Here is a 114,634-nt window from a genome sequence, read left to right on the forward strand (position 1 = left end):
CCAAAGGCTGCTCGGACGCTTTGTTCATGGATTATAATGGCAACGTCGCCGAGGCGACGGGGGCAAATGTCTTCTTCGTTAAGGATGGCGAAGTGCACACCCCGCTGGCCGATTGCTTCCTCAACGGCATCACTCGTCAGACGGTGATCCAGATGCTGAAAGACAAGGGCATCACTGTTCATGAACGTCGGATCCGTCCCGAGGAGATGGCCGATTTCGAGCAATGCTGGCTGACTGGCACTGCAGCCGAGGTTACACCTGTCGGGCAGATAGGCGATTATACCTTCGAGGTTGGCGATCTGACCCGCGAAATCGCCGAAGATTACGAGAAATTGGTCCGCGCGTAAGTTAACACCGTATTGAACCCCCGCTCAGGCGGGGGTTTTGATTGCAGATCATGCAAATATGCATGCAGATCGTTCGAAGGTATGGACGCTGCCGGGCCAAGCCGTATCGTTGGCTCATGTTAGATCTTCTCAGCGATATCCTTACACGCCTGTCTCTGCGTGGCACATTTTATTTCCGCACATCCTTTACTCCGCCGTTTGGGATACAGGTGCCGGGCTTCGAGAACGTGGCCCGGTTTCACTTTGTGCAACGCGGTGAATTGAAGGTGCACCTGCCAACAACCGGCGAGACCTTGCGGTTGCGGCAGGGTGATCTGATTCTTATTCCCCACGGTGCGCCGCATGCGCTGCTGTGTAATGAAGTCAAACCCTATGATGCCTTGCCCCTTGAGCGGGTGTTAGAGCTGTCAGGCTACAAAGGCGATGGTGTCCTGGTTTATGGCGGTGAGGAAGACGAGCGCGATACGCAACTGATTTGCGGACATTTCTCATTCACCGGGCCAGCCGGGCGAAACGGAACCGGTCATATGCTGATCGACCGGTTGCCACCTTTTATACTGATCGAGAATTACGGTGAAGAAGCGGGTGCCTGGATCGAGGCGACATTGCGTATGATCGGATCTGAAGTGTCCGGTGCTCGTATCGGCGGTGACCTGATCGCGCTGAAACTGTCCGAAGTGCTGTTTGCGCAAGCGATCCGGGCATACCTTGAACATCAAAGTCCTCATGATGCCGCGCTTGCCGGATTTGCCGATCCGCGCATCTCGCGGGCGCTGACAGCATTTCACCAGTCTCCGGCGCAGGAGTGGAGCGTTGCGATGCTCGCGCGAGAAGCAGCAATGTCACGCACCGCATTTGCGCAGCTTTTCTCACAAAAGATGGGGACTACCCCGATGCAGTACCTGACGGACTGGCGGATGCAGATCGCGTGCCATGGGTTGACCGAAAATCGCTGGAACGTTGCGGATGCCGCAGCAGAAGTGGGATACGCGTCCGAGGCTGCGTTTTCACGCGTGTTCAAGAAGCAGGTCGGACTGTCGCCCGCCGCGTACCGTGCGATGCACTAATCGTACTGATCAATTGAACGATCTGCAATAAATGCAAAACGAACTGAGATGTTGCGTTCAATCGCGCGCCCCTAATCTTTGATCATCACTGATTGAAGAAAGGAAGTTCACATGTCCCTGCGTTTTGTCACCCGCTCTGTCCATGCCTATCTTGACTACCCGGTTGCGATTGCGCTGATGGTTTTGCCTTTTGTACTGGGGCTGGGCCAGTCCAACCCGCTGGCACTCTGGCTGTCCGTTGTGACCGGCATTGCAGCATTCGTACTGACCGTTCTGACAGACCATCACCTTGGGATTTGGCGGGTTCTGCCATACAAGTTCCACTTGGCTGTTGATCTGCTTGTCGGCGTCACGTTCCTGTTTGCGCCCAGCCTGTTTGGATTTTCTGGGCTTGATGCGTTGTTCTACTGGGTGAACGGGGCCGCAGTCGTTGTGGTGATCTCGCTCAGCGCGCCCGAACAGAGCACTATTGCTTGAAGTGAGTCAGAACCGTAGCGATCAGCTGGGCCATGCGGGCATCCGGATGGCCCTTTTTTGTTTTAGACACTAATAAGGCCAAATTTGCCCAATGGGTCGCCCCTGTTGCATCAGATTTTCAGGCTTGAATTTTCCGACAAAAACCATCAGATATAGCGCAACGCCAGATGACACCATCAAGCAACTGGTTCCGGGGCGATCTGTGGGCTCAGCAAAAGCAGATGTGAAAGCCCGCCATCGCCCCGGGAACGACCAAAGGAGCCCGCGATTGCGTGATCGATTTGAAGAACTGATGGCCGATCCCTGCTGTGCATCGTGTGATTGCGACGCGCTAACCTCAGAAGTCGCGGCCTATCTCGATCACAAGACCTGCAACGCCGAGCGCTGCCGGGCGCTCGAAGAACGCTCAGCCGCAACGATGTACGCAGTCAGGCGCGATTCGATGCGCGCGCTGAATGAGGGTGGTGCGCGGGCCTAGAAATCCACACCACGTTGGGCTTTGATGCCGGCTTGGAACGGGTGTTTTTCTTCGGTCATCTCGGTTACCAGATCCGCATAGTCCCTGAGGGCTTGCGGGGCATCCCGGCCAGTCAGGAACACGCTGGTTTTGTCTGATCGGGTCTGAAGCCCTTCAATAACAGTGTCTACTGAAAGGTATTCGTAGCGCAGGGCGATATTGATCTCGTCGAGGACAACCAGATCGTAGTCGCCGCTTTTCATCAGATCACAGGCCTTGTTGAAGGCCGAAGTCGCTGCCGCGATGTCGCGCTCGCGGTCCTGCGTATCCCAGGTAAACCCTTCGCCCATTGTGTGCCAGGTGACCAGGTCGCGTTCCTCAAAGAACCTGCGCTCACCGGTTTTCCACTTGCCCTTGATGAACTGAACCACAGCCACTTTCTGGCCCCAGCCCAATGCCCGGATCACCACGCCAAATGCAGCCGAGGATTTTCCCTTGCCCTTACCTGTATTGATCAGCACCAGTCCCCGGCCGGGATCGACCGCTTCCGAGACTTTCTTGCGGTGCTTGGCTTGCACCTCTTGCATCTTTTCTTTGTGGTTCTGTGCGTCGCTCATCGGGAAACCTCATAGGTATATCGCGACCCAACCTAGGGAAAGATTGCGAAAGGTAAAGTCAGGCTTTGGGATCCGTTGCTGATCGCGCTTTGGTCCGATCAAGGCCAAGTTGTCGTTCACGCAGGATCACCACGACGTTGCCTGCAATCACCAACGCCGCGCCGCCCAGCATCACCAGGGTTGGCAACTCATCGAACCAGAAATAACCAATGACAATGGCGAACAGCATTGTGGTGTAGTCATAAGGTGCCAGCATTGACGCTTGTCCAAACTTGTAGGACGAGGTCACTAGAATCTGCGCCACTCCGCCGATCAGGCCGATTGTCACCAGCAATGCGGCTTGCTCCCATGTCGGGATAACCCAGCCCCAAAACACTGTGAGACCCGAAAGCAAGGTCGCTGTGAGAGAGAAATAGAACACGATTGCGGCGGGATGATCCACCTGTACCAGTTGGCGAATATGTATCTGCACAAAGGCACGGGCAACGGTTGCAGCCAGCACGCAAAGCGCACCTATTGTTGCGGCGGTTTCGGCAGTGCCTGAACCCAGCCGGGGCCAGATCATGATCAGAACGCCGACAAGGCCAAGCGCGACGGCCCCGATACGAATCATTCGTATCCGCTCGCCCAACATGATTGCAGCCAGAATCAGCGTGAAGATCGGGGTTGCATATCCGATGGCGGTTACCTCGGGCAGCGGCAACAGGCTAAGACCAGTAAAGGTCAGTCCCATGGCCGAGGTTCCCAGAACCCCGCGCCAGAAATGGCCCATCGGCTTCTTGACAACAAAGCCATGCACCAGCTCTCCTCGCCAGACCAGCCAGGCGATGATAACCGGAATCGCGAAAAGCGAGCGGAAAAACACCATCTCTCCCGGCGGGAAATCATCTGACAAAGCCTTGACCAATGCAGACATCGTCGTGAACAGCACGAGCGCACTGAGCTTGAGCGCCACGGCCAATGCCGGACGATGCGATGTTAAGGATTTCGCCATGGTCGCGAACCTGCGCCTTTGAGGCGGAAAGATCAACTGGCCAAAGTTGCCGTATCAGAGATTGGACCAGTCTAGTGGAAGCTGAGCTCCAATTTCCTCTGACAGGTCCTTTAGAAACCTCATCATCCGCGCGGCTCGGTCCTGCGCGATGGCCCTGCCTTTTTCGGTCAGCATATCATTGGGTAAGCGCAGCAGTTTTATTTGCCAGTGATCGATTGAAAAAATCAGGTCATTCGGCAAACGGTTTTCGGCAAACGGATCTGACGGGTCATAAAGGGTGCGTCCCAGGGCGCCCGATACTGAAAAGTTGCGGGCGATACCGATAGCACCCAACGCATCCAGACGATCGGCATCCCGTAATATTCGCGCTTCGAGTGTTTCGGGCGGGATGTTAGCCGAAAAGCTATGGGCGGCAATCGCGTGTTGCACGGCTCCAATTTCAGTGGTGGAATAGCCGAATTCTTCAAGAATAGGCTCTGATTTAGTGGCGGATCGCATCGAGGCCAGATGCCGATCCGGATCATCTTTTGACAGGTTGATCAGATCATGCAGATAACACGCCGCCAGCAAGACACGCGGGTTGGTTTCATCATCCGCAATCGCCTGCGCATTAACCCAAACCCGATCCAGGTGCGCCAGATCATGCGCCGGATCCGTCTGCATCCGTTGCCTGACGACAGCGCGCAGCGAAGCGCGCAGATCAGCCAATCCGTCCACGGTTCTCGCCGATTTGACCACGGTGCAGGAGCAGGTGATCGAGGATCACGCAAGCCATCATTGCCTCACCTACCGGAACGGCGCGGATGCCGACGCAGGGGTCGTGGCGGCCTTTGGTAATGATCTCGGTCTCTTCGCCGGATTTGGTGATGGTCTTGCGGGTGGTCAGAATGGACGAGGTTGGCTTGACCGCAAAGCGCACCACAACATCCTGGCCGGTCGAAATGCCGCCCAGAATACCGCCTGCGTGGTTCGAGCTATATTGAGGGCCGTCCTGCCCCATGAAAATCTCGTCGGCATTGGCCTCGCCGGTCAGTTCGGCGGCGGCCATGCCTTCACCGATTTCGACCCCTTTAACGGCGTTTATCGACATCATGGCTGCAGCCAGATCAGTGTCTAACTTGGCATAAATCGGCGCGCCGAGCCCCGCCGGAACGCCGCGCGCGACCACTTCGACCACTGCGCCGACCGAGTTGCCGGATTTGCGCAGGTCGTCCAGATAAGCGGCCCAATCTTCGGCTGCTTTGGCGTCGGGCGCCCAGAATGGATTCTGTTCGATCTGCGACCAGTCGAAATTGGCACGGTCGATCTTGTGCGGACCGATCTGGGTCATATAACCGGTGATTTGAACATTCGGAGCGATCTGTTGGATAGCCTCACGCGCGAGTCCTCCGGCCGCCACACGTGATGCCGTTTCCCTCGCCGAACTGCGCCCGCCGCCGCGATAGTCACGGATCCCGTACTTCTGCCAGTATGTGATGTCGGCGTGTCCCGGACGAAACTTGTCCATGATGTCGCCGTAGTCTTTCGAGCGCTGATCGGTGTTCTCGATCATCAACTGCACCGGTGTGCCTGTGGTCTGGCCTTCGAAAACACCAGACAGGATTTTGACCTGATCGGGTTCGCGCCGCTGTGTGGTGAATTTGTTCTGACCTGGTTTGCGCTTGTCCAGCCAATGCTGGATCATGCCTTCATCGATCGTGACGCCCGGAGGGCAGCCATCTATGGTCGCACCCAAAGCGGGTCCGTGGCTTTCACCCCAGGTGGTAACGCGGAAGAGGTGGCCAAAACTGTTCATCGACATGGGGCATGCTCCTTTGAGCGATGTGATTAGCGGGGAGTGCCTTGGTCCTCAAGCGGATTTGCATTTGCAGAGAAGCAAGCGCCGCCCTGTGGGCGGCGCGATTGGAATAAATCAGGCGGCTTGAGCCACCGCGGCGCGGGTTGCGTTGATCTTAAGCGCTGCAAGTGCCGCCTCGCGGCCTTTCTCGATGAAATGCGCGCGATAGATGGCGTTGTGGTGATCCGTTTCCTGATACTGATGCGGTGTCAGCGAGACCGACAGGACCGGAACACCTGAATCGAGCCCGGCCCGCATCAAGCCATCGACAACCGCTTGTGCGACGAAGTCATGCCGGTAGATGCCGCCATCCACTACAAAGGCAGCGCAGGCTACGGCGGCGTAGCGCCCCGTTTGCGCCAGGTCACGGGCCAGCAGGGGCATCTCGAAAGCGCCCGGAACGTCGTATACATCAACCTGATCGGCTGGAATTAGTTCGAGAAACCCATCCAGCGCGCGATCCACGATATCTGAATGCCAGTTGGCTTTGACAAAAGCATAGCGGGTGTGTGTCATCATGATCTCCTTTCGTAACAGACACGTCACCCAAGGCGATCACGAGCAGGCACACCGCATTACCGGCGTGCTGCACGTTCTCTTTCATCCGGACTGTAACCGTCGGCTCTGGCTTCTCACCAGATCTGCTGACACCCCGGAGACCGGGGCCGCTCGCGGGCTTACGGGTCATGCCCGCATACCGCCGGTGGGGAATTTCGCCCCGCCCTGAGAACGAGTGGGACCTTGCCAAGGAGATATCGCTTCTGCAAGAGAAATTGGCAGGAGGACGAATATGCATCCCAATCCCACCTTTCGCGCCGAAACGCGCGAGCGTCACATCGAGTTTGCGCGTGACCGCGCCTTTGGTGTTCTGGCGGTGTCGACATCGGATGCACCGTTGTTAAGCCACGTTCCCTTTCTTCTGAACGAGGATGCTTCATCGGCTGACCTGCATCTGGTCCGGTCAAATCCGATTGTTAGGGCGCTGAAACAGCCGCAACCTGCGAAGATCGCTGTGTTGGGGCCGGATGGGTATATCTCGCCTGACTGGTACGAAGTCGATGATCAGGTGCCGACCTGGAACTATGTAGCGGTGCATCTGACTGGAGTGCTTGAGATGCGGCCAACGGACGACCTGCGAAATCTGCTCGACCGGCAGGCGGCAGACTTTGAAAATCGCCTGCTGCCAAAGCCGCCATGGTTGGCGTCCAAGATGACACCAGACGCGCTGGATAGAATGATGCGCATGATCGTTCCCTGCCGACTCATGATCTCGGATATCGACGGCACTTGGAAGCTGAATCAGAATAAGCCCGATGAGGCGCGACATCGCGCGGCTGATCACGTGCACTCAGCAGGACTTGGCAGCGAGGTGGCGCGCTTGGCCTCGTTGATGCGCAAGGCCTGAGGCACGCGTTCTCGCCTTCCATTCATTGAGCGCTGAATGTGGCGAGATAAGCAGCGATGTCATCTGCGCCTTTTTTCAGCTTGACGCTCATGTTCGGGCGGGCGGTGTCATCATCCAGATATTCCTTGATGAACCCGATCGGATCCCGAGAATAGGCGGCGATGTTTTCTTCAGTCCACACAAGCCCTTCTTGCCCGGCGCGGATCATGTCGTCGGTGAACATCCCGATGGGCAAACGTTCACTTCCATAAAGATAATCGTTCTCAGTTCCGGCGGTGCGGCCAACTACGCCAAAGAGATTCGGCCCGGTGATGCCGCCTTTGACCAGAACCTCGCCATTTTTGATGATCGCATGGCACGAAGAGCATCTGTTATAGAGCTGTTCGCCTTTCGCCGGATCGCCGGCTGCGATCGCCTGTACTGAAGTCAGAAACGAAACAAAAACTACGGTTGCTGCTATCTTGAGCATTGAACATCTCCGGCTGGGAATATTGCGCCTGTGGCCTTTCACGCATTCCCGTTTAGAGTGCAATCGAATTCTGGTAGATAATCACGTGTTTGAAATATCTATTTTATAGTAATAATTTAAGAGGAATCGTATCGCGCTAAAATAGAAGTAATACAGTGTTCCTAAGGTAGAGCTGCACGTGAAATCGGCGGCGTTCGCATAGGGTGAGGAGATTTCAATTTGGGGATCTACCAGCGCGGGTCGATGCCGAATCACGTCCCGCCTGCCTGGCGCCAATTCGCCGCTCTGAGGGTTAAAATCTGCATTTGAGATTGAAATTTTGCCCTTTCACCGTGACATGAATGCTTAGATGCGGCGTATTGCGCGTTTAAGAGCGCTGGACGAACTCTATTCTCCCCGATAGATACCCCGTTTAAGACGCCGCACTTGTGCGGTGCGCGAGCTTTATGCCCGTTCGCGGGCGCCAGATAATCGGAGATAACCTCGTGTCCCAAGCTGAAGACCACGAAGGCACCCGCAGAGATTTCCTCTACTACGTCGCTGGCGGCGCAGGTGTCGTTGCCACCGGGGCTGCCGTTTGGCCCCTGGTAAATCAAATGAACCCATCGGCAGACGTCCAGGCGCTGTCCTCGATCCGTGTGGATGTAAGCGGGGTAGAGCCGGGTACGCAGCTGACTGCAAAGTGGTTGGGTAAGCCTGTTTTCATCCGTCACCGCACAGGTGCCGAGATTCAGGAAGCTCAGGAGCAGGACGCTGAAGGTGTCGACGCGCTGCCTGACCCGCTGGCTCGCAACTTCAATTTGAACGCCGACGCACCAGCGACCGATGCCAATCGCGTCATGCCTTCGCCCGAAGGCGAAGGAGAAGGGGCGTGGATCGTTCAGATGGGTGTTTGTACACACCTGGGTTGTGTGCCGCTTGGCGATGCTGGCGATTTTGGCGGTTGGTTCTGCCCCTGCCACGGCTCGCACTACGATCTTGCCGGTCGTATCCGCAAAGGCCCCGCGCCTGAAAACCTGCCCATTCCGCCCGTTGAATGGGTAGACGCCACCACCATCAAGCTCGGCTAAGGGAGACCTAACTTATGTCCGGAATTCCCCACGATCATTACGAGCCGAAGACAAATGGCGAGAAGTGGCTGAACAGCCGTCTGCCCATCGTCGGCCTGCTTTATGACACCCTGATGATCCCAACCCCCAAGAACCTGAACTGGTGGTGGATCTGGGGCATCGTCCTGGCGTTCTGCCTGGCGTTGCAGATCGTCACCGGTATCGTTCTGGTGATGCACTACACCCCGCATGTTGATCTGGCCTTTGCCAGCATCGAACACATCATGCGCAACGTGAACGGCGGCTATATGCTGCGCTATCTGCACATGAACGGCGCATCGCTGTTCTTTGTAGCAGTCTACATCCACATCTTCCGCGGCCTGTTCTACGGCTCGTACAAAGCCCCGCGTGAGATTACGTGGATCATCGGGATGCTCATTTACCTGATGATGATGGGCACTGCGTTCATGGGCTACGTTCTGCCCTGGGGTCAGATGTCCTTCTGGGGTGCGACCGTGATCACCGGCCTGTTTGGTGCGATCCCGTTTGTTGGTGATGCGATCCAGACCTGGTTGCTGGGCGGACCTGCGGTGGACAACGCCACTCTGAACCGCTTTTTCTCGCTGCACTACCTTCTGCCGTTTGTTATCGCGGCGCTTGTGATCGTGCATATCTGGGCCTTCCACACCACAGGCAACAACAACCCGACAGGTGTTGAGGTTCGCCGTGGCTCGAAAGCCGAGGCAGAGAAAGACACGCTGCCGTTCTGGCCCTATTTCGTGATCAAGGACCTGTTCGCGCTGGCGGTCATTCTGGTCGTGTTCTGGGCCATCGTGGGCTACATGCCGAACTACTTGGGTCACCCGGATAACTACATCGAAGCCAACCCGCTGGTTACACCTGCGCACATCGTCCCTGAATGGTACTTCCTGCCATTCTACGCGATCCTGCGTGCGTTCACTGGCGAAGTCTGGGTCGTTCAGTTCGCCAGCTTCATCACCGGCGGCATCATCGACGCCAAGTTCTTTGGTGTGATTGCGATGTTTGGTGCGATCCTGGCCATGGCCCTAGCCCCTTGGCTGGACACCTCGACCGTGCGTTCGGGCAAGTATCGTCCGATGTTCAAATGGTGGTTCTACCTTTTGATCATCGACTTCTTTGCTTTGATGTGGCTGGGTGCGATGCCCGCGGAAGAGCCCTATGCGACCTTCTCGCTGATCGCTTCGGCTTACTGGTTCGCCTATTTCTTCGTGATCCTGCCGATCCTGGGTGTCATCGAAAAACCCGAGGCGCAGCCGGAAACCATCGAAGAAGACTTCAACGCGCATTATGGCAAGGCAAACGCCGACGCCACGCCGGCCGAGTAAGAAGAGGGACCGGAAACATGTTCAAGAAACTTGCAATCGGTGCCGCGTTCGCTTTGGCCCTTGCGCCCGCCTCGACTTTTGCGGCAGGTGGCGGTGAGCAGCACATCGAAGATTTCGACTTCTCGTTCGAGGGACCGTTTGGAACCTGGGATCAGAACCAGCTTCAGCGCGGCCTACAGATCTATACCGAGGTCTGCGCAGCCTGTCATGGTCTGCAATATGTACCTCTTCGGACCCTTGAAGATTTGGGGTATTCGGAAGAGCAAGTCATCACCTACGCGGCCGACAACTTCGAGGTGTTCGATCCCGAGCTGGACGATTTCCGCCCGGCAATCCCGACCGACCACTTCCCGGCCAACAACGGTGTCGGCGCGCCTGACCTGAGCCTGATGGCGAAGGCCCGTGCCGGTTTCCATGGTCCTTACGGTCTGGGCATCAACCAGCTGGTCAAAGGCATGGGGGGCGCGGAATATATTGCCTCGCTTCTGGATGGTTATACCGGTGAAGAAAAGGAAGAAGCCGGTACTGTTCTCTATGAGAACAAGGCCTTCCCCGGTGGTTGGATTTCCATGGCTCCGCCGCTGGCAGAAGATCAGGTTGAATTTGCCGACGGACATCCTGCAACCGTTGAGGCAATGTCCGAAGACATAGCAGCCTTCTTGATGTGGAGCGCCGAGCCGAAAATGATGGAGCGCAAAAATGCCGGTTTCGTCGGTGTTCTGTTCCTGACAGTTCTGTCTGTTCTGCTGTACCTTGTGAACAAGCGCCTGTGGGCACCGATAAAGGGCAAACGTCTGGACTAAGGTCGACGTATAACTAAAAACTAAACCCCCGCGCCATCACGGTGACGGGGGTTTTTTTGTTGCGATGGTGTGGAAGGGGCCAGCCCCTTCTTGGCCTGCGGCCAATTCATCCCCGAGGTATTTTTGGCCAGATGAAGAACGGATCACACTTGTAATTGAGCTTTGCTGTGCCCCCGTATCGTCGCGATTACGATCTCGCCTTCGGGTTGGGCGTTGCCGAAGGTTACTTCGGTAAATTGTTCGGTGCGGCCCATTGTGGGATTTTCCATCAGGATATTGTGGGTTTTGCCGATCTGTGCCGTCAGATGCTTGATGACCTGTGCATCGCCGGCTGCACGCAGGCGCGCGGCGCGTTCTTTGATGACATTGCCGTTGATCTGTTGCGGTATGCGGGCTGCCGGAGTGCCTTTGCGTTTGGAATAGGGGAATACATGCAGCCAGGTCAGGTTGCACTCGGTGACGAGCTTGAGGGAATTCTCAAAATGAGTCTCGGACTCGGTCGGGAAGCCAGCGATGATGTCCGCGCCAAAAGTCATGTCGGGTCGTAGTTTGATGGCGTCTTCAGTGAAACGAATCGCATCTTCGCGCAGGTGGCGGCGTTTCATGCGCTTCAGGATCAGATCGTCGCCATGCTGCAAGGACAGATGTAAATGGGGCATCAGGCGCGGCTCGGTCGCGATAGCATGCATCAGGTTCTCGTCGACTTCGATCGAGTCGATTGAGCTGATGCGCAGGCGCGACAGGTCTGGCACCAGTTTGAGGATGCGCATCACGAGATCGCCCAGTTTCGGCTGAGCGGGCAGATCCGTGCCCCATGAGGTCAGATCGACCCCGGTCAGAACAACTTCGTTGTAGCCCCTATCGACCAATCGTTTGATCTGATCCACCACAACGCCCGCAGGGACGCTGCGAGAATTGCCCCGGCCGTAAGGGATAATACAGAAGGTGCAGCGATGATCGCAGCCATTCTGAACCTGTACATAGGCGCGTGAGCGGGTTCCGAAGCCATCAATCAGATGCCCGGCGGTTTCCGTGACAGACATGATGTCGTCAACCTGAATCGCCTCGGTCTGACCGATGAAATCGGCGGCCATGCCTTTCCAGGTATCCGGTTGCATCTTTTCGGTGTTGCCGATGACCGCGTCTACTTCGTCCATAGCAGCAAAGGTCTGCGGCTCGGTTTGCGCCGCGCACCCGGTGACGATCAGACGTGCCGAGGGGTTTTCGCGGCGCAGCTTGCGAATCTCCTGCCGCGCCTTGCGGACGGCCTCGGCGGTCACCGCGCAGGTGTTGACGATCACAGCATCCGTTAGCCCCGCCTGCTGCGACAGTTCTTTCATCGCTTCGGTCTCATAGGCGTTCAGGCGGCAGCCCAGAGTGCTGAACTTAGGCGGGTTCATTCCAGTGACCTCAGGTATTCAGGCGTCAGCGTGCCCGAAAACACATGGGCTGTGGGCCCCGTCATCCAGACCCCATCTTCGCGCCAGTCGACCCAGATCGTGCCGCCGTCCAGATCCACTTGCACCTTACGTCCAGTGAGGCCTCGACGTGAGGCAGCAACAGCGGTGGCGCAAGATGATGACCCCGAGGCCAGAGTGATCCCCACTCCTCGCTCCCACACCCGCATGCGGATGTGGTCGGGTGCGACTATCTGTGCGACCTGAACATTGGTGCGTTCGGGATAGAGTGGATGGTATTCGTAACGCGCGCCGAACTCTTCCATCGGAATGGCCTCGGCGTTGTCGACAAAGAAAGTGCAGTGCGGGTTGCCCATGCCGGTCGCTGTTGGACCACCTTCTATCGGCAGTTCCAGCGTGTCCATCTCTTCCGCCAGGGGAATCTCGTTCCAAAGGAGTTGGGGGTGCCCCATATTCACCGACGTCAGTCCATCGCCAGCGTCGCAGGCCTGCAGTGTGCCGCGTTCAGTTGTGAGCGTGAGTTCGGATTTGCCCGTCTCGTCCATCAGAAACCGAGCGATACAGCGCGTGGCGTTGCCACACGCAGCCGAAGTCGACCCGTCGACATTGTAGAACACCAGATGCGCATCCGCTTCGCCGCGTTCGATCACTGCCAACTGATCGAACCCCACGCCGAACTGCCGGTGCCCGATTCCCCTGGCAAGGGCCGGGGTGACCGGCACGGCATGCGCGCGCGCATCGACAACGACAAAGTCGTTGCCCAACCCGTGCATCTTCATAAAGGCCAAACCGGTGTCGAGTATCTGTTGCATGGCGGGCGTATAACGCCGGTCCGGACATGAATCCACCCTGTCGCGTAGATTCCTGAAAAAAGGGGTTGACCCCCCAGTTCCACCTGCCTAATTAGGCCGCCTATCGGGGCGCCGAACTCATACGAATGACGGCGAACTGAAGTACGAAATAAGGTCTTGAACCCGGTCGGGTATTTACCTTACAGAGTGCTGCGGATCGAAGAGATCCTAAAAAGAGTGGGCCGTTAGCTCAGTTGGTAGAGCAACTGACTTTTAATCAGTGGGTCGCAGGTTCGAATCCTGCACGGCTCACCACTTAAGCCAAGCAAATACAAAAGCTTAGAGTAGGTGGTGCCCGCCCTGCGGGGTGGTGTGTTTGCCCAAACCAGTACAATACAAGCAATGCGGCTTGCTGTGGTGACTCGCTCAGCAAAAGCGCCCCGGAACTCATGCCCCCGGGGCGCTTCACCGATGCAGGCAGCAAGGAGACACTGCCGAGGTTTGCTCTGTTGGATTTACGAGGGACGGTCTCCAATGCCTTGCGCGGCTGGCGAAACAGCTTGCCGTTACTCTGCCATCTCCTGCGGCAACGGCTATCGTGAATGACTTTGCAATCGGGTCGGCGTCTTGCAGTTATCGCGGATGCGAATCCCTATTGCAACCAAGCTCCATAACGGTTTCGTACAGTTCAGGCAGTGGTTCCAGCCTGTCTTCCTGACCACACGCGGCGGGGTGTGGTCCAAGTCCATGACATGTTCACGCCGCTTATGCGAGCACGACGCTTGATCTCGCTCGTCCCAAATGCAGGGTTCTTGGCGTTGACATTGGTACTCTCGCCCACAATCGTGCAGCCATAGAAGAGCATCCGATGGCCTCCAGAATCGAGATGATTCAAGGCTCATCTATCGACGAAGATATTTTGGACCAGGATCGAACTGCTGCTGAAGATTACCATAAGGTACTTGTTTGTCTCGACAGCAATCATACACCCGATCATGTGCTTGCTGAGTTATATGCGTATGCCCCGCTTGTTCCTTCGGGTAGCTATTGCATTGTGTTCGATACAATCGTTGAGGAAATGCCTCCCACTAAGTTCACTGATCGTCCATGGGGACCTGGAGACAACCCAAAGACTGCAGTTCATGATTGGTTGAAAGTCAATCCTGATTTCGAGATCGACAAGAGTATCGATCACAAGCTGCAAATTTCGGTGGCACCGGACGGCTTCTTACGACGCCGGTAGTTTTGTCACGGTGGATTTCGACCAAACAGACAAAGTCCATGACAGGCCCGCGCTGATTGCCTAGAAATGCCTATTAGATTTGCTTTTGGAACCAGGTGATCCCAGTGGAGCAATTGGCGTTTACATACGAAATGGGTGTGGTCTCGGCGCTTTTGGCCTTCACGGTGTTCTTGTTTGTGTCCGAGATTGTAAGGATCGATCTTTCGGCCATCCTGGTGTTGGTCATTGTGGGTCTGCTGAGTTATGCACCGGGTCTCGAAAATCTGGCAAATGTTCCTCATCTGTTTGACGGGTTTGCGTCCAATGCCGTGATTTCGATCATTGCGGTCATGATCGTAGGGGCGGGTTTGGATAAAACGGGGCTGATGAACAAGGTCGCGTCCGTCATTTTGAAATATGGTGGTAAGTCTGAAAACCGAGTGCTGCCGATCGTTTCGGGCACAGTCGGTGTTATCTCATCATTCATGCAAAATGTCGGGGCGGCGGCGTTGTTCCTGCCGGTGGTTAGCCGTATCTCATCGCGATCGGGTATTCCGTTGTCACGTTTGCTTATGCCCATGGGGTTTTGTGCCATTCTGGGGGGGACAATGACGATGGTCGGGTCCTCGCCCCTTATTCTGTTGAATGACCTGATCCAAACTGCAAACGAAGGACTGCCCGAAGCTCAGAAGATGGAACCCTTTGGATTGTTTTCCGTTACCCCCATCGGTGCGGTGCTGATCTTAACGGGGATCGCATATTTCCTGCTGCTGGGACGTTGGGTGCTGCCGGGTGATTCAGGGTCGGAGAGTACGGGTACCGGGCGCGGGACTCAGGAATATCTTCAGCGGGTCTACGGGCTGAAGGCCGATGTGTTCGAGGTTGTGGTTCCGGCCGACAGCCCGCTGGTTGGGCAGATTCTGGCAGATATCAACTTTGAAAATCACCTCTATATCATCTCGACCTTTTATCGTGGCAAGACCTCGATGGTTCAGGTGTTAACAGCCGAGATTGCCGCACCCTGTCGATTAGCGATTGTGGGTCGGCGCTGGGTTGTCGAAGAGTTTGCCGAAAAGTACGGGCTGACGGTGCTGCCTGATCTGGATGTGTTTGTCGAAGAGTTCGCACCCACGAATGCTGGGGTCGCAGAGGTGGTCGTGACGCCTGACAGCAAACTGATCGGCAAATGCCCTCGCGAATTGCTATTCCGCAAAACCTACGGAATGTCTTTGCTCGCCATCCACAGGGGTGAAGAGACGCTGAGTCATGTCGAGACTGAGACGCATGAATCCACCCAGATCGGGCTTGAGAAGTTCAAGGCTGGCGACATGTTGGTTGCTCATACCCGCTGGGACAACCTGATGCGGATAAAGCGTGATCCGGATTTTGTTGTGGTCACCTCGGACTTCCCGCAGGATGAATTGCGCCCGCAAAAGGTAGGCTGGGCGCTCTTGTTCTTCTTGATCTCATTGTCGCTGATCCTGTTCACGGATGTGCGGTTGTCGCTCTGCTTGCTGACCGGAGCCGCAGGAATGATGTTGACCCGGGTGCTCAGTGTTGACGAGGCGTATCGAGCAGTTGGATGGAACACGGTCTTTCTGCTGGCGTGTCTGATCCCGTTGGGTCAGGCGGTGCAGAATACCGGGACTGCGGCATGGATTGCGCAACAGATCATGATCATCTTGGATGGATGGCCGAATTGGGCGCTACAGGCGGGCGTCGCCATTCTGGCGACGGCATTTTCTCTGGTCATGTCAAACGTCGGCGCGACGGTTCTGTTGGTGCCCCTTGCGGTTTCAATTGCGGTTGCGGCGGGTGCCAACCCGGCGGTCTTTGCATTAACCGTCGCGATTTCGACCTCGAACAGTTTCATTATCCCGACCCATCAGGTGAATGCGCTGATCATGGGGCCAGCTGGGTACAAAGTGACCGATTTCGTCCGTTCGGGCGGGATCATGACGATCATTTTCTTGATCGTCTCACTGTTGATGCTGAATGTGATTTTCTGACCCTGTTAATCACCCAGCTAGGCTGATCGTTTGGCCCTGCTCTGACGCCTGTTGTGCGGCAAGGCCGATACGCACGGCCCAAATCCCATCACGCAGTGAGACCTCGGGTTTGGCGCGCTCGCCCCTGACCAGCTCCAGAAAGCCTTTGTGCTGGTAATAAGTCGAGCCATTGTGGTCGCCAGCCGCCAGCAACTCGGGATCAACGGGGATGTCGCGCTGGATTGGGCCTTTCGGTGCACGAGGGCTGATGATCAGCTGTGGTACAGGCGCGTCGCCCAAATGTTCGGGCCAGAAGCGGCCCGGGCCGGGCACAAGCGCTTCAATCTTGGCATCGCGCCCAATGGCCGAGATTTCTTCTTGATACCGCGAACCCTCGGCAAACATGCAAAGCTCGAGCATCGCGCGTGTGCCCGAAGCAAAATCGACAATGACATAGCCGTGGTCCAGAATATCTGGAGTATCGCCGTCATAAACTTCGTCCAAATGATTGACGGCTTGGCCACCGCTTGCGGAAACGCGAACCGGGTCTGATTGCAGGATCAGGCGCATGAGGTCGAAGAAGTGGCAACATTTTTCGACGAATGTACCGCCAGTGTTACGGTTGAACCGGTTCCAATTGCCGACCTTTTCGAGAAACGGAAAGCGGTGTTCGCGGATCGTGAGCATCTTGATCTCACCACCTGCGGTCGCTGCTTCATCGATCAGCGCCGTGATCGGGGGCATATAGCGATATTCCATCGCGACCCAGATCGGGTGCGGAAAATTGCGCTCTAACTCTTCAAGCCGTGCAAGATCGGCGGGATCAGTGAACAACGGTTTCTCGATTAACAGTGGCAGTGGGCGGGTTTCCGCAATCTCGGCCAGTTGATCAACATGCAGGTGGTTGGGGCTGGCGATGACCAGACAGTCCAGATCATTGACCGTCAGAAGGTCCTGAAGGGAAGACACCATCTGCGCGTCGGGTGCAATCGCCTGCGCCTTATGCGCCATCTCCGGGTCGGGTTCGAAGATTGCGGCGACTCGTGTGCCCTCAAGCAGAGCAATGTTGTGCAGGTGTTCCTGCCCCATCATACCGCATCCGATCAGCCCATAGTTGGTGGTCCGGGTCATGCGCAGTTCCTTTTATTTCAGGCGTTGAACGTATGTGGCTCGATCTGAATCAAACCATGTTTTTGAAAACTCGATAGGTTCAGCTTTCTCAGACCAACTGAACCGTTCGATATACCCTGCGGCTTGGCCCGCAGGTTTGGTGAAGCCTTCAGGAGTCCAGTCGGGCAGGGCACTGACAGAAACGCGATCCTCTGCCCGAGTGATCCAGAAGCCAAGTTGTTGCTGGTAATAGCGATAAAGCGAGTCGGACAGCAGGTTCTGGTCTATGGTCCCGGCTGATTCGTCCAGCCAGATTTCTTCGACCGCGATGATTGTGTCATTCAGATAACGCATCCGGCGTACGCGCGAACCGCTATCAGACAGGCCGAACTTCGGCAGCTTCGCAGGCTTCTTGAGATGATCAACTGACAGAATATCGGCACGCGGCAACCCGCCGCCTTCGGGCAGTTCCAGCCGGAACATCGCATAGACGCTGTTCTGCGTTCCGGTCTCGCGGATGTAGTTGCCCGAACCCTGAATACGCTCCAACATGCCTTTTTTCTCAAGCTCGGCGAGGGATTTTCGCAAGGTCCCGACCGAGACATTTAGGTTCGAAGCCATGTCCCGTTCAGGTGGAAGACGCTCACCATCAATCAGACGGCCCGCAGCTATATCGCGGATCAGAAGCTCTGAGATCTGGACATAGATCGGCAGGGCGTTGGGGTTGCGGCTGTTGGCGGACATTGAGGGCGCTTCACTCGGTCGCAGGAAAAATTGATACACTATTGATCTACATCAATGCGCTTGCTACGCAAGAGGAAAGTCAAAGATGTACGGAGCGTGAATCAAATGACCATCGTCCCCATCACATCCCCCGACCTGGATGCGGCCGAGGTTTCGTGGTTTGCAGCGCTTTGCTCGGATGACTACCAGTTTCTGGGTGTGCCCGATGGTGAACTGCGATCCAGCTGGGAGCATTGTTCAGGCATCGTGAAAGAGGCCGAGGCGCAAGGCTTTCGCAATATCCTGTGCCCATCGTCTTATCAGGTCGGACAGGACACCCTGAGCTTTGTTGCAGGTTGCGCGCCGATTACCGAAAACATCAACCTGCTGGCCGCCGTGCGCTGTGGCGAGATGCAGCCCATCATGCTGGCCCGTACCATCGCGACGCTGGACCACATGCTTAAGGGGCGGTTGACAGTCAACATCATCTCGTCCGATTTCCCGGGCGAGAAAGCCGACAGTGCGTACCGCTATCAGCGTTCGCGCGAAGTGGTCGAGATCCTGAAACAGGCCTGGACGCAGGACGAAATCAACCATGCGGGCGAGGTCTATAACTTTTCAGGCCTGACCACCGACCCGGCTCGGCCTTACCAGACCGGTGGCCCACTGCTGTATTTCGGCGGCTACTCGCCGTCTGCTTTGGACCTGTGCGGCGAGCATTGCGATGTCTACCTGATGTGGCCGGAAACAAAGGATCAGTTGGCCGAGCGGATGAAAGCCGTTCATGCGGTTGCCGAGAATTACAATCGTACTCTGGACTACGGTCTGCGCGTCCACATGATTGTTCGCGATACCGAGGCTGAGGCACAGGAGTACGCCGACTACATCGTCTCGAATCTGGATGACGAATATGGTCGTGCGATCCGCGAGCGGGCACTGGACGCGACATCCTTGGGCGTGGCGCATCAATCCAAGAACCGCGATCTGGCCGACGAATATGGCTATGTCGAACCTGGACTGTGGACCGGCGTCGGACGCGCACGGTCGGGCTGTGGTGCTGCGCTGGTCGGTTCGACCGATCAAGTTATGTCTAAAATCGAAGAGTATCAGAAGATGGGCATCCGCGCCTTCATCTTCTCGGGCTACCCGCACATGGACGAGGCCAAGCATTTTGGCGCCCGTGTGATGCCCAACCTGAAAACCTGCTCGCTTCCCGAAGCTTACGGGCGCGTGCCAGCAACCACCCCGGCAACCCCGCTGGGCAACGGAGTTCGTCGCTGATGCAACGTGTGAAACTATCTGACACGCTGGAAATGAGCCGTCTTGTCTATGGCATGTGGCGCTTGGGTGATGACAGTGACACCTCGACTGCGTATGTTGAGGCCAAGATTCAGGCCTGTCTGGATCAGGGCATCACCACCTTCGATCAGGCCGACATTTATGGCGGATACGCGGCCGAAGCCGTTCTGGGCAATGCCTTGCGCACCAATCCCAGCCTGCGCCAGAAAATGGAGATCGTCACTAAATGTGACATCGTCGCGCCGATGGGGCGTTATGCCGAGGCCAAGGTCAAATATTACGACACGTCGCGTGCGCATATTCTGAAATCGGTCGATACATCTCTGTCGGAAATGGCGATCGACCACATCGACTTGCTACTGATCCACCGCCCGGATCCAATGATGGATCACCATGAAACCGGTGCAGCGCTGGATGAGGTGGTTGCCAGTGGCAAGGTCGGCGCGGTTGGTGTGTCCAACTTCCGCCCTTGGGACTGGTCTTTGCTGCAGTCGGCGATGAAAACCCAATTGGTCACCAATCAGGTCGAGATATCTCTGGGCGAGATCAGCCCGTTCACCAACGGTGATCTGGCGTTCCATCAACAGCATGGTCACCCGCTTATGGCGTGGTCTCCACTGGGTGGAGGCCTTTTGATGGCCGGGAATCCACCGGTCGGCGTTGTAGCGGATGAGATCGCCGCAGAATTCGGGGTGGATCGCGCCGCTGTGGCCGTTGCCTTCCTGCTCGCGCATCCAGCAAGCATACTGCCTGTTCTGGGCACAAATAATCTGGGCCGTATCAAACGCGCCTCGGATGCGTTGAAGGTCAAGCTGGATCGTGAAAGCTGGTACCGCCTGTATGAGGCGGCGCTGGGACATGAGGTGCCATGATGAACGCAATCTCGCGCGATATGAACCATACATTCGTCCCGCATAAGGACGACACGCGAACCCTGCGCGATGCTTTTGGCCGTTTTGCCACCGGAGTTACTGTCGTGACCTGCGACAGCGAGGATGGGCCAATCTGCATTACCGCCAACAGCTTTTCGTCCCTGTCGCTGGATCCGCCGCTGGTGATGTGGGCGGGCGACCGCAATTCGCGCCGGTTCCGCTATTTTCACGCGGCGCGTCACTTCAGTGTGCATGTTCTGTCTGCTGAACAGGCCGAGCTGTGCTTTGGCTGTTCAAAAGACGCCCATGCGCTGCGTGATATCGAACATGACCGTTGTGAAAACGGCACCCCGTTGTTGCCGGGCAGTCTTGCCCGGTTCGAATGCGAGCAGCACGCTTATCACGATGCAGGCGATCATGTGATCGTGGTGGGCAAAGTTCTGAAAGTCAGCATGGCGGATGGAGACGCGCTGACGTTCTTTGCCGGAAAACTCGGCCAATTCGCGCAGAGCTAAGCGCGATATGACGACTGCGGGTCAAACCCGCAGCTGACAGTGGGAGGATCCGCATGGGCGGACTGGCATCGGCGTTGACGCCGATTGCATTCGTGAACGAAACCGTGCTGCGTCTGGGCCGCGCGGTCGGTGTTGTTGCGATTGCAGTTATGGTTATCGCGATCCTGATTCAGGTGTTCTTCCGATATGTCTTGGGTAACGCACTGCCATGGCCGGATGAGGCTGCCCGGTTCTGCATGCTCTGGATGACGGGCCTGATGGCCCCCACAGCTTTCCGTCGCGGAGGGTTCGTCGCCATCGATATGCTTGCGCGCTTCCTGCCGCGCGTGCTTGGTCAATCGCTCAATTTGTTCCTGCTGCTGATCTCGCTGGCCGTGCTGCTTGTTGCGGTCAATATCGGCTGGTCTGAGGTTACGGGCTTTGGTGGCCGGTTCGCCACTGCGGCGTTGTACCTGCCTACCTCTTTCGGGTTCGATGAATGGTACCGTATTCCGCGCAGTTGGATGATGGCCTCGCTGCTGGTTGGGATCATCTTGCTGATCTCGGTCAATATCGAACTGATCTTGCGGTCGATAGTAACCATGTTGGGCGGAGCACATCTTTTGCCTGAAATTCCCGAAGCTGCGGTGGGGGCTGAATAAATGCTGATTTGGTTCCTGCCCACCTTCCTGATTTTCCTGCTGATCGGCCTGCCGGTCTTTTTCGCACTGCTGGCAGCGCCCGGCATTCTGCTATGGCTCAGCGGTCAGACCAACGACATTACGCTGCTCTATCGCAATGTCTATAACGGTATGGATAGCTTCCCGCTGATGGCGATCCCTTTCTTCATGCTGGCCGGAGAACTGATGAACCGGGGCGGCATCACCATCCGACTTGTGGAGTTCAGCCAGGCCCTGATGGGCCACCTGCGGGGCGGCCTTGCGCATGTGAACGTCCTCAGCTCGATCCTGTTCGCGGGCCTTTCAGGGTCCGCTGTCGCCGATACTTCGGCGCTTGGGTCAATGCTGATCCCGGCGATGGAGAAGCAAGGCTATACCCGCAAATTTGCCGCCGCGATCACGGCAGCCAGTTCGGTGATCGGGCCGATCATCCCGCCCTCGGGCATCATGATCATCTATGCCTATGTCATGGGTGAAAGTGTGGCTGCGCTCTTTCTCGCTGGCATCGTGCCTGGGGTCATGGTCGGTGTCGGTTTGATGCTCATGATCAAGCTGATGGCGGATCGCTACGACTTCCCGGTCGCCAGCCGTAAATACACTTGGCCGGAACGCCGTCAGGCCAGCCTAAAGGCGTTCTTCCCACTGATGACCCCTGTGATCATCCTGGGCGGAATACTGGGTGGCATCTTTACCCCGACCGAGGCTGCCGCTGTCGCCGTAGGGTATGCCTTCATCATCGGTTTCTTCGTCCTGCGCACATTGACGTGGAAAGAAGTCCCCGAAGTGCTCAGCAACGCAGGCATGACCTCAGCTGTCGTCCTGTTGTTGGTCGGGGCGGCAATGGCCTTCAAGACGGTCGTTAGTCTTAGCCATGCGCCGGAGCAGCTGGCCTCGCTAATCCTCAGCCTGTCGGAAAACCCGCTGATCCTGCTGTTCCTGATCAACCTGCTGCTGTTCATCGTCGGAATGTTCCTGGATGCAGGCCCCGCTATTATCATCCTTGGCCCGATCCTCGGTCCGATCTTCACCAGCCTCGGTGTAGACCCGATCCATTTTGCCATTATCATGAGCGTCAACCTGACTGTCGGTCTGGCCACCCCGCCCATGGGGCTGGTGCTGTTCGTAGCCGCCGCCGTGTCTCGGGAACGGGTTGAAACCATCGCCAAGGCAATCCTGCCGTTTCTGGCGGTCGAAATCATCGTGATCTTCTTGATCACATACATCCCCGCACTATCCATGACGATCCCGAGGATAACGGGATTTGCAAACTGAACTGAGTATCACAGGGAGGAAACGCATGCTCAGAAGATTTATCAAAACCGCAGCGGTGGCCACGTCGCTAGTGGCCGCGTCTGCGATTGCCGCGGCAGCCGCCGACTACACGCTACGCGCCACAGCAAACTCGAATGAAAACGACGAAGACTATGACGGTCTGGTCGTTTTTAAGAACTACGTTGAGGCGGCCTCGAACGGAGCCATTGAGGTTGAGCTGTTCATCGGTACGCAGCTCTGCTCGAACGGTGCCGAGTGTCTGCAGGGCGTGGCAGACGGTACGATCGACATCTACATCTCAACCTCTGGAGGGGCCTCGGGCATCTTCCCTTACGTGCAGGTTCTGGACCTGCCTTACCTGATGGCCGATGACCGCATTGCCGAACATGTCCTATCTGGTGATTTCACCCGGCAGATGCGCGACATGGCGCTGGAGGATTCCGGCGGTGCGATCCGTCTGATGACAATCGGCAATACAGGTGGCTGGCGCAACTTCGCCAATACACAACGCCGTGTCGCCGAGCCGGCTGACATGGAAGGTCTGAAAATCCGCACCGTGGTTGCCGACCTGCCGCAGGAGCTGGTCAAAGCACTGGGTGCATCACCGACCCCGATCCCGTGGCCAGAACTGTTCACCAGCTTCCAGACCGGCGTGGTTGAGGGCTCGAAAAACGGCATCACTGACATCATGGGTATGAAGTTCCCTGATGCAGGCCTGCAATATGTCACGCTGGATGGGCATGCCTACATGGGTGCGCTGTGGTGGATGAACAACGCCAAGTTCCAGGAGATGCCAGAAGATATGCGCCGCGTGGTAGTCGACGGGTTTTATGCGCTGCAGCAGGCGACCTTTGCCTCACCCAAGCGCAAGTCGATTCAGGCTTATGAGGATTTCGTTGCCGGTGGCGGGGACCTCTATGTTCTGACACCCGACCAGAAAGCTGCGTTCAAAGAAGCCGCAACCCCGGTCTATGACTGGTTCCAGTCCAATGTGGCACGTGGTGATGAGATCTTTGTAGCGTTGACTGACGCTGTGGCAGCAGCCGAGGCGGATGTTAATGCCTCACGTGATGCGGATCTGAACTGAATTGCTGGGCCGGGCCCTGGGGTCCGGCCCTCACCGAAACGGGTACATCCACCCTTTGTAGTCGTTGACCAGAACATGCGCCTTCTCGATCTGCTCCGGCGACATTTTTTTGACCACTTCTTCAAGGCTGATCGCCGCATCGGGGTCGCCGCCGATGGCGCTGAGCGTATACCACATGTACGCTCGAACCAGATCAGGAGCGGGCATGCCCAGACCCAACTCGTAGTACCAACCGATACCGGATTGCGCCCCGGGATGACCTTTCATCGAGGCGCGCAAGTACCATTCAAACGCGCGTTCATAGTCCTGTTCGACCCCAAGGCCCAACCCGTACATCACACCGATCAATTCCTCGGCTTCGGCATTGCCGGAGCGCGCGGCGGGCAGCAATTCCTCACGCGCGGCTTCAAACTCTCCGGCCTCCATCAGATCGCGTGCTTGTTCCAGTTCAGCCAGCGCTGGGGTCGCGAGAAGGCACAGGGCAAATACAAACTGGCGCATGGGGTTGCTTTCCTCTTGGCAGGGGCTGCGGCAGCTCAGGAATTGCCGCGCCCGCTGACGGATGACGATTTCATCCCCTTTGATATGGAACAGGCCGCTATCGGTCATCAACTGTTTTACGATCCCATTTTGTCGGGAAACCGGAACATAAGCTGCGCCCATTGCCATCACCCGGATTTCGGCACCTCGGACGGCTTGTCGCTTGGCATCGGAGAAGGCGGGATGGGCTTGGGGCCAGACCGGACGCCGGGCATCGGAGCGGACAAAATCCGCAAGCGAATTCCCCGCAATTCGCCGGGGCTTTGGAACCTTGGCGCAAAGGAGCTTCACACGGTTTTCCATGATGGCCGTCTGAGTATCTCTGACGTCTACGGTAACGGTTTCAACTCACCCGCGCAGGAGTGGTTGCCGGACGGCTTGAATTCGCTGCTGGCCGCGCAGGCGCTTTTCCCGCTGACTTCGCAGTTTGAAATGGCCGGAAATGTGGCCGAAAATCAAGTCACCGGCGCGGTGCATGACCGCATCGACAAGGGCTGGCCGATCCTCGCCAAACGCGTGCGCACTGATCCGCGCTATGGGCCTGCCATGGTCAAGGCGTTCGATGACATCGACACGACCGAGGACATCACGATAACTCAGATCACCAACGCGCTGGCCGCGTTCATGGCACTGGAGTGGCGCAGCACCAACAGCCCGTTTGATCAATATCTGGCCGGAGACCATGCCGCTCTGACGCCAGAGCAATACGATGGTATGACCTTGTTCTATGGTGAGGCAGGTTGCGCAAACTGCCATTCCGGCCCGTTGCTATCGGATCAAAAATTCCACGCGCTGAGCTTGCCGCCATTTGGACCGGGCAAGACCCGCCAATGGGACCCCTATGCCCGCGACGTGGGTCATATGGGTGAAAGCAACCGTCTTGAGGACGCCTATCGTTTCCGCACACCGATGCTGCGCAATGTGACAGAGACGGCGCCCTATGGTCACAACGGTGCCTTTCCCGATCTGGAAGGCATTATTCGCCACCACTTGAACCCATCTCAGAGCCTCGCTGCCTGGACCCCTGATTTGGCCGGGCTGCCCAACGTGCCGTGGCTTGAGAATGTGGATTTCATCGTCTGGCAGGACCGGTTTGAGATGGAGCGTCATCGCCAGAAAATTGACATCGAACCGCTGGAACTGACCGATGCCCAGGTCGCAGATCTGGTGGCGTTCATGGGTGCATTGACCGGGACCACACTGGATGCGCCACTGTTCGGTGTGCCAGATGGGTTTGAGCCCTAGAAACCCACCAAACGTCATTGGAAATTTACGTGAAATCTCATAATGATCGGTGCAAAACAGCCGCCGAGAGTTTCAATGCAGTATCACAACAAGCCCTTTGATCAGCTTCAGATCGGAGACACCGCCGAGTTGACCCGGTTCTGCACAGAGGATGATTTTTATGCCTTCGCATCGAATTCCGGCAACCATAACCCTTTGAACCTGGCCGACGAAGATGGGGACGGTGATAACGTAAACGAGGCGATCGCGCCCGAGATGTTTCTTGGGGCTCTGATCTCGGCCGTTTTGGGGAATATCCTGCCGGGCGCGGGTACGCTGTATAAGTCGCAAAGCTTGGATTTTAGCGCCCGGGCATATGCGGGTGAAGAACTGCTGGCCAGAGTTACGGTTATCAAAAAACGCGATAACCGCGAGGTAGTTCTGGAAACTCAGGTGATGCGCCCTAGTGATGCGGCGCTGATCGTGTCCGGCATCGCGGTCGTGATCGCTCCGGAGAAAGAACTGTCATTCAATGAGATTGAAGTGCCTGGTCTGGTCGTCGAGCGGCACCGGCATTTTGATGCACTGCTCGATCGCTCGCGCCCGCTGCCTCCGATCCCCACGGCAGTTGTCGCCCCAGAAGAGCCCAACTCGCTGGGGGGGGCCTTATTGGCGGCGCGTGAAACCATCATCAAGCCGGTCCTGATAGGTGACCCCGACAAGATTGCTGCAGCAGCGCGTGAGATTGAGTTGCCCTTGGGTGACGTTGAGATCGTTCCCGTTAAGGACCATCTGGACGCCGCCAACAATGCGGTTGATCTGGTTGTCGAAGGACATGTTGAAGCATTGATGAAGGGGCATCTTCATACGGACGAACTGCTACGGGCGGCGTTGCGGCGGGATCGTGGACTTCGCGCGGGGCGCCGATTTACGCATGTCTTCGTCATGGATATACCCGGCCAGCCGCATCCCTTGCTGGTGACCGATGCGGCCATCAATATCGAGCCGGATCTGGAAACCAAGATCGACATCACGCAGAACGCGATCGATCTGGCAATCTCAATCGGAATTGGCGCTCCGAAAGTGGGTGTTCTGTCGGCGGTCGAGACGGTGAATCCAGCAATCCGGTCGTCGATTGATGCCGCATTGCTGTCGAAGATGGCCGAGCGGGGACAGATCAGGGGTGGCTTGGTCGATGGGCCGCTTGCCATGGACAACGCGGTCAGCCTGGCCGCGGCGCGCACCAAAGGGATCGTGTCCGAGGTGGCCGGACGGGCAGACATTCTTGTCGTACCCAATCTGGACGCAGGCAACATGCTAGCCAAGCAACTGACGTATATCGCGCACGCCGAGGCTGCCGGGGTGGTGCTGGGCGCGCGCGTACCGATTATTCTGACCAGTCGCGCAGATGGCGAAAAGGCGCGGCTGGTTTCCTGTGCCGTCGCGGCCCTGCATGCGGCGCGGATGTCGGGTAAGATCTGATGGACCATATCATCACACTGAATTCAGGCTCGTCCTCGCTGAAGTTTGGGTTGTTCTCCGCAGGCGAAGCAGATCCGATCCTGGTCTGTTCGGGAGAGGTGGAACGCATCGGCAGCCGCGCGGCGCGCATCAAAGCAGAGACCACGGATGGCCGCGTGCTTGCCGATACCGCTTCTGAAGCGCTGTGCGATCAGGCCAGCGCCTTGGACTATATTTTGGATTTGCTGGAACGGCAGTTTCCGTCGGCGGGCGTGACCGCGGTTGGACACCGCATCGTGCATGGCGGCCCGGATAATGACAGGCCCATTCTGCTGACCCCCGAAAGCTTGCAGATGCTGGAAAAACTCGAGCCTTTTGCGCCCTTGCACCAACCTTACAATCTGCAGGGCGCACGTACTGCGATGGACAGGTTCCCCAATGCCAAGCAGGTTGCCTGTTTCGATACCGCTTTTCACCGCCACCACCCTTGGGTCAATGACACCTTCGCATTGCCGACCGAGTATTACGATATGGGCGTTCGCCGCTATGGCTTCCACGGTCTGAGCTATGATTACATCTCGGACCATCTGGCCAAGACTGCGCCGCTGATACATGGCGGACGGGTGGTTGTGGCGCATCTTGGCAACGGTGCCTCAATGTGCGCCATGATCGGAGGTCGGTCGGTCGGTTCAAGCATGGGGTTCTCGGCCATGGATGGTTTGCCGATGGGAACGCGTTGTGGCCAGCTGGATCCGGGCGTTGTGCTGTATCTGATGGATCAGCAAGGCATGAATGCGGATGAGATCTCGGACCTTCTGTACCGTAAATCCGGGTTGCTTGGCCTTTCCGGGATGACCAATGATATGCGTACGCTTGAGGCGTCGAATACGCCGGGTGCACGCAATGCCATCAACTACTACACGTTCCGGATACGCCGTGAGCTGGGCGCTTTGGCCGCCGTGTTGGGAGGTCTGGACGCCGTCGTGTTTACCGGCGGGATCGGTGAGAACTCGACCTATATCCGCGATCGTATCTGCACTGACATGGGGTGGTTGGGTCTTGAACTGGACCACGATGCAAACGCGGACAATCTGCGCGTCATCTCGACCGACCTGTCACGTGTTAAACTGATGGTCATTCCGACGAACGAGGAACTGGTTATCGCGCGTGCCGCGGCTGAGAAAGCCGTATAAATCCCAGTTTTTAGGCTTCTGCGCGCAAAATAATTTGGGGGATCGGGAAAAAAATCGCAGCACTACGGGAATCCCCCAATTTCGCGATCCGCGCAGGTGCGTTAACTTTTCATTAACTATCGGGCCAGTGCGCCCAATCCACTTTCACTAATTTCCCCCGATGAGGGGCTGGCTTCTTACCCCCTTGGCCGGCCCCTCGACCTTTTTTTGGGGTCTATGCCTGCGTCAGGATTTTCCGAACAAGTGCAGGCAGTGCGGTACTGTTATCATAGCTGAGCGTGTACGGCATGTCCGAAACCGGCGACTTTCGATATCCCTGTTCAAACAGCAAAAACGGAACCTGAGCCCGTTGCGCAGTTTCGGCATCAACCTCACTGTCGCCAACGAAGATCTGTGGGCCTGCGGCTTGAAGGGTCTTGAAACAGGCGTGCAAGTGCTCTGGATCGGGTTTGCGTATATCCAGCGTGTCTCCACCAAAGACCGTGTTGAAATAGGGTAGCAGGCCAAGTTCGCCCAGCACATGCCGGGCAGGGGCTTCGGGTTTGTTGGTGCAGACCCCAAGCGCACAGCCCATATCGCGAAGCTCATCCAGCGCCTGGATCACGCCGGGATAAACTACGGTCTGATCGCAGGCGCCTGCATTGTAGTGCTTCAGAGTAAGCTGTGTCAGGTCCTTGTGAAGCGTTGGCTCCAGCCCGCAATGCGTCATCGCCCGCTCGACCAGCTTGGGTAATCCGTTCCCGACGAATCCCCGGATCGTATCCTGAGGCAATGAGGCCTGCCCCTGATCGTGCAGCATTCGGTTTACCGCAGCTGCAAGGTCGGCAAGGCTGTCTATCAGGGTGCCATCCAGATCAAATACGACAACTGCTGTCATCTGCGAATCCGCCTTTGTTTGTTGATGTCCAATGCCTAGGTCGTGCTGTGCGACGGCGCAATAGAGACCCGTGGGAGCGATTGAAAAAACAGCAGCTTGACAAACCTTACTATTTTTATCAGATTAATCACACGAACAGATAGCCAGCCCAAAACAGGGTCAGCCAGATCAAGCGAAACGAAGACAGACAAGGCCAAGTGCCACAGATGCTCTGGAGATGCCCCAATGAACGCGCAAACCCCTACCTCGACCCTTAGCTACGCTGTTTCGATGCTTCCGGCCCACAAGGCGGAAGACCTCACCAAAGGCGGCAATTTGGCCCATATCGAGCTGGGCGATCAGCTTTATACGCTGCGTATCACCCGCGCAGGCAAACTGATCCTGACAAAATGAGCGCACCTTCTTCGCGTGGCGGGGCGGCTGTTGGCCGTCTGGCTGACCTGAACCCCATTGAGGCCGGAGCCGTCATGTATCTGCGGCTTTGGGGTGATGGGGTCGAAGGCCGGGCAAATGCCGCAAGCGATTTTGACATCGCGCTGGGTGCAGATCAGGGACGCGCCACGATGCTGACGCTGGACCGGCTGTGTTCACTTTGTGCACATCACGGTCGCCGTCCGCTGGTGCGTCATTGGCTGGGATGTGCATGTCTGGGCGCTGATGAGAATTGTTTTGCCCAGATGATCGGTGCCGCCTCTGAAGGGGCGCGTGAAGATGCAATGATGATGGCCTCGCTGATCGTACGGCCCGATTTCGCCCCGGCTCTGGCCTCGTTGTCCGAGGAACTGGGCTTGGCGTTACGCCGGATGACCGTTTCGATCCCTTTGCCGACGACCGGGCACCACCCCCCACATTCAGTGCTCCACTGATCGACGGCGACAAAACCCCAGCAATTTCGCTGGGGTTTTGTGTTTCTTAGCAGCAGCCGCAGCCCGCATGATGATGATCGTGATCGCACATGGGGGCAGGGCTGTAGTCACCCACTTCGCCAAGAACCTCCCGCATCGCCCAAAGAATCATGTCGACGTCCTCTGCTTCGATGGTTAGCGGTGGCCGGATTTTCAGGATATTGTCCTTGGGTCCCTCGCTACCGATCAGAATGCGATGATCGCGCATCCGATTCTTGACGTAGCTGCAAATCTCACCGCTTTCCGAACCGTCAGGATTGACCAGTTCCACCCCTAAAAACAGACCCATGCCGCGTACATCGCCAACGCAGGCAAAGTCCGCTTCGATCTTTCGGAGGCCGTCCATCAGACGAGCCCCCATCACACGGGCGTTCTCTTGAAGGCCTTCATCGTCGACGATGTCCAACACCTCTTTTCCGATCCGGCAAGACAGGGTCGATCCTCCGAAGGTCGAGAAAAACTCGATCCCGTTGTCGAAGCTTTGGGCGATCTCTTTGGTTGTAACCAGCACGCCCAGCGGATGACCGTTACCGATGGGCTTCCCCATTACCACGATGTCAGGCAGCGCGCCCTGATGTTCAAAGCCGAAGTAATAGTCGCCCAGGCGCCCGAGGCCAGTCTGGACTTCATCGGCAATGCAGACCCCTCCGGCGGCGCGGATTTTTTCATAGACCGCAGACAGATAGCCTTTTGGTGGAATGATCTGTCCCCCGACCGAGGGGAATGTTTCAGCGATGAACCCGGCTAGGCCTTGCCCTTTTGCCTGCAATGCCGAAATCGCCGGATCAATCAGGTCAGCAAACTTCCGGGCACGCTCGGGGTCATCACGCCGGAACGAGCCGCGATAGTCATCCGCGACCTCAACCAGTTCCACCCAATCTGCCTGCCCAATACCGCCAGGTTTGTTGAATTTGTAGGCCGAGATCGCCACCGCAGCGTTTGTGTTGCCGTGATAGCCGTGATCGGGCGTCACGATCCCTTTTGCCCCGGTATGCGCGCGCGCCAGACGCAGAGCCAATTCGTTGGCCTCAGTCCCTGAGTTGACGAAGAAACAGACCTCAAGGTGATCCGGCAGTTTCGACAATACCTTGTCGGCAAAGGCGGTTTGCGCCGGGTGCAGATAGCGTGTGTTCGAATTCATGCGCTTCAGCTGATCCGCTGCAACCGCCTGAATACGCGGATGCGCATGGCCTACATGCGGAACGTTGTTGTAGGCATCCAGATAGGGTCGCCCCCATTCATCGAACAGGTGATGCCTCCAACCACGCACCAGCATGACCGGGTCGTCGTATGTCAGGCTGAGATTTCCGCCGAAGTGTTCGCGCCTGTCCTGCAGGATCGCCTGCTTGTCGGTTGGTCGATAGAAAACCTTTTCATCAGGCAAGTTCAACAGTGCTGCGGGGTTGGGGCAGACCGCGTGCCAAAGCTCGAGCTCATCAGGATCCGCTACGCCCGGCCAGTCGGCCTGCATACCGTCGGTTGTCAGCGCCAGTTGGAAATGCACATGCGGGGCCCATCCGCCATTCTGACTGGCATCGCCCAGACGGGCAAAAGCTGCACCCTGAGCCACCGGGTCACCGGGTTTCAATCGCTCGCTGACCTCGGGGTCCAGATGGCCATAGAGCGTATAAAACACGTCTCCCTCAGGCGTTTCGTGATGCAGGATCACCACCCCGCCATAGTCGAGATGCGCTTCCCTGTTTTCAACCGCTTCAACCCTACCGCTGAGCGGGGCATGCAGCACTGTCCCGGCGGGTGCGAACACATCCACGGCCAGATGCACAGTGCGCCGATCCGAGGCTTTCCACGGTCCTTTGCGAAATCCCGGCTCGGCATAGATCAGGCGAGGCTCGCTGTAATATCCAAGCCAGGGACCTTCCCCAAACTCCTCACCGACCCGCGCCGCCTCGTCCAGTGGCATGTGGAACGGGTTTTGCGGCCAGGTCGAGTTCTCCACCGACAGTGAGCCTATCGGTGCGTCGCTCAGATCCTGCCCGAACATCTGCGCGAAGTGTCCACGATGGCTGGACAGGTAGGCGTGAATGCGCTCGGCCCCGTCCACAACGGGCAAGCCACACGCGGCGCGCAATCGGGCGGGCATGAGTGCGCCATTGATTGCCTCATTTTCAATCAATCGCCACGCTGGGGCCTGGCTGATCGTGACATACGGATCATCCGGGTTCTCAATCGCCATCAGGGTCGAATTCACCACGGACACCGCCAAACGTGCTTGCAACAAAGGCCAGATCAGGTCGATCTCATCCGGGCGTAACCGATTGGCGGCGTGATAACCGCGCACCAGCGCAGCCAATGCGCGCTCGGGTTTAGGGTGGTCCAGAACGACATAGGCCCCGGCAATAGCCAGATCGCAAACGCGCGGCGCCGCGCACATGTCGCCAAGATCGATCAGACCCGAGATGCTGCGTCGCTCGCCCAGATTGCCTTCAACAAGGACATTGTAATCATTGGCATCATTGTGAATCGCCTGCTTTGGCAATGCACCCAGTTGATCAGAGATCGCCTCAAAATCCGCAGCGATTTGTTGAACGCGCGCGCGTCGTGCCGGATCAGAGATGGCCTCTAGTTGGTCGACGATCCAGCTCGCCCGCGTCAAATCCCATTTGAAATCGGCGCGATGCAAGCCCTCGTGGGTGAACCCCTCCAGCGCCCGGTCGGTTGCGCCCAGAACACGGCCCAGTTTTAGTATCAGGTCTTCGGTCTTGGGCGCGCTGCTTGCATAGCATGCCCCCGGCAGTCGTTCCTGCAGCCAGACCTGTCGCGGTTGCCCATGCGCGTCGGCAATCTCAGGCAACATCATCCCGTTCAAATCGGGATAAACGGCAGGAAAGGGCAATCCGGGCGCTGCTGCGTTGAGATGTCCCAGCGCCTTGACCTGCAGATCGACCAATGCCGCATCGCACCCCGCGCGCATCACCTTGAGCACATAATCCTGCCCGTTGGTGGCTTTGACCAGAAAGTTGAGGTCGTACTCCCCATCCAGACGCGTCAGACGGGCGTCCAAACCCCAGTGTTCACGCAGGCGACCAGCCCAGAAAGTGTTCATGTCGCTCATGCGCTATCTCTTGCAACTGCCACGGTGATCCTCTTCATCTGGCCAAAAATATCTTCGGGCGGAGTCGCGCCCTGGCGCGATGGGGCAGACAGCCCCCCCTTTGCTCAGTCCAGTGCTCGCAACCGTTTGAACAACGAGGACGTATCCCACCGGCCCCCGCCAAGTTTCTGCACGTCTTTGTAGAACTGGTCGACGAGCGCCGTCACTGGCAGTGAAGCCCCGGTCTCATTGGCGGTATCCAGACAGATTCCCAGATCCTTGCGCATCCAGTCGACTGCAAAGCCATGCTCAAAATGGTCATCCAGCATGGTTTCATACCGGTTGGCCATCTGCCAGCTGCCTGCCGCGCCTTGGCTAATCACCTCGACCACAGCCCGACCATCCAGCCCAGCCTTTTCGGCAAAATGTAATGCTTCGCTCAGGCCCTGCACCAGCCCTGCAATCGCGATCTGGTTGCACATTTTGGTCATTTGACCCGCGCCGCTGTCCCCAATGCGGCGGCAGATTTTGGAATAGACCTGCATCACCGGCTCAGCAGCACGATAAGCGTCCATGTCACCGCCGCACATGATCGATAGCACACCATTTTCGGCTCCCGCCTGACCGCCCGAGATCGGGGCGTCCACAAAAGCAACCCCCTGTGTCATGCCAGCCTCGTACAACTCACGCGTGACCTTGGCCGAGACGGTGGTGTGATCAACAAATACCGCACCCTTGGCCATTCCGTGAAAGGCGCCATCTTCACCTGTGCAAACCATACGCAGATCGTCGTCATTGCCAACGCAGGCCATCACGAACTCTGCCCCTTCTGCGGCTTGCCGCGGTGTCAGGGCCATCGCGCCGCCATGCTGGGCGACCCAAGCCTCGGCCTTGGATGCGGTGCGGTTGTAGACGGTGACTTCGTGGCCGGCAGCCTGAAGATGCCCGGCCATCGGGTAGCCCATGACGCCTAGGCCAAGGAACGCAACTTTTGCCATGTGATGATCCTCTCTGTTATCCGCTCCTGCCTCAAGCGGACGGCAGGTCGTGATGTTTAGAAAGGACAAAGCAAAGCTTGGACCAAAGGGCAACCCTGCGTCACAAATTGCCGCTCAGATCCATAGCGATCGCGCGCCATTCGTTTCACATCTGAACCGGCGCGGATTTCATCTTCGAAAAACGGCCGCAGCTTTGAGCTCAGCCAATTCCCTCTGTAAACGCTGGTTTTCTGATTGCAGAACAGCCAGTTGCTGACCCAGATCATTCAGATGTGGCCGAAGCTCGGCCTCGGTAAAGCGCGGCGTGATGTGGCGGGGGCAATTCCAGTCAAGCGCTTCAACTTTGATGATCGCGGCCCGTTCTGCCTCGGTCTCGGAGCCTTTGGTGTAAAGATCAGTTGCTGCCGCGGCACCTTCCTTGAATGTCATCCGGCCAAGTATCTTGAGGCGGCGCTGGCTCGCGTAGTCCATTAATATCAGTGCCACGCGGTCATTCCCATCCAGGTTGCCGCGCGAGATATATTGTTTGTTACCAGACAGGTCCGCATAGCCGATGGTGTGCGGGTCCAGCACTTTCAGAAACCCTATCGGCCCACCGCGAAACTGCACATAAGGCCAGCCGGTTTCTGAGACGGTGGCCTGATAGAACCCGTCGCGGGCGCGAATGAACGCCTCTTCGGCCGGTCCGATTTGATGGCCCTGTTTTGGTCCTCGGCTCAGGAATTTCGCATAGGTCGCGGCGGATCCCATCCGCTCTTGATGGGCGCGAACGGCAGGTGTGAAGGTCAGTTCAGAAAAGGCGCGGGGCATTATGCTGTCTCCTGGGTCGTCCGGGGCGTATGCGCAATATGGTCGATGTTGGCCTGCTCTGTCAGGCGTGGGAACACAGATGTGAACGTTTGGCCCCAAATTCGGCAACGGTGCCAAGGACGTTGCGTAGTATCTGTCCTGGACGCCACGTCACATGGATTGGAAGGAATCACACACCCGGCTAGTTTTGGGCAAACACCTGATCTGGAGAGCTATTTGATGTCGCTTTTTACCAGCACCGCCGCCTGGGTTACTGACGAACACCGAATGTTTGCTGAAATGGCGGGCCGGTTCATGGATGATGCCTTGGTACCCAATACCGAGAAATGGGCCGAGAACGGGGCGGTTGATCGTACTTTTTGGTTGCGGGCGGGAGAGACGGGTCTGATGGCCGGTTCGATTGCTGAGGAATATGGTGGCGTCGGCGGCGGGATGGGTTTCGATTCCGTTACTTTGTATGAGCAGACTGCGCGCGGGGACGCAGGATGGGGATATGGCATCCAGTCTATCGTGACCCACTACATCACCGCTTATGGCAGTGAGGATCAGAAACAGAAGTGGCTGCCGAAACTGGCCTCGGGTGAGATGATCGGCGCGCTGGCCATGACCGAGCCGGGCACGGGATCGGATGTGCAAGCCGTGAAGACGACCGCTGAGAAGGATGGCAATTCTTATCGGCTCAACGGGTCCAAGATATTTATCACCAACGGGCAATCGGCTGATCTGGTTATCGTGGCTGCCAAAACTGACAAGTCGTTAGGGGCGAAGGGTGTCTCTCTGATTGTGGTCGAAACCGACAGGGCTGATGGATTCCGGAGGGGGCGGAACCTCAAGAAACTGGGAATGAAGGGCAACGACACAGCCGAGTTGTTCTTTGAGGATGTCAAAGTTCCAATGACCAACCTACTGGGTCCGGAAGAGGGGCAGGGGTTTTATCAACTGATGAAACAGTTGCCGTGGGAGCGGCTGACCATCGGGATCATGGCGCTGGGCGCGATCGATTTCGCCATATCGCAGACGGTGGAATACGTGCAGGAGCGCAAGGCGTTCGGACAGCGGGTGATGGATTTCCAGAACACACGTTTCAAGTTGGCCGAGTGTAAAACCAAGGCCGAGGTGCTGCGCAGTTTCGTCAATGACTGCATTGGTAAACTGGAGGCCGGTGAATTGGATGCCGCGACGGCCTCGATGGTGAAATACTGGGGCTCTGAGGTGCAGAACGAAGTGATGCACGAATGCCTGCAACTGTTCGGCGGCTATGGGTTCATGATGGAATACCCGATCGCGCGGCTCTATGCGGATGCGCGGGTCCAGATGATCTATGGCGGGACGAATGAAGTCATGAAAGAACTCATCGCCCGTTCGCTGGACGTCTGAACCAAAACACTCCCGCCCGTCGTCCACATTCCTTACGGAACGTCTCCTCCCGTTGGGCCAGGCAGGCGCGGACGCAGCCCGCGCCTGCCTGGCCCCCTGCCGTCCGCAAGACGCAAGGCCGAAGGCCGCGCAGGGTTTGGCTGTTGCTGGCGTTGATGCCTGACACGTCGCCTGCCATTGTGATCACGGAGTAGTCAGACCTGAAGGGAACCCGGTATGGAGAAGTCCAACAAAGATCGCATATCTGCCCTGCTCAAAAGCATCGAAACGGGCGATCCGGGTCCGGTTTCGGTGGTAAATGAAGCACGATATATCCAGCACAATCCGCAAACCCATGAAGGCAGCGAAGGGCTTGCATCCCTATTCAAACGGCTGTCCCAGACCTCACCGCGCGTGAATATCGTACGCGCCTTTGAAGACGGCGATTTTGTCTTCGCGCATACGGAATATGATTTCTCACGGCGGAATATCGGCTTCGAAGTGTTCCGGTTCGAAGACGGGCAAGCGGTAGAGCATTGGGACAATATCCAGAAACGGATGGGGCCAAACGGCTCGGATCACAGTATGGTGGATGGTCCGACCGAAGTTCGGGATGTCGAGCAAACCGAGGAAAACCGGGCCTTTGTTCGCGCCTTCGTCGAAACCGCGTTGATTGCCGGGAACCTCGACCAGATAGAGGCCTGTATCAACACTTCCGCTTACGTAGAACACAGTCCGCAGTTCTCTGATAATTTGACTGCCTTGAGGACCGCATTGGCCGATAGGAACGCCCTAAACTATCAGCATCTGCATCGGGTATTGGCGGAAGGGGATTTTGTACTGACCGTGTGCGAAGGTGAATATCAGGGCACTCACAGCGCATTTTATGATCTGTACCGCGTTGCAGATGGCAAGATCGTCGAACACTGGGACACGGTTGAGTCCATTGCACCACGCAGCGAATGGAAAAATGACAACGGCAAGTTCTAAGGCCGCGTTAGGCGTGGGCGTCTGCCCCAATCTGTTCACTGATCCAGGCTTGGAAAGACCGTAGAGGCTCGGGCATCGAGCGGTCATTCGGCCAGACCAGATAATAGCTGCCAAGGCTCACGCGCGGCCCGTCCCATGCCTGGACAAGCCGCCCGGTGCGCAAATCATCCTGCACCAGATATGACGGTAACAGAGCCACGCCCAACCCATGAATCGTGGCCTGAATCATGGTCGAAAACTGATCGAACAGCATTCCCCGTAGGCCGGTGACGGGCTGGCCCTGTATCTCAAACCAGCGCTCCCAGGCATCCGGACGCGACTCCAGATGCAGCAGTGGCGCGGCGCGGAGAGCACCCAAGCTATTGAAATTGACAGCGGTAAGGGCAGGGGCGCAGACGGGCAGGACTTCTTCCCGCATGATCGGTAAATACTGAACGCCCGCCCAGTCTTGCTGACCGAAATGGATCGCGGCATCGAATGGTTCAGACATGAAATCAAACGGTTTGAGGCGGGTACCCAGATTGACGGTGACCTCAGGGTGCCGTCGCGCAAAATCCTGAAGGCGGGGTGCCAGCCAATGCATGCCGAACGCGGGAAGGATCGATAGATCAAGTGACCCACCCGCCGGGTTGGCTTTGAGTTTCAGTGCGGCCTGCGCCAGATCCTGAACAGCAGACCTTGCGGTTTGCACATAGTCTTTGGCTGCTGGCGTCAAGTGCAATCGCATCTGGCTGCGCTCAATCAATTGCACGCCCAGCTGATCCTCCATCGTCTTCAATTGCCGGCTGATCGCGCTTTGTGTCAAGGACAGCTCAGCCGCAGCAGCAGATGCGCTGCCCAGCCGATCTACGGCTTCAAGTGCAAGCAAGGACGAGATTGAAGGCAAGAAACGGCGGGGTGCAATCATATGACAAATCCTCATACCTATTGAACGCAATAGCACTGGTTTTTTCCTGCCGCCAGAGCGATGACTGGTGCGCCACATCACTTTTGTGGTCGAGCGGGTGCCGTACCATCCGCGATCTTGAAATTCACGTCGGAGCGCGGGACAAATCAGCAAGCGGGTCGCTCCCGCGCAGAGGTTCCCCAAGGCCGATGACACCAACAAGACAAAAGCGAGAGACATGGACCGCGCCCAGATCGTACATGAGAATTTCCTGACCCGTGTCGCAAATCGTGATTTTCCCGACGGAGCCCCGCCGCGCGTCGGTCTGGGCGATGCTGAAGCCGTTTCGCTTTTCCGGTCGCAAGTTCTCAGTCGCGCGCTGGATCGGACCAGCCGGGCGATGCAGAAGGCGGGGCAGGGGTTCTACACCATCGGCTCATCTGGCCACGAAGGGATGGCCGCCGTCGCGCACGCATTGCGCCCAAGCGATATTGCCTTTCTGCATTACCGGGATGCTGCGTTTCAGATCGCGCGTGCCGAACAGGTGCCCGGTCAGCAGATCGCGTGGGATATGCTGCTAAGCTTTGCGTGCTCGAAAGAGGACCCGACCTCGGGCGGGCGGCACAAGGTGTTGGGATCAAGGGCGCTGATGATCCCGCCGCAGACCTCGACCATCGCCAGCCATTTGCCCAAAGCCGTTGGTGCGGCTTATGCGCTGGGGGCAGCCCGGCGACATGCGCCCGAACATCGCGTGTTGCCGGAAGACGGGATTGCGATGTGTTCATTTGGGGATGCCTCGGCCAATCACTCAACCGCGCAGGGGGCGATCAACGCGGCAGGCTGGACCAGTGTGCAATCGACGCCGCTGCCGCTGCTGTTCGTGTGTGAAGACAACGGTATCGGGATTTCGGTCAAAACGCCCAAGGGCTGGATTCAGGCGTCGATGGAGCATCGTCCGGGGATCAAGTATTTTCAGGCCAATGGGTTGGACATTTATGAAACCCATGCGGTCGCGAAAGAGGCTGCAGATTATGTCCGCAAGCGCAGGAAACCGGCCTTCCTGCATCTCAGAACCGTGCGGCTTTATGGCCATGCCGGGGCGGATGTGCCCACGACCTATCTGCCGAAAACTGAGGTTGAGGCGGATGAGGCCAATGATCCGCTTTTGCACACCGTACGACTGCTGGATCAGGCGGGTGCATTGTCGCCGGATCAGGCGTTGAAAATCTACAGCGATACCTGCACCCGAACGGATCGTGTGGCTACAGAGGCTGCCAGCCGTCCCCATCTTGCCAATGCGACCGAGGTGATGGCAAGCCTGATCCCGCCTAAGCGCTCTTGCATACCGACCAACGGCCCGAGCGCTGAGGCGCGGGCTAAAGCCTTTGGTGGTGACTTGCGCGCGATGGCTGATCCGCAGCCGCTCAGCCGCCTGATCAACTGGGCGCTGACCGATCTGATGTTGGAACATGCCGAGATCGTTTGCATGGGTGAAGATGTGGGCCGCAAAGGTGGCGTCTATGGCGTCACACAAAAGCTGCAGCAACGCTTTGGTCCGGACCGCGTAATTGATACGCTGCTGGATGAACAATCCATTCTGGGTCTCGCGATTGGTATGGGCCATAATGGTTTCATCCCGATCCCCGAGATCCAGTTTCTGGCCTATCTGCACAATGCCGAGGATCAGATCAGGGGGGAGGCGGCAACCCTGCCGTTCTTCTCGAACGGGCAGTTCACCAACCCTATGGTGCTGCGGATTGCGGGGCTGGGATATCAGAAGGGCTTTGGCGGGCATTTCCATAACGACAACTCTCTGGCCGTTTTGCGGGATATCCCTGGTGTCATCATCGCCTGCCCGTCGACCGGGGCCGATGCAGCACTGATGCTGCGCGAATGCGTGCGGTTGGCGCGCGAAGAGCAGCGGGTCGTGGTGTTTCTTGAACCGATCGCACTCTACCCGATGCGCGATCTGCATGCGGCGCAGGATGGCGGGTGGATGACCACCTATCCTGCGCGGGATCAGAAATTTGCGCTGGGCGAGGTGGGAGTACACGGGGACGGCACCGATCTCGCCATCGTGACCTATGGCAACGGGCATTACCTGTCGCAACAGGCCCTGCCCGAAATTGAGGCGGCGGGTCTGAAAACCCGGATTATCGATATGCGTTGGCTAGCTCCTCTGCCGGTTGTGGCTTTGCGCGAAGCCACCAAAACATGCGCGCATGTTTTGATCGTCGACGAATGCCGCAAGACCGGCAGCCAGTCCGAGGCGCTGATGACTTTCTTCGCCGAAGAAAGTCCCTCCACCCCAACCGCCCGCGTTGTGGCCGAGGATTGCTTTATCGCAACCGGCCCGGCCTATGCCGCGCCTCTTCCTTCGAAAGACGGTATCTTTGCCGCAGCGCTGGCTTTGACAGGAGTAGCCTCATGACCCGCACCGCCGTTGTGATCTGCCCGGGTCGGGGCACTTATAACAAGCCTGAGCTGGGCTATCTGCACCAACATCATTCGGATCGTATGGACTTGTTCCGCAGCTTCGACGCTATTCGCGCCGGAACCGGACAGGATGCGATTACTGCCTTGGATGGGGCTGATCGCTTTAGCGTCGGGAAGTACTCGCGCGGCGATGTGGCCTCACCCCTGATCTATGCTGCCGCGTTGGCCGATGCGCAGGCATTGGCCAACGATATTGAAGTCGTCGCCGTCACTGGTAACTCGATGGGCTGGTATATTGCGCTGGCCACCGCAGGGGCATTGACCCCTGGGAACGGGTTTCGCGTGGTCAATACGATGGGCACGCTGATGCAGAAGCACCTGATCGGCGGTCAACTGGTTTACCCATTCGTCGATGAGACATGGGCGAATGATCCTGCCCGCAAAGCCGCATTGCTGGATGAGGTGGCGAGGATCAATGCGTTGCACGATCACACTCTGGCGCTTTCCATCGATCTGGGCGGGATGCTGGTATTGGCAGGCAATGAGGCGGGTCTGACGGCGTTTGAGGCGGCACACCTCACCGTGCAGGATCGGTTCCCATTGCGGCTGGCCAATCACGCCGCCTTTCATACGGCGCTGCAGGCCCCGGTGGCGGCGGAAGGTCGGGCGCAATTGAGTTCTGATCTTTTTGCTCAGCCCAAGTTCCCGATGATTGACGGGCGTGGCAAAATCTGGTGGCCCGGCGCAACTGACACGAGTGAGTTGTGGGACTACACGCTGGGCCATCAGGTGACCGAGACCTATGACTTCACCCATGCGATCCAGACCGCCGCACGCGAGTTCGCGCCCGATCTGTTCATCGTCACCGGCCCCGGTGCAACGCTGAGCGGCGCGGTGGCGCAGTCACTAACACTGGGGCGCTGGCGGGGCATGACCGACAAGGCGTCATTCCAGTCGCATCAGGAGGCTGATCCGTTCCTCATCGCCATGGGGCGGGCTGACCAGCGCGCCCTTGCAACCAACTGAGACCAGCCTGATGATCGGCGAAACTTTGGCGAGGCCCGGGCATGCGCAACTATGATCAATCGTTATGGCGGCAGACCTGTCGCGAGCGTATCGACACGCAAAAGCTGTCTGATGACGTAAGCGTTGATCTTGCCGTGATCGGCGGTGGTTACACCGGGTGTTCTGCGGCCTTGACCGCAGCAAAAGCGGGGGCTTCGGTGTGCCTGCTCGAAGCGCATCAGATCGGCCATGGTGGATCGGGGCGGAATGTCGGTCTCGTCAACGCAGGGCTTTGGCTGCCACCCGATCAAATTCGGTCGCATCTGGGGCAAATGGCGGGGGATCGGTTGATCGATCTGCTGGCTAACGCGCCGTCAGACGTGTTCGAGTTGATTGAAGCGCACGGGATTGACTGCGAGCCTGAGCGGCAAGGCACGTTGCATTGTGCTCATTCGGCCTCGGGCTTTGGTGATCTGCGTACCCGCCACGCACAGCTGAGCGCTTCTGGTGCGCCGGTCGAATTGCTCGATCCTGATGCGTCGCGCCAGCGGACGGGCAGCCCGGCAGTCCACGGCGCATTGTTTGACCCCCGCGCGGGTACAATTCAGCCGCTGGGCTATGCGGTGGGACTGGCCCGCGCCGCACAGAATGCGGGGGCGCAGATATATACGCAAAGCCCGGTTCGATCTTTGCGGCAGGAAGCCGGGGCTTGGGTGCTGCAGGGGGATGGTGGAACCGTACGCGCAAGATCGGTTATTCAGGCGACCAACGCTTATCATCTGGGCATCGCCGATACGGCACCAGACTATGTGCCGGTCTACTACTTCCAATACGCCACCGCGCCGCTGTCCCATAACCTGCGGGCCAGCATATTGCCTAAAGCAGAGGGATGCTGGGATACCGGCCTGATCATGACATCCTTCCGTTTGGACCAGGCAGGACGGTTTATCATTGGCGGTATGGGCGACCTAAGCAGCGCCGGAGGATTTGCACACAAATCCTGGATCAAGCGCAAACTGGCTGCACTTTATCCGCAATTGGCGGATCAGCCGTTGATTGAGGGCTGGCATGGGCGGATTGCCATGACTTCGGATCATATTCCCAAAATCACTCTGATCGGTCCAAATGCGTTAGCAGCGCATGGGTTTTCGGGGCGTGGGATCGGGCCGGGCACCGTGTTCGGGCGTTTGATGGCCAAAAGTCTGCTCAAGGACGATCCGTCCTTGCTGCCGATTCCGTCGGTGGCTGAGTATAGCGAAAACTTGACTGGCCTGCGCCGCGCCTTCTTCGAAACCGGCGCGGCGCTGACGCATTTTGTTAAGGCGCGGTTCTGAATTCAGACAGACCGGGTGATGCCGCCATCGACGCGGATGTTCTGCCCGGTTATGTAGCCTCCGCCTTCGGAGGCGAGCATAGCCACGACCGAGGCGATCTCATCATAGCTGCGCCCGTAGCGACCCATCGGGATGCGTGCGCGGAACTCTTCCTTTTCCGGGAGGCTGTCGATGAAACCGGGCAAGACATTGTTCATGCGGATATTCTCGGCGGCGTATTTGTCCGAGAACAGCTTGGTGAAAGCAGCCAACCCAGCGCGGAATACGCCCGAAGTTGGAAAAACCGGGTCCGGTTCAAACGCAGCAAAGGTTGAGATGTTGATGATCGATCCACCGCCCTGCGTTTGCATGATCGGGGTCACCAGTCGGGTCGGTCGGACGGCATTCATGAAATAGACATCCATGCCGGTGTGCCAGTCCTCATCGGTCAGCTCCAGCACCGCTGCGCGGGGTCCGTGCCCGGCTGAGTTCACCAGCACATCGATCCGCCCCCAATGGGACATTGCAGCATCGACCAGTTTCTGCAGGTCATCATTCGACTGGTTCGAGCCCGTGATGCCCACGCCACCCAACTCATGCGCCAGCGCCTCACCCTTGCCTGACGAGGACAGGATGCCGACTTTGAAACCATCCGCCGCCAATCTGCGCGCGGAATCCGCGCCCATACCGCTGCCGCCTGCCGTGATCAAAGCTACTTTTTCCATCTTCACGCTCCTTTGCGATGTTTGGTATAAAGATGGCTGGCAGCGTTCACTTTGACCAATCAGTTCTATTGCGCATAGGCTGTAGAAAATCTACAGTTTAGCTATGCCCGCTCTTCCACCTCTCAACGCGATGCGCGCCTTCGAGGCCTCGGCACGCCACCTGAATTTTCGTCTTGCTGCGGAAGAAATCGGCGTAACCCAAGGGGCCGTTGCGCAGCAGGTGCGGGGGTTGGAGGCGCGGCTGGGCACTGCACTCTTTGAACGACTACCACGTGGGTTGCGCTTGACCGAAGCGGGGCGTCGGTTCCACGCGCCGCTGCGTCGGGCGTTTCGGCTGATTGAAGAGGCTGTCGATGAGCTGGCTGATCAGCGGCAGATCACGATCTCGGTCACGCCCAGCTTTGCCTCAAAATGGCTGGTGCCGCGTCTGAATGATTTTGTGACCCGCCATCCCGATATCTCGGTGCAGGTTGACGCGCGCGAGCGGTTGGCGGATTTCCAGTCTGATGGAATCGATATTGCAGTACGCCAGAGCCGTTCACCGGTTGCTCGAGATCTGCAAGCAACACCTTTGTTCTCGACCGAATTCGTTGTTGTGGGCAGTCCGGACCTCGCATCGCAAATTTCAGGTCCAGACGACCTGATGCAACACGTTTTGCTAAGCGATTCCCATGGGCTGTGGCCGTTGTTTCTTGAACGCGCCGGGGTCGAGGGGAAGCCGCGGATGATGAGTTTCAGCCAGACAAGTCTGGCGATAGACGCCGCTGTCTCGGGGCAAGGCTTTGCGCTGGCCAATGCGCCACTTGTGTCTGCGGAACTGACTTCGGGTCGGTTGGTGCAGCCGCTCTCTGAGGTGCTGGTTGACGATTTGAGCTTTTTCATCGTCACCCCGCAGAAACCGCGCCAACCGGAGCTGGTGAAACAAATGCGCGACTGGTTGCTATCTCAGGTCTGAAGTGTGGCAGCAATCGCGTCGATCCGGTCGCGTAACCAACGATGTGCCGGGTCGTTGGCCGAGCGTTGGTGCCAGACCATATAGATTGACACTGCTTCGCATTTGAACGGCAGTGGTGCGCTGTCCAGCGTGGCAAGCGGCCCGCGTTTCATCAGCGCCGTGTCGGTCGAGATCAGGTCGCTGCCTTTCACGAAAGGCGGGATTGCGTTGAAATGCGGCAGGGTTACGACGGGCGGTCTGATCTGGCTTTGATCCACGCCACGCATCACGGCACGGGCGTTGCGCCCGTCGGCAAATCGCACCTCGACATGATCGCTATTGCAATAGGATTGCCAATCCTCAGGCGGATCACGGTGAGCGGCATCATAGAATACCAACAACGGGCTGGTGATCAGCCGCTTCTGAAAGATATCCGGCCCGTCCGGTGGCAGCGGGGTGAGCATCAATTGACACCGGTCGCTGCGCAGCAAGTCCGGGTCGGGAACACCCGACGGGATGAACTCCAGCCGCAACCTGACGCCTTCGGCGCGTGTCGCCCGCAGAAGTTCGGGAAAGATCAACTCGCGCGGCATGTCGTTGGTGGCGATCTGAATGTCCATCTGTTCGGACAGCGGATCAAACGGGCGACCTTCGGTCAGGGCGCGCATGTTGTCCAGCACCTGTTGCACCGGCTCTTTCAGCGACAAAGCGCGCTCGGTCGGGGTCAGCCCCTGTCCGGATCGGACAAATAGTGGATCGCCCAGCACTTGCCGCAACTTGCCCAGCGTATGGCTGATGGCCGATTGCGTCACCCCTAACCGGTCGGCAGCTTTCGAGACCGAGCTTTCTTCGAGTATCGTCAGGAACACCCGTAGGACCTTGCCGTCCAGATCTGTGAAATCAATTCTGCTCATACCATTTATGATTATTCATGAATGGATTTGGTGTCCATGCCGGGGTAGGGGAAAGGGCAGCTAACTGGAGGCGCGCGATGGGGATCCGCTTTTTCTCGGACAAGAACAGACCTGTTCACATGGGTCCGTTCCCGCTGGAACGGCTGGCGCGGCAGGATCGGATGCCTGATCTGGCGCAGGTCGAACCGATGTGTGCGCTTAGCTTTCGCAGGCCCGAGCAGCCCGAAAGCATCGTGAATGCGATGGGAGAGTTTCAGGCGATGATGGACGCAATCCGGGATGGATTTGTGAACCCCGTCGCATCGGAAATTCCTGCCAACCCAGCAGATCGTGCCAACCATCTGAAAGCGTTTGGCTATTTCAACGATGCGTCGATGATGGGCTGCGGGCCGCTACCCGCGGAGGCGATGTTGGCTGAGCCTCGGCGCAACCCGGATATCGACCGGCTGGCACATGCGCTAAGGACACGGCAAACCAAAACGCTGGCCTCGGGCATCGATGTGATCATGGCGGATCTAAAAGAAAGCATGGAGGCCGCGCCACGCCCGATGGACCGTCATCGCCATACGCTCGTGTTTCTGTATGAGTTCAACCGCGATCCGGACCCCTCGGAGCCCGGGACCGATTGGATCATGGATGCGCAGGATCACCGCGCCTGTTTGCTTGCCACCGAGAATGCTGTGGTCATTGCCAACTACATCCGCCTCCTGGGTTTCGATGCGCGGGCGCATACGGCGATGTCCTCTGAGGTTGATCTGGGTAAGCTGGCAGTTGCTGCGGGTCTGGCCTCGGTTGAGGATGGTGCGGTTGTGGTGCCCTGGTTGGGTAAGCGGTTCGGATTGGCCGCTGTGACCACCGAAATGGAGATCGCGCATGACCGACCCTTGCGACCGCTGGCCGAACAACCGTGGTTCCGCACGCAAGGACCTGCATGGTGGCTGGGTGCAGGCTTCGCCAAGAACGCTGTGAACCGGGATGCCTATGCCAAGCGGCGCTATGTGGACGGGGCACATCCTTTTGAAAACCTCAAACGAGTCGACACACCGACCACCTATATCGACGAGCAAAACGTAGCCCGGGTGCCCAAACGCGCAGACATGTTTGCGCGGGCTCAGTTCGGCGACATGGGTAAGTCGCTGCAAGACGCGACAAAGGGCGGGCATTACGTGCGCAAATCCGCCCCCAGCTTTGCCCAACGCCGCGCGCTGGGCGCATTTGTTTTGCTGCAGGACGGTGACAGCGCCGAGGCAGTACAGCCCACAGATACTGAAAGAAATGCCGCGAATATCAAGGCTGCAACCTATTTCCTTGGGGTCGATGCGGTCGGGCTCAGCCGGTGCCCCGAGTGGAGCTGGTATTCCCATGACGCCACCGGAGAAGAAATCGTTCCGCCCCATGATCAGGCGATCAGCATGATCATCGACCAGGGCTATGAGACGATGGAAGGCGCCAGCGGGGATGACTGGATCAGCGTGGCCCAATCCATGCGCGCCTATCTGCGGTTTTCACTGCTGGGGGGCGTGATCGCGCAGCAAATCCGAAATCTCGGCTACAAGGCCAAGGCGCATACGGTGATGGATGGCGAGGTGCTGCAACCGCCGCTGCTGCTGTTGTCGGGGTTGGGCGAGGTCAGTCGGATCGGTGAGGTGATCCTGAACCCCTATCTTGGCCCGCGCCTGAAATCCGGTGTCGTGACAACCGACATGCCGATGACGCATGACAAGCCCATCGATTTCGGCCTTCAGACGTTTTGCGAAAGCTGCAACAAATGCGCTCGGGAATGCCCTTCGGGCGCGATCACTGCCGGGCCAAAGCTGATGTTCAACGGCTATGAAATCTGGAAATCCGACAGCCAGAAATGCGCCACTTACCGTATCACCACGCCCGGGGGGGCGATGTGCGGACGATGCATGAAGACCTGCCCGTGGAATCTCGAAGGTATATTCAAGGAACGCCCGTTCCGATGGGCTGCGATGAATATTCCGCAGGCCGCGCCTGCATTGGCCAAACTGGATGACGCCGTCGGTAATGGTGGTCTGAATGACACCAAGAAATGGTGGTGGGATATCGAACTGGAAGCCGACGGAGCCTATCGCCCGTCGCAGCACCCATTGAACCGGCGGGACCTACAAAAAGACCTCGATTTGAAGTACGAGGATCAGACGCTTGCTGTCTACCCCGCTCCGCTCGCTCCGCACCCATGGCCCTATCCCTTCAACATGGACCGGGAAGCCGGAATTGCCGCCTATGAGGCGATGGTCACAGCTGAAGACTACAAAGCGCGCAAAACGGCAGGCGATATGTCTGTGATCCACCGTTATCAGGTCGCCGGGGACGCCCCGGTGATGCGGGTGGAACTAACCAAGGTCGACAAGATGACCTCGGATGTCACCAAGTACGAGTTCTCAACCCTCGACGGTGCGCCCTTGCCGAAATGGACTGCGGGCGCGCATCTGGACGTGCTGGTTTCGCCCGAATTCCTGCGGCAGTACTCGATGTCGGGCGATCCCTCCGACCGCACCACATATCAGATCGGCGTGCTGCGCGAGGATGAAGGGCGCGGCGGCTCGGCCTTGCTGCATCGCATCTTCAACGAAGGGCGCAAGGTCTTCATCTCAAAGCCGATAAACCATTTTGAGCTGGACGAGACTGCAACCAAAACCTTTCTGATGGGCGGCGGTATTGGCATCACGCCGATGATTGCTTTTGCCCACCGACTACATGCGATGGGCAAACCGTTCGAGCTTCACTATTCCGCCAGCACACGAGCAGGTGCCGGATATCTGGATGATCTGGCGGCTGTGCCATGGGCCGATCACGTGCAATATTACTTCTCAGACGAGGGCACACGGGCTGATCTGGAGGCTGTTCTGGGCGGATATCAGGACGGATGGCACGTTTATACCTGCGGCCCCGACCGCTATATGGACGGCGTCATTCACGCTGCCGAACGGCAGGGGTTTCCGGAAGGTGCACGGCATCTCGAATTTTTCTCCGTGCCGGAACAGCCCGAATATGAGAACCATCCGTTCACTCTGAAATTGGCGAAATCGGGTCGGGAGTTGACTGTTCCCGCTGACAAAGATGCGGCGCAGGTACTTAATGAGGCGGGCTTTCACGTGGATGTGAAATGCGCTGATGGGATCTGCGGGGTCTGCAAATGTGACGTGATTTCAGGTGAGATCGAACACCGCGATTTCGTTTTGTCCAACAAACAACGCGAAGGTGCGATCATACTGTGCCAAAGCCGGGCGGCCCGGGCAGACGGGGTGATCGAGATCGATCTGTGATTGCTCTCGATAAAACGACATTTTGAATCCCAAAAATTGGTCGTTCCAGCCATGGACGCCGCCGACTTGCTGCACTAACGTCCCCGGCGAACCCCAGTCTATCCTGATCAACAGGTGCGAGGTACTTTCATGGATTATCACAGCCCCGCCAGCTTTGCCGAGGCGTCGGCTCTGGCCGCAAATGCAACGGGCATCACTCGGTTTCTGGCAGGCGGCACCGATGTGCTGGTGCAGTTGCGCTCGGAATTGGTGACGCCCGATACGCTGATCGACATCAAGAAGATCGACGGCGTTAGCGAAATTACCCGCAATGCCGATGGCAGCTGGACGCTGGGCGTCGCCGCGACCGGCGCCGAGATGAGCGAGCACGCCGCGTTGGGCCGCGATTGGCCGGGTGTGGTCGAGGCGATGGACCTGATTGGATCGACTCAGGTACAGGGGCGTGCGACGCTGACCGGGAATCTGTGCAATGGCTCTCCGGCGGCGGATTCGGTGCCAGCGATGGTTGCGGCAGGCGTTACAGTCACCGTGACGGGCCCGGACGGCACACGAGAGGTGGCGGTCGAAGACATCCCGACGGGACCCGGCAAGACCTCACTGGCCAAAGGCGAACTGATCTCGGCGGTCAACATTCCAGCGCGTGGCGACAACGCCGGTGACGCCTATCTGCGCTTTATCCCGCGCACCGAGATGGATATCGCGGTGGTTGGTGTGGGCGTAAACTTACGACTGGATGGCGATACCATCACCGAGGCGCGCGTCTCACTGGGGGCTGTCGCACCAACCGTCTTGCTGGTTGAAGACTGCGCCAAAGCGCTGATTGGCAGCGCGTTGGATGACGCGGCGCTGGACGCGCTGGCTGCAGCGGCCTCGGCTGCCTGCAATCCCATCGATGACAAACGCGGCACTATTGCATTCCGCACCGAAGTTGCTGGCGTTCTGGCCAAGCGCGCCGCAAAAATCGCCTATGCCCGCGCAAAGGGAGAAGACGTATGAGTAAGTTCCACGTATCCACCACCGTGAATGGGGACGCGGTCGAATACCTCTGCGACCCGCGCGAAACCCTGCTGGACTGTCTGCGCGACAAGCTGAACCTGACCGGCGCGAAAGAGGGCTGCGGCACCGGCGATTGCGGTGCTTGTTCGGTCAGCGTCGATGGCCGTTTGGTGTGTTCGTGCCTGATGCTGGGCGTCGAGGCTGAGGGCAAGCAGATCGAAACAGTTGAAGGGATCGCGGACGGCGACGTCCTGCATCCGCTGCAAAAGAAGATGATCGAGTATGCCGCCCTGCAATGCGGCATCTGTACCCCGGGCATTCTGGTGGCGGCCAAGTCGCTGCTGGAAAAGAACCCCAATCCCACCGAAGAGGAAACCCGGTACTGGCTGGCAGGCAATCTCTGCCGCTGCACCGGCTATGACAAAATCATTCGCGCCGTGATGGATACGGCGGCTGAGATGCGGGAGGCTTCGTAATGGCACTGGACGATCGCAAATCTGACTTCACGTTTGTCGGCACCCGCCCTGACCGCCCTGACGGTCTGGACAAGGTGACGGGCCGCGCCAAGTTCGGTGCGGATATCTCAGCCCCCGGCATGTTGCATGGCGCTATCCTGCGTTCACCCCATGCCCATGCGCGGATCGTCAAGATTGATGCTTCAAAGGCCGAGGCCCACAAAGACGTCAAAGCCGTTGTTACCCGCGCCGATTTCGCCGATGTCCCCTTCAAGCCGGGGCTGGAAGGCGAATTCTGGAACGTGCTGGAAAATGTCATGGCGGGCGAAAAGGCTCTGTATGACGGCCACGCGATTGCAGCAGTTGCAGCGACATCAGCCTTGGCGGCGCGCGATGCGCTGAAGCTGATCGAGGTTGAATATGAAGTTTTGCCCCACGTCACAGATGTGGACAAGGCGATGGCACCGGACGCGCCTGTCATCCGCGAAGGTGCGGCAGATTATTCGGTGCCTGAGGGGATGCACCCCAACGTGGTGCGCTATCACGAAAGCGGCCACGGAGATGTCGAAGCCGGATTTGCCGAGGCGGATCTGGTAATTGAGGACAGCTTCGTTACCGAGGCAACCCATCAGGGTTACATTGAACCTCATGCCTGCATGGGGTCTCTGGGTACTGACGGCAAAGGTGAGCTTTGGTGCACCACCCAGGGCCATTGGATCGCACAGAAAACCTGCGCGGCGTTGCTGGGCATCGAAACCTCACAACTGCGTGTGACCGCGTCTGAGATCGGCGGCGGCTTTGGTGGTAAGACCACTGTGTTCATCGAACCGGTTGCGTTGGCGCTCAGCCGCAAGGCCAACCGCCCCGTAAAGATCGTGATGACCCGGTCCGAGGTGTTCCGTGCGACCGGCCCGACCTCATCGGCGTCGATGGACATCAAGATCGGCATGAAAAAGGACGGCACCATCACAGCAGCCGAAGGCATCTTCCGCCTGCAGGGTGGTGCCTTCCCGGGTGCACCCGGCGACATGACCGCCATGTGTGCCTTTGCGCCCTACAACCTGACCAACGTTCGCCAGGTCGGTTATGACGTGATGGCCAACCGCCCGAAACAGGCCGCCTATCGCGCGCCAGGCGCTCCGATGGGTGCGTTTGCGGTCGAATCCGTTCTGGATGAGCTGTGCAATCAACTCGGCCTCGACCCGGTGGATGTGCGCCTAAAAAACGCCGCGCATGAAGGCACCAAAGCCAGCTATGGCCCGACCTATGAGCGCATAGGTCTTGTCGAAACGCTTGAGGCCGCCAAGGCGCATCCGCATTACTCGGCCCCGTTGAAGCCGGGGCAAGGGCGCGGGATTTCCTGTGGGTTCTGGTTCAACCATGGTGGTGAGACCTCGGTATCTCTGGCGCTGTCCGAGGACGGCTCGGCCCAAGTCATGGTCGGTACGCCGGATATCGGCGGATCACGCGCGTCAATGGCGCTAATGGCGGCCGAGGTTCTGGGCATTCCCTACGAGAACATTCGCGTCACCGTCGCCGATACGGCAACGCTGGGTTACAATGATGTGAGCCACGGCAGCCGCGTGACCTATGCCTCGGGTCTGGCGACAATCAAGGCGGCGCGCCACGCGGTCGAGCAGCTATGCGCCCGCGCAGCGTCCAGTTGGGGAATCCCGGTTGATGCGGTGAAATGGGAGAACGGCTGTGCCGTGCCCTCAGGCCCCAATGCCGGTGACTTCGATCCGCGCCCGCTGGCCGATATCACCGCCCATATGGGCGCGACCGGCGGCCCGATCTCGGGCCATTTCGAGGCCACGCCGGAAGGCGCGGGTGTATCCTTTGGCACCCATATCGTGGATGCCGAGGTCGACCCGGAAACCGGCAAGACCAGCATCACCCGCTACACGGTCATTCAGGACGCGGGCAAGGCGATCCACCCGACCTATGTCGAAGGCCAGTATCAGGGCGGAGCTGCGCAGGGCATCGGCTGGGCGCTGAACGAGGAATATATCTATGGTGAGGATGGCCGCTTGCAGAACTCGATCTTCCTCGATTACCGCATCCCGGTCGCCAGCGATCTGCCGATGATCGACACGGTGATTGTCGAAGTGCCCAACCCCGGCCACCCGTTCGGTGTGCGTGGTGTGGGAGAGACCGGCATCGTGCCGCCCTTGGCCGCCATCGCCAACGCGGTCTCCAACGCGGCCGGTGTACGCCTGAAGCAACTGCCAATGTCCCCGCCGCGCATTCTTGCCGCGCTCAAGGACAATGGTTGAGGTCCACCTCTGGTCTAGCCTCCGGTCTTTGACCGGGGGTCGCGAGGTGGTCGAGGTTGAGGCCGCCACCACGGGCGAATTGCTGCAGGAACTGGTGCGTATACATCCCCGGCTGCAGGCACCGATCGATGCGGGGGTCTCGGTGGCGTTGGACGGGCGCATCATCGCGACCGGACTGTCCGAGCCGATTCCGGAAGGTGCCGAAGTTTATTTAATGCAGCGTCTCAGGGGCGGTTGAAGGCGAAAGGTCTAGTTGGGCCCCGCCGTCACGCGAAATCACGGGACAGGATGAACGCGCAACACTGCTCGGTCAGATCTTGGAAGCGCGAACGCTCGCGGACATAGAGATACACTTGCCTTTTGTCGTGAAGGTCCGTGATCGGGCGGTAAGACACCGCCTCCGGCAAGAATTCGGCAACGGTTTGAGGAAGCACTGTGATCCACTCGCCCGATCGCACCAGCGTGATCAATGAATGCGTGTTGTGAATTGTGATCTCGGCGTTTTTGATTGCCGTATGGAAAGCCGGCGTTTGAATCAGATCGCACAACGTGTTTCGGACAAAGGGTGCGCTGGCGATGTCGGGGATATTCAGCGGTTCTGCGCGTGTGATCAGAGGATGATCCGAGGCCGCGACCAATCCAAAGGAGTCCTGAAATAGTGGAATGGTTTGGATGCCGTTCAGGGCGTGATACCCGGATGCGATTCCGATATCTGCCTGATCCTGAGCGATGGCATCCAACACCTGCTGCGTGTCGGTGTCGCGCAGCTCGATCTTCACCCCGGGGGATTCGCTGCTCATGTGGTGCAATAGTGGTGGAAAGATCAACGCGCCAACCGACGGGACGGATACGATCCGGATCAATCCCTGTTCAGCCAGCGCGGCGGCCTCGATATTCTGGACGGTCTGATCGAATTGGCGCACTTGCCGCAAGCCCAGATCGAGTACCTGCTCACCCAGCGGGGAAAGCTGGTTCTTGCGCTCGCCTTCGAACAGCTTTTTGCCCAGATGGTCTTCGAGCTGCTTCAATGTCATCGAGACGGCTGATTGCGTTCGACCAAGGCGGTCGGCGGCCTCGGACAGGTTCCCGGTCTGGGCCACCGTGCAAAAGCAACGCAGCATCTCAATCTTGATTGCCAACTTCAGGTTCCTTGAAGTTTGTTTAAGTTATTTGAGTTTGACTGATGTGCATCGGAAAATCCATCCTGTGACAAACGAATTCTGACTCTGGGGCGCATTGTGACCAAACTGAACCTGATCGCTGGCGAATGGCTGGCAGGCGAAAGCGAAATCGAAAACCGCAACCCTTCTGATTTGACTGACCTGGTTGGTATGTTCGCGCAAGCCAGCAGCGACCAACTCGAAGCGACGCTGGATCAGGCGCGTGTCGCGCAAGCTGAATGGGCTGCCTATGGGCTGGAACGTAAGCAGGCCGTTCTGAACGCCATCGGTAACGAGCTGATGACCCGCGCCGAGGAACTGGGCACGTTGCTCAGCCGGGAAGAGGGCAAACCGCTGGCCGAGGGTAAGGGTGAGGTCTATCGAGCGGGTCAGTTCTTTACCTACTACGCCGCTGAATGTCTTCGTCAGATTGGGGAAAACGCCGACTCCGTTCGACCCGATATCGAGATTGACGTGCGCCGCGAAGCGGTGGGTGTTGTCGCCATTATCAGCCCGTGGAACTTTCCCACCGCGACCGCTTCGTGGAAGATTGCGCCCGCGCTGTGCTATGGCAACGCTGTGGTGTGGAAACCGGCGAACATCACCCCGGCCTCGGCCGTGGCACTGACCGAAATCATCGAACGGCAGGACATTCCCAAAGGTCTGTTCAGCCTCGTTATGGGCTCAGGCCGCAGCATCGGGCAGCGTTTGGTCGAAAGTCCTAAGGTCAACGCGATCTCTTTCACCGGCTCGGTTCCAGTAGGCAAGGGCATCGCGGCGGCGGCGATCCAGAACCTGACCAAAGTTCAGATGGAGATGGGGTCCAAGAACGCGCTGGCCGTGATGGACGACGCGGATTTGGATCTTGCGGTTTCGCTGGCATTGGGCGGCGCATTCGGCGGCACCGGTCAGAAATGCACCGCCTCGTCGCGGCTGGTGGTGCATGCAGGCATCCATGATGCTTTTGTCGAGAAACTCGTCGCAGGCGCGCAGGCGATGAAAGTTGGCCACGCGCTGGAAGAAGGTGTTCAGATGGGCCCCGTCGTAAGCCAGCAGCAACTAGGCGAGAACCTCGCCTATGTCGATCTAGGTAAATCTGAAGGGGCCGAACTGGCCTGCGGTGGACAGCGCCTAGAGATGCCGCATGAGGGCTTCTACATGTCGCCGGGCGTGTTCCTGAACACCACCAACGACATGCGCATAAACCGCGAGGAAATGTTCGCGCCGCTGACCAGCGTGATCAAGGTCGGCAGCTATGACGAGGCGCTGAGTGTGGTGAACGACACCAATTTCGGCCTGACCTCGGGCATCGTGACTAAATCGCTGGCCCGTGCCACCCATTTCCGCCGCAATGCGCGAACTGGTGTGGTGACGGTGAATTTGCCTACAGCAGGCACCGATTATCACGTACCCTTTGGCGGTCGCGGCGACAGCTCGTACGGGCCGCGCGAACAAGGCAAAGCAGCGGCAGAGTTCTATACCACCGTCAAGACCGCCTATATCAGCGCAGGCCCCGTCTGATGCGTATCGACGCGCTGCAATATGCCAACTGGTCGGAGAAGATTTTCCGCCAACTGCGCGAAGGCGGCGTGGATGCGATCCACGTCACCATCGCTTATCATGAGAATTTCCGCGAAACCGTTCTGAACTTTGAAAAGTGGAATCGCTGGTTCGAGCAATACCCGGACCTGATCATGAAAGGCCGTTGGGCCAGCGACATCGACATCGCGCGCGAAACGGGGCGGACGGCTGTGTTCTTCGGGTTTCAGAACCCATCCCCGATCGAAGACGATATCGGTCTGGTTGAGGTTCTGCATGATCTGGGCGCCCGCTTCATGCAGCTGACCTATAACAACCAGTCGCTGCTGGCGACCGGCTGTTATGAGGCCGAAGACACCGGCATCACCCGCATGGGCAAGCAGGTGATCAAAGAGATGAACCGCGTGGGCCTTGTTGTCGATATGAGCCATTCGGCGGATCGGTCGACCATCGAAGCGGCGGAATTGTCCGAGCGCCCCATTGCCATCACCCATGCCAATCCGCACGAATGGTCACCTGCTTTGCGCAACAAGCGCGATGCGGTGATCCGGGCGGTGACGGAAAATGGTGGGATGCTGGGCTTTTCGGTCTATCCTCATCACCTCAAGGACAAGTCCGACTGCACGTTGGAGAGTTTCTGTGAGATGATCGCCCGAACGGCTGAGAAATACGGTGCCCAGCATCTGGGGATTGGCACCGACCTGTGTCAAGATCAGCCCGACAGTGTGGTTGAATGGATGCGCGTGGGGCGCTGGACAAAACAGATCGACTATGGCGAGGGTTCGGCCTCGGCCCCCGGTTTCCCGCCCATGCCGGGCTGGTTTCGGGACAATCGCGACTTCGGCAACATCGAGTCCGGCTTGCGCGCCACTGGCATGAACTCCGACGAGGTCGCGGGGATCATGGGCGGCAACTGGTACCGCTTCTTTGCCGATAATTTTAGGCCACAAGGCATATGATGGACCAAAGCCCGCATATCGCACGCCGCGACCCGGCCACTGTGATGCGCCTGTCCCGTCTAGGATCGTTGCATCAATGCCGTCTTAGTTTCATGCGGCAATTGACCCGTCGGATGGCTGCCGAAAACTGGACGTTCACCCGCCCAGTCTTCCAGATTGATGAAAAGGGCGTCGGTCACGCGGTCTACACTGCACAAGGTCCGAAACGCGCTTATTCGTTGGTGGCGTTTGCCCATGATCTGCCACCCGAGCAACGCTCGGATCGTGTGATCGCCGAGGCATGGGACGCGACCTTTGCGTTGTTTGACGGAATTCCTGACCCGGAAGACATTGAGCGGCTTTCGCAAAACGTACCTCTGCAAGAGGCCGGGCGTGTAAGCGAAAGCGAGCTGTCCTTGTCACGGGCCAACCGCTCGGTGCGTCTGTGGGCACATGTCGTGGATCGTCTTGCCACCGGTCAGCAGCCCGACCTCGAACAGATTTACAAGGTCGGTTACCTGATGCGGACAACCGCCGTGTATGGCTCGGGCAAGTTCGGCGCGGCAGATCGTGAGAGGATTGCAGACCGAGACGAAGTCAGCGCGCCATTTCAGGCCGAGATGCTTTCGGTCTACCTGACGCGGACCTTCGTGCGCGATCTGGTGCAACATATGGCCCGCACCAAGGGTGGCGACCAGACCGCAGAGTTGAACCCGGAAATCGCGCGTTGGCTGGGTATAGGCAATTCGACCGGGCTAGGTATGGCGCCTTTCATCGTCAATCACCCGATCCTGTTCAACAACTGGATCATGGTCCGGGAAGAGGCGATCTCGCGGGTTCGGTCCATTGAGACCGCAACAGAGGCAGAAGCGGCCAATTTTCGCAACATCTTCGCCAGTAGCAAATTGTCGATCTCGTGGTGGAAGTCCGAACATCCAATCCAGATCGAAAAGCTTGCGGCGCTGAATGCTGACTTGTGCGCAATATCGGACTATCTCGACAAGACCGATCTGACGGGCAATCAGCCGTGGGACCGCTTGATATTGTGGTCTCAGGCTACGCTCAGCGAAGAAGGGCAGGAGTTGTTGGCCTCGCTGATCCTTGAACCCTACGGTGAACTGGTCGATGGGCTGACCAGCTGTATGGCAGACAGCAACGGTGCGGCGCATGTGATTGATGGCACGATGACCGTTGGCGCGGTGCGCGACCTGATCCGCGCCAGCTTTGGCTGGGCAATGGATCTGGACTGGAACACGCCCGAACACTGCGCGCGCGCTTGGTATGTGTCCGAGGAAAAGCTCGAGCCCCGGCTGGGTGAGCGGTTTGACGAACCGATTGCAGACTACGAACAGCCGCTAGCCCCGGCGCGCGACGCGGCTCTGGCCGAAAGCGCGCTTTCGGAATGGGCGGATGGTGCACCCATCGCCGAGTTCCTACTTGAACACCCTGAACACCGCCACACGATCCGTCGCGCGCAAATGAGCCGCGTAGCGCCTTACGGCGAAATTCGCGACAACACGATCAGCGCGGATGTTCTGCCGATCGACATGCTGCGTGCCAAACTCTCGTTCTTTGGTGCCACGCATTTCGATCCTCGTTCAGACCGCTGGGTACGTATCTGCATGTATGCTGGCGCGCCTTATCCCGAAGAGTTAAGCAGCAAGACTGCCGATCTGTGGGTCTATCCGGAGCTTGGACCGTGAACGTATCGCTGAATGAGGTCGAAGCCACGGCCAAACGCGCCGCGCGCGGAGCCGGATACCCCTGGGGACTGGCGGAAGAGGTCGGCAAAGCCACACGTTGGCTATGCGCACACGGGATTGATGGCACGAATTCCCTTGCGCAATTGTTGGAGCAAGGTCTGGCAGCCTCACTCAAGAATCACCGCCCGGTTGAGATGCAGTCGGCTTGGGCGGGGCAAGGCGTGCTTTGCCCGATCATCACGGGCGCTTTGCTGTCTGATCGGTCTGACCTGCTGCACGCAGGTCCCATACGTATCCAGAAGCTCGCAGTACCTGTTTTTCTGCTGCCCTTCGTAGCCTCGGCGGCACGCGCCCAGAATATCGTGATCACGCATACGTGCGATCTGTTCAGGGCCGCAACGGATGGCGATCGTCTGGAGGCGGGGCAGGATTGGCCATCGTTTTCTGATCACACCCAGATCACGCTGGGCGGCCAACTTACCACCCCTCGACCGCACGTGACCCGCGCAACCCCGGACCCGGCTTGCTGGGACACCCTCAACCGATTTGCCCATCGCACCTACGCGCCTGCTACCGAAGAATCCCGACTGTTGGGTGCTGGCGCTGGCCTGTCCGACAATGACTGAATGAGAGAGCGACATGATCGAAACCCGTACCCTTAGCCTAGCTGAAATCGAGGATCTTTCTTTCCGTGCGTTGGTGTCCGCGGGCACCAGCGAAGAAAACGCGCGCCCATTGGCAATTGCAACCGCCGCAACCGAGGCGGACGGGGTAGCGAGCCATGGTCTGGCCTATATCCCGATCTATTGCGAACATGTTCAGTGCGGCAAGGTAGATGGGCAGGCCACCCCTCAGCTGTCCCAGCCGCGCCCCGGCGTAGTGACGGTCGACGCGGCAACCGGGTTCGCCCACACGGCGATCGACGTTGGGTTCGAGGCATTGATCGCTGCGGCGCGCACGCAGGGCGTTGCGGTGTTGGCGATCTGCAACAGCTATAACTGTGGCGTGCTGGGGTATCACACCTACCGGCTGGCACAGGCTGGTTTTGTGGGGCTTGGGTTCACCAACGCGCCCGCCTCCATCGCGCCGTCCGGGGGTGCCAAGCCCGTGGTCGGGACCAATCCGTTCTCAATCGCAGTCCCCGGAAACTATGGCCAACCCGCATTACTGATCGATCAAAGTGCCAGCACCATCGCCAAAAGCGAGGTCATGAAACACGCGCGCGAAGGCAAACCAATCCCGGTTGGCTGGGCGTTGGACGCAGATGGCAACCCTACGACCGACCCGAATGTTGGGCTTAAGGGTTCCATGGCCCCATCGGGTGGGTACAAGGGGGTTGGCGTTGCCCTGATGACCGAGGTTTTGGCTGCAGCGCTGACCGGTGCCACGCTTGGGATACACGCCTCACCTTTTTCGGGAACCGCCGGTGGGCCTCCGAAAACAGGCCAATTCTTTATCGCAATTGACGCTTCTGCGACTGCGGATGACGCATTTTCTTCCAGAATTGTCGATCTTGTCGAAGCGATCCGATCTCAGAACGGCGCACATTTGCCCGGTGACGGCCGCCAGGCAAAGCGTTTGGTGGCCAAGAACGATGGTGTGGCTGTCAGTGTAGCGACCCTCGACAAAATAGAAGCTCTGCTGACGTAGGGCTCGATGGCGAAGCTCCGGGACGCTCATGAAGATCTTTCTGGAAATCAGGACACGTGCGAATAGGGAGGAAACACATGTCTATGAAGGAACCTTTTACCGATCTGGAGATCAAGCGATCTTCGGGCGGGTTTTATGAAGGGCACAGTGTTGAGATTGCCTTGCTGAGCAAGTCAATCATGGTCGCGCTGGTTATCTGGGCGCTTGTCTGGCCCGCAAATGCAAACGGAGTTCTTGGAAGCCTGAACTCGCGTCTGCTGGAAGATTTTAACGCCTTCTATATCATTATTGTCGGCTTTTTTGTCTTTTTCCTGTTTGTCGTGGCGGCGCTGCCGCAAACCGGTAAGCGGCTTATGGGCCCAGAGGGCGAAAAACCAGAATTCTCGGATTTCTCATGGTTTTCGATGATGTTTGGCGCGGGCTTGGGCGTCGGTCTCATGGTGTTCGCTACCGCTGAGCCTTTAGGGCTGTGGGGATCGAACCCGGTTGTCATCGCGGGCGATGTCGTCGGCAATAGCGAAGACGCATTGCAGTCGGGATATCGCTACACTTTCCTGCATTACGGGTTTCACGCCTGGGCGATCTATGTGGTGACCGGCCTGTCGCTGGCCTATTACGCCTACACGCGCAACATGCCCCTGACTATTCGCACCGCGCTGACACCTCTGTTCGGCAAGCTGATGAACGGCTTCCTGGGCCACGTCGTGGATGTGCTGGGCGTGGTAGCAACCATTCTGGGTGTTTCAGTTACCATCGGGTACGGGGTTTCGCAGTTCATCGACGGCCTATACGCCATTTCGGGTATGGAATGGATGATGGATCTGACCGGTGACGCACCAGCCCCCAGTACTGTTGGTCTGCTGGCTGGCCTCATTGTGATCATGGGCCTCTCGATCATCTCGGCTGTCTCTGGTGTTGGTCGTGGCGTCAAGTACCTGTCTAACCTGAACCTGGTGTTGTCGCTGATCCTGTTGCTGGTCTTTGTTGTCTTTGGGTCGTTCCTGTTCGCGATGACGACTTACGCAACTGCATTTGTCGATTACATCCAGCACTTCATTTCGCTCAGCTTTGGTGCTTTCAATCCGCAATCGGCGGCGGCGTTTGATGCTGCCCTGCCGAGTGAAGCAGCGCCGTTTGCCGATGCGCTTTATGCCGGTGCGACCAATCCTTGGGGATCGTTTGACGGGTTCAAATCTGGCCTGGAAGGCGACGCCGCCGCGCTGCCGGAATCTGTTCTGGCTTCGGTCTACGCCGCAGGTGATCCGGGTCGGCAGTTTGGCTGGCAAGCGGGCTGGACCACGTTCTACTGGGCCTGGTGGATCGCGTTTTCGCCGTTCGTCGGCCTGTTCCTGGCGCGCATTTCCAAGGGACGCTCTGTGCGTGAGTTCATCATCGGTTGTGTCTTTGCCCCTGCGCTGGTCTGCTTTGCGTGGATGACCATTCTGGGTGGCACCGCGATCGATCTAGAACTGAATGGCACCGCCGAAGGCGCCATCATCGGGGCGTCGAACACCGCCAAGCTGTTTGTCACCTTGCAAGAGATGATCACCGGTGGGCTGTTGTCTGGCATCACCGTGATGTGCGTCGTCCTGATCATGACCTTCCTGGTCACCTCGGCGGACTCGGGCATTCTGGTGATGAACACCATCATGTCTGGCGGAGATCAGAACATCGGTAACAAGCACAAGATTGTCTGGGGCCTTATCCTGACAGCGGTAATTGGCGCTCTGATCCTGGCTGCGGGTGAAAACAATCCGATGGACGCCTTGCGAAATGCGATGATCATCGGTGCGCTACCCTTTACGATGGTCATGGGCCTGATGTGCATAGCGCTCGCCAAGGCGCTTTATCGCGATGGTCTGAGGCAAAAGCAGACCACAGCACCTGCGGAATAAACCTAGGCACGGGCGGTTGTGATGCAACCGCCCGCTGTCATCAGGCGCTTGCGCGCGTCAACTTCAACTCAATTCAATGAAAATTCCAGTGGCAGAGACGCCACGTTATCGTGCACCATTCGAGGCATTATGTCGGACGTGAAGATGGTGTGCCCGGAGGGAATTGAATTTGGATGAAGGAGTGCCAATACATTGATTTAATGATATAAAACCATACGTAGAGCAGCTATATGTGGCGGTCCTGCGGAGGCGTATTGGCCAATATCATGACTAACATAAGCTACAATGTAACTTCGGCAATTGTTGAAGGAATATCCTTCGCAAGCTTCTCGATAGCCGAACACTTGCACCGACGCGTCCTCGCATTTAGTCAGGATTTCGTGAATGCACCGGGCAGCCTTCAGCTCAAAGCAAAGTTACTCTACAATCTTTGCAGATTCTCAGATACGCACCAAACATCATTTCGCCAACGTTTCTACAGTGAACTTTATTGGTCAGCTAAATAATAGCTGCCTCCTGTAACCGTGAATTCGCTGCCGGACGACACTAGAGCTGTCTCCAAAAACGGGAGAGGCAATCTGGCGCGAGACACAGGATGTCGCCAACCGAAAGTTCACCTCTAACGAGGATTCTGGCTTCTCGCCGCAAAAAAGATGATCCCGGCACAAATGTTCATGCTAATCCAGTAGAGTATTAGTGCAGATGCAAGTGAATAGACCAACGCAAAAAGAACAACCGACACGATTAAGTAACGGATCAATTGATCCTTTTGGTTATGCCAGCGCAATAGGGCCTCGCTAATTCCAAGGAGCAACATTAAGATAGGGAGTAAATTTAATCCAAAAAACAGATGATCTTGTTCCGAAAGATCACTAATTAACAAAAAGCTAACGCCTTTCAATTCATCCGAGCCTCCAAAAATAAAGATCGCCGAAATCAGAAATGGAATCATAACAACGAACGAAGTTCCGGCGACGATCGATTTGATTGGATGATAGCCGTGTTTTTCATAAACTTTTTCAACTACTTCGAATCGTTTTTCGCCTTTTAGTCCAGCAGCTTGCTTTGCGATATCGATGTCGACCAACTGCTTGACCGCAAGAAATTTATCCTCGGACTTTTTCGCCCACTTCTTAAGCGGGATGGTCAAAATCGAGATCACCATTGCAAGCAGAATTATCGATAGCCCAGCAGAATTCGTTGCAGTCCACATCAAATCGAACAGCAAGTCCATCGGATATATAACCGGCAACAGGACCGTATAAACAACATCCCCTATCACTGTGGCTCAATATGGTAAATCACGCGCTTACCGCCTTTGAGGTCTTTGGAAGTACGCACTTTAAAGCGCTCTTTTAGCTCGTGCTCGAAGGCCACGCGGTCGTAATCCAGATACTGTTCCGTTTTGTTCTGCAGCAATTTGACGACCATCTCGTCGTGCCGATCAACGAACTCAATAACGATGTCGCAATTGAAAGACCGCAACCAGTCTAGGAACAATGCCATCGGGATATTGGCAGAAATCCGAATGTGGTGGACAAGGGCCAGAACCAGAATTGCATCTGGATTGGCGCGACTGTCGAATGAAGAGCGTTCCTTGCCTGCCCATCCCTGATTGGGGGAGACGTTGGACAAATCCAGCACTAACGGCAAGATGTTGTTGTGCACCGAGTGACCGGATTCATGCATAAACAGTTTCTGGACCGCATCGTGGTCGCCATCAGCTGCAATGACCAAGTCTGCATGTTCCGCAGCAATTTTTGAAAAAGTGCCTGTGTTGCAGCCGATATCCATTAGGCAATAAGGTTTCTTTTCTTGTACGAACTTTTGTACGAAACCTTTTTTCGCTTGGAGTTCCTCGTCATCGTAAGTGTGGGTTTTGTCGTATTCCGACCAGTCCGTGTGCTCGATGTTCACAGAGAGCGACTTGACCAGTCGCGTTACACTTTCAACAAGTGCCAGTACGTATTTTCGACTGACTTTGCGCTGACTTCGGTCCTGAGCGGGAACGGCATCGCGTTCACGCGCCTCAATCCGCTTTTCTACGCGAGCAGGTAGCATGATGTGGCTAGCGACACCGCGCTTGAAACGGGAGAAACCTCTGAAAAAGTTCGCAGCCTCAACCGGAGGTATACCGTCCAAGTAGGACCGTAATAATGGAAGGTGATTGATGCCCAGATGACTACGCATCATCAACGGCGTCAGAAAACAGCAACAAAACTGTCGGTATGCCAACCAGGGTTCGCCTTCCTGCCAAGGCACAAACGATGGGATGTCAATAAAGACTGGTGCCGTACCTTCAAACTGGATGTTAAAAGGTGTTGAGTCCTTAATGGTCCACCCAGCTTCCAGCGCGTCGGTCAAGATACGCAGATGCAATAGAGCCGCTCGTCTTAGCATGGCGAACGACCATTCGTAAGAGTAAGAAACGATCGAGACAGGCTCATGCTGCATCACACCTGCCCATCCGGCTTCTAGGATTTCCTTTGCAACAGGATCGTCAGGCGCGCAAAGCTTGGTTTTTACAACGCGCTTTTCGATCTCAAGTTGTTGGTAGAAGGGCTCAGTCTGGAGCTTTTTGAAGTTCTCAAGCGTTTTATTGTCGACGCCTCGAAAAATCGCAGAACTGCCATTTTCGGGTAAGTCAATTGTATATACACGGCTGCTGGGGTCACGAAAGGAGCCACTGTTTGCCTTAGTCATCGAGCGCTCGACTGTCTTCTTCATCGCTTTTTGTGCCAAATATCTTTCGCTTCAGCTTATAGAAGTACTTGCGGAACGTGTAAGCAATCGCTGCGAAGAACCCGAGAATTGTGGTTACAATGACGCTCCCCGAACCTGGATCCACGTATGCCAGAGCAACGGATGGGTGCACAATGGCAGCGGCAATGATGAGCAATGCCAATTTCTTGCGGCTATTCATATACATAGTCCTCGAATTTATCACTTACGCCGTCAACGCTTTGGTTGATTCTATAGACTTGATCCAGTTCCTGATAGCGACCCTCGGTCAGGCACTTTAAGATTGCTTCCGCACCTTGAACGCTCGTCGTATACGTCTGCTCATTTCTCAGGTCCACATAGGTTTTACAACGCCCCTTCGGAAAAACGCCCCCTAATATCCCAAAACGATCATGTACAAAGAACTCTGGGTCTTTCGCAAAACGGGTCTCCCAAGTTCCGCGGCTCCTCCATGGGCCGTGATCTCCAAAAATGTACAGAATCGCTGTCGGGTCCTCCCGTTCAAGTTGATCCAGCAGCCGTTTCATGGTTTGCTGTGCTTCCTTAGAGCGTTCCATATAGAAGTCATCAAATGCGGCGTCGGCATCTTCATCCTCGATGAAAAAGTCCTTGCCCGTGTGGCCGGGGGAGTAGATCGAAGCGAGCAAGAATTGCGGCTCCTTTTGACGTGACAGATAAGACACGAAATCAAGTACATGTGCTGCTTTGTCGACCTTTGTATCGGACTTGTTTTTGTCGATGAATCGGCAGAGACCAAACAACGACACCTGTCGAAACTTGCTATCATTGAATTCGCACGCGCCCGCTGTTCGCGACGGAATATGATACCGATCCACATAGCTGCCCTGTTCGGTCCCAAAGTATTTTCCGGCATAGGCCGTGTTGATTTCGTAACCATTGTTGCGGAAAATTGCGTTTAGTCGACCGTCGTACTTACCCGTATAGAGTTCAAAACTTTTACGTTTGCCGCGATCAAATTCATCAACCTCCATCCGTAGCATTAGATTCATCGCATATTTTGTGGGGACACGGACCGAAAACAGATTCTCGAACCTGTCCATTCTGGTATAAACCAGTTCGTGGAAAGCTGTCTCTTCAATGCCCATGTAGCGAGATGTCAGGCTTTTGGGGTGAATTGAGTCAAACGAGATAAGATAGACATTTGGTTTTGTATCAAACGTGATATCTTCGATGCCTGGAAACTCTGTGTTTTCAGCCTCTTCATTCGCATCCAGCATGTCCCGCCCAGGGACAAGGATGAAAATCACAGCCACGATTACAGCAACTATTGCCCGGCCCCGAACAGCCAAGCTCAGAACGATGTAAGTCAAATAGATCGCAAGGAGGCAAAGGCCAGCCATTGCTATCATCGGAAGCAATACGAATGCTTCGACCATCGACCAATTAATCGAAAAAACAGCGGCAGCGAAAAGCACACCCGTCAGAGCTCGGGCCGCTATTGCAAGCTTTGAAGGCAACAAATTTGCAACGACAACCATTGCAATAAGGACGGAAGAACAGGCCAGAAAGGCTGTTCTGATGTAGTCCAACTCAACGGGGCGAAATTCATTTCTAGCGCTGAAAACTGTATCCAGCGTAAAAATCGATAGCGCTACAACTAATATGAATGCGCTTAAGAAAATACCCAGGAGTCTTTTGCGATTATTCATTGCAGAGAAATCAACTTTCGGTCTTCAGACGAGTGTTTAGAGAAAAGTACCATTTTCTTCAATTGCGGGTGGTTAAGGCTGGTTGAGAGCTCGAGAGGGACCGGTACTACACACTAGGGCTTTTGAAAAGTAGCTAGAGACAGTTCCGAGAGATTTTTAACGTGTTTTGCAGATCGGTCTTCGATGCAATCTGATTGGAACTGGCTCGCGGGCTCTAGTGATTTGGTTTTCTTCCGTTGGACTGGTCCTCCACTATGTTTAGGAAACCGGAGGAGGCACATGGCAGACAGGCGATCGAAGCCCGGGGAGGCAGTCACGAAATTGCGACAGATTGAAGTTCTGGCAGGGAAAGAGGTACCACTTTGCCTAACGTGAGGAGCATTGCACGTCAGAGCCACCCGTCTCGATGGTGACCAAAAGGTCCCGTAGGGATCACATTGAAATAGACCGGTCTGGCACCTTGACGGGAGATCTCAGCCCAGGCCCTGGCCATTCCGCAGCTGGTTCAAAGTCGTCATAATCGTCCACCACGTCATCACCCATGTGGACGTACCGCTTTAGTTCCATGAGGCGGCAGCGGCATGCATTAGTGCAAAGACAGAACTGCACCTCGTCGGTACCTAAAGAGCGCTTATTGATCGTCCATCGGTAGCTTCAATCCTTTTTCGTCTCGAAGGTAGTCACACTAATCTGCAATGTCCTTAGGCCTTACTCGAGAGATATCCTCGTGCTCCGGATAGGCAGCCAACGTGTCTTTCTTATGAGCGAAGTCTCAATCGTTGCATACATTCCCGTTGCTCAGGTGGTCTTTCTGTCACCGCTCCGTGAGATGGGTGAGTGCTGGGCCTTCTGCCGCCTTTTTTTGATACGCCTTCGGGTTCCCATTCGGGGAAACGCATGACCTGAGGGTCCGGGGTGAAATCGCCTTCCGTTCTCTTCAACTGCTGGCTAGCCGCCTGCATCCAAGACCTGTGGACTTCACGTAGTAATCGCGCACGCGTCGGTTCGTCTACAGCAATACCTTCTTCCGCCAGGATCTCGTCAGCGACATCTCCGTACCATTTTAGTGCCGCCTTCGGTAGCTTCCGCTTGTTGGCTCAGGTGCAGTACACGGTTCCATATCTCAGGTTCACCCGGTTCACTATCTAGCATTTCCATCAGGCGGAAATACACGCGACCAGAAAGAGCAACGATCTTTTTCAAAGGGAGGGTTTCAGGCTTTGACCGCGGGCACGCCCACTGCTTTTGGATTTTGGCGTATTCAGCCGCAAATCTCTCTTTGGCCTCTGCAGGGTCTCTGGTGCGGAGTGACCTTGACACCTCGGCACGGTCGACGATTCCCTTAAGGTCCGCCGGAACTCGCACCCTGATGTAGTATATTCCGCTGTTTTTTGTTTTTGCCTGGTGTAGGCATGATAAGCGTCACTGTGTAGAACTCCTATGTAGGAGACTGCAAGCGCAAGCCGCTGTTTTATCGTAAGTTTCTGATGTAAATAAGGAAATCATGGTGCTGCTGGAGAGAATTGAACTCTCGACCTCTCCCTTACCAAGGGAGTGCTCTACCTCTGAGCTACAGCAGCGCTGTGGGCGGGTGATTAGACTCAAACGAAACGCGGCGCAAGGGTGTCTGGACGGTTTTTTTCTACTCCTGTAGAGAAAGGCAATGGCAGACAAAAATTCACCTAAAAAACACGGCAAGTCCGGGGAAACGCGCGAAGACCGTCTAAAGGCGGCGCTAAAAGCGAATATGGCGCGGCGCAAGGCTCAGGCCAAGGCGCGGGCCACCTCCGGGGACAAAGCCGGCAAGGACGAGGGATAAGAGCAAATGGATTCGATTCTGGTAACGGGTAATGGCCCGCTGAACGGGCAGATTCCCATTGCGGGGGCCAAAAATGCGTGTCTGACGCTGATGCCCGCGACCTTGCTCAGCGAAGAACCGCTGACGTTGACCAATGCGCCGCGTTTGAGTGACATCAAGACCATGACGGCGCTGCTGCGGTCGCTGGGGGCCGAGGTGTCTTCGCTGCAGGATGGTCAGGTCATTGCGATGTCCAGCCATGACCTGAACAGCCACACGGCGGATTATGACATCGTGCGAAAAATGCGCGCTTCGAACCTGGTGTTGGGGCCGATGCTGGCGCGGCTGGGGCAGGCCGTGGTGTCGCTACCTGGTGGATGTGCAATTGGCGCGCGCCCGATGGATTTGCATGTCGAAGGGCTTGAGGCGCTGGGCGCCGAGATCGAGCTTAAAGATGGCTATTTGCACGCGAAGGCGTCGGGCGGGCTGAAAGGTGCTGTGCATGAGATGCGCTTTGCCTCGGTTGGCGCGACCGAGAACATCGTCATGGCCGCCACGCTGGCCAAGGGCACCACGGTGCTGAAAAACGCCGCGCGCGAGCCCGAGATTGTCGATCTGGTCGAATGCTTGCGCAAGATGGGCGCTCAGATTTCGGGTGAGGGGACCTCGACCATCGAAATTCAGGGTGTCGATCGTCTGCACGGCGCGACCCATCAGGTGGTGACCGACCGGATTGAGCTGGGCACTTATATGCTGGCCCCGGCGATCTGCGGGGGCGAGGTTGAGCTGCTGGGCGGGCGCATGTCGCTGGTCGAATCCTTCGCCGCCAAGCTGGATGCGGCGGGGATCAGTGTTTCTGAAACCGACAAGGGGCTGAAAGTTTCTCGTAAGAACGGGTGTGTGACCTCGGTCGATGTGGTCACCGAACCCTTCCCCGGCTTCCCGACCGATCTGCAGGCGCAGATGATGGCGCTGATGTGCACTGCCGAAGGTGTGTCCGTGCTTGAAGAGCGTATTTTCGAGAATCGCTTTATGCATGCGCCCGAACTGGTGCGCATGGGCGCGAATATCGAGGTACATGGCGGCACGGCCACCGTAACCGGGGTCGAACGATTGAAAGGTGCTCCGGTGATGGCGACAGACCTGAGGGCCTCAGTCTCGCTGATCCTTGCCGGAATGGCGGCGGAAGGTGAGACGGTTGTCAGCCGGGTCTATCATCTGGACCGCGGATATGAACATGTGGTGCGCAAGCTGGAAGGCGTGGGCGCAAAGATCGAACGGATTAAGGGTCAATGACAGACGCAAGTTTCAAAGATGGCCGCGAAGCACCGCTGAACCTTGGAGCCGAGGATGCCGATGACCTGCAGGTGATTGCGACCCTGACGCAGGATGCGGTTTTCCCGGTGACCGAGATGACATGGCAACCCGGCCAGCGCCGCTTTGCGCTGCTGCTCAATCGCTTTCGCTGGGAAGACAAGGATGCCGCTGCCCGGCGCGGTCGCGCCTACGAGCGGGTGCAGGCCGTTTTGATGTTCGGCTCGGTTCTGTCGGTAGCCAGTCAGGGCATCGACCGCAGCGACAAGGACATGATCCTGTCACTGCTCTCGGTCGAATTCGAGCCAAGCGAGGATGGTGCGGGGCAAATCCTGTTGACCTTGGCAGGCGACGGCGCGATCCGCCTGTCGGTTGAGGCCATCGATGCAACGCTCAAGGATGTGACGCGTCCCTACAAGGCGCCTTCTGGACAAGCGCCCCATCACCCCGAGTGAAGAATAAACGTGGCATCGCTCAGGCCTTCCCGAATCCGCCACGCGGCATCGCGGTGCGGCGGGCAACCGTGTTTGATGTATTCGACATCAGCCGTGTTCTGATCCGATCGATCCGTGACCTCTGTCGGGCGGATCATCTGGATAATCCCGAAAACCTTTCCCGCTGGTCTGCCAATAAGGATCCGGCTTCGGTCCGAAACTGGATCGATAGTGGAGCAATCCTTTGGGTCGCTACGCAAGTGGGAGTGGTTACTGCAGTGGGCGGTTTAAGTGGCGAGGGTGAGATATCTCTGCTCTATGTCGATCCCGATCACGCAGGGCGCGGGCTCGGAACAGCGCTGCTGCATCGGTTGGAAGAGGAACTGCAGACACGTGGCGTCTCTGAGGCGCATCTGCACGCGACCAAAACGGCACATTCGTTCTATCTGGCGCACGGCTGGCATGATGTCGGCGACCCGACGGAATGGCACGGCATCCCCCAATTCCCGATGCGCAAATCGCTGCGCCCAGCGGCCTAAGGGTTGAGGCCACCCGGCCCGGGCGATAAGACCCGTTGAAACGCTTCCGGAGTCTCTCACATGCCCGCTTTCCTCGATACGACCTCCGCCGATTTCGAACCTGCATTTCAGGCGCTGTTGTCCGCCAAGCGCGAGGACAGCCCCGATGTGGATGCGGTCGTGGCGCAGATCATCGATGATGTGCGGACCCGTGGTGATGCTTCGGTGATCGAACTTACCGCGAAATTCGACCGGCTGGAGCTGACGCCCGAGACCATGGCCTTTTCATCCAATGAGATCGCCGAGGCCGTCGCGCGGGTCACGCCCCAGGACCGCGCCGCGTTGGAACTGGCAGCAGAACGCATTCGTGCATATCACGAAAAGCAGATGCCCGAGGATCATCAGTGGACCGATGAGGCAGGCGCAACACTCGGCTGGCGCTGGTCGGCGGTGTCGGCTGCGGGGCTTTATGTGCCGGGCGGATTGGCTTCATACCCGTCGTCGGTTTTGATGAACGCAATACCTGCGAAGGTGGCGGGCGTAGACCGGTTGGCCATTGTCGTCCCCACACCTGAGGGTCAGGCAAACCCGCTGGTCCTGCTGGCGGCACAACTGTCGGGCGTGGATGAGATTTATCGCATCGGCGGCGCGCAAGCTGTGGCCGCGCTGGCTTATGGCACCGAAACCATTGCGCCGGTGGACAAGATCACCGGGCCGGGCAATGCTTTTGTCGCCGCTGCCAAACGTCGGGTTTTTGGCAAGGTCGGCATCGATATGATCGCGGGCCCCTCGGAAATTCTGGTCATTGCAGACAAGGACAACGACCCCGACTGGATCGCGCTGGACCTGCTCAGCCAGGCCGAGCATGACGAAAGCGCCCAATCCATTTTGATCACGGATGACGCAGAATTTGGTCAAGCCGTGACGCAAGCGGTGGAAAAACGTCTTGAGACCCTGCAACGCCGCGCCATCGCCCGGGCCAGCTGGCGCGACTTTGGTGCCGTAATCACTGCGCGCGATCTGGACGAGGCTGCCGCGTTGTCCAACCGCATCGCGCCCGAACATCTGGAACTCTGCGTGGCCGACCCGGTGGCGTTAAGCCAGCAAACGATCCATGCCGGTGCCATTTTCCTTGGCCAGTACACGCCCGAAGCCATTGGCGATTATGTCGGCGGCCCCAATCACGTGCTGCCCACAGCGCGTTCGGCGCGCTTTTCGTCTGGCCTTAGCGTGATGGATTTTCTCAAACGCACAACGCTCAGCCAGATGACACCCGAAGCTTTGCGCGCCATCGGCCCGGCGGCTGAAACGCTTGCGCAATCCGAAAGCCTCGAAGCGCATGGCCTGTCCGTTTCGGCGCGCCTTAACCGGCTGAATGGCTGAAGTGACGCAATGACTTGGCACGCATGGCGCTTCTGTACGTTGCTCAATGAAAATCGTTGTTATAGGTCTGTGCAGACGCAAGGATTGTGACCGTTAAGATGACCCGTATTTCGCATATCGAACTGGACGACCGAAATCTGCCCCCGCCGACACCGGAGATCGAGCAGGAGCGGAAGGTCGCCATATATGATTTGCTTGAAGATAACTCGTTCACGCTGCCAGCGCGCGACGATCGGATGATCCCCGACGGGCCCTACCATGTGCAGCTATCAATCCGTGATAAACGACTGGTTTTCGATATCGCCACCGAAGCCAGCGAGAAGGCGGCTGAGTTTCATCTGTCGCTTGGTCCATTCCGGCAGGTCGTAAAAGACTATTTTCAGATCTGCGAGAGCTATTTCGATGCGGTGAAAACACTGCCGCCCAGCCAGATCGAAACGATTGATATGGCTCGGCGCGGCATCCACAACGAAGGCAGCCGCGTGTTACAGGAAAGGCTGGAAGGCAAAGCTGAGGTTGATACTGATACTGCCCGCCGCCTCTTTACGCTCATCTGCGTCCTTCATTTTGGAGGCTAACGGGTGACGCCTCTGCCGCAGTCCATTCTGTTCTGTTGCGACCACAATTCGGTTCGGTCACCCATGGCCGAAGGCATCATGAAGAAGTTTTACGGCACCGGCACCTATGTGCAATCCGCCGGTGTGCATAACGATCTTGAGATCGATGGGTTCTGCATCGCAGCCTGTCAGGAGATTGGCGTTGAGCTGTCCCGTCACCGCTCGCGTTCTTTTGACGAAATGGAGCAATGGGGCGATGACCTCAGTTCATTTGACCTGATCGTGGCCCTGTCACCCGCCAGCCAGCGAAAAGCGCTGGAACTGACGCGTTTTTTTCACCTCGATGTCGATTATTGGCCAATTATGGACCCTACCGGACTAGGTGAAACCCGCGAGGACAAGCTACGTCATTATCGACAAACCCGAGATCAGATCATCGCGCATCTGAAAGACCGCTGGGGTGAACCGACGGAGTGAACATGAACCCGACCGTGCAAACTTATTTTGATGCCTTCAATGCCGGTGACGTGGATGGCATGCTGGCCTGCCTGTCGGATGACGTGGCCCATCATGTCAACGAAGGTCAGATTCGCGTCGGCAAAGAGAAATTTGCCGCCTTCTGCGCGCATATGAACCACTGTTACCGCGAGAACCTGACGGATATCGTGATCTTTGAAGCCGAAGGCGGTACCCGTGCTGCGGCTGAGTTCATCGTCAACGGAACCTATCTGGAAACTGATGAAGGTCTGCCAGAAGCGTATGGTCAGACTTACCGCTTGCCTGCGGGTTCGTTTTTTGACCTTAACGACGGCAAGATCACCCGCGTGACCACGTTCTACAACCTTGCGGACTGGACCAAACAGGTCTCGAATGGCTGAGATTTCGCAGGTCCGCGCAATGACCGGAACGACATTGGTCGACGCGTTGGATGAAGTCGCGCGCCTGCGGATCGACGTATTTCACGCCTGGCCATATCTCTATGATGGCGATCTGAAGTATGAGCGGAAATACCTGCAGTCTTACGTCGATAGCGCCAGGGCCATCGTTGTCGGAGCGTTCGACGATGATACTTTGGTGGGTGCTTCGACGGGTGCACCTTTGACGGATCACGCCGACGATTTCGCGGCCGCGTTCGAAGGCTCGGACCTGTCGCTGGGCGACATCTTCTATTGCGCAGAATCGGTTCTGCTGCCGGAGTATCGCGGACAGGGCGCAGGCCATACGTTCTTTGATCTGCGCGAAGCCCACGCCCATGCGATGGGATTCACCAAAAGCGCCTTCTGCAGTGTAGTACGCCCTGACGACCACCCCATGCGACCAGATCATTACCGCCCGTTGGATGCCTTCTGGCGCGCGCGGGGTTATGCGCCGCTTCCTGGCGTCGTGGCGCAATTCTCGTGGAAGGATCGAGGCGACGATTGCGAAACCCAAAAGCCGCTTCAATTCTGGATTCGGGATTTATAAGCCATCCATGCGCGTCGCGCCGGGTATTTGAAACGGGTTGTGGCATTGTGAGTTGGCGATGACATGTGCGGCCGAATTTGCCTGAAACACCCTGTGATTGTATAGTTTCACTTATTCAATTGCGCGTTTTCATGGGGAAATTTGATGAAGTCCGTTTTCAATCGCCTGATTCCGGCCTTGGTGCCGGTGACTTTGATCACCGGTTGTGCCTATGAGAACAGGGCCTTTAATGCCGAGCAAACCGTGCTGTCGAATACATCGGGAGACGTTATCGAGCACGCTGTTGGGATCGGGGGTGCGTTTGAAACGGCACCAAAAACATTTCAGTCCACAAGCCTGTTGCTTGAACGCGGTCCTATTCGTACGTCGTATTATGCGCTGCAACTATCAGATGCCTACAAAAGGCTGGGCGACGAAGCAGCGCGCAATCGGGACCTGACAGCGGCGGCACTGATCACTGTAGCAGGCGGTGCCGCGCTTGGAAGTGCGGCCTCGATCTCAGGGAAAGACCTGGCCTTGGTCTTGGCCGGTGGAGCTTTGATCAATGAAGGCGTTAAATACGTAAACCCTAATAGCGCGGCGCAGGCTTTCTACGTGGCATCCGAGTCAATGGCATGCGCAAGTACTGCGATTGCCGCCCATGTGCCTGTGGACACTCCACCTGACATTCGTGTGTCTTCTCTGACCCTTTGGTACATTCGAAAAATTGAGGTTTTGCTGCGCGCGGGATTGAAGCGGGACGTACCGGACTGGAACACGTTGCTCAAAAACCTTGGTTTGACGAGGCAAGGAGCCAATGAGGTGGACGCTCTGCGAGCTGGAGACATAAACCTCAGTGCATTGGAAGTAGACTTGGAAAAGTGCCTGAGGCGAGAACCGGTCGAGAAAGGCAAAGCCAAGACTTAGTACGTCGTGCGGGAGACTTTTCCGTAGAACAAAAAAATACGCCTCTGTTTTTGACCTCAATCCGAAAACTGCCGCCGTTTTGCTGCGCGGATCTCGCGAGCTTGTTGTTCTTGTCCTACGCGAAATGAATCCTCGACGAAATCCATATGCGTGCGTGCGGCGGTTTCTGCGCGGTCCGGGTCGCCGTCGATGATGGCCTGCGCGATTGCCTTGTGCTGCTCAAGCAGTGCTTCACCCGTGCCGTCCATCGAGCGCAGGAAGCGGCGGTTGTAGAACACGCCTTGGCGCGTGAGGTCATAGATGGATGCCATCATGTGGATAAGGGTCGTGTTTTGGCTCGCATCGACAACGGCGGCGTGCAGTCGAAAATCAGCCTCTTCACTGGCATCCTGATCGTCATTCTCCCAGGCTCGCTGCATTTCATCGATGATTTCTGCGATCCGTTCCTTGTCGGACTGTGTGGCGCGCTGTGCGGCGAGGCGGCTGGCAAAGGCCTCTTGCTCGCGCCGGTATTCAAGATAATCGTAGAAAGCACTGCCGTGCCGGGCATAGAGAGACAGAAGGGCGGGCGACATGGCACGACCGGTCAGTGGGGCGATAAAGGTGCCCTCGCCATGTCGCACGGTCACCAAGCCGCGATTTTCGAGGATTTGGAGTGCTTCGCGCAGCTTGGGGCGTGAAACGCCTAGGGCTTCCGCAAGCTCCCGTTCAGACGGGATTTTGCGACCCTCTTTCAGGATTCCATCAACAATCATTGTCTCGATTTGTGCAACGACAGCATCGGCAATTGATTCGTGACCAACGGGATCAAAGAGGCTGTTCGTGCTCATAATTCCTGTCCGGTAGTTAGATTAAAGATCGTCGAAGTTGTTTATAATATTTACCACTAGCTTTCGACATTGCAAGAAAAACTACCCAAAAATACGGATGCTCGCTGCACGTATAAGCGTTTGTTTTTATTGAGTGTCGCAAAATTATTCGAAAATTTTGGGTTATGAAAGGTCAATCTTGGTTATGAGCCACACCACCGCGGCGTAGCCAAATTGGTAAATAAAATTGTTGACTGAATAACAAGGTAAACAATATTTACCACTTAAGCCGTGCTCGCGGCGAGAGTGACAGCCAGACCACCGGCTGATCTTTACCTTGGAGGAGAACCCATGAAGACCACCCTGACATCGCTTGCCGTTGCGGCCTCGCTGCTGGCAGCCCCGGTTGCCCACGCGGCGGATAAGATGCTGCTAAAAACCCCAATCGCGTTTTCAACCGCTCTACCGGGCCTCGGCTCGCCGATCCCGCGCGTGGCCGAACAGCTGGACCTGATGTCCGGCGGCACGCTGAAGATGAAGGTTTACGAACCGGGCAAGCTGGTCCCGCCGTTTGAAATTCTGGATGCGGTGTCTTCAGGCAAGATCAATTCGGGCTATACCACTGCCGGCTACTGGGCGGGTAAGATCCCGGCTGCACCGTTGTTCTCGGCCGTTCCGTTTGGCCCTGAGGCGGGCGAATACATGGCGTGGCTGTACTATGGCAACGGCATGAACCTGTATCAGGAGATGTATGATCAGGCAGGCTTCAACGTCCATGTCATTCCCTGCGCCATTATCGCTCCCGAAACCTCGGGCTGGTTCGCGAATGAGATCAACAGCCCCGAGGACCTGAACGGCCTGAAGATGCGCTTTTTCGGTTTGGGTGGCGAAGTGATGCAGAAGCTGGGTGTGGCCACCTCGCTCCTGCCCGGAGGTGAAATCTTCCCGGCACTGGAAAAAGGCGCGATCGACGCGACCGAATTCTCGATGCCTGCCATCGACGCACGCCTCGGTTTCCACAAGTTGGTCAAGTACAACTATTTCCCCGGCTGGCACCAGCAAGCGACAGTGTTTGAACTGATGATCAACAAGGACGTCTGGAACGAAGCCAGCGATCAGCACAAAGCGATCATCGAAAATGCCTGTAAGGCTTCGATGGCTGACAGCTTTGCCGAAGGTGAGGCGATCCAACACGCTGCGCTGCTGGACAACGTTGAAAACAATGGTGTTCAGATCAAGCAGTGGAACGACGAGATGCTGTCAACCTTCCGCGCGACCTGGGAAGAGGTTGCCGCAGAACAGGCCGCCAACGACGAATTCTTTGCCAAGGTTCTGGCCGACATGAACGAATTCCGTGACGGTTATGCGGTCTGGAAAGAGAACGCATTCCTCCCCCGCAAGTAAATTTGCCACTTGCGATTATCCGGGGGCGGCTTCCTTCCGCCGCCCTCGGACCCTTCTGATTTTCTGTATTTTCCCCAACGACCCGGGCGCATTCACGTCCCCACTGCCAAACTCTTGAGGAGGAGACCATGGCCGAGACACAGCGTCATCAGGACGACCCGATTGAAGTCTATGAAAGTATCCTTGAGCATGGTGAGCCCGACCGTCAAAAGCTGGCAGTAGCGATCGACAACGGCGTCAAAGCGGTAGGTCATGTGGTCATGTGGGCCAACCTGTTGCTGGTTGGGGCCATCGTTTCACAGGTGGCGATGCGCTATCTACTGAACCAGAACTATCCCAAGCTGGATGAGATTCAGTGGCATTTCTATGGTCTGGTGACGATGGTCGGTATCTCGTATGCCTTGGTTACTGACAGTCATGTGCGGGTGGACTTGCTGCACATGCAGCTCAGCCAGCGCGCGCGCCGGATCATCGAGATCATCGGAATTTTCACCCTGCTCGTGCCGTTCATCTATCTGATGATCGATCAGGGCTATGACTATTTCTACGAAAGCTGGAGGGTTAACGAATCCTCGGACAGCCCCACCGGCCTGCCCGCGCGTTGGGCCTTGAAAGGTGTGATCCCGGCCAGTTTTGTATTGCTGGCATTGGCTGCAGCGGCGCGGCTGATCCACGACGTGCACGCGCTATTCATGAATTTGGATGGAGAGCGTCAGGGCAAGGGTCTGCGCCTGATCATCTGGGCCCTTCTGGGCTTTGCTGTGGTCGCAACAGCGCTGACCTTCCTCGTTGAAACAACCGAGGAAAAACTGGTCATCGCCATGTTCCTGACCTTCATCGCGTTGCTGTTCACCGGGTTCCCGGTGGCGTGGACGCTGGCCGGGGTTGGCGTTGCCTATTGCGGTCTGGCCTATCTGTTCGACAATGGCATGATGAACTGGACCGGGCTTGAGGAAACGCTGACCGGTCTGGACTATCTGACGCTGGGCGCTGTGGTGAACCGGGTCTATGCCACCATGTCAAATGCGGTTCTGGTGGCGCTGCCAATGTTCATCTTCATGGGCCTGATGCTGGACGAATCCGGTGTGGCCGAGCGTTTGATGTCCTCGATGCAGCGCCTGTTCGGCACAGTGCGCGGCGGGCTGGCGATCACGGTAACGATGATCGGCATCATTCTGGCCGCCTCGACCGGGATCATTGGGGCGTCTGTGGTTCTGTTGGGTGTGCTTTCGCTACCGTCGATGATGGAGCAGAAATACAGCCCCTCATTGGCCGCCGGTGTGGTCAGCGCTTCAGGCACGCTGGGCATCCTCATCCCGCCGTCGATCATGCTTGTCATCATGGCGGACCAGATGGCGCTATCGGTCGGCGACCTATTTATGGCTGCAGTGTTCCCCGGTGTGATCATTGGCGCGCTGTACTTGACCTATATCTTCGTCATCGCCCTGATCAAACGCGACGTGGCCCCAGTGCCCGAGGGTGCTAAGCGCCCCGACTGGAACGCGGTTAAGGACGTGCTGATTGCAGTGCTGCCGACGCTGGCTCTGATCCTTGCAGTGCTGGGTTCGATCTTTGCGGGCCTGACCACACCGACCGAAGCTTCGGGCGTAGGTGCGCTGGGTGCCACACTGCTGGCGCTGGGGTATCGCAAGCTGACGCTGGCCAAGCTGGTGAATGTGCTGAAAGCCACGTTCAACACTACTGCCTATATCTTCGCAATCTTCTTAGGCGCTACCGTGTTCTCATACGTCCTGCGGGAACTGGGCGGAGATGCCTTGATCGAAGATATGATCCACGGTACCGGGCTCGGTCCAAATGGCACCGTCTTCATGATCCTGTTCATCGTCTTCCTGCTGGGCTTCGTGCTGGACTGGATCGAGATCACGCTCATCGTTCTGCCCTTGATGCGCCCCATCGTGAACGGGCTGGGCCTGGATATCGACGGCTTCGGTGTCATCGATGAACCTGCGCTGGTGTGGTTCGTAATCCTTGTGGCGGTGACGTTGCAGACCTCTTTCCTGACACCTCCGGTTGGATTTGCGCTTTTCTATCTGAAAGGGGTCTGCCCGCCCGAGATCAAGCTGACTGACATCTACAAAGGGATTATCCCATTCGTGATCCTGCAGCTGACCGGCCTGTTCTTTGTCTTCTTGTGGCCGCAACTGGCCACGTGGTTGCCCTCGGTCGCGTATTAACGGAGGGTAGCGGGATGAACGATGCCGATCTGATCAAGCGTCTTCAGGCCATTTGTGGGCGGCGGCGCGTTTTGACTTCGTCGCGCAGCACCCGCCGCTTTCGCCGGGGGTTCAGATCGGGTGAAGGGGACGCGCTCGCGGTGGTTCAGCCCGCTACGCTGCTGGAACAATGGCAGGTGCTGCAGGCCTGTGTTGCCGCTGACAAAATTGTCATCATGCAAGCCGCCAATACCGGCCTGACCGAAGGGTCTACGCCCAAGGGTAGCTACGATCGTGATGTAGTGTTGATCAACACGCGGCGGATGGACGATCTGCATCTGATCAATGATGGCAAGCAGGTCATCAGCTTTCCGGGCAGCACACTGTTTGCGCTGGAAAAGCTGCTGGACCCGATTGGCCGCCAGCCGCATTCGGTGATCGGATCTTCGTGCATCGGTGCCTCAGTCGTTGGCGGGGTGTGCAACAACTCGGGCGGTTCGCTGGTCGAGCGCGGCCCCTCCTATACCGAGCTGTCACTGTACGCGCGGATCACTCAGGACGGCGAGCTTGAGTTGGTCAATCATCTGGGCATGCAGTTGGGTGATACACCCGAAGAAATCCTGACCCGACTGCAGAACGGTGATTTCTCAGCAACTGATATAGAGACCGACAATCGCAAAGCCTCTGACACCGATTACGCCCGTCGGGTGCGTAATGTAGATGCTGAAACGCCAGCACGCTTTAACGCTGATGAGTCGCGTCTATACGAAGCAGCGGGCTGCGCGGGTAAACTGGCGGTTTTTGCGGTTCGGCTGGATACATATGCCAAGAACGAAGCAGAACGTACTTTCTACGTCGGGGCGCATGACACCGAGGCATTCACGGAATTGCGCCGTCGCATCCTGTCCGACTTCAAAACCCTGCCGGTCAGCGCTGAATACATGCATGAGGAGGTATTCGATATCTCTGACCGCTATGGCAAAGACACCATGGTGATGATTGACAAGTTGGGCACCGATCGTTTGCCCACTTTCTTTGCGCTGAAGGGCGCGGTGGACGCGCGTTTGGAAGGCATACCGGTTCTCGGCAATTTTACCGATCGATTCATGCAGTTCGCGATGCGACTTTGGCCCGATATCCTGCCGCGCCGGATGCGGGCCTATCGGGATCGGTATCCGCATCACCTCATACTCAAAATGCGCGATGGCGGTATCGATGAAGCGCGCGATCTACTTAATGACATGACTGCCGAAGACAAGCTGGATTTCTTTGAATGCGACCTGCGTGAGGCAAAGATCGCTGGGCTACATCGTTTTGCTGCCGCAGGTGCAGCCATTCGTTATATGAAGGTTCATGCAGCCGAAGTGGAAGATATCATCGCCCTTGATATCGCGCTGCGCCGCAATGACGTCGACTGGTTCGAAGACTTGCCAGCTGAGATCGCGGATCAACTGGTCGGCAAGCTCTACTATGGCCACTTCATGTGTCATGTTCTGCATCAGGATTACATCGTCAAGAAAGGCGCAGACCCGAACGCGTTGAAGGCCGCAATGCTAAAGTTGCTGGACAAACGCGGCGCTGAATACCCGGCGGAACATAATGTTGGCCATCTCTATGCAGCCAAACCCGATCTGGCAGCTTTCTACAAGTCGATCGATCCCACGAACAGTATGAACCCGGGAATCGGAAAGATGTCCCGCAACAAGCACTATTCGTGAGACGGAACGCTGCTGACCCGTATCCGTTGGATACTACTTGAAGCTGCGGCTGTCCTTGATTTGATCCCAGGCCCAGACGACCTCTTGCAACTGCTCTTCCTGAGATCGGTCACCACCGTTCATATCCGGGTGCAGCACCTTGATCAGCTTCTTGTAGGCTTTGCGAATCTCTGCCTTCGACCAGCTATCTTGCGCTTCGAGGATCTCAATCGCGCGGCGCTCGGTCGGTGGCAGGCGTCGACCGCCGGAATTGGCGCGGCCGGGATTTTTGGTGGCGTTTTCGCCTAGAACCTGATGCGGGTCCTCGATCCCCAGACGTGCCCAGGCACGGGCCTCAGGGTCGCCCATCGGTTTGGTCTCACGCTCCCACACTTTGTCCTTCGAACGCTGCGCGTTTAGTTCGGCCTCGGTGGTGCCGTCGAAGAAATTCCATTTCTGGTTATATTCGCGCACATGTTGCTGGCAGAACCAGAAAAAATCATCCAGCACGTCCGGAGCTTTGGGCGCGCGAAACTTACCGGGTTCTTCACAGCCCTCATGATCACAGATTCGCACCGAAGTTTCGGACGCACCTGACATACCCCGACGGCCGCGCGGCTTCTTTTTCTTAGCGCTCGACACGGACATATCGAATCCGAAGGGATCTGACTTTACCATCTGCACAACCTCACGAAGGCATCTTTTCGACTCGGAGGCAGCAGTTTAATCTAAGCAGCCGAAAGTAGAAGAGGGGGACGGCAATTTATTTGCCGTTGAGCATAAAAATGAGCGTGACCGACGAAATCCGTGAACGATTGCAGGCAGCATTTAACCCGCGTGAGCTGGAGGTGGTTGACGACAGCGAGAGCCATCGTGGTCACGCTGGATATCAGGAGGGCGGTGAGAGTCATTTCAACGTCCTTATTCGTTCGGCGGCTTTCGAGGGGCAATCCCGCGTTGCCCGCCATCGCGCAGTACATACGGCATTGGGGGATATAGTCCCCCGTATCCATGCGCTTGCTCTGGATATCGACGTCTGACAGTCGCGGCCTTGGTTCAGATAAGCGACGATTACGTCGCCAATTCTCTGCGGATTTAATCTCGATCAAGGCATCGCGATATATGAACCTCTAATATTCGCCTCGTCGATCTCCGGTTAACCGGAGCGATCAGATTTGCGGATAATGAGGGCTTTTTAAATGATGACCAAAGCCAGAACGTGGTTCTCGGCACTGTCGACAGTTTCATTGCTGTCGGTTGGTGTTGCGTTCCCGGTTCACCATGCCCAGGCGGAACAGCCGGGTCCGGTAGAAGCCATTGAGTTCGACCAAGCCAAGGCGGCACTTGGCAAACGTTTGTTTTTTGACCCGCGCCTGTCTGGCGACACCGAACTGTCTTGCGCCAGCTGCCACCAGCCGGAAAACGGCTTTACCGACGGGCAGGCCCTATCGGATGCCTATGCCGGCAGCCTGCATTTCCGCAACGTGCCGACGTTGATTAACAGCGCCAAGCGCGCCGCGTGGTTCCATGACGGGCGCATTGGCACCAACCTCAACGACGCGACCCGCGAAAGCATCACCGAGACATACTCGATGAACATGGATATGCGTTTGATGCAGGAACGCATCAAGCAAGATCCGGTTTATGTCGAGATGTTCGAAGCCGCCGGATTTGGCGAGCCGTCGAACGGCGGGGTCCGTAACGCCATCCCGGAATATCTGAAAACGTTGATTTCGCGCGGCGCGCCGTTCGATACCGGCGAGATGTCGGAAGACGCCAAGGCGGGCTATGAGCTGTTCAATGCCAGCGGCTGCAATTCCTGCCACTCGGGCGAGCGGTTCACGGATGATCTGCCGCACAATATCGGCGTGGGCGACAACCCCGATATCTGGGCGACCCCGGAACGTCACATCACCTTTGTGACCATGATGAAGTTCCTCGGCGTCGAGAATTACATGAACCTGCGCGCCGACCCCGGTGCGTATATCCGCACTCACACCGCCGATACATTCGGCACGTTCATGACCCCCACGCTGCGTGAGCTGACCTATACCGCGCCATATATGCATAACGGCTCGATTGCGACGCTCGAGGATGTGGTGGCCTTCTACAACGCCGGTGGTGGCGAAGATGAAAACAAGGATCCGCGCATCAAGCCGCTTGGCCTCAACGAGACCGAACAAGCACAGCTGGTGGCCTTCCTTAAGGCGCTGTCTGGTGAGCCGCTGACCGGCCCCGACTTCGTCGCCGAGGACATCGATACGGACTATGCGCCGATCGAAAACTGGCAAGACGCGACAAACTGAGGAGTGGACCCATGAAAGACCTTAAGTCTTACCTTTCAGGTACAATCGCCACCGCTGCTCTGGTTGCCGCCCTTGGTTCGCAAGCCTTTGCAGAAACCAGCATGGAGATTGAGGCCGGTATCGGCGGGGCAGACCCCGACCCCGATGCGCCATTGGTGGCACTGGGTGAGCCGCCCATACCGCTGGACAACCCCCAGACCGAGGCCAAGATCGAACTGGGCAAGATGCTGTTCTTCGATCCGCGTCTGGGCGGCAACCCGTCGACCCCCTGTTCGGCCTGTCACATGCCGGATGTGGGCTGGGACGTCGAAGCACCAATCTCGTTCGGCTATCCCGGCACGACCCACTGGCGCAACAGCCAGACGGTTGTGAACTCGGCTTATTACGGCAAGCTGTTCTGGGCGGGCTCGTCCAAGAGCCTTGAGAGCCAGGCCAAATCCGCCGCAGGCGGTGCGGTCGCCGGCAACGGCGAGGCCGACATGATGGAGGCGCGCCTGGCCTTCGTCCCCGAATATGTCGAACGCTTCAACGATGTCTTCGGCGATCAATGGCCGCGCATCAGCAACGCATGGCGCGCCATCGCAGCGTTTGAACGGACCATCGTTCAGACCGACACGCCCTTCGACAACTATCTGCGCGGGGATGATGCGGCGCTGACCGACGAGCAGAAACGCGGGCTGGAACTGTTCACCGGCAAGGCGCAATGTTCCGAATGCCACAACGGCGCGCTGCTGTCGGATGAGAAATACTACAACACCGGCGTACCCGCCTATGATGGTTGGCAGGACGATGGTCTGGCGCAGGTCACCTTCCGGTATGAGCTATATGCCAAAGGCTCGACCGAAGAGATGTATCGCCACACCAAGGACGACCCCGGCTTCTATTTCCGCACCAAGGAAAAGGCCGACAAGGGCAAGTTCCGCACGCCCAGCCTGCGCTACACCCTCTATACCGAACCCTACATGCACAATGGCATGTTGGAGACGCTTGAGGATGTGGTCGAGTACTACAACCAGGGCGGCGGCGAGAATGAGTTCGCTGAAAACAAATCCCCGCTGATCCAACCCCTTGGCCTGAATGATCAGGAAAAGGCGGATCTGGTGGCCTTCCTGAAATCCCTGTCCGGCGAGGAAATCCTGATCGAGGAACCCGAACTGCCGGACTACCAGCCGCTTCCTGCGGTTGCAGCAGAGGAGTAAGCGTCATGAAAGATCATAACGCAACCGGATGCAGCTGTTCGGGCGAGGCCAAAAAGGCCTGCACCGTGAACCGCCGCCAGTTCCTGTTCGCCTCGGGTGCCACCACCTTTGCCGTGATGGTGACCATGCCCACCCGCCATGGCCAGGCGGAACAGGTGCCCGCATTGGTATCGACCTATCCGCGCAAGCTGATCGGCAAACTGTCCGAACTGGAACAGGATGTGCCGGTCGAGTTCTACTACCCGGACGAGGGCGACTATTCGGACTCGATCCTTGTGAAAACCGGCGTGGAAAGCGGCGGCGGCATTGGTCCGCAAAAGGATGTTGTGGCCTTCAACCTCACCTGCACCCATCAGGGCGGGTCGATGTATGACAGCTACAAGTCTGAACATAAGGTGCTGGGCCCGTGCCCGTTGCACCTGTCCACCTATGACGTGACACGGCACGGCATCCTCGTCTCGGGGCAGGCCTATCAGTCGCTGCCGCAGGTCCTTTTGGAGCTGGACGGCGATGACATCTACGCCGTTGGCATGTTCGGCCTGATCTACGGCCGTTACGACAACCTGATTGCATAAGGGAAGCGGAATCATGGCAACCCCGTATTACGTACCCGAAACCAACGTCCCGCTGCCGCCCAAAGGGGCCGAGGTCATCTCGACCGCCTGCGACTACTGCATCGTGGCTTGTGGTTACAAAGTCTATCGCTGGCCCGTGACGGCCAAACCCGGCGGCCCCACCGCGGACGAAAACGCGTTTGGCGAGGATTTCCCTGTTGCACCGCTGGGTGCCTGGGTCGCGCCGAACCAACACAATATCGTCCTGCACAAAGGTCAGCCGCACCACGTTGTGATCATCCCCGACAAGGACACGCAATACGTCAACACCGACGGCGACAGCTCTTTGCGGGGCGGGTGTATCGCGCAGAAATGCTACAACCCGCAGACGCCCACTCGCGACCGTCTGAAGACGCCGCTGATGCGAATCTATGGCACGCTGATGCCGGTTCCGTGGGATCTGGCGCTGGATGTTGCGGCTGAGGTGGGCAACCACGTCATCGCCAAACACGGCACCAATGCCTATGGCGTGAAAACCTTCAGCTATCAGTATATCGAGAACACCTATGCGATCTCGAAATACGCGCTGCGCCACATCAACACCGCGAACTTCACCTTCCACGACACGCCGTCCGACGTGACCTCGACCCCCGGTTTCCGGGATGCGGGTTTCGACAATTTCGGTCCGTCTTATGAAGACTGGCGCGATGCGGAAACCCTTCTGGTCTGCGGCACCGACCCGTATGAGACCAAGACTATCCTCTATACCCAGTGGATGATGAAGGGGATGCAGAACGGCCAGAAAGAGATCTATCTGATCCCGCGCCGGTCTGCCGGTGTTGCCCATGCTGAAAAGATGGGTGGCCTGCATATCGACGTTCTGCCCGGCACCGACCTGCTGGTCGTCAACGCCATCGCCCGGGTCATCGTGGAAAATGGCTGGGAAGACAGCGACTGGATCAAGAAATGGGTCAACAACAAGTGGGAAAGCTCGTCCGGCTTCGGTCAGGGCACAAGGAACACGCCATGGCAGTGGCGTACGACCTGGGGCAAATTCCAGACCAAAGGCTTCGAGGATTGGAAAGAGTGGCTGCTGTCGCAGGACGAATTCGCGCCTGAAACCGCTGCTGCTATGGCCGAAATCGACGTGCAGAAAATCTATACTGCCGCCGAATGGCTGGCCAAACCCAAGGCGGATGGCACCCGGCCCAAAACCTCGGTCATGATCGAGAAAGGGTTCTACTGGTCGAACAACACCGGCAACACACAGGCGATCTCCGCTCTGGGCATCATCTGTGGCTGTGGAGGTCGTCCGGGTCAGGTGATTGGCCGGGCCGGTGGTCACCAGCGGGGCGGCGTGAAGGGCGGGAAGTACCCGCGCAACAAGTCGCCCGAGAAACTGCCGGGTCGCCGTCGCCGCGCCATGGATACGGACCGGTATCTGATCGCAGGTCATACCCGTATGGCCCATGTGATCGGCACCACATGGATTCAGGCGATGTGTGGTTCACAACAGTTAGCTGACAAGTTCGAGGAACTGACCGTCCGCAACCCGCATCAGATTGCGTCTTTCGACAAGCAAGAAATGATCGACACGCTGAAGGCCCGCGCCGACAGCGGTGGCATGGTGGTCATCAACCAGGACATCTATCTGCAGGATCCGATCGGCAACCGCTATGCCGACATCGTGTTCCCTGCAGCGACCTGGGGCGAAGAGGACTTTCTGCGCGCCAACGGCGAACGCCGCCTGCGCCTGTACCAGAAGTTCTATGATGCGCCCGGTGCGGCCAAGCCCGACTGGTGGATCATTGCGCAACTGGCACAGCGGATGGGCTTTGACGGGTTCGACTGGCAGAACTCGAACGAGGTCGCCGAAGAGGCCGTGCGCTTTACGCGCGGGTCGCGCAAGGACTTCCACGCGGTCTTCCGTCTGGCAAAGAAAGAGGGCAAGGGTCTGCACCAGAAGGTCCGAGAATTCGGCACCGATGGTGTGCAATGCCCGGTCATGCTGGATGCCGACGGTGTCACGCTGATTGAAACCAAGCGTCTGCATGACACAACCCGCACGCTGCCCGATACCGGTGCGGCTGGTGCGGATGTATTCAACAAGAAGCTGACGCACTTCAACAGCCAGACCGGCAAGTGCAACATCCAGAAATCGCCGTGGGGCCTGTTCTCGGATTACTGGGAATGGCTGAAACCCAACAAGGACGAAGGCGAGTTGTGGGCCACATCCGGTCGGATCAACGAACGCTGGCAGTCTGGTTTCGACGACCGCCGCCGCCCCTATATCGTGCAGCGCTGGCCGGAAAACTGGGTCGAGATTCACCCCGACGATGCGGCCGAGCGTGGCATCGAAAACGGTGATTACGTGATGGTTTACTCGGAACGTGTTCCGGGCAACAAGCACACTTTGCTGGGTGTGGAAGGCGACGACTTCCAGTTCTCGAAACTGATGGAGAACGGGCATATCGAACTGACCAAAGCGGCGATCACCGCCGTGGCCATGGTTACGCCCGCCATAAAGAAAAGCGTCGTTTACATGGACTTCCTGCACATGCAGCAGCCCGCCAACGCGCTTGAGGGCCGGATCGTCGACTGGATCAGCGGCAACTACAACTACAAGATGGGCGTTGCCAAGGTCCGCAAGCTGGGGCCGAGCCCCTACAAGACCTCGTTCCGCACGATGTCCTTCGCGCCGCGCGATATCGCCTGACGCTTTTCCGGGGGGCGGACGCCATGCCGCCCCTCGGGTCCGGTCCCACTGCAGAAGGGACCACCTGGAAGGCAGGCTTCGGTTGGGAAACCTGTCTTCCACATTCACCCAACCCGTCCCAACGCAAAACATGGCAGACCTGATATGAACATGCATTCCGATACCGCCCTGCGTGACGAGGCCACCAGCCTGTTCTCCGACTACGCAAAATCTGATTATGACGTGATCCGCCTGCGCGCCATTCAGGCCCTGGCCGCCATTGGGGCCAGTAACAGCCCGGCCTTGATCGAGGCGCTGTTGGATGATGACGAAGACGTCCGGCAAGACGCAGCCCAAGCGCTGGGCGCGCTGGGCGTAACGGAGGCCGCGCCGCAACTGCTGGAAAACTTGATCCATGATCCCTGCGGTGAGGTGAAACTGGCCTGCGTCACCGCTCTGGCCGAGTTGAAATCCGAAGACGCGGCGCCTTACCTGCGCACGCTTGTCACTGGTCGCGGCGAGGATATCACGTGGGACGAGGACGAGCTGCATCAGGATGAATGGGACGACTGGCTGGATACTCAGATCGCGGCGATCAAAGCGTTAGGTCGCATGGGCGATGCGGCTGCGATTGAACCCATTGTCATGGCCCTGATGGACGAAGACGGGCAAGAACTGGGGGATGTGGCCTGCGAAGCGCTGGGCCAGATCGGTACGCCGTCCGTGCCGACCTTGGGTGTGTTCGCTCAATCCTCGAACCGCCGTCTGCGTCACCGCGCTCTGCGCACGCTGGCCACCATCGGAGGACCCGAGGCCGAAGCCATTTTGCGCAAGGCTGTCACCGACAAGGACGGGGCCGTGCGTCTGATCGCCTATGAGGCGCTGATGCCAAGCGACCCCGCATTGGTCGAACAGGCGCTGACCGACGCAATCGAGGATATTCGTATCGCGGCGCTGAACCTCTCGGGCTTCTCGGAACCCGAACTGCTGGACCGCATGATGCGCGACCCCGGCGCCAAGGTGCAACTGGCGCTGATCGACCGGCTGGACCGCAGCCAGCCTATCGTTGATCAAGACGACCTGCGCTGGCAGGTGCTGGATTTCCTGGCAACCGGACAACAGCCTGAGGTCTCGGCGCAGGCGCTGGGCCTGCTGGCGGCGTTGGCCCCGCAACTGGTGGCAGATCGGCTGAACGCGCTGTTCTCGGTCGAGGCGGACGACCTCAAGGCCGAGCGTATCCAATGGGCCATCGTCGACGCGCTGGCGACCTCGCCCCTGCGTGAGGCGGCAGAATGGCTGCAACGAGCCTGCCGCGCGCCCTTCCGGTCGGTGCGGCTGAAGGCCGTGGCCTCGCTGGCGATGATTGTTACTGACACCGACCGCCCGCATGTGAACCAGCAGCAGGGCCGCGAATTGCTGCTGTCCTTCGCGCTCGCCCCGATGAGCGTGGTCGAAGACGCGCACGAGGAAGAGGCCCCGCAAACCGACATCGCCGCGCTTGAAGAGGCAGGGCTGGATGTATCCGACGGTGGTGAAAACGGCCCTACCTCCAGCCTCGGCGCAATCCTTGGCCATGACGCTATCGCGGCAGAGATGAAGAAAGAGGCCGAGGATGATGCCCTGCACCCCCTGACGCCACGCGAGCAGGCATTGTTGGTCAAGGCCACCCGCCATCCCAAACGCCGCCGCGTGGCGTTGGATGACAATGCCGAAGCCTTGGAGCGTGAGACCCGCATTTCGGCCATCCGCCTGCTGGGCGACGTCACAGGTATGCAGATCATGCTGGCGCAGATCGCGCAGGACCCCGAGACCGAGATCGCTGCGCAGGCGCTGGCGGCACTGGGCTTGTCGGTCGCGCGCAATGGGTCCGAACTGAAGCAGTCGCATTTGATCGAGCTGATCACACAGGGGCTTTCGCATACCGATGCCAATCTGTCCCTGCAGGCGCTGAACCTGCTGCAACAGGCTGACCTGCCACCGCAGGATGCGCTGCGGGGCAAATTGCGGGCTATGCTGAAAACCGGAGATACTGCCTTTCGTATCGACGCCATGCAGATTTTGACCCGCTGGGACGGGACGGCCGATGTGGCGCGCAGCTTGCTGGACGATGTCTCGGCCCCGGTACGGCAGGCGGCGATGCGGCTTTTGTCTGAAACGGCCCCGGATCAGGCAGGTGCGGCCATCGTACCCTTCCTTCTGGCCAATCCTGAGCAACGGATCGTGACCTATGTCAATGACAGCACCCCTGCCTTGGTGTCCATTGGGCGCGAATTGTTGGCCGGATTGCGCGACGAGAACCGCCGCGCCCAGTGGCCGGTGTTGATCAGCGCTTTGGCCGACCTGTTGGGAGACCCCTACCGGGCGGTCTGAAACCGGAGGGATAGATGGCGATTTCGCTGAAACTAGGCGCGGCGATTCTAACGGGGGCAATGGCTTTTGGTAGTGTCGCACTGGCCGAGGAGATCCCCGAGGTTGCCGTAGTTCATCAGGTCATCGACCTGAACGCCGACACTCCGGCGCATGCATTTCGGTTCGAACCCAAATTCCTGCAGGTTCCCGCTGGGGCGACTGTGCGTTTCAAAGGCTCGACCGGGCGGCACACGGTCACTGCCATTCCTCGAATGATACCCGTGGGCGCGCGCGTCTTCGAGATTCGGGGCAAACCCGAACTGGATCTGACTTTCGAGAAAGAGGGAGTCTACGGCATCCGTTGCCGCGTTCATGGGCGTCACGGAATGGTCATGCTGCTGGTAGTTGGTGATCCAAGCTCGAATCTCGAAGAAGCCAAGGCCTATCTACCTAAACTTGGAGAGGCCGAGCGGGTCGGTTTCGAAGAGCTCTTTGCGTATGTGGAGGCCCAAAATGGCTGATGGATGTGCCTGCGACCACCATGCTCATATGTACCTGACCGTAGATGACGCCCTAAGGCGCGGTTTGTCCGTGGCCAACCCCATCACGGATACCGAAACACTACCGCTGGTGCAGGCTATTGGCCGGATATTGGCCGAGGATTGCTCTAGCAAGGTAGACATGCCCGCCTTCGATAACTCGGCTATGGACGGCTATGCCGTTCGCAGCGCCGATCTGGGCGAGGGGCCTGTGTTCGAACTGCTAGTTGGCGGTCGCATAGCCGCCGGCGATAGCGGCGCACACGATGCGCCAGATGGCAGTGCCTTGCGTATATTCACAGGAGCGCCGGTGCCGTCCGAGTTCGATGCGGTATTAATGCAGGAAGACTGTGAGTTTCAGTCCGATCGCATCCGGTTCAACCGCCGTCCAAAATCCGGTCAGCATATCCGTCGCGCGGGCGAGGATTTGAAAGCTGGTGCCCCGATCCTGCGGCGCGGGTGTGAAATTTCCGCGCGCGAGGCTGCCGCGTTGGCCTCGGCTGGTTATGGCGAGGTGAAGGTTTTTCGCAAGCTCAAGGTCACGATCTTTTCGACCGGCAGCGAGCTGCGCCAGCCGGGTGAAGCGCTTGGCCCCGGACAGATCTACAACTCGAACCGCTACATGCTGTTGGCTTTGCTGGATAAACCCTGGATCGAACTAGCCGACCGAGGCCCGGTCGAAGATGATCCGGTGCTGCTGAAGCAGGTCTTGAGGGAGGCCTGTAATAGCTCGGACCTGATCATCACCACGGGCGGTGTTTCGGTCGGGGACGAAGACCACATGCCGCGCCTGTTCAGTGAAATCGGTGGCGAAACCGAGGTGATGAAAGTGGCGATGAAACCCGGCAAGCCGATCATGTTCGGTTGTCGGGGTGATGCGCTTTATGTGGGCCTGCCGGGAAATCCGGTTTCGGCCTTTGTGACGTGGCAGATCATTGGTGCGCGGATGATGGAACGCCGTGCCGGTCTGCATCGGAACGAACGCACCCCCGAGCAGGCGGTTTTGGCAGAACCTCTTCAACGCCGCGCGGGGCGGCGTGAGTACCGCCCGGTAAGCATCGACGGATGTACACCGAATGGCGCACCGCGATTGCGCCTGATGGCCGAGTCTTACAGCGGGCGCGTTGCCCTTCTGGCGCAAGCCAATGGGTTGGCGATCATTCCGGCGGAAACTGAGGTGTTACCAGCCGGGACAGTTCTGGAGTTCCTTCGGTTCTAGTAGGATCCCGATGCGCTTGCGGTATCAAATTCTTTAGTCAACGAGCGCCCTTTGCTGTCGATGGCGCGCGGCTGTAGGCCTTTGGTGCCGACCTATGTCGGGACCTTCGGGGATCGCCGAATGCTCTGTCGCGAATGCGCGCGCGACGGGCAGCTAGGTGACGTCCTTGAACATGTAAGTGGTCGGCTCCAGCCGATCCTCAAACGGGTTTCGGCAATAGTTCGGAATTTCTCCGGCAATCTGAAAACCCATCGACTGATACAGCAAGCGTGAAGGATCGCTGCTACGGGTGTCCAGCACCAGCATCGTGCGTTTCAATTCCCGAGCTCGCTCATGCAGTGCCTCCATCAGCGACCGACCCAAACCGCGACGGCGAGCCTGCGGATGAACCAGCAGCTTTGCCACATCCGCGCGATGCGGCTGGTTTGGCATTGCGGCGGGGATCAGTTGCACCGTGCCCAGAATGCGTCCGTCACCATATGCGACAAACAGATCGAGTGTCTCCGCGCGGAGTTCGGGCTGCACCCTGTCCCGCCAATAGGCGCGGGCATCGTCCCGCGAAAAAGGAAGGATGAACCCGATACTAGCACCGGTATGGACACAGCGGTGCAGGATATCGGTCAGATCCTCAAGCGCTTCGTCGAAATATTCCTGTGGCAATCGCGTAATCATATCAGCACCAACAGATAGCGCGCACCGCGTTTGGGTCCGGTTTCGAACTGCGTTGGCCCCGACAGGTGATAGCGAAGGCAGTCGCCGCCGCTGAGCGCATGGGCAATCCCGTCCACTGTCAACGTTAGCCCTCCATCAAGTAGGATCAGGTGGTGCTCCTGTCCCGGCTTGGGCGGAGTATCGTAGGTGATGACAGTACCTGGGGGCAAATGACCTTCCATTACTTCTCCACTGAGGCCAGTCGCCGGTGGTGAAACCGAACGGCGTGTAAACCCGCTTTCGGGGTCATGCCATTCAGGCTGCTTCTCGAAAGGTACTTTGGGATCGAAACTGTCTTCGACCATCATCAGCAGGCGTGACATGGGCAGGCCGTATGCCGCGCATAAACGGCCAAGCGTTTCAGCGGTAGGGCTGACATCACCGTTTTCCATTCGCGATAGTGTCGCCCGGCTGATCCCACTTTGGTCTGCCAGCTGCTCAAGCGACCAGCCATGACCCTGGCGCAGCTCGTTCAGACGCTTAGCGAGGCGGTTTGATAGTGTGTCGAGCATGGCTCACATATGGGAATCAGTTACGAATATGGGATTATTGCCTTGCTTTACTTCAAACACAATAGAAAAAGGGCGCAGAAATCTGCGCCCTTTTGCTGCTCGGGTATCGGACTGGATTACTTCCAGCCAACTTCGTTATAGATTTTCTGTGCCTCGGGGATGTTTTTAGCGGCCTCTGAGAGGTTCACCTCATCCGCTTTGAATTCCCCCAGAGCGGCCACGTTCTCAGCCAGCGCGACGCCTTCGACAGCGGGGTATTCATCGTTTCCGTTCGAGAAGTAGACCTGGGCCTGATCGCTTGCGAGATACTCAAGGAACTTAATCGCGTTTTCTTTGTTCGGCGCGTTTGCTGCAACACCCGCACCCGACAGGTTCATATGTGCACCTTCGGCATCCTGTGCCGGGAATTGCACGCCGATCATCTCGATATCCGCGCTTAGACCCTTGACGTCTTTGCGCATAGCGCGGGCCATATAGTATGTGTTGGCAACCGCAATCTCGCACTCGCCTGACACGATGCCGCGCAGCTGGTCTGTGTCACCGCCCTGAGGTTCGCGTGCCATGTTGGCGGCGACACCTTCAGCCCATTTCCTGGCTTCTTCCGCGCCGTGATTTGCAATGATCGATGACAATAGTGTCTGGTTATAGATATTGCCGGACGAGCGAATGCAGATCTGCCCTTTATACTCCGGTTTTGCCAGATCCAGATAGGTTGCGGGTGGGTTGGCGACATCAGCCTTGTCAAAGAAGATGATCCGTGCGCGCTGAGAAAAGCCGTACCACTGATTGTCTTCGTCCTGAAGGTTTGCCGGAATACGCTCCTCTAAGATTGCGCTCTCGACCGGCTGCAGGATGCCTTCGCTCTTGGCACGGGCCAGGCGCGAGCTGTCGACCGTCAGCAGGACATCAGCGGGCGAATTCGCGCCTTCTGCTTTCATCCGTGCGATCAGTTCGTCGGCTTTGCCTTCGATGCGGTTGATGGTGATGCCGGTGGCCTCTTCGAAGTCGGAATACAGGCGTTCGTCGGTGTCGTAGTGGCGCGAGGAATACAGGTTCAGCTCGCCCTCGGCTGCGGCAGAGGTGGCGATCAGGGCCGTCAGGGTGGCGGCAAAGCAGGTAGAGGATTTCAGCATCATTTGTCCCAACATTGAAAATCGTGACGGGAATTAACCCGACTGATTTGGTCAATTAAACGATTCTCGGTGGGATGCAAGGAAATCCGACAAAATTAGTTGGTCAAATCGTCGCTGAACTTACCTTGCCGGACGGCCCCTTCAGGATTGACGCCGCCTACTTTGTTTTCTTTCGGGTTGCGGTGGGATGGGTGACGGTGCCGGCTCGGGGTCCGGATCGTCGCTGAGCACCGGTTCTTTGGTCAGCATCGCCTGTGTTACCGCTTCCATGTATTTCTGCAGCATGACCGGCGGATCAGCTGGGGCCAGTTTGATTGACAGCCTGCTTGCGCCTTCCTGATTATAGGCATAGCGCGAGGAATAACTTGCGTTGACCTGCGCCGCCACGGGTCCCCAGCCACCTTTGACCGATGCGCTGCCTGATTTCTCGGTCTGTTTGGTCATCGAGATCGCCATCTTTACCTCGATCTCGGCCTCTTGCACCGCATAGAACGCGGGCAGGAAACCCATCGACACGAGGCTGAATTCCTTTGGGGGACCATCGGGGTTGGATAGGTCGGGAAGCTGGATCTTCTGATCCGCCATGTATTTGGCGATATCAGTCGAATGTCTATCCAATTCAGTTTGCGACTCTGCCACGGAAATCGCCAGTTTCTGAACCATTTCCGCGAAAGGGACGTTTAGCAGTTCCTGCCCGATACTCATTTCCAATCTCCTTTGTGAATTCAGTCTCTATCAATAATCTTCGTTGCGGACCGTCTTTTGACCGAGAACGAGACCTTCGCTGCGTTCTGGCTGACCGCCTGTTTCTTCGCGTTTGTAGCGAACTGGGCTTTGTCGCCATCCCGACCAAGCCCAACAAAGGCTTCGACCTGGACATTGTCGATGGTGAAATCGTCGCTGCCGTCGGATCCTGCAAGGATCTGTTCGCCCAGGGCCTGCGAAAAAACCTGCGCATCCACGATCTGCGTATCTTTGTCTTCAACCTCCATTCCGCTCTGGCCTCCGGCCATTGGGTTCACCACCGGAGAACCCGAGCCCATCAGCATGCCACCGCCTCCTTCTTCCAGATCGTCGATCTGGTCTTGCAGGTCCTGGATCGTCTCCAGCAACACGACCTCGCGCGCCTCCAGCGCGGTCAGGCGGTTTTCCAATGACTGAAGCAGTGTGGTGAAGGCCTCGGGCAGTTCGGTGACGCGCACATCTATAGGCTGTTTTTTGGGGGTCTTGTCCTTTTTAGTCGCCATCGACCCCTCCACCAGAACCACCTTCATCCACCGGTCCCGGCGCGAACCGCATCCGCATGGTCGACGCGCTGCTGGCATCGAGCGTATCTGTCTGCGTCAGTTTTGGCCCACACAGAAACGCGCCAATGATCCCGCGTTTGCCCTCTTCTGTGGTGCTGGTCATCTCCATGACGACCTTCAATTCTACATCGACATCCTGCATGTGGTAAAAGACTGGCGGAATGCCCATCTCGCGCAGTTCCTGAGGATAGTTCTTCAGCGCGTTCAACTGATCCAGGCTAAGCTGTTCGGCGGCTTGGGCCACGCTTCGGCCTATATCGGCCACCATCTCGGTCAGGGTTGTTCCTAATAGCGTATCCAGATCATCGTTGGCCAACCCGACCTCCCGTCATAAAAAACAGGGAAAGCGTAGCACGAGACCGTCTCATAACAATACTAAATCTCAGAACCGGACTTTCGGAGCGATTTCCGGCACTTCCGCCGACACGAAAGGGCGCTAGAAGCAGGGCATAAAAAAACCGCGCTCGAAAGCGCGGTTTTTGAATTAAGTTCGTGCAGCCCTTAGCCCTGGCGAGCTTTGAACTTGCGCTGCGTCTTGTTGATCACGTAGACGCGGCCTTTGCGACGCACAACCCGGCAATCACGGTGCCGGTTCTTGAGCGAGCGGAGCGAGTTCTTGACCTTCATGGGTCTGTCTCCAATCTGCGGCGCCTTCATCAAAGACGTGGCCAGCGCCTGGGTTAATCGGGTGCCCCGGAAAGACCAGAGCAATGAATTCATGGTGGGCGGTACAAGGATCGAACTTGTGACCCCTTCGATGTCAACGAAGTGCTCTACCGCTGAGCTAACCGCCCATGAAACCGTTGCGTGACCTGCCCCATAACGAAATGGGGCGCGGAACCCCGCGCCGGTAGCGGGGTCTATAAAAGGAGTCGTTGGGGGGATCAAGGGGTTTGGCAGAACTATTTTACGGTCTATGTTGAGTGCGAACAACGGAGAGCCCATGCCCGACGCCGCCACCAATGCAGCCTATATTCTGGATATGCCCGCAACGCGTACGTCCTGCGTGGTATTTGCCTCGCCCCATAGCGGTCGGACCTATCCCGAGTCTTTGTTGAAGCGGTCTGTTTTGAACCGCAATATGATTCGGTCGTCTGAGGATGCGTATGTCGACCAGCTTTTTTCCTCAGTCGCTGAATTCGGTGCACCGCTGCTCGCCGCGGCCATGCCGCGCGCCTATCTGGACCTGAATCGCAATTCGGATGAATTGGACCCCGCTTTGATACAGGGTGCGCGTCGTCACGGACATAATCCGCGGGTTACTTCGGGCCTCGGGGTGATTCCACGCGTGGTCGCCAACGGCAGGGCGATCTACAGCGGCAAGCTGACTATGGATGAGGCGCGCCTGCGGATCGATACCTATTGGCGTCCATACCATACTCGTCTGAAATCTCTGCTGGCGGAATCGCATCAGATGTTTGGGCAGGCCATTCTGATCGATTGCCACTCGATGCCGCACGAGGCGGTGGCGCTGGCCGGCGGCTCGCGCCGGGCCCGACCGGAAATCGTTTTGGGCGATCGGTTCGGTGCGGCCGCTTCCGGTGTGATCGTTGATCAGATCGAGGCCGCTTTTGCCGACGCGGGTCTGAATGTGGCGCGCAACACGCCTTTTGCAGGGGCCTACGTCACCCAGACCTATGGTCGACCTGCCCGCCATCAGCATGCGGTTCAAATCGAGATCGATCGGTCACTTTATATGAACGAGGAAACGATCCAGCCGAACGGCAACTTTGAGGCGTTGCGTGATGTGTTGCGGCAGGTCACCGCGCAGATCACCAGTATCGGGTCCGATCCAATGTCACTTGCCGCCGAATAGACCTAGCGCAGCGCACGACCTTTTACGATTGCATCACTGCCGAAACGGCGCCGGATTTCGTCCGTCGCACGTTCGGCCTGTGATCGGCGTTCTGCACCGGGATCCAGAAGGTCGCCCGAGATATCGGCCTGATCCTCTGAGCACAGGTCAGACAGGCCGCATCCCAAAAGGCGATAGGGACCCTGATCGCCAACCTGATCAAATAGCCCACGAGCGGTGCGATAAATCCGATCCGCTATCTGAGTCGCATCGCGTAGCGATATCCGCCGGGTGATGATCTTGTGGTTGGCCTGTTTCAGCTTCAGCGTCACCACTCGCCCAGCCAATCCCTTGGCTTTGGCCCGGTCGGCTACCTTTTCAGACATACGCCACAGATGCCCGTCCAGAATTTCAAGACTGGCGGTATCCTCGAAAAAAGTGGTCTCATTACTGATCGACTTCATCGGCTCATGGGCCGATACGCGCCGTTTGTCCTGCCCTCGCGCCAGATGCCACAGACGGTAGCCCATTGATCCGAACCGCGCTGTCAGCGCCTCCTGATCCCAGCGCAGAAGATCAGAAAATGTGCGAATCCCTGCGCGATCCAGAGATTCCTGCGCCGCCGGACCAATTCCCCAGATTAATCGCACCGGCCGGTCATGCAGGAAATCAGCCGTCTCGGCCTTGCCGATCACTGAAAAACCCCGAGGCTTGTCGAGATCCGAGGCCACCTTGGCCAGAAACTTGTTATGGCTCAAGCCAATCGATCCCGTCAGGCCCAGCTCATCTTTCATCCTCTTGACCAGACGTGCAAGCATGACCGCTGGCGGTGCACCATGCAGCCGCTCGGTGCCGGATAGGTCCATGAACGCCTCATCCAGCGACAGTGGTTCAACATCAGGTGTCAACTCGTCCATCATGGTGCGTATCTCGCGCGATACGCTGGCATAGACCGACATACGCGGTTTGATCACCACCGCTTCGGGGCATAGTTGAAGCGCCTTGAACATTGGCATGGCTGAACGTACGCCGCGAACGCGGGCCACGTAACAGGCAGTCGAAACCACCCCGCGCTTGCCGCCGCCAATGATCACAGGCTTGTCGACAAGTTCGGGATTGTCGCGCTTTTCGACCGAAGCATAAAAAGCATCGCAATCCATATGCGCGATCGTCAGGTCAAACAGCTCTGGGTGCGATTTGACCCTCGGGCTGCTGCAAGTTGGGCAGCGCGGCCCTTGCTTAATTTCCTTCAGGCAGTCGCGACAGATGGCGGGCATGATGTAGTTTCTTTCCGGCCAGCGGCGGATTGATCAAGACATTCGATAGGTTAATAAGTATCGCGAATGGATAAGGATAAAAAGAGGACCGATGGACTTCGCCGGCGCAAAAATAGCGTTGTTTCTGGGGCGCAAGCTGCTGGTCATTCTAAGAGATGATCGATCAGACATTCCGTTTCCAGGTCATCTCGATTTTCCAGGCGGCGGGAAAAAGTCAGGCGAAACACCGATCGAATGCGCGTTGCGTGAAACAGATGAAGAGGTTGGGCTGCGCCTGTGCGTAACCGATCTTGTCTGGTCACGGCAATATGGTCAAAGCTGGTTCTACGTCGCCCTGCGCCCGCCGGAAGATGTTGGTCTGATCCGTTTTGGGGACGAAGGGCAGGGGTGGAGGCTGATTTGTCCGCAGGATTATCTGTCGAATCCGTTGGCCATTCCAAATTTTGCAGATCGCCTTCGGGATTATTTGTCGGAAACGGCGCAGCTTTGAACGGGACTTCGAAAGAAAACCCCCCGCGCCTGCGGGGGGAGGTAACGAGCCTCAGGAAGAAGAGATGGCCCGTTGGGGAGTGTCTTGCGTGTAGAATCGCCGAAAATGGCGTTTTTCGATAGCCACAAGCCGAACGCCATAAAACTCATGTTTTTCATGTGTGTTTTCGGGCACAGGGACGATTTGGCGCGGTGGCGCGAAAAATTGACCTAACGTCAATTGCTTGAGCACCGTTCCTTCCGCAATTTTTGGCTTTTCGCCTAATGGTGAGTCAATGAATTTAACTCGCTCAAAACTGCTTGTGCGGCGGCTTTGGGGTCATCCGCCTGATAAATCGGGCGGCCCACGACGATATGATCGGCCCCATCGCCGATTGCACTGGCCGGGGTTGCGACCCGCTTTTGGTCGCCCAAAGCTGCACCAGCAGGGCGTACCCCAGGGGTTACAATCAAACGACCTTCGGATTGGGGCAGGGCGCGGATTAGCGCGGCTTCCTGAGGACTGGCGATGACGCCATCAGCTTCGGCCTCGAAAGCCTTGGCCGCGCGTTCTACAACGAGGTCCTGTACGTCACCCGCTTTCAGAAGGCTTGCATCCAGATCGTCCCTGTTCAGTGATGTCAGGACTGTTACCGCCAGAATTTTCATGTCCTTGCCTGCAGCGCCCTCCTTTGCGGCGCGTACCACATGCGGATCACCATGCACCGTCAAGAAGTCCAGATCGAACTGAGCCAACCCACGCACTGCATTTTCTACAGTGTTGCCGATATCGAACAGCTTCATGTCCAAGAAAATGCGCTTTCCGTGATCCTGTTTCAACTCGTTGGCCAATGCCAGACCGCCGCCAGTCAACATACCCAGCCCGATCTTATAGAACGAAACCGAGTCGCCCAGCCGCTCGGCCATGGCAAGACCCTGCAGGGCGTTTGGGACGTCGAGGGCTACGATAAGGCGGTCATCGGACATGGGGCGCTCCTTTTTGGCAAACGTTTGCGTCCTAACGGGTTCAGGGCGATCTGTCCATGTGTGAAGCCCGAGGTGACGCAGTTCACTCACTATTTTGCGCAATGTGCTAAAGTGCCGACGTTCAGAACAGGGATAGAAACGATGAAAAAGGTAATTGTACTTGGCGCGGCACTGATGTTGGCCGCATGCGAAGACGCGCCTCAAAGCGATCCGCCCGAAACCGGTGTCGCGCCGGCTCCAACCAATGACAATCTTCTGTTAGTGCGTGGGTACCGATCGGAAGACGACTGGTGTCAATTGACCGGGGAAACAGCCTATACCGGCAACTTCCTCGATCATACAGCAGATCTGGTTTCATGCCCTACAGGCAGCAGTGCCGAGCAGTCTTTGGTCGAAATGTACAACGCTGAATTGATGGGAGAAACTGGCGGTTATTCCGTCTACTCGATTCCGCGCGGATGACGCCGTTTTATATGCTCTAGCCTCTTGAATGGGAAAAGACATTTCCCAAATTGAATGTGAGGCCCAGACCGACGCGTGCCGCCAAGCGGGCGCATCAATACGGGGCGCTTAAGAAAAGGAGAATGCTATGGACTTGAACAAGTTCACCGAGCGGGCACGGGGTTTCGTGCAAGCCGCGCAGACCATTGCGCTGCGCGAGGGGCACCAAAGGCTGGAGCCCACACATATCTTGAAAGCATTGATGGACGACGATCAGGGGCTGGCCAGCAACCTGATCACACGCGCTGGCGGCGCACCGAACCGCGTGGTTGAGGCGTTGGACGCGGCCATGGGCAAAATTCCGAAGGTCAGCGGCGACGCGAGCCAGATCTATATGGACGGCCAGACCGCCAAGGTTTTGGACGAGGCAGAGAAGCTCGCCACCAAGGCGGGCGACAGCTTTGTGCCGGTCGAACGCGTTCTGATGGCGCTGTGTATGGTGAAATCCAAAGCCAAAGAGGCTTTGGAGGCCGGTGCTGTATCGGCCCAGAAACTGAACGAAGCGATCAACGATATCCGCAAGGGCCGCACTGCTGACACCGCATCGGCGGAAGAAGGCTACGACGCGCTTAAGAAATATGCGCGCGACCTGACCGAGGCTGCAGCCGAAGGCAAGATCGACCCGATCATCGGGCGGGATGAGGAAATCCGCCGTTCGATGCAGGTTTTGTCGCGCCGCACCAAGAACAATCCGGTACTGATTGGTGAACCCGGCGTCGGTAAGACCGCGATTGCCGAGGGCATGGCCCTGCGCATCGTCAATGGTGATGTGCCGGAATCATTGAAGGACAAGAAGCTTCTCGCGCTCGACATGGGTGCGCTGATCGCCGGTGCTAAATATCGCGGTGAGTTCGAAGAACGACTGAAGGCTGTTCTGACCGAGGTGACCGAAGCCGCCGGTGAGATCATACTGTTCATCGACGAGATGCACACGCTGGTAGGTGCCGGTAAATCCGACGGCGCGATGGATGCCGCCAACCTGATCAAGCCTGCGCTTGCCCGGGGTGAGTTGCATTGTATCGGCGCGACGACGCTGGATGAATACCGCAAATACGTCGAGAAAGACGCGGCCCTTGCACGACGGTTCCAGCCGGTGATGGTCACTGAGCCGACAGTTGAGGACACGATCAGCATCCTTCGCGGTATCAAGGAAAAGTACGAGCTGCACCACGGTGTGCGCATCTCGGACTCGGCGCTCGTGTCGGCGGCGACCTTGTCGCATCGCTACATCACTGACCGCTTCCTGCCTGACAAAGCCATCGACCTTGTAGATGAAGCGGCGTCGCGTTTGCGGATGGAGGTGGATTCCAAGCCCGAGGAACTCGATCAGCTGGATCGTCAGATCCTGCAAATGCAGATCGAGGAAGAGGCGCTGAAGCTGGAAGATGACGCGGCCTCCAAGGATCGTCTGGAAACCTTGCAAAAGGATTTGGCCGACCTGCAGGAGCAATCCGCCGAGATGACCGCCCAATGGCAGGCCGAACGCGATAAGCTGGCCGGTGCGCGCGATCTGAAAGAACAGCTCGACAAAGCGCGGGCTGATCTGGAAATCGCGAAGCGCGAAGGGAACCTCGCCAAAGCGGGTGAGCTGTCCTACGGTGTCATCCCTGAGCTTGAGAAAAAGCTGACCGAGGCCGAAAACGCCGAAAGCAACGCCATGATGGCCGAGGAAACGGTGCGCCCTGAACAGATCGCTTCCGTCGTAGAGCGTTGGACCGGTATCCCGACCTCGAAAATGCTGGAAGGTGAGCGTGAGAAACTGCTGCGGATGGAAGACGATCTGCATTCCCGCGTGATCGGTCAGGATGCGGCGGTCACTGCTGTTGCCAACGCCGTGCGCCGTGCGCGTGCCGGTCTGAATGACGAGAACCGCCCATTGGGCTCGTTCCTGTTCCTCGGCCCGACCGGCGTGGGCAAGACCGAGTTGACCAAGGCCGTGGCGAACTTCCTGTTCGACGACGACAACGCGATGGTGCGCATCGACATGTCCGAGTTCATGGAGAAACACGCGGTCGCCCGTCTGATCGGTGCCCCTCCGGGCTATGTCGGCTATGACGAAGGTGGTGTGCTGACCGAAGCCGTGCGGCGCAGACCCTATCAGGTCGTGCTGTTTGACGAGGTCGAAAAGGCACACCCGGATGTGTTCAACGTGCTGCTGCAGGTCCTGGACGATGGCGTCCTGACCGATGGTCAGGGTCGTACCGTCGACTTCAAGCAGACGCTGATCATCCTGACGTCGAACCTTGGCTCTCAGGCGCTCAGCCAGTTGCCTGAAGGAGCGGACAGCGCGCAGGCGCGGCGCGACGTGATGGATGCGGTCCGGGCGCATTTCCGGCCCGAGTTCCTGAACCGTCTGGATGAGACCATCATCTTCGACCGGCTCAAACGGGCCGATATGGATGGCATCGTCGATATCCAGATGGCACGTCTGCAGAAACGTCTGGCTGCCCGCAAGATCGAGCTGGCACTGGACGATGGCGCGAAGGAATGGCTGGCCAATGAAGGCTATGATCCGGTCTTCGGTGCCCGCCCATTGAAACGCGTGATCCAACGCGCCCTGCAGAACCCGTTGGCCGAAGCACTGCTGGCCGGTGAGATAAAGGATGGTGAGACCGTTCCGGTGACCGCCGGAACCGATGGTTTGATCATCGGCGACCGGCTGGGAACGTCCGAGCGTCCGCGCCCGGATGATGCAGTCGTGCATTAAATCTCAGGTAATGAAGAGACCCGCCATCCAGGCGGGTCTTTTTTTGGTGGCTTGTATTGCGACTAAGAGCGTTCAGACCTGCCCGGTCAGATCCTGCGCCAGCATCATTGCATTGCCGTCCGGGTCGTAAAATGTGGCAGTGCTGACCATCCCCTCAATCGTCTCGGTTTCGCCGTCAAACCGAACTCCGGCCCCTTCCAAAGCATCGCGTGCGCTTGCGATATCAGCAACACCAAAGACCGGAACGGTGTTTCCGGGCGCTGGTTCTGCCTGCTCGCCCAAACCAAGGGTGACGCCTTCGGTTTTGGTGAGCATCTCGCTCCAACCCGCCTCATCAATATGATGGATCAACTCAAACCCGAGCTTGTCATTATACCAGCGCGCACTGGCGTGGCGATCTTTGACCGAAATGGCAAGAGTGATGGTGTTTTCTAAGGAAACGAGGGCCATGGAACTTTCCTTTTGTCCTAAAATAAAGTAAATATATATTATGGACATAAAATTACTTGTCAAGCTTACCTCCCGGGCCTGGTCGCTGAACATCCTTGCGCAGCTGCACCAGGGGGTTCCGGGCAGGCAGGCCCCATTGCTCGCCGCGACCGGGGCAAGCCGGACGGCATTTGCGGCAAGTCTTGAACATCTGGTCAGCCTTGGATTGCTTGAACGGAACCCGGGCCACGGCCACCCTTTAAGACCTGAATTCCGTTTGACCAAAGCCGGGGTTCAGGCGGCGGCTGTAGCGGCAGAAATCTTGGCCTTGGTGCCGAACGATACTGAATTGAAGCTACTGCGCCGCAGCTGGACGGTTCCTATTCTGGCGCTGACCCGCCAACCGCGGCGCTTTTCAGGGCTCAGGTCGGATCTTCAGGTGATCACTGATCGCGCATTGTCATCCTCGCTCAAGCAATTAGAGGAGCAGGACTGGGTGCGACGCGATATCGAAACTTCGGCCCGGCTGCCTTTTCCGACCTATCAGGCGGTCAATCTTGGATGCGAAATAAACCGTGTTGTCGGCTTGAACATCGGGTGACCGTTATCCTCGCGCCCAAGCGTACCTAATTTTCGTTACAATCTGTTCGCTCAATCGTGACGCCTGTTTCCTTGGCTCTGTGCTATCAGACCTTACCTCAGTTTCGAGGTTAATGGATAACGGAGAACCAAATGGCGCATCGCTGGACCAACAAACTGACGCATGCGGACGTCACCCCAAGGGCGGCGTTTCTGAACCGGCGACAGGTCATGGCCGGTTTGGCGGGTGTCGGGCTGGCGAGTCTGGCGCGGCCAGCGGCGGCCGAGGCGCTTGAACCGAATACATGGGAAGAGATTACTTCCTACAACAATTATTATGAGTTCGGGACTCGCAAGGATGATCCGGCGAAATATGCACACACACTGGTGACCGAGCCCTGGAGTGTCACCATCGACGGTCTGGTCGACCGCCCTGGTGATTATGATTTCAAAGACATCATGTCTGAAATGACTGTTGAGGAGCGAATCTATCGGTTCCGCTGTGTTGAGGCCTGGTCGATGGTGATACCTTGGAACGGGTTTGAACTGGCAGATCTACTCGGCATGGCTGGCGTTCAGGACGGCGCGAAATACGTGGCGTTTGAGACCGCCTATCGTCCCGATGAGATGCCGGGTGTGGCGTATCCGGTACTAGACTGGCCATATCGCGAAGGGCTGCGTTTGGATGAGGCGATGCATCCGCTGACCATTATGGCTACTGGGATCTACGGCAGGGACATCCCGAACCAGAACGGCGCGCCTTTGCGATTGGTGGTACCGTGGAAATACGGCTTCAAATCGATCAAATCGATCGTGCGGATTACCTTGACGGATACCCAGCCTCCGACAAGTTGGAACATGGCAGGTCCTAGGGAATATGGGTTCTACAGCAATGTGAACCCCAATGTGGATCACCCCCGCTGGTCGCAGGCTTCGGAACGTCAAATCGGCGGAGGTCTGTTTGCCAAGCGAATCCCGACGCTGATGTTCAACGGATATGAAGATGAGGTCGCCAGCCTTTACGAAGGCATGGATCTGGCGAAGAACTACTGAGATGATGCGGCGGCTCAACGACCTCTTGCGACGGCTTCCCAATTGGGCTGTTTATCTGCTGGGCGCACTGCCTGCGCCCTGGTTGTTTTATCAGGGCATGACCGGTGGTCTCGGGGTCGAGCCGATCGAGGCGCTCGAGCACGAGTTTGGCGAACTGGCGCTGCAGCTTCTGATTTTGGGTCTCGCGATTTCGCCCTTGCGTCGCTTCGCTGGCCTAAATCTGATGAAGTTCCGCCGCGCGATAGGTGTACTGACATTTTCCTATGTCGCATTGCACCTGTTGATCTGGCTGGTTCTGGATGTTCAGATTCCCAGCCAAATCTGGGCGGACATTATCAAGCGGCCCTATATCACGGTGGGCATGGCTGCCTTTGTATTGTTACTGCCGCTTGCAATCACGTCCAACAACTGGGCGGTTCGCCGTTTGGGGCCTCGTTGGCGCAAATTGCATCGTCTGGTCTACCCGGCAGCAATTCTGGGCGCGCTTCATTATGTGATGCTGGCGAAGGGGTTTCAGATCGAGCCATTGGTCTACCTGGCTATTATTCTGGGCCTTCTGGTCATGCGCCTGCCGGTCACATCATTCCTGATCCGGTTTAGGCAAGCCGATTCAGCCTGACTCGCAGGCGAGTCTGTGGGTAACAGTGTGAATAACATATCCATGGCGCTGATTTGCGATGGTCTGTGTCTGCGACTTCCGGGTTGAATGGCTGAATACTCTTCGTAACTATTTGTTTTAGTATGATAAAATACTGTTTTTGCGTTTTTTTGTGTTTTTTTGATTTTTCCACTTGCGGCTTCTGGGCGATATACTTAGAACGCCCTTCACCGGCGCTGCTGAGGTGCTGGGACGCGGTGGAAGCTGCGGAGACGCTCGGGAGAGACTGGGGGCATCTGAGGTTTTTGATTGGGCGGTGGCGCTGAGAGATTGGCGTTATGGTCTGGTTTTTGGGTCTTGGTTGTTTTGTTCTTTGACATTGATGGATAACTGAAGAGATATGTGGGCGGTTTGGTTCGTTTCGACGGATTGAATGTCTGTATATCGCGCTGGTAGGGGTTTTTCCCCGATGACCAGTGTCAGCTTCACTGTTTGTACGGCTTTCGGTTTCTGATGAAACCAGAAGCACACAAACAGATGACTTTTAGTTGTACTCTCGGCTAGCCGGCTGAGGGTGTCGTTTATTCGTGCTCAAGTAGCCGAATAGGCGGTAGCACAACTAAAGATGTGCAGAGGTTCGAACGTCAAGGATATGATGGCAACATCATTTCAACTTGAGAGTTTGATCCTGGCTCAGAACGAACGCTGGCGGCAGGCCTAACACATGCAAGTCGAGCGCGCCTTTCGGGTGAGCGGCGGACGGGTTAGTAACGCGTGGGAATATGCCCTTTGGTACGGAATAGCCTCTGGAAACGGAGAGTAATACCGTATGAGCCCTTCGGGGGAAAGATTTATCGCCAAAGGATTAGCCCGCGTTAGATTAGGTAGTTGGTGGGGTAATGGCCTACCAAGCCTACGATCTATAGCTGGTTTTAGAGGATGATCAGCAACACTGGGACTGAGACACGGCCCAGACTCCTACGGGAGGCAGCAGTGGGGAATCTTGGACAATGGGGGCAACCCTGATCCAGCCATGCCGCGTGAGTGATGAAGGCCTTAGGGTCGTAAAGCTCTTTCGCCTGTGAAGATAATGACGGTAGCAGGTAAAGAAACCCCGGCTAACTCCGTGCCAGCAGCCGCGGTAATACGGAGGGGGTTAGCGTGTTCGGAATTACTGGGCGTAAAGCGCACGTAGGCGGACCAGAAAGTTGGGGGTGAAATCCCGGGGCTCAACCCCGGAACTGCCTCCAAAACTATTGGTCTAGAGTTCGAGAGAGGTGAGTGGAATTCCAAGTGTAGAGGTGAAATTCGTAGATATTTGGAGGAACACCAGTGGCGAAGGCGGCTCACTGGCTCGATACTGACGCTGAGGTGCGAAAGTGTGGGGAGCAAACAGGATTAGATACCCTGGTAGTCCACACCGTAAACGATGAATGCCAGTCGTCGGGTAGCATGCTATTCGGTGACACACCTAACGGATTAAGCATTCCGCCTGGGGAGTACGGTCGCAAGATTAAAACTCAAAGGAATTGACGGGGGCCCGCACAAGCGGTGGAGCATGTGGTTTAATTCGAAGCAACGCGCAGAACCTTACCAACCCTTGACATCCCGGGACCGGTCCAGAGATGGATCTTTCACTTCGGTGACTCGGTGACAGGTGCTGCATGGCTGTCGTCAGCTCGTGTCGTGAGATGTTCGGTTAAGTCCGGCAACGAGCGCAACCCACATCCCTAGTTGCCAGCAGTTCGGCTGGGCACTCTATGGAAAACTGCCCGTGATAAGCGGGAGGAAGGTGTGGATGACGTCAAGTCCTCATGGCCCTTACGGGTTGGGCTACACACGTGCTACAATGGCAGTGACAATGGGTTAATCCCAAAAAACTGTCTCAGTTCGGATTGGGGTCTGCAACTCGACCCCATGAAGTCGGAATCGCTAGTAATCGCGTAACAGCATGACGCGGTGAATACGTTCCCGGGCCTTGTACACACCGCCCGTCACACCATGGGAGTTGGTTCTACCCGACGGCCGTGCGCTAACCTTTTGGAGGCAGCGGACCACGGTAGGATCAGCGACTGGGGTGAAGTCGTAACAAGGTAGCCGTAGGGGAACCTGCGGCTGGATCACCTCCTTTCTAAGGATGTTCCTAGTATCTTGAGCTTGCTCTTGATCGTGGAACACTTAGCAGAAGATCAACAAACAAAGTTGGTCAAACTCATGGACCGAGCCGTCCTCATATCTCTTCAGAACACATCAGGCCGACCGGCCTGTCTGGGTCGGTAGCTCAGGTGGTTAGAGCGCACGCCTGATAAGCGTGAGGTCGGAGGTTCAAGTCCTCCTCGACCCACCAAGCCTTTTGCGGAGCAAGGGGCGTTTTTTGTGGGGCCTTAGCTCAGCTGGGAGAGCGCCTGATTTGCATTCAGGAGGTCAGGAGTTCGATCCTCCTAGGCTCCACCATTTACCCGATCAGATCGTTAAGCACCTTTGGGTTCTTAACCGTCCGATTGGACGTCAATTGACATCGTATAGAGAGAAATCAATCAACACTGTTTGATCGCGCCGAGTGTGGCGTTGATCTCAGTTGGTCCTCTTCGGGGGAGGTTTGATTAGGGATGTTTCCTCGTCCCTCTTTGAATATCCCGGCTGAAACGAACAGAGTTGTCCAAGTCAAGTACACTAACCCGCATGATCTGACGATCATGCATGTCTTCTATTCTCCATGTGGGGCCGACCGACATCGGCAGCATGGGTTCCAGGATAGAAGGCGGGAAAGTATGCTTTTGGTTCAGAAGAAAGATCGCCTTTAGTTACCAGCTGGGCGATCGCGATTGACCTGACTGCGCTCAAGTAGCCGAATAGGCGGTAGCGCACTAAGTTGTGTCTTTCTCTTTCTGGATCAAATCAAGCGCGAGAAGGGCGTTTGGTGAATGCCTTGGCAGCAAGAGGCGATGAAAGACGTGATACTCTGCGATAAGCCATGGGGAGCTGAGAATAAGCTTTGATCCATGGATCTCTGAATGGGGCAACCCACCTGAATGTTTGTTATTGTTAGCTCTGCTAATCAATAATGAGCATGAAAGGTACTTAAGACCTGAATACATAGGGTTTTAAGAGCAAACCCGGGGAACTGAAACATCTAAGTACCCGGAGGAAAGGAAATCAATTGATACTCCCCTAGTAGCGGCGAGCGAACGGGGACCAGCCGAGCCAGATAAGTGACTAGAACACGTTGGGAAGCGTGGCCATAGCGGGTGACAGCCCCGTATAGGAAGCTTTGATGGACGTATTAAGTAGGGCGGAACACGTGAAATTCTGTCTGAAGATCGGAGGACCACCTTCGAAGGCTAAGTACTCCTTGCTGACCGATAGCGAACCAGTACCGTGAGGGAAAGGTGAAAAGCACCCCGACGAGGGGAGTGAAACAGTACCTGAAACCGAACGCCTACAATCAGTCGGAGGATCCTCGAGATCTGACGGCGTACCTTTTGTATAATGGGTCATCGACTTGGTCTTACGAGCAAGCTTAAGCCGTTAGGTGTAGGCGTAGCGAAAGCGAGTCTTAATAGGGCGAATGAGTTCGTGGGATCAGACCCGAAACCGAGTGATCTAGGCATGGCCAGGTTGAAGGTAAGGTAACACTTACTGGAGGACCGAACCCACATCCGTTGAAAAGGATCGGGATGAGCTGTGCCTAGGGGTGAAAGGCCAATCAAACTCGGAGATAGCTGGTTCTCTGCGAAATCTATTTAGGTAGAGCGTCATCCGAATACCCCGGGGGGTAGAGCACTGGATGGGTAATGGGGCCCCACAGGCTTACTGATCCTAACCAAACTCCGAATACCCGGGAGTACTAGATGGCAGACACACTGCGGATGCTAACGTCCGTAGTGGAGAGGGAAACAACCCTGACCTACGACTAAGGCCCCCAATTCATGGCTAAGTGGGAAAGCAGGTGGGACGACCAAAACAACCAGGAGGTTGGCTTAGAAGCAGCCATCCTTTAAAGATAGCGTAACAGCTCACTGGTCTAAATAAGTTGTCCTGCGGCGAAGATGTAACGGGGCTCAAGCCATGAGCCGAAGTCTAGGGATGCGTAAGCATCGGTAGCAGAGCGTAGTGTGACATAGAACCTTGTCTATATTGCCGCCGGTTATGCGGCGCGAGTAATCGCGCTCAAGTAGCCACAATGGCGGTAGCGCAGACATAGGTTCTTTCGATGAAGCGGGCGCGTGAGCGATCCCGTGGAGAGATCACTAGTGAGAATGATGACATGAGTAGCGACAAAGAGTGTGAGAGACACTCTCGCCGAAAGTCCAAGGGTTCCTGCTTAAAGCTAATCTGAGCAGGGTAAGCCGGCCCCTAAGCCGAGGCCGAAAGGCGTAGGCGATGGGAACTAGGTTAATATTCCTAGGCCAGGAGGATGTGACGGATCACAGGTGTAGTTCAATCTTATCGGATTGATTGGGCTGCTGAGTGGTTCCTGGAAATAGCCCTCCATCAGACCGTACCCTAAACCGACACAGGTGGACTGGTAGAGCATACCAAGGCGCTTGAGAGAACGATGTTGAAGGAACTCGGCAAAATACCTCCGTAAGTTCGCGAGAAGGAGGCCCGGTTCCTAGGCAACTAGGGGCTGGGGGCACAAACCAGGGGGTGGCGACTGTTTATTAAAAACACAGGGCTCTGCGAAGTCGCAAGACGACGTATAGGGTCTGACGCCTGCCCGGTGCCTGAAGGTTAAAAGGAGAGGTGAGAGCCTTGAATTGAAGCCCAGGTAAACGGCGGCCGTAACTATAACGGTCCTAAGGTAGCGAAATTCCTTGTCGGGTAAGTTCCGACCTGCACGAATGGCGTAACGACTTCCCCGCTGTCTCCAACATCGACTCAGCGAAATTGAATTGCCTGTCAAGATGCAGGCTTCCCGCGGTTAGACGGAAAGACCCCGTGCACCTTTACTACAGCTTCGCACTGGCATCAGGATTGTGATGTGCAGGATAGGTGGTAGGCTTTGAAGCGGAAACGCAAGTATCCGTGGAGCCTCCCTTGAGATACCACCCTTCGCACTCTTGATGTCTAACCGCGGTCCGTTATCCGGATCCGGGACCCTGCGTGGCGGGTAGTTTGACTGGGGCGGTCGCCTCCTAAAGCGTAACGGAGGCGCGCGAAGGTTGGCTCAGAGCGGTCGGAAATCGCTCGTTGAGTGCAATGGCAGAAGCCAGCCTGACTGCAAGACTGACAAGTCGAGCAGAGTCGAAAGACGGCCATAGTGATCCGGTGGTCCCGAGTGGAAGGGCCATCGCTCAACGGATAAAAGGTACGCCGGGGATAACAGGCTGATACTGCCCAAGAGTCCATATCGACGGCAGTGTTTGGCACCTCGATGTCGGCTCATCTCATCCTGGGGCTGGAGCAGGTCCCAAGGGTACGGCTGTTCGCCGTTTAAAGAGGTACGTGAGCTGGGTTTAGAACGTCGTGAGACAGTTCGGTCCCTATCTGCCGTGGGTGTAGGAGACTTGAGAGGAGTTGCCCCTAGTACGAGAGGACCGGGGTGAACGATCCACTGGTGGACCAGTTGTCGTGCCAACGGCAGTGCTGGGTAGCTATGATCGGACAGGATAACCGCTGAAGGCATCTAAGCGGGAAGCCCCCCTCAAAACAAGGTCTCCCTGAGGGCCGTGGAAGACCACCACGTCAATAGGCCGGAGATGTAAGCGCAGTAATGCGTTCAGTTGACCGGTACTAATCGCCCGATAGGCTTGATTTGATCCAGTAATGGAAAGACAAGACCAAAGCATACACACCTTGAGTTGGATAACGTCGCAGCGTCAAGCCGCGATGTTGGTTGATTATATAACCGAGTGGCAACGCGCCTTTTGCAAGCAAAAGACGCTGCCTGCCACCTCGTCGCTTTCCTGCAACGCAGGAAAGTCGACATGGGCTTTTCCTCGGTTTGGTGGTCATAGCGCAAGTGAAACACCCGGTCCCATCCCGAACCCGGAAGTTAAGCACTGCCGCGCCAATGGTACTTGGGCTTAAGCCCCGGGAGAGTAGGTCACCGCCAAACCTAGAAAAAGCCCACATCTCTCTAACACGATGAAAAGAACACTACCCGGTCTCAAGTAGCCGAATAGGCGATAGACCAACACAAGACCTCAAGTAGCGTAAGCGATAGGTCACTTAAAGTGTCGCGGGATGGAGCAGCCCGGTAGCTCGTCAGGCTCATAACCTGAAGGTCGCAGGTTCAAATCCTGCTCCCGCAACCAACTTTAGAAAATCCCAGAGCAGCCCGCGCAGACTACAAACAGTCCACCGGACCGTTCGATTAACGATCAAACCTCGTCAGGCTCATAACCTGAAACTCAGAGGTTCAAATCCTACTCCCGCAAACAAAAAACACCGTGCAACATCAGATGTTTACGCACCGCCCTAGGGCGGTGTTTCTATCTGTGCCAATACTTCTAGAAGCACTGTGGAAGCAACGAGAGGAAACTTCTTTTCGTAACTAGCCACTCACCCCCTCAGCTCTTTTTTGCCAACTTCTGTGCTTCGCCCACGGTGACCTTGCCGTGACGACCGATCGAAATCCTCTCGCTGGAGCGTGTTGAAGCATTCAGGGAACGAACAACTGGTTCGGCGAACTGCTGTCTTTGGTATCAACTATTTTGGTAATAAAACGATAGCCTGCGGCTTGACCCGCTTGGTGGACGGGGAAATGGAGCGGCGCGGATGACTTGATCTCTGGCGGCGCGTTCGATTTCAGGTGAGCCAGAGCTATCGACGATATCAACCCAAGCCAGTGATCCATCAGGATTAATTTCGAAGAATACCTGCGCAAACCCGCGGACCGGGACATAGACGACGGGCGTTTGATTGAGGTGGACCAGGACTTGTCCGGCATAGTTCGTGGTATCGGAGTTACCAACGCCGCGACCCGAGGTTTGATTTCGGCCACTGCTGGCTCGGAACGGGTCAGCCCCTTCCTTTTGATAAAGGCTAAGCGGCGACTCCAATGTCTGCGTAGGGTTGCGCAAGTTATCGAAGTTACTGAACCCATCAAGTGATTTTGGCGTATCCGTTGCGGGCCTTCTGTCCGGGAGGCGGGGGCGTTTGGAAACAGATACGGCCTGATCGGAAGGCGCGGCTTGTTCTTCTGGTGGCTCGTTTGTTGGCTCATCGACCGAACTTGGGATTTCTGGTTCGACTGCCGTACTCTCGAGTGGAGGGACCGGCTCTGTTGAGCCGTCTGTGGGCGGTAAAGCTGCCAAGCGCTCGGGTTCCGGGTCGACCGCTGGCGTTACGGCGGTATCTGCGTCTGTGGCTGGTTCCGGATTGGACGTGGCGACCGGTTCGGTCGGCACCTCTTCCTGTAGCTCTGATCGTGGGGCGACGGGCGCTCCGACATCGGGTGAAGATACCTGCTGAGGATTGGGGGAAGCGACGAGTGTATCGCTGATCGGGATGTCGGCAGTATCGGGCTTAACAGTGTCTTCAACCGGAGGCTCGGGGGCTTCAGCAGAGTCCGGCTGCACCGGGTCCGTCGTGTCTTCGGTGAATTCCTCGAATGTGTTGCCAAGCTCGATCAAACTGATCGTTTCCTCATTGGCTCGCAGTTCTGGCAGGCTGGACCCATACAAGCTGATCCCAAAGATATGCAGGATAAGCGAAAGCACACCCGCCAACGCAGCGATGGCTGCTGACTTCCGGATCATTTCAAAGCCTGCTGGGTCACGAGGTACACAGATGGTGCCCCATGCCGCCGAAGGGCACCGGTTACCTCCATCAATCGTTGGCCAGAAACATTGCGGTCGGGGACAATCCTGACCGGTCCGTCATCATGGCTGGACATGAAAGCCTCAGGGTCGGTTTGCACTCCGCGAAAGCTGAGGATGCCATCAGCGTTCAAGACAAGCGCATCGGGAGGGTCGCGGCCTTCGAGTTCCGATGTGTCGACAAGCTGAAGCTCGGGATCAAGCGGTGGTGCCAGGGTGCCTGCAATCAGAAAGAAGATCAGCATCAGAAAGACGACGTTGATCAGAGGGATGGTCGAGTCTCGTTTGCGGCTTGGGCGACCAAAGCGGATCATCGGTCTACTCCAACACCGTGACGGTCAGGCCATCGCGGCCACGCAGCCTGGTCAGCAAATCCACAAGCCGTTGGGCGGACGTATCGGCATCAAGGCTCACCAGAGCCTGACCAGCCCCTATCTGCGCCGGCAGTTCATCCAGCGTCAGCGTTTCGCCATTCAAAGTCACGCGCTCCGCACCGATCTGAATGAAAATTCTCTCCACCGGCTCAGCCGAAGCTGATGCTCCTGAGGTTGCGCTGCTGATTTCGATTTCCGCGAACTTTGAGAAAGTTGAAGACAACATGAAAAACAGCAACAGCAAGAAGATGACATCGATGAGCGGGGTCATCGACATCGGGCGTCTTACAAAGGGCGCCGTGTTACGCATGTTCAGCGTTCAGAATCTCGGTCCTGCCTGAGGCGGCCTGGTTCGAGTTGTTCGGGACCAGAACCGTGCGCAGTGCTTTGTCCGCAAACACCCGTTCCCGGGCAGTTCGGCTTTCAAACCAAGACAAGACCATTGAAGTCGGCATTGCCACCGCAAGGCCAACGGCTGTTGTTACCAGAGCAACCCAGATGCCACCTGCCAACAATGACGGATCAACAGAAGACCCGGCAGACTGAAGGCTTTGGAATGCATTGATCATTCCCAAAACTGTTCCGAACAATCCAAGCAGGGGTGCAAGCTGGGCGACCGTATCCAAAAGCCGAAATCCGCGCTCCAGCCCGGCCAGGGCCAATCCAGCTTCGGCATCCAGTCGAGCGTCCAGATCAGGAGTGTCCGGCGCGTCCATGGCGGCTTCGACAAGCGGTGCAAGATAGCTGCTGCTCTGAGCGAGGCGCGCGCGTGCAGTGGCTCGATCTCCAGCATCCCAGGCCTGCAGCGCTTGTGACAGAACCTTGTGCCGCCCTACGCCACAGGCTGCGAACTGCCAAAGCTTGTAAAGAGTAACTGCTACGGTCAGGACCGACATGACAATAAGGATAGCCACAACGGGCCCGCCAAGGGTCAGGATCTCTCGAAGAGAAGAGAGAATATTCATCCAAGCAACTCCACTTCAATCCGGCTGCTGAGCGTTAGGGTCGATTGACAGATGTCGCTCTGGGAGCCTTTTACCACGCATGAACTCGCGCCATTGATCAATGCGCGCCCAACAGTCGTGCAAGACATCTCTGGCAGATCGAACTGACGGACACGTGGGCGATCCAAAGGTAAGTCGCGAAAATCAAAAAGCGAGAGGGTAACGACACTGCCTTCGGTGTCAAATATCACCGTCTCGAATACGGCTTCATCGATAGTGGTTCCGGATTGGTTGGTCACCAGAAAGGTCAATCTGCAGGCACTACCAACGTCTTCCAAGGCATTGAGCTCTAACGAAATCTCAGCGGCAGGTGCCTCAGCGGATTGGGCCAGAGCT

General features: G+C 57.2%; 106 protein-coding genes, 6 tRNA genes, 3 rRNA genes, 1 pseudogene and 1 riboswitch (2 of these 117 running past the window's edge). Of the genes and pseudogenes, 73 read left to right on the forward strand and 43 right to left on the reverse strand.

The annotated features are described in order from the left end of the window. The 4 genes from I5192_RS17100 to I5192_RS17115 all read left to right on the forward strand — a co-directional run. Nucleotides 1–347: the final stretch of a branched-chain amino acid aminotransferase gene (locus I5192_RS17100; protein WP_170398212.1), read on the forward strand. It extends 520 nt beyond the left edge of the window; only the last 347 of its 867 coding nucleotides appear in the window; its start codon lies beyond the left edge, outside the window; it ends in the stop codon at nt 345–347. Between the two features lie 116 nt (nt 348–463). Beyond that, a complete protein-coding gene (locus I5192_RS17105; RefSeq protein WP_170408132.1) occupies nt 464–1,414 on the forward strand; it encodes an AraC family transcriptional regulator in 951 nt (316 codons plus the stop codon). Between the two features lie 111 nt (nt 1,415–1,525). Continuing rightward, nucleotides 1,526–1,891, forward strand: a complete 366-nt coding sequence (locus I5192_RS17110; RefSeq protein ID WP_223117372.1) for a hypothetical protein — start codon at nt 1,526–1,528, stop codon at nt 1,889–1,891. 268 nt (nt 1,892–2,159) lie between these two features. After that, entirely contained in the window at nt 2,160–2,369 is a 210-nt protein-coding gene (locus I5192_RS17115; protein WP_170398221.1) for a hypothetical protein, read from the forward strand. Here the strand turns inward: I5192_RS17115 and cobO are convergent. The 5 genes from cobO to I5192_RS17140 form a co-directional block, all read right to left on the reverse strand. Then, nucleotides 2,366–2,965, reverse strand: a complete 600-nt coding sequence (gene cobO, locus I5192_RS17120) for a cob(I)yrinic acid a,c-diamide adenosyltransferase (protein WP_170398223.1) — start codon at nt 2,963–2,965, stop codon at nt 2,366–2,368. The two genes, I5192_RS17115 and cobO, sit on opposite strands and share 4 nt — an antisense overlap. 58 nt (nt 2,966–3,023) lie before the next feature. After that, complete coding sequence (locus tag I5192_RS17125) at nt 3,024–3,959, reverse strand: DMT family transporter (protein WP_170398226.1); 936 nt, start codon at nt 3,957–3,959, stop codon at nt 3,024–3,026. A 54-nt stretch (nt 3,960–4,013) separates the two neighbouring features. Continuing rightward, on the reverse strand, nt 4,014–4,676 hold the full coding sequence (locus I5192_RS17130; protein ID WP_223117373.1) for an HD domain-containing protein: 663 nt from the start codon (nt 4,674–4,676) through the stop codon (nt 4,014–4,016). Beyond that, nucleotides 4,660–5,760, reverse strand: coding sequence for a chorismate synthase (aroC, locus tag I5192_RS17135; RefSeq protein WP_223117374.1), 1,101 nt, complete (start codon nt 5,758–5,760; stop codon nt 4,660–4,662). The genes I5192_RS17130 and aroC overlap by 17 nt, the downstream gene beginning before the upstream one ends. Before the next feature lie 111 nt (nt 5,761–5,871). Beyond that, entirely contained in the window at nt 5,872–6,312 is a 441-nt protein-coding gene (locus I5192_RS17140) for a 6,7-dimethyl-8-ribityllumazine synthase (RefSeq protein ID WP_223117375.1), read from the reverse strand. Between the two features lie 72 nt (nt 6,313–6,384). Next, nucleotides 6,385–6,531: riboswitch (FMN riboswitch) on the reverse strand. A gap of 55 nt (nt 6,532–6,586) precedes the next feature. On the opposite strand from I5192_RS17140, the gene I5192_RS17145 reads away from it, so the two are divergent. Beyond that, entirely contained in the window at nt 6,587–7,201 is a 615-nt protein-coding gene (locus tag I5192_RS17145) for an FMN-binding negative transcriptional regulator (RefSeq protein WP_170425582.1), read from the forward strand. 22 nt (nt 7,202–7,223) lie between these two features. Here the strand turns inward: I5192_RS17145 and I5192_RS17150 are convergent, their stop codons facing one another. Then, a complete protein-coding gene (locus I5192_RS17150; protein ID WP_170425585.1) occupies nt 7,224–7,670 on the reverse strand; it encodes a cytochrome c family protein in 447 nt (148 codons plus the stop codon). A 485-nt stretch (nt 7,671–8,155) separates the two neighbouring features. Between I5192_RS17150 and petA the strand changes: the two genes are divergently transcribed. The 3 genes from petA to I5192_RS17165 are packed head-to-tail and all read left to right on the forward strand — an operon-like array spanning nt 8,156 to nt 10,889. Next, complete coding sequence (petA, locus tag I5192_RS17155; protein ID WP_170398293.1) at nt 8,156–8,740, forward strand: ubiquinol-cytochrome c reductase iron-sulfur subunit; 585 nt, start codon at nt 8,156–8,158, stop codon at nt 8,738–8,740. 14 nt (nt 8,741–8,754) lie between these two features. Continuing rightward, on the forward strand, nt 8,755–10,086 hold the full coding sequence (gene petB / locus I5192_RS17160) for a cytochrome b (RefSeq protein WP_170398296.1): 1,332 nt from the start codon (nt 8,755–8,757) through the stop codon (nt 10,084–10,086). Between the two features lie 17 nt (nt 10,087–10,103). After that, complete coding sequence (locus tag I5192_RS17165) at nt 10,104–10,889, forward strand: cytochrome c1 (protein ID WP_170398299.1); 786 nt, start codon at nt 10,104–10,106, stop codon at nt 10,887–10,889. A gap of 143 nt (nt 10,890–11,032) precedes the next feature. On the opposite strand, the gene mtaB is transcribed toward I5192_RS17165, so the two are convergent. Next, entirely contained in the window at nt 11,033–12,289 is a 1,257-nt protein-coding gene (mtaB, locus tag I5192_RS17170; protein WP_223117376.1) for a tRNA (N(6)-L-threonylcarbamoyladenosine(37)-C(2))-methylthiotransferase MtaB, read from the reverse strand. Then, nucleotides 12,286–13,119 carry a diaminopimelate epimerase gene (dapF, locus tag I5192_RS17175; protein ID WP_223117377.1) on the reverse strand — a complete coding sequence of 278 codons (834 nt, stop codon included), beginning with the start codon at nt 13,117–13,119 and terminating at the stop codon, nt 12,286–12,288. The genes mtaB and dapF overlap by 4 nt, the downstream gene beginning before the upstream one ends. A gap of 218 nt (nt 13,120–13,337) precedes the next feature. Between dapF and I5192_RS17180 the strand changes: the two genes are divergently transcribed. From I5192_RS17180 to I5192_RS17190, 3 genes and pseudogenes are all read left to right on the forward strand, one after another. Continuing rightward, nucleotides 13,338–13,413 (forward strand) — tRNA-Lys (locus I5192_RS17180). Nucleotides 13,414–13,873: 460 nt separating this feature from the next. After that, a pseudogene (locus tag I5192_RS17185) lies at nt 13,874–14,341 on the forward strand (CmcI family methyltransferase); the annotation flags it as partial. A 131-nt stretch (nt 14,342–14,472) separates the two neighbouring features. Next, the gene (locus I5192_RS17190; RefSeq protein ID WP_170398548.1) at nt 14,473–16,329 is read left to right on the forward strand and encodes an SLC13 family permease; all 1,857 of its coding nucleotides are present in this window, start codon (nt 14,473–14,475) and stop codon (nt 16,327–16,329) included. A gap of 9 nt (nt 16,330–16,338) precedes the next feature. Here the strand turns inward: I5192_RS17190 and I5192_RS17195 are convergent, their stop codons facing one another. After that, complete coding sequence (locus tag I5192_RS17195; RefSeq protein WP_223117378.1) at nt 16,339–17,439, reverse strand: Gfo/Idh/MocA family protein; 1,101 nt, start codon at nt 17,437–17,439, stop codon at nt 16,339–16,341. 12 nt (nt 17,440–17,451) lie between these two features. Beyond that, complete coding sequence (locus I5192_RS17200) at nt 17,452–18,162, reverse strand: GntR family transcriptional regulator (RefSeq protein WP_170595120.1); 711 nt, start codon at nt 18,160–18,162, stop codon at nt 17,452–17,454. 105 nt (nt 18,163–18,267) lie between these two features. On the opposite strand from I5192_RS17200, the gene I5192_RS17205 reads away from it, so the two are divergent. From I5192_RS17205 to dctP, 6 genes are read left to right on the forward strand one after another with little or no spacing between them, the layout of a single operon-like run. Further along, the gene (locus tag I5192_RS17205) at nt 18,268–19,422 is read left to right on the forward strand and encodes an LLM class flavin-dependent oxidoreductase (RefSeq protein ID WP_223117379.1); all 1,155 of its coding nucleotides are present in this window, start codon (nt 18,268–18,270) and stop codon (nt 19,420–19,422) included. Further along, nucleotides 19,422–20,312 carry an aldo/keto reductase family oxidoreductase gene (locus I5192_RS17210; protein ID WP_223117380.1) on the forward strand — a complete coding sequence of 297 codons (891 nt, stop codon included), beginning with the start codon at nt 19,422–19,424 and terminating at the stop codon, nt 20,310–20,312. Before I5192_RS17205 ends, I5192_RS17210 begins: the two co-directional genes overlap by 1 nt. Beyond that, entirely contained in the window at nt 20,312–20,827 is a 516-nt protein-coding gene (locus tag I5192_RS17215) for a flavin reductase family protein (protein WP_170408253.1), read from the forward strand. Before I5192_RS17210 ends, I5192_RS17215 begins: the two co-directional genes overlap by 1 nt. 53 nt (nt 20,828–20,880) lie before the next feature. Continuing rightward, nucleotides 20,881–21,468: a TRAP transporter small permease gene (locus I5192_RS17220; protein ID WP_170398319.1), complete on the forward strand. Its 588-nt coding sequence runs from the start codon at nt 20,881–20,883 to the stop codon at nt 21,466–21,468. Beyond that, a complete protein-coding gene (locus tag I5192_RS17225; RefSeq protein ID WP_170398321.1) occupies nt 21,469–22,758 on the forward strand; it encodes a TRAP transporter large permease in 1,290 nt (429 codons plus the stop codon). A 25-nt stretch (nt 22,759–22,783) separates the two neighbouring features. Further along, a complete protein-coding gene (dctP, locus tag I5192_RS17230) occupies nt 22,784–23,845 on the forward strand; it encodes a TRAP transporter substrate-binding protein DctP (RefSeq protein ID WP_170408182.1) in 1,062 nt (353 codons plus the stop codon). Between the two features lie 30 nt (nt 23,846–23,875). Here the strand turns inward: dctP and I5192_RS17235 are convergent, their stop codons facing one another. Further along, nucleotides 23,876–24,346, reverse strand: a complete 471-nt coding sequence (locus I5192_RS17235; protein ID WP_170408184.1) for a tetratricopeptide repeat protein — start codon at nt 24,344–24,346, stop codon at nt 23,876–23,878. Nucleotides 24,347–24,361: 15 nt separating this feature from the next. Between I5192_RS17235 and I5192_RS17240 the strand changes: the two genes are divergently transcribed. From I5192_RS17240 to I5192_RS17250, 3 genes are all read left to right on the forward strand, one after another. Continuing rightward, nucleotides 24,362–25,630 carry a cytochrome-c peroxidase gene (locus tag I5192_RS17240; protein ID WP_223117381.1) on the forward strand — a complete coding sequence of 423 codons (1,269 nt, stop codon included), beginning with the start codon at nt 24,362–24,364 and terminating at the stop codon, nt 25,628–25,630. 75 nt (nt 25,631–25,705) lie between these two features. Next, nucleotides 25,706–27,091, forward strand: a complete 1,386-nt coding sequence (locus I5192_RS17245) for a bifunctional enoyl-CoA hydratase/phosphate acetyltransferase (protein ID WP_223117382.1) — start codon at nt 25,706–25,708, stop codon at nt 27,089–27,091. After that, the gene (locus I5192_RS17250; protein ID WP_170408190.1) at nt 27,091–28,263 is read left to right on the forward strand and encodes an acetate/propionate family kinase; all 1,173 of its coding nucleotides are present in this window, start codon (nt 27,091–27,093) and stop codon (nt 28,261–28,263) included. Before I5192_RS17245 ends, I5192_RS17250 begins: the two co-directional genes overlap by 1 nt. A 214-nt stretch (nt 28,264–28,477) precedes the next feature. Here I5192_RS17250 and gph read toward each other — a convergent pair whose 3' ends face one another. Continuing rightward, on the reverse strand, nt 28,478–29,140 hold the full coding sequence (gph, locus tag I5192_RS17255; RefSeq protein ID WP_223117383.1) for a phosphoglycolate phosphatase: 663 nt from the start codon (nt 29,138–29,140) through the stop codon (nt 28,478–28,480). 225 nt (nt 29,141–29,365) lie between these two features. Here gph and hemP point away from each other — a divergent pair, with 225 nt between their 5' ends. Continuing rightward, nucleotides 29,366–29,533 carry a hemin uptake protein HemP gene (hemP, locus tag I5192_RS17260; protein ID WP_223117384.1) on the forward strand — a complete coding sequence of 56 codons (168 nt, stop codon included), beginning with the start codon at nt 29,366–29,368 and terminating at the stop codon, nt 29,531–29,533. Then, the gene (locus tag I5192_RS17265) at nt 29,530–30,006 is read left to right on the forward strand and encodes a hypothetical protein (protein ID WP_223117385.1); all 477 of its coding nucleotides are present in this window, start codon (nt 29,530–29,532) and stop codon (nt 30,004–30,006) included. The genes hemP and I5192_RS17265 overlap by 4 nt, the downstream gene beginning before the upstream one ends. Nucleotides 30,007–30,052: 46 nt before the next feature. On the opposite strand, the gene I5192_RS17270 is transcribed toward I5192_RS17265, so the two are convergent. From I5192_RS17270 to I5192_RS17280, 3 genes are all read right to left on the reverse strand, one after another. Beyond that, the gene (locus tag I5192_RS17270; protein ID WP_223117386.1) at nt 30,053–33,118 is read right to left on the reverse strand and encodes an aminotransferase class III-fold pyridoxal phosphate-dependent enzyme; all 3,066 of its coding nucleotides are present in this window, start codon (nt 33,116–33,118) and stop codon (nt 30,053–30,055) included. A gap of 104 nt (nt 33,119–33,222) precedes the next feature. Further along, nucleotides 33,223–34,149 (reverse strand): NAD(P)-dependent oxidoreductase, encoded by a 927-nt coding sequence (locus I5192_RS17275; RefSeq protein ID WP_255612153.1) that lies wholly within the window; start codon nt 34,147–34,149, stop codon nt 33,223–33,225. 114 nt (nt 34,150–34,263) lie between these two features. Continuing rightward, nucleotides 34,264–34,905, reverse strand: coding sequence for a pyridoxamine 5'-phosphate oxidase family protein (locus I5192_RS17280; protein WP_223117387.1), 642 nt, complete (start codon nt 34,903–34,905; stop codon nt 34,264–34,266). 219 nt (nt 34,906–35,124) lie between these two features. Between I5192_RS17280 and I5192_RS17285 the strand changes: the two genes are divergently transcribed. Both I5192_RS17285 and I5192_RS17290 read left to right on the forward strand, forming a co-directional pair. Then, entirely contained in the window at nt 35,125–36,282 is a 1,158-nt protein-coding gene (locus I5192_RS17285; RefSeq protein WP_223117388.1) for an acyl-CoA dehydrogenase family protein, read from the forward strand. 216 nt (nt 36,283–36,498) lie between these two features. Next, on the forward strand, nt 36,499–37,251 hold the full coding sequence (locus tag I5192_RS17290; RefSeq protein WP_170625426.1) for a nuclear transport factor 2 family protein: 753 nt from the start codon (nt 36,499–36,501) through the stop codon (nt 37,249–37,251). 7 nt (nt 37,252–37,258) lie between these two features. On the opposite strand, the gene I5192_RS17295 is transcribed toward I5192_RS17290, so the two are convergent. Then, entirely contained in the window at nt 37,259–38,158 is a 900-nt protein-coding gene (locus tag I5192_RS17295) for a LysR substrate-binding domain-containing protein (protein ID WP_223117389.1), read from the reverse strand. A gap of 217 nt (nt 38,159–38,375) precedes the next feature. Here I5192_RS17295 and I5192_RS17300 point away from each other — a divergent pair, with 217 nt between their 5' ends. Genes I5192_RS17300 through I5192_RS17310 form a run of 3 tightly spaced genes read left to right on the forward strand, consistent with a single transcriptional unit; the run spans nt 38,376 to nt 42,912 of the window. Further along, the gene (locus I5192_RS17300; RefSeq protein ID WP_223117390.1) at nt 38,376–40,568 is read left to right on the forward strand and encodes a dehydrogenase E1 component subunit alpha/beta; all 2,193 of its coding nucleotides are present in this window, start codon (nt 38,376–38,378) and stop codon (nt 40,566–40,568) included. Further along, nucleotides 40,565–41,599: an ACP S-malonyltransferase gene (locus I5192_RS17305; protein ID WP_223117391.1), complete on the forward strand. Its 1,035-nt coding sequence runs from the start codon at nt 40,565–40,567 to the stop codon at nt 41,597–41,599. The genes I5192_RS17300 and I5192_RS17305 overlap by 4 nt, the downstream gene beginning before the upstream one ends. A gap of 41 nt (nt 41,600–41,640) precedes the next feature. Further along, nucleotides 41,641–42,912: an FAD-binding oxidoreductase gene (locus I5192_RS17310; RefSeq protein ID WP_223117392.1), complete on the forward strand. Its 1,272-nt coding sequence runs from the start codon at nt 41,641–41,643 to the stop codon at nt 42,910–42,912. A 2-nt stretch (nt 42,913–42,914) separates the two neighbouring features. Here I5192_RS17310 and I5192_RS17315 read toward each other — a convergent pair whose 3' ends face one another. After that, on the reverse strand, nt 42,915–43,616 hold the full coding sequence (locus I5192_RS17315) for an SDR family oxidoreductase (RefSeq protein ID WP_223117393.1): 702 nt from the start codon (nt 43,614–43,616) through the stop codon (nt 42,915–42,917). 103 nt (nt 43,617–43,719) lie between these two features. On the opposite strand from I5192_RS17315, the gene I5192_RS17320 reads away from it, so the two are divergent. After that, nucleotides 43,720–44,571 (forward strand): LysR substrate-binding domain-containing protein, encoded by an 852-nt coding sequence (locus I5192_RS17320; protein WP_223117394.1) that lies wholly within the window; start codon nt 43,720–43,722, stop codon nt 44,569–44,571. Here the strand turns inward: I5192_RS17320 and I5192_RS17325 are convergent. Continuing rightward, complete coding sequence (locus tag I5192_RS17325) at nt 44,562–45,464, reverse strand: LysR family transcriptional regulator (protein WP_223117395.1); 903 nt, start codon at nt 45,462–45,464, stop codon at nt 44,562–44,564. The genes I5192_RS17320 and I5192_RS17325 overlap by 10 nt on opposite strands. Before the next feature lie 77 nt (nt 45,465–45,541). On the opposite strand from I5192_RS17325, the gene I5192_RS17330 reads away from it, so the two are divergent. The 5 genes from I5192_RS17330 to I5192_RS17350 all read left to right on the forward strand — a co-directional run bounded on the left by I5192_RS17330 (nt 45,542) and on the right by I5192_RS17350 (nt 52,719). Further along, on the forward strand, nt 45,542–48,754 hold the full coding sequence (locus tag I5192_RS17330) for a reductive dehalogenase (protein ID WP_223117396.1): 3,213 nt from the start codon (nt 45,542–45,544) through the stop codon (nt 48,752–48,754). A 129-nt stretch (nt 48,755–48,883) separates the two neighbouring features. Beyond that, the gene (locus I5192_RS17335; RefSeq protein WP_170398402.1) at nt 48,884–49,750 is read left to right on the forward strand and encodes a xanthine dehydrogenase family protein subunit M; all 867 of its coding nucleotides are present in this window, start codon (nt 48,884–48,886) and stop codon (nt 49,748–49,750) included. After that, nucleotides 49,747–50,226 (forward strand): (2Fe-2S)-binding protein, encoded by a 480-nt coding sequence (locus I5192_RS17340; RefSeq protein WP_170408211.1) that lies wholly within the window; start codon nt 49,747–49,749, stop codon nt 50,224–50,226. The genes I5192_RS17335 and I5192_RS17340 overlap by 4 nt, the downstream gene beginning before the upstream one ends. Next, the gene (locus tag I5192_RS17345; RefSeq protein WP_223117397.1) at nt 50,226–52,481 is read left to right on the forward strand and encodes a xanthine dehydrogenase family protein molybdopterin-binding subunit; all 2,256 of its coding nucleotides are present in this window, start codon (nt 50,226–50,228) and stop codon (nt 52,479–52,481) included. The genes I5192_RS17340 and I5192_RS17345 overlap by 1 nt, the downstream gene beginning before the upstream one ends. Beyond that, entirely contained in the window at nt 52,474–52,719 is a 246-nt protein-coding gene (locus tag I5192_RS17350; RefSeq protein WP_170408213.1) for a MoaD/ThiS family protein, read from the forward strand. Before I5192_RS17345 ends, I5192_RS17350 begins: the two co-directional genes overlap by 8 nt. A 28-nt stretch (nt 52,720–52,747) precedes the next feature. Here I5192_RS17350 and I5192_RS17355 read toward each other — a convergent pair whose 3' ends face one another. After that, a complete protein-coding gene (locus I5192_RS17355; protein WP_223117398.1) occupies nt 52,748–53,620 on the reverse strand; it encodes a LysR family transcriptional regulator in 873 nt (290 codons plus the stop codon). Between the two features lie 99 nt (nt 53,621–53,719). On the opposite strand from I5192_RS17355, the gene I5192_RS17360 reads away from it, so the two are divergent. The 6 genes from I5192_RS17360 (at nt 53,720) to I5192_RS17385 (ending at nt 61,366) form a co-directional block, all read left to right on the forward strand. Then, nucleotides 53,720–55,162 carry an aldehyde dehydrogenase family protein gene (locus tag I5192_RS17360; protein ID WP_170398417.1) on the forward strand — a complete coding sequence of 481 codons (1,443 nt, stop codon included), beginning with the start codon at nt 53,720–53,722 and terminating at the stop codon, nt 55,160–55,162. Continuing rightward, a complete protein-coding gene (locus I5192_RS17365; protein WP_170566732.1) occupies nt 55,162–56,139 on the forward strand; it encodes a membrane dipeptidase in 978 nt (325 codons plus the stop codon). The genes I5192_RS17360 and I5192_RS17365 overlap by 1 nt, the downstream gene beginning before the upstream one ends. Beyond that, nucleotides 56,139–57,821, forward strand: a complete 1,683-nt coding sequence (locus tag I5192_RS17370) for a hypothetical protein (protein ID WP_370644457.1) — start codon at nt 56,139–56,141, stop codon at nt 57,819–57,821. Before I5192_RS17365 ends, I5192_RS17370 begins: the two co-directional genes overlap by 1 nt. Beyond that, nucleotides 57,818–58,447 carry a DUF3726 domain-containing protein gene (locus tag I5192_RS17375; RefSeq protein WP_223117400.1) on the forward strand — a complete coding sequence of 210 codons (630 nt, stop codon included), beginning with the start codon at nt 57,818–57,820 and terminating at the stop codon, nt 58,445–58,447. Before I5192_RS17370 ends, I5192_RS17375 begins: the two co-directional genes overlap by 4 nt. Before the next feature lie 13 nt (nt 58,448–58,460). Next, nucleotides 58,461–59,471 (forward strand): Ldh family oxidoreductase, encoded by a 1,011-nt coding sequence (locus tag I5192_RS17380; RefSeq protein WP_223117401.1) that lies wholly within the window; start codon nt 58,461–58,463, stop codon nt 59,469–59,471. 77 nt (nt 59,472–59,548) lie between these two features. Then, nucleotides 59,549–61,366 carry a BCCT family transporter gene (locus I5192_RS17385; protein WP_170398432.1) on the forward strand — a complete coding sequence of 606 codons (1,818 nt, stop codon included), beginning with the start codon at nt 59,549–59,551 and terminating at the stop codon, nt 61,364–61,366. A 619-nt stretch (nt 61,367–61,985) separates the two neighbouring features. Here the strand turns inward: I5192_RS17385 and I5192_RS17390 are convergent. From I5192_RS17390 to I5192_RS17410, 6 genes are all read right to left on the reverse strand, one after another. Beyond that, nucleotides 61,986–62,600, reverse strand: a complete 615-nt coding sequence (locus I5192_RS17390; protein WP_170566741.1) for a YidC/Oxa1 family membrane protein insertase — start codon at nt 62,598–62,600, stop codon at nt 61,986–61,988. Nucleotides 62,601–62,644: 44 nt separating this feature from the next. Next, the gene (locus I5192_RS17395) at nt 62,645–64,093 is read right to left on the reverse strand and encodes a hypothetical protein (protein WP_223117402.1); all 1,449 of its coding nucleotides are present in this window, start codon (nt 64,091–64,093) and stop codon (nt 62,645–62,647) included. Further along, a complete protein-coding gene (locus tag I5192_RS17400) occupies nt 64,062–64,289 on the reverse strand; it encodes a hypothetical protein (protein ID WP_170398438.1) in 228 nt (75 codons plus the stop codon). The genes I5192_RS17395 and I5192_RS17400 overlap by 32 nt, the downstream gene beginning before the upstream one ends. Continuing rightward, the gene (locus I5192_RS17405) at nt 64,282–65,778 is read right to left on the reverse strand and encodes an LTA synthase family protein (protein WP_223117403.1); all 1,497 of its coding nucleotides are present in this window, start codon (nt 65,776–65,778) and stop codon (nt 64,282–64,284) included. Before I5192_RS17405 ends, I5192_RS17400 begins: the two co-directional genes overlap by 8 nt. A gap of 1,041 nt (nt 65,779–66,819) precedes the next feature. Continuing rightward, nucleotides 66,820–67,158 carry a DUF6538 domain-containing protein gene (locus I5192_RS22785; RefSeq protein WP_370644458.1) on the reverse strand — a complete coding sequence of 113 codons (339 nt, stop codon included), beginning with the start codon at nt 67,156–67,158 and terminating at the stop codon, nt 66,820–66,822. A gap of 125 nt (nt 67,159–67,283) precedes the next feature. Beyond that, nucleotides 67,284–67,358 (reverse strand) — tRNA-Thr (locus I5192_RS17410). 83 nt (nt 67,359–67,441) lie between these two features. Here I5192_RS17410 and I5192_RS17415 point away from each other — a divergent pair. The 10 genes from I5192_RS17415 to I5192_RS17460 all read left to right on the forward strand — a co-directional run bounded on the left by I5192_RS17415 (nt 67,442) and on the right by I5192_RS17460 (nt 74,152). Continuing rightward, nucleotides 67,442–67,597, forward strand: coding sequence for a hypothetical protein (locus I5192_RS17415; RefSeq protein WP_170425679.1), 156 nt, complete (start codon nt 67,442–67,444; stop codon nt 67,595–67,597). Nucleotides 67,598–67,603: 6 nt separating this feature from the next. Then, the gene (gene murA / locus I5192_RS17420; protein WP_223117404.1) at nt 67,604–68,872 is read left to right on the forward strand and encodes a UDP-N-acetylglucosamine 1-carboxyvinyltransferase; all 1,269 of its coding nucleotides are present in this window, start codon (nt 67,604–67,606) and stop codon (nt 68,870–68,872) included. Beyond that, on the forward strand, nt 68,869–69,345 hold the full coding sequence (locus I5192_RS17425; RefSeq protein ID WP_170408222.1) for a DUF2948 family protein: 477 nt from the start codon (nt 68,869–68,871) through the stop codon (nt 69,343–69,345). Before murA ends, I5192_RS17425 begins: the two co-directional genes overlap by 4 nt. Beyond that, entirely contained in the window at nt 69,342–69,863 is a 522-nt protein-coding gene (locus I5192_RS17430; RefSeq protein ID WP_223117405.1) for a GNAT family N-acetyltransferase, read from the forward strand. The genes I5192_RS17425 and I5192_RS17430 overlap by 4 nt, the downstream gene beginning before the upstream one ends. A 60-nt stretch (nt 69,864–69,923) precedes the next feature. Beyond that, nucleotides 69,924–71,225, forward strand: a complete 1,302-nt coding sequence (gene hisD / locus I5192_RS17435) for a histidinol dehydrogenase (protein WP_223117406.1) — start codon at nt 69,924–69,926, stop codon at nt 71,223–71,225. A 98-nt stretch (nt 71,226–71,323) separates the two neighbouring features. After that, on the forward strand, nt 71,324–71,803 hold the full coding sequence (locus I5192_RS17440) for a UPF0262 family protein (protein ID WP_170398457.1): 480 nt from the start codon (nt 71,324–71,326) through the stop codon (nt 71,801–71,803). A gap of 3 nt (nt 71,804–71,806) precedes the next feature. Beyond that, entirely contained in the window at nt 71,807–72,259 is a 453-nt protein-coding gene (locus I5192_RS17445) for a low molecular weight phosphatase family protein (protein WP_170398460.1), read from the forward strand. A 2-nt stretch (nt 72,260–72,261) separates the two neighbouring features. Further along, nucleotides 72,262–72,660: a ketosteroid isomerase-related protein gene (locus I5192_RS17450; RefSeq protein ID WP_223117407.1), complete on the forward strand. Its 399-nt coding sequence runs from the start codon at nt 72,262–72,264 to the stop codon at nt 72,658–72,660. After that, the gene (locus I5192_RS17455; protein WP_223117408.1) at nt 72,653–73,246 is read left to right on the forward strand and encodes a GNAT family N-acetyltransferase; all 594 of its coding nucleotides are present in this window, start codon (nt 72,653–72,655) and stop codon (nt 73,244–73,246) included. Before I5192_RS17450 ends, I5192_RS17455 begins: the two co-directional genes overlap by 8 nt. Nucleotides 73,247–73,390: 144 nt before the next feature. Beyond that, nucleotides 73,391–74,152 (forward strand): hypothetical protein, encoded by a 762-nt coding sequence (locus I5192_RS17460; RefSeq protein ID WP_223117409.1) that lies wholly within the window; start codon nt 73,391–73,393, stop codon nt 74,150–74,152. A gap of 56 nt (nt 74,153–74,208) precedes the next feature. Here I5192_RS17460 and I5192_RS17465 read toward each other — a convergent pair whose 3' ends face one another. Beyond that, complete coding sequence (locus I5192_RS17465) at nt 74,209–74,982, reverse strand: FadR/GntR family transcriptional regulator (RefSeq protein WP_223117410.1); 774 nt, start codon at nt 74,980–74,982, stop codon at nt 74,209–74,211. A gap of 330 nt (nt 74,983–75,312) precedes the next feature. On the opposite strand from I5192_RS17465, the gene I5192_RS17470 reads away from it, so the two are divergent. From I5192_RS17470 to dld, 3 genes are all read left to right on the forward strand, one after another. Next, nucleotides 75,313–76,365, forward strand: a complete 1,053-nt coding sequence (locus tag I5192_RS17470; RefSeq protein ID WP_170513809.1) for a TRAP transporter substrate-binding protein — start codon at nt 75,313–75,315, stop codon at nt 76,363–76,365. 128 nt (nt 76,366–76,493) lie between these two features. Beyond that, on the forward strand, nt 76,494–78,560 hold the full coding sequence (locus I5192_RS17475) for a TRAP transporter large permease subunit (protein ID WP_223117411.1): 2,067 nt from the start codon (nt 76,494–76,496) through the stop codon (nt 78,558–78,560). A gap of 14 nt (nt 78,561–78,574) precedes the next feature. Next, a complete protein-coding gene (gene dld, locus I5192_RS17480; protein WP_223117412.1) occupies nt 78,575–80,257 on the forward strand; it encodes a D-lactate dehydrogenase in 1,683 nt (560 codons plus the stop codon). Between the two features lie 33 nt (nt 80,258–80,290). Here the strand turns inward: dld and I5192_RS17485 are convergent, their stop codons facing one another. Then, nucleotides 80,291–80,914: a DnaJ domain-containing protein gene (locus I5192_RS17485; RefSeq protein WP_170398478.1), complete on the reverse strand. Its 624-nt coding sequence runs from the start codon at nt 80,912–80,914 to the stop codon at nt 80,291–80,293. 107 nt (nt 80,915–81,021) lie between these two features. On the opposite strand from I5192_RS17485, the gene I5192_RS17490 reads away from it, so the two are divergent. From I5192_RS17490 to glp, 8 genes are all read left to right on the forward strand, one after another. Continuing rightward, nucleotides 81,022–81,276 (forward strand): BolA family transcriptional regulator, encoded by a 255-nt coding sequence (locus I5192_RS17490; protein WP_170398480.1) that lies wholly within the window; start codon nt 81,022–81,024, stop codon nt 81,274–81,276. Nucleotides 81,277–81,438: 162 nt separating this feature from the next. Then, nucleotides 81,439–82,542 carry a cytochrome-c peroxidase gene (locus I5192_RS17495; RefSeq protein WP_170425699.1) on the forward strand — a complete coding sequence of 368 codons (1,104 nt, stop codon included), beginning with the start codon at nt 81,439–81,441 and terminating at the stop codon, nt 82,540–82,542. Between the two features lie 11 nt (nt 82,543–82,553). Continuing rightward, entirely contained in the window at nt 82,554–83,741 is a 1,188-nt protein-coding gene (locus I5192_RS17500; protein WP_255611992.1) for a cytochrome-c peroxidase, read from the forward strand. Nucleotides 83,742–83,746: 5 nt separating this feature from the next. Continuing rightward, nucleotides 83,747–84,316 carry an arsenate reductase (azurin) small subunit gene (locus tag I5192_RS17505; protein WP_223117413.1) on the forward strand — a complete coding sequence of 190 codons (570 nt, stop codon included), beginning with the start codon at nt 83,747–83,749 and terminating at the stop codon, nt 84,314–84,316. 13 nt (nt 84,317–84,329) lie between these two features. Further along, the gene (locus I5192_RS17510; RefSeq protein ID WP_170664170.1) at nt 84,330–87,011 is read left to right on the forward strand and encodes an arsenate reductase (azurin) large subunit; all 2,682 of its coding nucleotides are present in this window, start codon (nt 84,330–84,332) and stop codon (nt 87,009–87,011) included. A 150-nt stretch (nt 87,012–87,161) separates the two neighbouring features. Continuing rightward, nucleotides 87,162–89,360 carry a HEAT repeat domain-containing protein gene (locus I5192_RS17515; protein WP_223117414.1) on the forward strand — a complete coding sequence of 733 codons (2,199 nt, stop codon included), beginning with the start codon at nt 87,162–87,164 and terminating at the stop codon, nt 89,358–89,360. Between the two features lie 14 nt (nt 89,361–89,374). Next, the gene (locus I5192_RS17520; RefSeq protein WP_223117415.1) at nt 89,375–89,860 is read left to right on the forward strand and encodes a plastocyanin/azurin family copper-binding protein; all 486 of its coding nucleotides are present in this window, start codon (nt 89,375–89,377) and stop codon (nt 89,858–89,860) included. Further along, entirely contained in the window at nt 89,853–91,097 is a 1,245-nt protein-coding gene (gene glp / locus I5192_RS17525) for a gephyrin-like molybdotransferase Glp (RefSeq protein WP_223117416.1), read from the forward strand. The genes I5192_RS17520 and glp overlap by 8 nt, the downstream gene beginning before the upstream one ends. 153 nt (nt 91,098–91,250) lie before the next feature. Here glp and I5192_RS17530 read toward each other — a convergent pair whose 3' ends face one another. From I5192_RS17530 to I5192_RS17565, 8 genes are all read right to left on the reverse strand, one after another. Then, nucleotides 91,251–91,769, reverse strand: a complete 519-nt coding sequence (locus I5192_RS17530; RefSeq protein WP_170425708.1) for a GNAT family N-acetyltransferase — start codon at nt 91,767–91,769, stop codon at nt 91,251–91,253. Continuing rightward, on the reverse strand, nt 91,766–92,320 hold the full coding sequence (locus tag I5192_RS17535) for a helix-turn-helix domain-containing protein (RefSeq protein WP_170513838.1): 555 nt from the start codon (nt 92,318–92,320) through the stop codon (nt 91,766–91,768). Before I5192_RS17535 ends, I5192_RS17530 begins: the two co-directional genes overlap by 4 nt. A 116-nt stretch (nt 92,321–92,436) precedes the next feature. Further along, the gene (locus tag I5192_RS17540; protein ID WP_170398498.1) at nt 92,437–93,453 is read right to left on the reverse strand and encodes a Fe(3+) ABC transporter substrate-binding protein; all 1,017 of its coding nucleotides are present in this window, start codon (nt 93,451–93,453) and stop codon (nt 92,437–92,439) included. Nucleotides 93,454–93,594: 141 nt separating this feature from the next. After that, nucleotides 93,595–94,158 (reverse strand): hypothetical protein, encoded by a 564-nt coding sequence (locus I5192_RS17545; protein ID WP_223117417.1) that lies wholly within the window; start codon nt 94,156–94,158, stop codon nt 93,595–93,597. Nucleotides 94,159–94,178: 20 nt separating this feature from the next. Continuing rightward, nucleotides 94,179–94,700, reverse strand: a complete 522-nt coding sequence (locus I5192_RS17550) for a hypothetical protein (protein ID WP_170514639.1) — start codon at nt 94,698–94,700, stop codon at nt 94,179–94,181. Then, entirely contained in the window at nt 94,690–95,076 is a 387-nt protein-coding gene (locus I5192_RS17555; RefSeq protein WP_170398504.1) for a hypothetical protein, read from the reverse strand. The genes I5192_RS17550 and I5192_RS17555 overlap by 11 nt, the downstream gene beginning before the upstream one ends. A gap of 185 nt (nt 95,077–95,261) precedes the next feature. Continuing rightward, nucleotides 95,262–95,387, reverse strand: a complete 126-nt coding sequence (gene ykgO / locus I5192_RS17560; protein WP_005648635.1) for a type B 50S ribosomal protein L36 — start codon at nt 95,385–95,387, stop codon at nt 95,262–95,264. A gap of 92 nt (nt 95,388–95,479) precedes the next feature. Further along, nucleotides 95,480–95,554, reverse strand: a tRNA-Val gene (locus I5192_RS17565). 149 nt (nt 95,555–95,703) lie between these two features. Between I5192_RS17565 and I5192_RS17570 the strand changes: the two genes are divergently transcribed. Then, nucleotides 95,704–96,576, forward strand: a complete 873-nt coding sequence (locus tag I5192_RS17570) for an N-formylglutamate amidohydrolase (RefSeq protein WP_170514642.1) — start codon at nt 95,704–95,706, stop codon at nt 96,574–96,576. Nucleotides 96,577–96,578: 2 nt separating this feature from the next. Here I5192_RS17570 and I5192_RS17575 read toward each other — a convergent pair whose 3' ends face one another. Continuing rightward, complete coding sequence (locus tag I5192_RS17575; RefSeq protein ID WP_223117418.1) at nt 96,579–97,832, reverse strand: DNA polymerase IV; 1,254 nt, start codon at nt 97,830–97,832, stop codon at nt 96,579–96,581. Between the two features lie 91 nt (nt 97,833–97,923). Between I5192_RS17575 and I5192_RS17580 the strand changes: the two genes are divergently transcribed. Continuing rightward, nucleotides 97,924–98,322: an NUDIX domain-containing protein gene (locus tag I5192_RS17580; protein ID WP_223117419.1), complete on the forward strand. Its 399-nt coding sequence runs from the start codon at nt 97,924–97,926 to the stop codon at nt 98,320–98,322. A gap of 260 nt (nt 98,323–98,582) precedes the next feature. Here the strand turns inward: I5192_RS17580 and pyrF are convergent, their stop codons facing one another. After that, nucleotides 98,583–99,287: an orotidine-5'-phosphate decarboxylase gene (gene pyrF / locus I5192_RS17585; protein ID WP_223117420.1), complete on the reverse strand. Its 705-nt coding sequence runs from the start codon at nt 99,285–99,287 to the stop codon at nt 98,583–98,585. A 141-nt stretch (nt 99,288–99,428) separates the two neighbouring features. Here pyrF and I5192_RS17590 point away from each other — a divergent pair, with 141 nt between their 5' ends. Both I5192_RS17590 and clpB read left to right on the forward strand, forming a co-directional pair. Further along, complete coding sequence (locus tag I5192_RS17590) at nt 99,429–99,749, forward strand: hypothetical protein (RefSeq protein ID WP_170398514.1); 321 nt, start codon at nt 99,429–99,431, stop codon at nt 99,747–99,749. A gap of 127 nt (nt 99,750–99,876) precedes the next feature. Continuing rightward, nucleotides 99,877–102,495, forward strand: coding sequence for an ATP-dependent chaperone ClpB (gene clpB, locus I5192_RS17595; RefSeq protein ID WP_170398517.1), 2,619 nt, complete (start codon nt 99,877–99,879; stop codon nt 102,493–102,495). 72 nt (nt 102,496–102,567) lie between these two features. Here clpB and I5192_RS17600 read toward each other — a convergent pair whose 3' ends face one another. Next, nucleotides 102,568–102,945: a VOC family protein gene (locus I5192_RS17600; RefSeq protein WP_170398520.1), complete on the reverse strand. Its 378-nt coding sequence runs from the start codon at nt 102,943–102,945 to the stop codon at nt 102,568–102,570. A gap of 40 nt (nt 102,946–102,985) precedes the next feature. On the opposite strand from I5192_RS17600, the gene I5192_RS17605 reads away from it, so the two are divergent. From I5192_RS17605 to I5192_RS17645, 9 genes are all read left to right on the forward strand, one after another. Then, nucleotides 102,986–103,525 carry a winged helix-turn-helix transcriptional regulator gene (locus I5192_RS17605; protein ID WP_170398523.1) on the forward strand — a complete coding sequence of 180 codons (540 nt, stop codon included), beginning with the start codon at nt 102,986–102,988 and terminating at the stop codon, nt 103,523–103,525. Nucleotides 103,526–103,656: 131 nt separating this feature from the next. Next, entirely contained in the window at nt 103,657–104,556 is a 900-nt protein-coding gene (gene msrP / locus I5192_RS17610) for a protein-methionine-sulfoxide reductase catalytic subunit MsrP (protein WP_170398526.1), read from the forward strand. A gap of 4 nt (nt 104,557–104,560) precedes the next feature. Then, a complete protein-coding gene (gene msrQ / locus I5192_RS17615; RefSeq protein ID WP_170425736.1) occupies nt 104,561–105,175 on the forward strand; it encodes a protein-methionine-sulfoxide reductase heme-binding subunit MsrQ in 615 nt (204 codons plus the stop codon). Between the two features lie 649 nt (nt 105,176–105,824). Beyond that, nucleotides 105,825–107,285 (forward strand): 16S ribosomal RNA (locus I5192_RS17620). 139 nt (nt 107,286–107,424) lie between these two features. Continuing rightward, a tRNA-Ile gene (locus I5192_RS17625) sits at nt 107,425–107,501 on the forward strand. 31 nt (nt 107,502–107,532) lie between these two features. Beyond that, nucleotides 107,533–107,608 (forward strand) — tRNA-Ala (locus I5192_RS17630). Between the two features lie 442 nt (nt 107,609–108,050). Beyond that, nucleotides 108,051–110,915, forward strand: a 23S ribosomal RNA gene (locus tag I5192_RS17635). 185 nt (nt 110,916–111,100) lie between these two features. Beyond that, nucleotides 111,101–111,215: ribosomal RNA gene (gene rrf, locus I5192_RS17640) — 5S ribosomal RNA — on the forward strand. Together the 16S, 23S and 5S rRNA genes with 3 tRNA genes alongside form the textbook arrangement of a ribosomal RNA operon. Nucleotides 111,216–111,337: 122 nt before the next feature. Beyond that, nucleotides 111,338–111,414, forward strand: a tRNA-Met gene (locus I5192_RS17645). Nucleotides 111,415–111,804: 390 nt separating this feature from the next. On the opposite strand, the gene I5192_RS17650 is transcribed toward I5192_RS17645, so the two are convergent. The 5 genes in view from I5192_RS17650 to I5192_RS17670 are tightly spaced (at most 31 nt apart) and all read right to left on the reverse strand, a layout consistent with a single transcriptional unit that may run on beyond the window. Then, nucleotides 111,805–112,860: an energy transducer TonB gene (locus I5192_RS17650; RefSeq protein WP_223117421.1), complete on the reverse strand. Its 1,056-nt coding sequence runs from the start codon at nt 112,858–112,860 to the stop codon at nt 111,805–111,807. Continuing rightward, nucleotides 112,857–113,234 carry a biopolymer transporter ExbD gene (locus I5192_RS17655; protein ID WP_223117422.1) on the reverse strand — a complete coding sequence of 126 codons (378 nt, stop codon included), beginning with the start codon at nt 113,232–113,234 and terminating at the stop codon, nt 112,857–112,859. Before I5192_RS17655 ends, I5192_RS17650 begins: the two co-directional genes overlap by 4 nt. A gap of 4 nt (nt 113,235–113,238) precedes the next feature. Continuing rightward, nucleotides 113,239–113,565 (reverse strand): biopolymer transporter ExbD, encoded by a 327-nt coding sequence (locus tag I5192_RS17660; protein WP_170515521.1) that lies wholly within the window; start codon nt 113,563–113,565, stop codon nt 113,239–113,241. Nucleotides 113,566–113,596: 31 nt separating this feature from the next. Then, entirely contained in the window at nt 113,597–114,259 is a 663-nt protein-coding gene (locus I5192_RS17665) for a MotA/TolQ/ExbB proton channel family protein (RefSeq protein WP_170567461.1), read from the reverse strand. Next, nucleotides 114,256–114,634: the 3' portion of a hypothetical protein gene (locus tag I5192_RS17670; protein WP_170395121.1), read on the reverse strand. Its footprint extends 53 nt past the window's final position; 379 of the gene's 432 nt are visible here — the last part of the coding sequence; the start codon falls outside the window, past its right edge; the stop codon is at nt 114,256–114,258. The genes I5192_RS17665 and I5192_RS17670 overlap by 4 nt, the downstream gene beginning before the upstream one ends.

The organism is Ruegeria sp. SCSIO 43209, assembly GCF_019904295.1.
Classification (GTDB): Bacteria; Pseudomonadota; Alphaproteobacteria; order Rhodobacterales; family Rhodobacteraceae; genus Ruegeria.

Coding starts and splice junctions, on each gene's coding strand:
- I5192_RS17350 (WP_170408213.1), top strand. CDS start 52,474: ATGGTTGAGGTCCACCTCTGGTCTAGCCTCCGGTCTTTGACCGGGGGT.
- dctP (WP_170408182.1), top strand. CDS start 22,784: ATGCTCAGAAGATTTATCAAAACCGCAGCGGTGGCCACGTCGCTAGTG.
- I5192_RS17345 (WP_223117397.1), top strand. CDS start 50,226: ATGGCACTGGACGATCGCAAATCTGACTTCACGTTTGTCGGCACCCGC.
- I5192_RS17280 (WP_223117387.1), bottom strand. CDS start 34,905: ATGCCCCGCGCCTTTTCTGAACTGACCTTCACACCTGCCGTTCGCGCC.
- I5192_RS17665 (WP_170567461.1), bottom strand. CDS start 114,259: ATGAATATTCTCTCTTCTCTTCGAGAGATCCTGACCCTTGGCGGGCCC.
- I5192_RS17425 (WP_170408222.1), top strand. CDS start 68,869: ATGACAGACGCAAGTTTCAAAGATGGCCGCGAAGCACCGCTGAACCTT.
- hisD (WP_223117406.1), top strand. CDS start 69,924: ATGCCCGCTTTCCTCGATACGACCTCCGCCGATTTCGAACCTGCATTT.
- I5192_RS17365 (WP_170566732.1), top strand. CDS start 55,162: ATGCGTATCGACGCGCTGCAATATGCCAACTGGTCGGAGAAGATTTTC.
- I5192_RS17460 (WP_223117409.1), top strand. CDS start 73,391: ATGAAGTCCGTTTTCAATCGCCTGATTCCGGCCTTGGTGCCGGTGACT.
- I5192_RS17150 (WP_170425585.1), bottom strand. CDS start 7,670: ATGCTCAAGATAGCAGCAACCGTAGTTTTTGTTTCGTTTCTGACTTCA.
- I5192_RS17515 (WP_223117414.1), top strand. CDS start 87,162: ATGCATTCCGATACCGCCCTGCGTGACGAGGCCACCAGCCTGTTCTCC.
- I5192_RS17580 (WP_223117419.1), top strand. CDS start 97,924: ATGGACTTCGCCGGCGCAAAAATAGCGTTGTTTCTGGGGCGCAAGCTG.
- ykgO (WP_005648635.1), bottom strand. CDS start 95,387: ATGAAGGTCAAGAACTCGCTCCGCTCGCTCAAGAACCGGCACCGTGAT.
- I5192_RS17330 (WP_223117396.1), top strand. CDS start 45,542: ATGGGGATCCGCTTTTTCTCGGACAAGAACAGACCTGTTCACATGGGT.
- I5192_RS17140 (WP_223117375.1), bottom strand. CDS start 6,312: ATGACACACACCCGCTATGCTTTTGTCAAAGCCAACTGGCATTCAGAT.
- I5192_RS17655 (WP_223117422.1), bottom strand. CDS start 113,234: ATGATCCGCTTTGGTCGCCCAAGCCGCAAACGAGACTCGACCATCCCT.
- I5192_RS17405 (WP_223117403.1), bottom strand. CDS start 65,778: ATGAATAATCGCAAAAGACTCCTGGGTATTTTCTTAAGCGCATTCATA.
- I5192_RS17400 (WP_170398438.1), bottom strand. CDS start 64,289: ATGAATAGCCGCAAGAAATTGGCATTGCTCATCATTGCCGCTGCCATT.
- I5192_RS17110 (WP_223117372.1), top strand. CDS start 1,526: ATGTCCCTGCGTTTTGTCACCCGCTCTGTCCATGCCTATCTTGACTAC.
- I5192_RS17210 (WP_223117380.1), top strand. CDS start 19,422: ATGCAACGTGTGAAACTATCTGACACGCTGGAAATGAGCCGTCTTGTC.
- I5192_RS17205 (WP_223117379.1), top strand. CDS start 18,268: ATGACCATCGTCCCCATCACATCCCCCGACCTGGATGCGGCCGAGGTT.
- I5192_RS17370 (WP_370644457.1), top strand. CDS start 56,139: ATGGACCAAAGCCCGCATATCGCACGCCGCGACCCGGCCACTGTGATG.
- I5192_RS17200 (WP_170595120.1), bottom strand. CDS start 18,162: ATGTCCGCCAACAGCCGCAACCCCAACGCCCTGCCGATCTATGTCCAG.
- I5192_RS17265 (WP_223117385.1), top strand. CDS start 29,530: ATGAGCGCACCTTCTTCGCGTGGCGGGGCGGCTGTTGGCCGTCTGGCT.
- I5192_RS17495 (WP_170425699.1), top strand. CDS start 81,439: ATGACCAAAGCCAGAACGTGGTTCTCGGCACTGTCGACAGTTTCATTG.
- I5192_RS17590 (WP_170398514.1), top strand. CDS start 99,429: ATGAAAAAGGTAATTGTACTTGGCGCGGCACTGATGTTGGCCGCATGC.
- gph (WP_223117383.1), bottom strand. CDS start 29,140: ATGACAGCAGTTGTCGTATTTGATCTGGATGGCACCCTGATAGACAGC.
- I5192_RS17490 (WP_170398480.1), top strand. CDS start 81,022: ATGAGCGTGACCGACGAAATCCGTGAACGATTGCAGGCAGCATTTAAC.
- pyrF (WP_223117420.1), bottom strand. CDS start 99,287: ATGTCCGATGACCGCCTTATCGTAGCCCTCGACGTCCCAAACGCCCTG.
- I5192_RS17285 (WP_223117388.1), top strand. CDS start 35,125: ATGTCGCTTTTTACCAGCACCGCCGCCTGGGTTACTGACGAACACCGA.
- clpB (WP_170398517.1), top strand. CDS start 99,877: ATGGACTTGAACAAGTTCACCGAGCGGGCACGGGGTTTCGTGCAAGCC.
- I5192_RS17270 (WP_223117386.1), bottom strand. CDS start 33,118: ATGAGCGACATGAACACTTTCTGGGCTGGTCGCCTGCGTGAACACTGG.
- I5192_RS17310 (WP_223117392.1), top strand. CDS start 41,641: ATGCGCAACTATGATCAATCGTTATGGCGGCAGACCTGTCGCGAGCGT.
- I5192_RS17570 (WP_170514642.1), top strand. CDS start 95,704: ATGCCCGACGCCGCCACCAATGCAGCCTATATTCTGGATATGCCCGCA.
- I5192_RS17235 (WP_170408184.1), bottom strand. CDS start 24,346: ATGCGCCAGTTTGTATTTGCCCTGTGCCTTCTCGCGACCCCAGCGCTG.
- murA (WP_223117404.1), top strand. CDS start 67,604: ATGGATTCGATTCTGGTAACGGGTAATGGCCCGCTGAACGGGCAGATT.
- I5192_RS17190 (WP_170398548.1), top strand. CDS start 14,473: ATGGGTGTGGTCTCGGCGCTTTTGGCCTTCACGGTGTTCTTGTTTGTG.
- I5192_RS17340 (WP_170408211.1), top strand. CDS start 49,747: ATGAGTAAGTTCCACGTATCCACCACCGTGAATGGGGACGCGGTCGAA.
- I5192_RS17600 (WP_170398520.1), bottom strand. CDS start 102,945: ATGGCCCTCGTTTCCTTAGAAAACACCATCACTCTTGCCATTTCGGTC.
- I5192_RS17505 (WP_223117413.1), top strand. CDS start 83,747: ATGAAAGATCATAACGCAACCGGATGCAGCTGTTCGGGCGAGGCCAAA.
- mtaB (WP_223117376.1), bottom strand. CDS start 12,289: ATGAACCCGCCTAAGTTCAGCACTCTGGGCTGCCGCCTGAACGCCTAT.
- I5192_RS17165 (WP_170398299.1), top strand. CDS start 10,104: ATGTTCAAGAAACTTGCAATCGGTGCCGCGTTCGCTTTGGCCCTTGCG.
- I5192_RS17225 (WP_170398321.1), top strand. CDS start 21,469: ATGCTGATTTGGTTCCTGCCCACCTTCCTGATTTTCCTGCTGATCGGC.
- aroC (WP_223117374.1), bottom strand. CDS start 5,760: ATGTCGATGAACAGTTTTGGCCACCTCTTCCGCGTTACCACCTGGGGT.
- I5192_RS17220 (WP_170398319.1), top strand. CDS start 20,881: ATGGGCGGACTGGCATCGGCGTTGACGCCGATTGCATTCGTGAACGAA.
- I5192_RS17660 (WP_170515521.1), bottom strand. CDS start 113,565: ATGACCCCGCTCATCGATGTCATCTTCTTGCTGTTGCTGTTTTTCATG.
- I5192_RS17320 (WP_223117394.1), top strand. CDS start 43,720: ATGCCCGCTCTTCCACCTCTCAACGCGATGCGCGCCTTCGAGGCCTCG.
- I5192_RS17335 (WP_170398402.1), top strand. CDS start 48,884: ATGGATTATCACAGCCCCGCCAGCTTTGCCGAGGCGTCGGCTCTGGCC.
- I5192_RS17475 (WP_223117411.1), top strand. CDS start 76,494: ATGGCCGAGACACAGCGTCATCAGGACGACCCGATTGAAGTCTATGAA.
- I5192_RS17440 (WP_170398457.1), top strand. CDS start 71,324: ATGACCCGTATTTCGCATATCGAACTGGACGACCGAAATCTGCCCCCG.
- I5192_RS17295 (WP_223117389.1), bottom strand. CDS start 38,158: ATGATTGCACCCCGCCGTTTCTTGCCTTCAATCTCGTCCTTGCTTGCA.
- I5192_RS17305 (WP_223117391.1), top strand. CDS start 40,565: ATGACCCGCACCGCCGTTGTGATCTGCCCGGGTCGGGGCACTTATAAC.
- I5192_RS17510 (WP_170664170.1), top strand. CDS start 84,330: ATGGCAACCCCGTATTACGTACCCGAAACCAACGTCCCGCTGCCGCCC.
- I5192_RS17245 (WP_223117382.1), top strand. CDS start 25,706: ATGCAGTATCACAACAAGCCCTTTGATCAGCTTCAGATCGGAGACACC.
- cobO (WP_170398223.1), bottom strand. CDS start 2,965: ATGAGCGACGCACAGAACCACAAAGAAAAGATGCAAGAGGTGCAAGCC.
- I5192_RS17105 (WP_170408132.1), top strand. CDS start 464: ATGTTAGATCTTCTCAGCGATATCCTTACACGCCTGTCTCTGCGTGGC.
- I5192_RS17390 (WP_170566741.1), bottom strand. CDS start 62,600: ATGGACTTGCTGTTCGATTTGATGTGGACTGCAACGAATTCTGCTGGG.
- I5192_RS17450 (WP_223117407.1), top strand. CDS start 72,262: ATGAACCCGACCGTGCAAACTTATTTTGATGCCTTCAATGCCGGTGAC.
- I5192_RS17385 (WP_170398432.1), top strand. CDS start 59,549: ATGTCTATGAAGGAACCTTTTACCGATCTGGAGATCAAGCGATCTTCG.
- I5192_RS17530 (WP_170425708.1), bottom strand. CDS start 91,769: ATGATTACGCGATTGCCACAGGAATATTTCGACGAAGCGCTTGAGGAT.
- I5192_RS17300 (WP_223117390.1), top strand. CDS start 38,376: ATGGACCGCGCCCAGATCGTACATGAGAATTTCCTGACCCGTGTCGCA.
- I5192_RS17145 (WP_170425582.1), top strand. CDS start 6,587: ATGCATCCCAATCCCACCTTTCGCGCCGAAACGCGCGAGCGTCACATC.
- glp (WP_223117416.1), top strand. CDS start 89,853: ATGGCTGATGGATGTGCCTGCGACCACCATGCTCATATGTACCTGACC.
- I5192_RS17650 (WP_223117421.1), bottom strand. CDS start 112,860: ATGATCCGGAAGTCAGCAGCCATCGCTGCGTTGGCGGGTGTGCTTTCG.
- msrP (WP_170398526.1), top strand. CDS start 103,657: ATGGCGCATCGCTGGACCAACAAACTGACGCATGCGGACGTCACCCCA.
- I5192_RS17325 (WP_223117395.1), bottom strand. CDS start 45,464: ATGAGCAGAATTGATTTCACAGATCTGGACGGCAAGGTCCTACGGGTG.
- I5192_RS17550 (WP_170514639.1), bottom strand. CDS start 94,700: ATGGCGACTAAAAAGGACAAGACCCCCAAAAAACAGCCTATAGATGTG.
- I5192_RS17380 (WP_223117401.1), top strand. CDS start 58,461: ATGATCGAAACCCGTACCCTTAGCCTAGCTGAAATCGAGGATCTTTCT.
- I5192_RS17520 (WP_223117415.1), top strand. CDS start 89,375: ATGGCGATTTCGCTGAAACTAGGCGCGGCGATTCTAACGGGGGCAATG.
- dld (WP_223117412.1), top strand. CDS start 78,575: ATGAACGATGCCGATCTGATCAAGCGTCTTCAGGCCATTTGTGGGCGG.
- dapF (WP_223117377.1), bottom strand. CDS start 13,119: ATGCAACAGATACTCGACACCGGTTTGGCCTTTATGAAGATGCACGGG.
- I5192_RS17470 (WP_170513809.1), top strand. CDS start 75,313: ATGAAGACCACCCTGACATCGCTTGCCGTTGCGGCCTCGCTGCTGGCA.
- I5192_RS17415 (WP_170425679.1), top strand. CDS start 67,442: ATGGCAGACAAAAATTCACCTAAAAAACACGGCAAGTCCGGGGAAACG.
- I5192_RS17485 (WP_170398478.1), bottom strand. CDS start 80,914: ATGGTAAAGTCAGATCCCTTCGGATTCGATATGTCCGTGTCGAGCGCT.
- I5192_RS17605 (WP_170398523.1), top strand. CDS start 102,986: ATGGACATAAAATTACTTGTCAAGCTTACCTCCCGGGCCTGGTCGCTG.
- I5192_RS17500 (WP_255611992.1), top strand. CDS start 82,554: ATGAAAGACCTTAAGTCTTACCTTTCAGGTACAATCGCCACCGCTGCT.
- I5192_RS17540 (WP_170398498.1), bottom strand. CDS start 93,453: ATGCTGAAATCCTCTACCTGCTTTGCCGCCACCCTGACGGCCCTGATC.
- I5192_RS17545 (WP_223117417.1), bottom strand. CDS start 94,158: ATGAGTATCGGGCAGGAACTGCTAAACGTCCCTTTCGCGGAAATGGTT.
- I5192_RS17195 (WP_223117378.1), bottom strand. CDS start 17,439: ATGACCCGGACCACCAACTATGGGCTGATCGGATGCGGTATGATGGGG.
- I5192_RS17455 (WP_223117408.1), top strand. CDS start 72,653: ATGGCTGAGATTTCGCAGGTCCGCGCAATGACCGGAACGACATTGGTC.
- msrQ (WP_170425736.1), top strand. CDS start 104,561: ATGCGGCGGCTCAACGACCTCTTGCGACGGCTTCCCAATTGGGCTGTT.
- I5192_RS17215 (WP_170408253.1), top strand. CDS start 20,312: ATGAACGCAATCTCGCGCGATATGAACCATACATTCGTCCCGCATAAG.
- I5192_RS17290 (WP_170625426.1), top strand. CDS start 36,499: ATGGAGAAGTCCAACAAAGATCGCATATCTGCCCTGCTCAAAAGCATC.
- I5192_RS17395 (WP_223117402.1), bottom strand. CDS start 64,093: ATGAAGAAGACAGTCGAGCGCTCGATGACTAAGGCAAACAGTGGCTCC.
- I5192_RS17250 (WP_170408190.1), top strand. CDS start 27,091: ATGGACCATATCATCACACTGAATTCAGGCTCGTCCTCGCTGAAGTTT.
- I5192_RS17315 (WP_223117393.1), bottom strand. CDS start 43,616: ATGGAAAAAGTAGCTTTGATCACGGCAGGCGGCAGCGGTATGGGCGCG.
- I5192_RS17465 (WP_223117410.1), bottom strand. CDS start 74,982: ATGAGCACGAACAGCCTCTTTGATCCCGTTGGTCACGAATCAATTGCC.
- I5192_RS17125 (WP_170398226.1), bottom strand. CDS start 3,959: ATGGCGAAATCCTTAACATCGCATCGTCCGGCATTGGCCGTGGCGCTC.
- I5192_RS17575 (WP_223117418.1), bottom strand. CDS start 97,832: ATGCCCGCCATCTGTCGCGACTGCCTGAAGGAAATTAAGCAAGGGCCG.
- hemP (WP_223117384.1), top strand. CDS start 29,366: ATGAACGCGCAAACCCCTACCTCGACCCTTAGCTACGCTGTTTCGATG.
- I5192_RS17535 (WP_170513838.1), bottom strand. CDS start 92,320: ATGCTCGACACACTATCAAACCGCCTCGCTAAGCGTCTGAACGAGCTG.
- petB (WP_170398296.1), top strand. CDS start 8,755: ATGTCCGGAATTCCCCACGATCATTACGAGCCGAAGACAAATGGCGAG.